The organism is Aphanothece hegewaldii CCALA 016, from assembly GCF_003007785.1.
In the GTDB taxonomy this organism is placed as follows: domain Bacteria; phylum Cyanobacteriota; class Cyanobacteriia; order Cyanobacteriales; family Microcystaceae; genus Chroococcus; species Chroococcus hegewaldii.
In genome coordinates this window covers 1-109,954 of record NZ_PXOH01000017.1, presented here as the reverse complement: position 1 = coordinate 109,954, position 109,954 = coordinate 1, and the positions used below count along the sequence as shown (strand labels likewise).

The window sequence follows — 109,954 nt, the reverse complement described above, 5'->3', positions numbered from 1 at the left end:
AGAATTTATGCCCTCCACCATGACAATAGAACCTCTGTCTTCGACAAGCTTTCCCTTTTATCGAGTAAGTTCCTTCTTTGGTGATGTAATTGTCTGGATCTTGATAGTAATCACAGTCCTGACAAGGGCAGTAAAGGGAAAATACCGGATGAGACTGTTCGGGGTGATAAGCAGGTGTTGACATTAATTCAAAACTTAGAAGTAATCGACATGGTAGTTATTTTGATCTACTATAATCCCTAAACCCCCCGATGCCAACTTACCTCCACTCGTTTGTAGGGACTACCAAATAATGAGTCAATTATTTCTGAACCAGTATTAGAAATTTCCGTCCCTTCTGAAACTTCTCAAGAAACTCAATCCTTACAAGGTGAGCTTGAATTTGAACCGATTACTAATGATGATCACCAAGAGCCAATAACTATAGCTGTTAGTTTACCTGATGAGATTAATGAGGCTGCCTCACCTCAAACCAATCAAACCTTATCACCTTTTAAAACTGCTTCAGGACTAGAAGCTAAAATCGATAAGCTCGTTGATGTAATGACTCAGTTTATTGGCCTACAGATACAGAGTGTAACACAGCTATCGACTCATCAAACTCAAACTGCAAGAGCTAAAATCAAACCTACTACATCAGATAAACAAAGAACGGCTGTTTCAGAAAGCAATCAAGCTAATCAAACAACTGAAAACGGCAAAGATGATGTAACGACTGCACATCGGACACCCCGTAACTCTCCATTAGCTCAGGAGGCGATTAACAATGCGATCGCCGCTATCATTGCTCATAATAATGCTACTGAGCTTCATGACCTCAAATGGGCTATTTCCATTAATTCGGTTAAAGAATTGGTCAGTGAGGCCACTAAATCTCAACGTTTGGTACAAAAGGCGATCGCACTAAGACAAGATGAAATTGACCAACATCATACCCATCATCAAATCGAACCCAATCACAATCATCGTCATAAACGTAAACGGACAATTCGAGATGCGATTTCTTTAACTGAAGTTTTTGGAACGCTCTAAACTCAAACGATTCAGTTTATTTGTGCCATGTAATCATTGCTACGTCACCTGTTGATTCTTGATTTAATCCTATGTTAAAAGCGGCTCTTCGTCACTTTAGGTGAATCACTGGACAAGAAATCCAACAGAGAAAACAGAGTATAATGTTAAGAATGAGAGGAAAAGCTAGAACAAATCGAGAAAAATAGATTAAGCTCAAGATAGAGAACTCCAAAAAGGAGTAAACCCAATGGATACTCTATCCCAACTATTGTGTCTGCCATCTTTTCTAACATTAGTAGGCTGGCAACTACAAGAAGAGAAACGTCAAATCATAGCGACTATAGCCTCTACTCAAAAGAGTGTACTCTGTCCAGTATGCCAAACGCCATCGGCTAAAATCCACAGCCACTATGAACGAACATTAACAGATATCTCATTAGCAGAATACAAAGTGACATGGAAGTTATGGATACGCAAATTCTTCTGTCACGACCCCAATTGTGCAAGACAGATTTTTAGCGAACGATTGCAGGAAACAGCCGAACCTTGGGCGAGAAAAACGAGCCGATTTTGCCAGAATTTGAGGTTCATCGGGCTGTCATTGGGAGGAGAAGCGGGAAAGCGACTGAGTCAGCAACTGGGTTTACCGATCAGCGGAACTACCCTGCTCAAGTTAATTCATCGCCTGCCTCTACCTGCCTTAATCCCCCCAAAGGTATTGGGAGTGGACGACTGGGCATTTCGCAAAGGACAGAACTACGGCACAATCCTCGTCGATCTCGAAAAAAGAAAGCCCATTGCCCTACTGCCTGACCGAGAGGCAAGAACCTTATCTCAATGGCTAATCGAACACCCTGGAGTCAAAATAATTACTCGAGATCGTTCTAAAACCTATCGACGGGGAGCAAAAGAAGGAGCACCTGAAGCCCTTCAGGTTGCGGATCGCTTTCATCTGTTAAAGAACCTGTCTGAAGCCCTAGAAAAGATCTGTGGTCAGCATAGCCTAGACCTTAAGATTGTAGAACGCGCTTTGAGCCTTGAGGCCACCTCTTTTATGTCTGAAATGCCAGCGACAATCACCCTAGCGCCAGCATCAAGCGATAAAACAGCACAAGACAAGATTCACAACAATCGCGAACAACGATTGCACAAATTCGAGCAGGTATGGCAACTCAAGCGTCAGGGACTATCTCATCAGGTGATCGCGCAACGAGTCGGGATAAGTCAGAGAACCGTGCAACGTTTCCTTCAAAGTCCTGTATTTCCCGAACGCCAAGGACGTAGCGATCGAGGATACACCCTGCTGAAACCCTATAGGCTCTACATCTTAGAACGATGGAATGGAGGATGCTTTCAGGCGAGACAGCTATATACAGAACTGGTAACTCTAGGGTATCGGGCTAGTTATATGACGGTTGCTCGTTATGTCCGTCGTTTACGAGAGGGTGAGGAACTTTCTCCGCGCCAGTCAAGGCGAGGACGTTCGCCACAGCCACTGACTCCCCGACGAGTTGCCTACTTGTTACTGCGACGACCAGAGCATCAGAATGAAGATGATCTTCAGCTTATTAAGCTATTAAAAGCTGAGAATCCCGAATTAGCTATGGCCATTACCCTAACGCAGGGCTTTACTCAAATTGTTCGAGAGCGATTGCCACAGCAGCTCGATAATTGGATACAGCAAGCGAGCGATAGTTCGTTATCGTTTTTGGTCAGCTTTGCTCATGGTCTCGTTGAGGATTACGATGCTGTTAAGGCAGGAATAACACTAGATTGGAGTAATGGACAGGTGAGGGTCAAATTAACCGACTGAAGATGCTCAAGCGACAGATGTATGGTCGCGCCAGTCTTCCTCTTCTGCGTCGCCGTTTTTTGCTCGCTTCGTGAGAGTTGACCCCAACAACTAAAAGATAATTATCCTGAGCTTTTCATCCTCAGTATTTTTTCAGGACAGGTTTTTCAGTTGCTCTGAGAATTTTGTGAAAGATGGGATTATTTATCATGTTTATATCTTCATTGGCTTCTATTTTCTTCATCAGGCTTTTTAATATTTATATTTTCACCTAAAGTGACGAAGAGCCGGAAGTTGTATCTAAAATTTTCTTGCTTTTTGACAATTTTCAACACCCTAGTCGCTACCTCAACAGCTATCAAGGTCTATTCGACAAATCCATTTAGAGTTCTCTGTGCTATTTCGCGTAGTTTTGGTGAGGTTAGTGGAGCTAAATAATCAAAAATCTCCTTATTACGAATATATTCATTACTATAAGAAAAAGCATTCTTACAGCCATAGGCAGCCAGATTTAGGGGGAATTCATCTGGCTCTAAGCCTCTCACATTAACATCTGCGCCAGCCTCAACCAACAATTTAACCATATCTAGATCTTCTTCATGAACCGCGTACATTAAAGGAGTCCAATAGAGATCGCTACTATCTCTAGCATTGATATCCGTTTGAACAGGTATTAGAGCTTGAACCTCCTCCCAGTAGCCAAAGCGAATAGCTCGAATTAGTTCTGCGGTAACATCTCCATCAGATACAATGTAGTCTCCATACATTATTTTTTGCCTCTTGTTGGTTTATAAAACTAGGATTGCTGCTCTTCTAATCTCTACTTTTTTAATCCTTTTATATTAGGAAATAAAGTTAAAAATTGAGGATAGACAGCATGTTCCTGAATTGCTTTTTTTGTAACTTTATGAAGACTAAGAGTGCTTTCACCACCAATCATTGTCACATAAAGAGCAATAGGCACAACTTGATGTCTACTGGAATACCTAGCATAGCTCATCATGGCTGAAAATTGAGCCTTGCCTAGATCGCCCTCAACTCTCTCCCAACTAAACTTAAAGTCACCAATTAAGTTTGACTTTTTCCCTTTTCCTTTCGCAAAATCTGTTGACTCTGGCCCACCATCCATCTTGATAATAAAGTCAGGGTTGGGAAGATTTGGGTTTCCAGTGTTTATTGATAGTTGAACAAAATTGATACCATTACTTTTTGGTTCCCCATTAATTGAGACTTCTGGTTCAAACCAAACAGATCCCAAATACTCTGGGAAAAAGTTTCCTATAAAATCCTTAAACTGCCCCTTAAGCAAAATCTCCCATTGTTCTCCTAATTTATTCTTTCCTTTTTGTGATAGTACGACATTTAAAGAGTTTGCTAGTAAAGGATTTAGTTGAGCTAAATTACCAAGAATATTCTGTGCAACGCCTGTTATTATATCAGTTGCAACTCCTTTGGCTTTATCGATAAGATATTGCCTTGCATAATTTGTAGCTTTCAATTGTATACTATTGAGAGCCTTTTCTGTTACATAGCCAGCTTGCAACTCAACAAGGGTAAACATCCCTGTTGGATCGCTATAAACCAACGGATTGTTATATACAAACTGATAGGGATTGAAACTCTCTGGCTCAGTCTCGATTATATCCACCGGATCTCGACTCAGAAATAGCCCTGTCTTAGAATCATAATCCCTAGCACGGAAATAATACAACCCACTCTCCGACTCCAACCATTGACCCTGAAAGCCGAAATCACCCCCCGCATTTCCAGTATGAGCCGCTATACCAGACGAAACTCTTAAATTTCCGAAACTATCATAGCGGAAATCGGCTACTTCAGTACCGGTTCCATTAGCCAAGCCGATCGTTGTCCCCATCGCATCCGTTAAATAGTACACAGGAAGACCGTTAGCATCCAAACGCATAAACGGACTCGTTCCACCTGCATAGATATAGTTGCTAATCAGATTGCCATTGCCATCGGCAATTAAATCGGTCGATTCCAACCCAGAACCCATCACTGGAGCCACTAAAAAACTACGTTGTTGAGTTCCTTCAACTGCCTTAATCCTGTTCCCCGCACCATCATAAATATACTTAACCGTCTTGCCAGTCGTTTCATTTTCAACTTCAGTTAAGTGGTCATAAGCATCATGATTTAAATCCAAAGTCTGGCCATCTCTAGAAATTAAAGTCAGACGACCATTAGTATCGTAATCGTAATTCTCAGTTTCATTAGGAGAAGAAATTGTATCTAACTGATAACCAGGAGTATAAGTATAATTGCGCTGGCCTATAGTAGTAGATTGAGTAATCCGTTTGCCCGAAGCATCGTAAGTATAATTAGTTTCATCGACAAGCGTTCCATCAGCTTGATAATAACTTTCTTTTTTCACTCGCAGGGCTTCATCATATTCTAACTTCACATAAGAGCCATCCTCACGAGTAATAAGAGTCGGTTCACCAATTCCATTCCGCTCATAAGTAACAGACGCTAAAACTTCAGAATCCGCATTAGTATGAACAATCGATTTCACCCGATCTAATTCGTCATAAGAATAGGTTGATTTAATGCCATTCGGGAAAACGCGCTCGACGAGACGATTGACCAGATCATATTTCATCAGGGTCACACCGCCAGTCGGGTCTTTAACAGACAACAAATTCCCAAACGCATCGTAATCGTATTCGGTTACATACGCTGGACCCGTTGCCGAACCGCTATTTGAAACTTACTCAAACCAACCCAAAAGTCGATTTGACGTTCAATTCCTGATTCAACCAAGAGAAGTCGGCTTCTACTTGTCCAACAGGCTTAAAATCCGGTTTAGCTAACCGTACTAAGTTATAGCAGGCGTTAAGATCCCTGTCGCCGGTCCAGGAACAAGCGGGACAGGAAAACACACGCTCGGCTAGAGTTAATTCTTGGTGATGGAATCCACAGTTTGAACAGGTTTTTGAGGACGGGAACCAACGGTCAGCCAGAATTAGCTTTGAGCCGTACAGTTGGGTTTTATATTCCAACTGCCGCCTGAACTCGTAAAATCCCGAATCGGCGATCGCTTTGGCTAATTTCCCATTTTTCAACATCCCAGAAACATTCAGATCCTCAATAACAATTTCGCTGTGGTTCTTAGCTAATTGAGTCGTGAGCTTATGTAAGAAGTCCTTGCGGATGTTGGCAATTTTTAGATGTAAGCGGGCGATCTTAACCTGTGCTTTCTTCCAGTTGTTAGAACCTTTTTCTTTGTTTCTATTCCTCCATTGAAGGAGAGCTAATTTCTGCTCTAAATTTTTCAAAGGTCTAGGGCTATCGTAGATTCGGTTATCCGATAAGGTGGCAAACCGTAATAGACCGAGATCGACAGCGATTGGAGAAACAATTCCTGCACTTACTTCTGCTGTTACTTCAATCTTAAAACTGATAAACCATCGGTCAGCTTTTCGGCTGATTGTCACTAATTTGGGTTGATAGTTTTGAGGCAATCTTTCATAAGTTTTCAGCCAGCCAATAATGGGAACTCGAATCTTAAAATGGTCAACTTTAATCGAGCCGTCTAAGCTAAATGAATCATCCTTCCCTTTCTTTTTAAACTTCGGGGGGTTGGCGATTTTCCGAAAACATCTATCCCAAGCTTTCCTGAGATGTCTGAGCGCAAATTGGGGAGCGCACTTGGAGACTTCGTAATACCAGGAATGCTCAGGTTTCACCAAGGCAACAAGCCATTTGTGCAGATCGATAGCTGTAGGAAACTTGATCTTTTCATCGCTAGGACATTGTTTGTTATGTTCCAAGATCTGTCGGGTCAGCCCTAATCCCCAATTCCAAGCATGACGAGCCGTGCCAGCGTGTTTGAGTAGCAGGGTTCGCTGTTTGTCATTAAGCTTCAATTCGGTCTTAAATCCCAGTAACATCTTCAAAGTAGCTAGAAACTTGCTCAATTTTCAGGTAATCATCTCAATCATCGAAAGCGATCGCTGCTGGGTTGATAGAGATAGCGATCGCCCTCATCCCTAAGCTGCTATCACACTTTGATGGTCGAGTAGCTCACACTGACACTGGGGTGCGAAGTTGACCCTTTGCGTGTTGGGGAGTGTTTCCACATCTAGGCACAGCACCTCAAAGCTGATGCCAGTGGTGGTGTATTCGGGTTCGCTGATGACTTTCCAGATATCACCCGTAAAGTGCTTGATGATATCACCTTCGGTTAGTTGATCAGCCTGAATTAGCGTGGCCTTCGTATTTTGTGCCATCATGGAAGTAAGACCTTTAATTTAATAGGGTTTGTAAGAGAAGGCGGTTGTTGCTTCCCAGGCGTAACCGCTTTTCTCGCTGTCTCTATTATAACACTAATGCACTAGCGATATAGTAAACTAGGGGAATATTAGGTAAAATTTAATAAAGTGTTAAGTTGATGAGCTAATGCCAGAAAAACACAATATTCGCTGTCGGCTTCAGGAGTGGATAGACGAGGCTGACGAAAACTACTCAACGATCGCACAAGCCGTTGGCATTAGTGTCGGTGCGGTCAGAAGACTTGCTAAGAATCAGTTTGAGCGAGTTGACTGTTCTACTTGGGAGACGATTTGTGACTATTTCAAGAAGCCGTTGGGAGATTTGTTCTACAGAGATGTTAAGAAATGAGGTTTTTTGTTTTAGAAGGGAATTAAGTCTTCAAGTTCGGGATTTTCTAAAATTAGTTTGGTCAACGCCTCTCTAGCTGCTTGTCTTACCTGTTGGTCGCTGTCAGATAAAGTTTCAATCAAAGAATCTACTGCTTTTAGATCTTTAATTTCTCCTAAAGCCCAAGCTGCTTCTCTACGAATTCCTACGTCATTATGCTTCAGAGCTTGAATTAGTGTATTTGCTGCCTTGAGCATAAATAGTAGAAAAATTACTGCTCTTTTAAGATCTTCTTCACGTCGATTTTTGTCTATTTGCTTGATATCTTCTTCAACATTCACTTTTTCTACTAAAAAACAAAATCTCTCAAATTCTGATACTTCAGGTTCTCTAATTTTCCAATATTCTTTCAATAAAGTAGACAAATTAAATTTTTGATAAAAATTTTCCCTGGGCTGTTCGAGGATTCTTGTAGTCATTTCTATAATTCTTTTATCTTCACTATTCTGTTGGATTTTTTGCAAAATTTGGATTAAAGTATCTTGAGTTTTAGGCTCAAGGAAATCAAGATGATTCCTCATTAATTGATTAAGCCAATAAAAAGATGGTTTTTGAATAAATTGTGTCAAAGTAGATTCAGATATTTTAGAAGAATTATATTTATTCCAGATTTTTTTTTGTAATTCTTCATTTTTTATCCAGTTATTTTGAGAATCCTGAAAATGGACTTTTTTATATGATTCAGCTATGGTCAAAAGCATATTAGTTAAGTTAGTGTAATAACTTTTTCTTATATAGAATCCATCAATAACCTCTCCAAATTCAACCCAATTAGTTTCTCCTTTGTCATTAAATACTAGATAACCTTGTAAAAAAGATTCATAACTAAAAAATATATTTAAGGAATAATAAAAAGGCTCAAGTTCATACTCATAAGGAGATGGTTGCTTTTTCAAAGATACGTTTTCTAGAGGTAAAAATCCCCAGATATCAAATAGACCAGCGAATTCACAAGTTATGAATCCATCTCCAACTCCATTTCTCCATTGATAAAGTTCATAAATTTCGGTTGGGGGTTGAATTGGCCAATCTTTAGTTAATCTTTTGATTTCAGCATAGGAAAGACCTTGATTTAATCTTGTTACTGTTAATGGATAGTGCTTACTTGACCACTTTAAGATTTGCTCTAAAGCTTGCGTTAGTAATGACATATTAAATTTAATTCTAAAAATCAGGGAATAAATTTGTACCGCCCATCGAATATTCTTTCCCCCATTTATTTATCCAATATGAAGGAATACTATTAGTAGTTTTTACACCAAACCAGCTAGAGTAAGGATCTAATCTTGCTACACCAGCATTGTAGTAAAAATTAGCTAACCAGTCGCCTTGTTGCTGATTTTGAGCAAAATCAACTCGTCTTAGAGAAACGTTTCCTTGTTTATAATTTATCCACGCTCCTTGTAAAGTTGAGTGGTAAGGATATTCATCGCAAGCAAGTCCTTTCGCAGCTTTATAGGAAGCTTTTGGATTACTATTATCCCAAGGACATTCTGGCGTAAAGTCATACCAATTAGCATCAAATTCTTTTCCACTAGGATATAATTTTTTAAGACCTTGAGGATGTAGTCGTGACCAGATTGATGGTGATATTAGTTTGTTGAATTCATTAACCTCAGCAGCACGAGCTAAAAATGATGGTTTACCTTGACTGATAGCATCACGAGTATGATTGTGAATTTCTGGCAGATCTAAACCCCAAACAATAACAGGAAATCCAAATAGATCGCAGTTACCAGAGCCTTGTGTTCCATTGCATTCTTGAACTTTTTTCTTGACAACTTGATACTGGGAATTGGTAATAGCGTTTTTAAGAAATTTATTAACTCCGTCATGATTAAGATCTTTCAAATAGCCAGGAACGACTGCATCGTCTGTATCAAATTCTCGAAATTTTCCTATTGGTCTAAGTAGCATAGCATATGCCGTCGTTGCTAATAGAGTTTGTATAGTTACAGAAATGGAAGTTTCTTGAATAAACAAACCGCTCGGATCTGTAAAATTGACAGGATTACTATGAACATATGGATACTTAGCTAGAGATAGAGGTTCGCTTGTTAATCCCTCAAATGGATCTCTGGCTGTAAACCTTCCCACACTAGGATTGTAATACCTCGCTCTTAGGTAGTAATCACCCAAATTCGGGTCGAATTGTTCGCCCGTGTAGAGGTAATTATTAACCGTATTACCTGTAGACTGGATTTGCTGACCGTAAGCATCATAATTGTAACTATCCGTTACAAGACCATTAACATCACTTAATATTCTTGTACTACCTATTCCATCAACGTGATAGAAGGATGTTACTCCGTTTCGAGTCTGAGAAATCAAGTCCCGTCCGTAGACATAAGAAGCTTGAACAGTACCATTAGGATTGTACTCTTCGATCACCTGAGCTATTGCTTGATTAGCATCAATTAGGTAGCGGGTTTCCTGTCCATTGACGGTCGCAGCAATGCGAATTCCCTCAGAGTTATACTGATACCTGTTTTGAGTTGTACCCGTCGAGGTGGAAATTTCTGCCTCAATCAAACGATTCTCATAATCCCAATTATAAACCGTTTGGCTAATAGAGTTGGTGCGAGTTAAAGTATTACCATTGTGATCATATGTGTAGCTGGTCACTTGTCCATTTAACGTCTCGTTTAACAATCGATCATTGTTGTCATAAGTGTAAGTGGTCAGTCCTTCGGCTGAATCATTACGAGTTAGTCGATTTCCGCTCGCATCGTAAGTGTAGTCAATATTGCGATTTCCAGCTACTGCATCAGTAATTTTTTCGTCAAGCAATCGATAGAGAGCGTCGTAGGTATAATTGACTTGACGAGTATTATTTTCTTCAACTTTCAGGCGATTGCCAACCGAGTCTAGAGTATAACGATAGCTAGAAATAATCTCTGCACCAACTTGTTTGTTTTCTAAGTAAACCAATCGATTTAGATCATCATATTGGCGAGTCTCTACTGTGTTGTTAGGCAATTCAGTTTGGATGAGATTACCTGCTTTGTCGTATGTGTATGAGATTATTCCACCATTGGGAGCAGTGACGGTCTGAAGCTGGTTATAACGATCATAACTATAAGTAGTCGTACCACTAGCAGTTATGATAGCAGTTCGGTTACTAGCAGCATCATAGGAGTAGCGAATGAATTGCTGATCTGGGTCAATTCTTTCAATCAGTCGTGAGAGGACATCATAATCATAGGTCGTTGTGCCGCCTCGCTCATCAAAGATGCTTTTCACCTGACCCGTCGGAGTATAGGTGTATTTGATAGCAGTTGTATCAGGGAATTGTTTGGTTATCATGCGGTTGAGTGCATCGTATTGATAGGTAATCGTCTGGCTATTAAAATCAGTAGTGCTGGCTACATTACCCACTGCATCGTAAGTGGTGGTTGAACGCTGTCCCATCGATAAGATGGTATCTGTACGACGATTGAGCGCATCGTATTCATACTGCGTAGAATGATGATTGGCATCTTTGATTTGAATGAGATTACCAGTTAGATCATAGCTATATTCTGTCCTTTGTAAGAGTGCATCAATAACGGCAGTTAGCTGACCGAGTGCATCATACTCAAATACTGTCGTTTGGCTAGCTTGGTCAGTAGATGCGATCGCCCGTCCTAGTAAATCATAGGTAGTGGTCGTATAGGTTCCATCGGCAAATTGAGTTTTAATTAAACGATTTAATTGATCATAAACAAATTGAGTAGTATGATTTAAAGGATCTGTTTCGGTGAGACGGTTGCCTGCCGCATCGTATGTATAGATTTTACGACGGCAAAGGCAGTCACTTCTTGATTCGATGAGACGACCGACTCGATCATATTCATACTCTTGACGATTTCCCCGTTCGTCAATAGAAGCAATAACTTGACCAAGTTCGTCGTATTCCGTCTTATTTCTAGGGTTATCTGAAAGGTCGTTGGGAGTGTTGTCTGGATGAATAACTTCACTTAATCTATTTAAGACATCGTAAGTAAAACGAGTTGTATTACCAGCTTGATTGGTTTCAGCTATTTTAAGTCCTAAAGCATTGTAGTCCGTTTTAATCGATGTACCATCGGCAAAGCGAGTTTCGACTTTACGTCCTTCTGGATCGTAGACATAACTTGTTGTTCTTCCTAGCGCATCTGTTTCGGTCAGTAGCGATCCTATGGCATTATAAGTATAAATGGTTTTATTAGTTAAAGCATTACGTTGCAGAATACGACGCCCCGCCGCATCATATTCATATTCAGTACGATTACCTCGTTCGTCAAGAGAAGCAACTACTTGACCGACTGCGTTATATTCTGTTTGAGTTCTAGGATTGTCAGTGAGGTCATTGGAAGTATCATCGGGGTAGATAATTTCAATTAGACGATTTAGAGCATCATAGATAAAGTGAGTGATTTGACCTGCTTGATCGATTTCGCTAATTTTCCGACCCGCTTCATCGTAAAAAATTCTCTCTGATGTTCCATCAGGGTATACCGTTTCTATTAGTTGATTCTTTTCGTCATAACGATATTCGGTGCGACGATTACTCATGCTTTCTTCAATTATTGCTACCAAATTGCCCAAAGCATCGTATTCTTGTCGAATCACGTTTCCTGCGGGGTCAGTTTTGGTTATGACTCGACCTTCAGTATCGTAAGTCCAATTTGTAGTTAGTGTTTGTAAGCCATTAGGAGTTGTTACTTTAACAGTTTCAGTTAGTTGATTACCATTATTGTCATAGGTATATATTGTTTCATTCCCGAATGTATCAATTTGGCGAGTAACATTACTCCGAGCGTCATATTCAAATTGAGTAACATTACCAAGAGCATCAATAATAGATGTAGTATTTCCGAATTTATCAGTAGTTTCGTGAACAGATTGTCCTTCTGGATTAGTCGTACTGACAAGATTTCTTCGACTATCGTAGGTATAGCTGATTGTGTTACCTAAAGGGTCAGTTCTACTAATAACCTGTCCAAAATTGTTGTAAGTGTAATAAGCTGTGTTGCCTAATGAGTCTGTAATCGAGATGATATTACCCTTGCTATCATAAGCATATTTTGTTGTGTGATTTAAGCTATCAGTTATGGAAAGCAAGTTATTGTTATCATCAAAAGTACGCTTAGTAATACCTCCGAGCGCATTAACCTTTTGAACAATATTTCCTCGTTCATCATAAACATAAGTCGTGGGATTACCGAAGACATCTTTAACTGTTTGAACTGAATTTTCTAAGTCATAAACCAGTTCGACATCAGAACCATTAACATCAATAATCTTTTTCAAGCGACCATTCTCATCATACTCCGTTCGTACTGTTTCTCGATTTAGGGGATCAACAATCAGATCAAGATAATGAGCGTGGATATTGTTATACTCAAATTTGGTCGTATTATCTTCTCGATCTGTAACTTTAACTAAATCCCCTTCCGCATCATACTCATAACGAATCACGTTGTTCATCGGATCTGTAATCGAGGTAATTCTGTTTACAGCATCCCGACCGAATTTGACCTCAACCCCGCTATTGCTTTCTATGCCCGCATCAGAGAAAGTTAATTGATTGCCATTCGTATCGGTTGCCGTCAACAGATCCCCTGTTGCTGCCTCGATCTCATAGATGATGCCTTCAAGAGTAGTTAAAGTATACTGGCCACTAAAATATGGGTCGATGGGATTATAGAGTAAACCCGCCAATCCCGCATACTGTCCACTTTCAGTGAGGGTTAACAGGACATCGGACACGGAGAGCGTATTTTTAGACCCTGATTGTGAGACGAATTTAGGATGCCACAGCCCACCATTGCCATTTAAATCGAGTAAATAACCGCCCAATCGATCTAATTCGGGTTGGAAAGTGTAAGCCTCTCGAAGACCTCCTGGTAAAGTGATGTAAACCTTATCTCCAGCTTTGAAGCCCTTACTGAGAATCCCAAACTGCTCATAGACTCGATCTCGTCCTAAACTCGTCCGCAAATTAGTATCTCTGAACTCTAAGCGCCAGCCATAGCCAAAATCATCTCGCTCGTTAGCAGTTAGCGTATCATAAGTTCTCGTAACTGTAATCGGAATCCCCGAAACAGAAAGAGCTAAGTCGGTAAAGGATAATTGGAAATTGCCTAGTTTCAATTCCCCTTCGATGTTAACCGTTTCATCAATAAAAACAGTATTGCCTCCAGCATCAGTCGCACTGAGTCTGAGGGTATAAACATCATTGGAGAGCAGCGAAGGGTCGAAAGTCCCTAAGCTCCCATCCGCTACAGTCTTAGTTCCTCGGAATATTTCACGGAAGTCTTCTGTACCAACTGGTGCAACCTCTAGGCTATAGTATAAAAGATTATTATCGGTGACTGTACCAATGATTTCAGTCGGTGCGGTGAAAGTTCTGTTAGCTAGTAACGGCAAATCGATGACGGGAGCCGTGACATCGCTCTTGTCAAGCACTTCAAGACTTATTATCGCTGTGGATTGATTGCCCGCCTCATCGATAGCAGTAGCGATCGCGGTTATCTGACCCGCTTGGTTAGGTGTAAAAGTATAAAGTCCATTGGCATTTCTGATTACTGCTTGGCCGTTGAGGGTTAAGTTAAGATATTTGACTCTGATGTTATCGGTAGCTGTAACAATTAGTGTCACCGATTCCCCTTTATTTACAGGCTGCTGACTGGCGATAAGAGAAACTTTGGGGCTTATTGTATCAGCTAAAAGGTCAAGCTTGAAATTCTGTTCAATTGATGCTCCAGATTGATCGGAAATCGTAATAGTAATGTTATGAGTTCCTAGATTAGAAGTTGTCGGAGTCCAAGATAAACGACCGAGTGAATCAATAACGATTCCTTTATTAATTGATGAAGGGTCAAGACGATAAGTTAATTGACCACCATCGGGGTCGGAGGCAATCAGATCATAGCGATATACACGACCAACGATCGCTTGAAGCGGTGGAGTTGACCCAATTACAGGTAAACTGTTCACTTTGGCTGTAAGCTGATAGCTCTGCATTGCACCTAACCCTTCAAGATCGAAGGCGGCTACGACAACTTGATAATTACCCGTTAGAGGATTTGTCCATTGCAATAATCCCGTTGTTGCTTCTAAAGTCATTCCCTGTGGTGCTTCTAATAGTTGATAAGTAAGAGCTTGTCCATCAGGATCTGATGCTGTTACTTGATAGGTGTAAGTACTACCAACATTAGCTCTAAAACTAGGAGTGGAAGTAATTATTGGAGCTTGATTGATAATTTGTGTACCAACAACTAGCTGATAAGTTTGTTTAGTAGTTGCCCCGACTGCATCAGAGATGAGTACATCGATCTCATAAGTTCCCGTTTGGTTCGGTGTCCATTGAATCCGACCTGTTTGGTCAATGGTCATCCCATTCGGTTTACGTCCTAAACTGTAAGTAATCGGGCTATTTTCGGGGTCAATCGCCACCACTGTATAGGTGTACGTCTGATAGAGCGAAGCGCGTGTAATCGGCGTAGATACAATGTTGGTTGGTGTATTCGTTCCATTAACCGTGAGAGTATATTCTTGTGTGGTATATGCTCCATAATTATCGAATAGTCTGACAATTATTGCGTGTCTCCCTATGTGATCACTTTGCGCTGAAAAACGTAACGCCCCCGTTTGAGCATCAATAACCATTCCCTCCGGAGCTTGCACTAAACTCCAGAACAATACATCGCCATCGGGATCTTGTCCAGAGAGATTATAATTATAGATCTGTTCTAAATTAGTAACTAAATTTGGTGCAGAAGTAATATTTGGTGCGCGGTTAAGACTTTGATTAGCAATCGTCAGTAGATAAGTTTGCTCAACAAATAAATTACCATCATTTACTCTAATTTTAATAGTATGCTCACCCGATTGAGTTGCCGTAGGTTTCCAAATAATTACGCCATCGGAGATCGTCATGCCAGCAGGAGCAGTTGCTAAACTATAAGTTAGTAAATCTCCATCGGGATCTGTTGCACTCAAAGCATAGTAGTAGCGATTTCCTACACTCGACTGAGTACGAGGAATTGAAATAATGATCGGTGCTTGATTCGATGTGGCATTTTTAACTACCAAAAGAACTTTTTGTAAAGCTTCTCCTCCTTGAACATCAAATACCTTAACGGTAAATTCTTGGCTTCCGAGTTGCGATGAATTAGGTGTCCAAGTAATTAACCCAGTTTGAGCATTAATTGCAATGCCATTTGGCGCACCAGAAACGAGAGAATAAGTTAAAGTATCACCATCAGGATCAAGTGCCATTGCTTGATAATGAAAAACTTTTCCGACTTGAGCATTTGTATTTTCAGGAACAGTTGAGGTAAAAATCGGTGGGGTATTAACAGAATTAACATTAATAGAAAATGTTTGCAACGCAAAACCACCTCGTCCATCTTTGACACGCAAGATTACGTTAAAATGCCCAACTTGTTCTCGCTGCGGTTTCCAAACTAAAGTTCCAGTTTGAGCATCAATAGTCATTCCTAATGGATGTAAAGGTAAATCATAGGATAATTCATCCGCATCAGAATCTTGGGCAAACGCTTGCTCGACGACAATTTCTCCTACATTTATAAAGAAAGAGGAAATTTGACTAAGGAAGAAAGGATTTTGATTGGGTGGGGAACTAATTTTATTAAGTCCAAACAAATGGCTAAAGGTTTCACCACCTGTAACTGTAACTGTATCTATAAAAGAGCCAGATTTTGGTGTTGTCTGTTGAGTCCCATTTGGGATAACTTGTCTGACGGTATAAGTACCAGGTAAAAGATTATCAAAAGTAAAATAGTAAGGACTTTCACCTAAAATCGAATTACTATTATCCTGTTTAGTAACTTGTCGAGGTTCAAGCTCATCCAAAACTTCATTATTATTTAAGTCTAAATAAACAGTAATATTTTCTAAAAAAGGCTCTGTAGAATCCCGAAAATTCCACCCACCAAAAATATCAATTAATTCCTTAAAATCAGTTACTTTAATAGCATTTGGGTCAATTTTTCTAAGTTGTTCTATTCCTGCATTACTACCTATGCCAAAGGCAGTGAGCTTGACTCCTGCAGCACGAAGTTCAGCCACAACCCCTTCATCAACATTTCCAAAACCGTCAGACATAAAAATAATGTTAGGAGTTCCATTTGAAGCATCTAAAACTCCTTTTGCTGCAATCAAACCAGGTGTAAAATCTGTTCCACCACCACCATTAGCTTGATTTAAAGCTTCTTTAAGATCGAGAATGCCATTGTTATTATGATCAGCTAAAGCAGTTGTATATACCTGTATCCCCGATTCGGCTGGATTGAGATCAGCTAAATATGCTTCTGTATCCCAAAAAACAAGACCAATTTTTACAGTATTTCCACGCTCTTGAAGGATCAACTGTTCAGTTAAAGCTAATACAGTTGCTAATTCCATATCAAGGATTGTATAATAAGCTTGCGTAAAAGTTTCTAAATCCGTTGTCGTCCAATCAATAGATCGTCCTCCAGTACTACCTGAAATATCAATAGCAAAAACAATATCTGGTCGCTCTCCTTCAATTAAAGCGGTATCTCGATAACCATTGTTATTACGATCATCGAATACGGCTCCTTGAATCTTGCCTAAATTGTTATAGACTTCAACCGTAAAAGTCTGAATATCTTTACCCCCTCTTTTGTCTGATACTTCGACTTGGAAATTGAACTGACTACCAGGAATAATACTTGCTTCAGGAGTCCATAATATTTCCCCACTATCATTATTGACAAATGCGCCATTTGGTGCATCTAAAAGGCGATAAACTAAATGGTCGTGATCGGGATCGATAGTTTGTAGCTGATATTGATAGATCTGATCAACTAGCGCAAAACGAGTTTTAGGAGTGCTAATAATAACAGGATTACCATTTTCAGGACTCGGCCATAGACGGAGTTTGAATTCTTGTATAGTGGTGGTACCCTGTGTATCTTTAACCGCTATTTTAACCGGGAATAATCCGAGTGCGTCGGCATTATTACTGGAAGATTCGCCCGTTCCTGGAAGGAGGACATCTGCAATGGGTTTGAGAGTGCGAACGACTTTAAAATTGTAGTTGAGTTGTCCTAAATTTTCTCCACCTTGGAGATAGAGGAAATATTCTCCTGTTGTAGGGATAACAACTTCTGTGTCATAACTCTGATAGGTATCGAATAACTGATTATTACCATTATCAAATAATTTCCAATGATAATTTGTCCAATAACTCGATGGAGTTGAAAAAATACTATCAAAGTAAAGTCGTTCTCCTGCATTAGCTTTTAGTTTAAAGAAGCGACTTTGTTGACCATTATTAATAGAACCAACGTAAGGCAGACCATAATTAATGTCTGGTGCTGTTTTTAAATCGAGAATTTGGAAGGAGTAATCACAGCTAACTGTTGAATTATTCTGTACCAATAAATAATACAATCCACTTTGAGTTAAGGTAATTGGTAAACTATCAGATGACCAATCTAAATTAATTCCTGTAAAAATCGCTCTGCCATTATAATCGTAAAGATTAACAGAACAATTAGAACCTGCAATGGTATTTAAAAGAATTTTCTGACCAGCAATACCATCAAATGTATAAACTTTTCCTGCTTTGTCATTAAGCGTTCCTGAGTTAACATTACCAATTCCTACATAATTGGCATTTGGAGAACCAAAATTTCTCGGAAATTCAAGTAAGTTAAATTGATAGTTAACCGCGCTCGATAAATAATATCCATAAAGTTGTAATTTATAATTACCTGATTGCTCTAACCAGACAAGACGATCATTTCTAGCTTCCTGATTACTAAATACTAGAGTACCATCTGGGTTAAAGATTTGCACTTTGCTACTGTAATCCCAAACTGGATGTTGGCTATCAAAAAGAACAAGTGTTCCTGCATTAACGGTAAAATTATAATCGATGATTTGTCCTGCACTCAAATTACCACTTTGTATATTATTTAAACCAGTATTTGTAACAGGAGTCGTTATCAGCTTGCTAACTTGAAAAGTGTAATCAACAAGATTATTACTATTACCGATGATTGCCAGAGTATAAATGCCATTTGAAGCGAGAGTGGCTTCAAAATCAGGACTATTTGCTGTGGGTGATTTGACGATTCCACTATTAGGATCATATAGTATCCAGTTGGCTCCATTCCAAGCCGTTGTAGATAGAGCGAATTTTAATCTTTGTCCCGTATTGCCTGTAAACTGATAGAAATTAACTTGATTGCCAAGATTTAACGTTCCAGTAATAGCATTGTCGAAAGTAAGAGGAGCCGATTGAGCGAGATCGCTTAAAATAAAATTATAATTACCCGTTGTTTCTAAGTAACCATCGATTACTAAGCGATAAATCCCATTTTCAGCTAGAGTAAAAGGACTCCAATCAGTATTTGTATCTTTATCTACTACTAAACTGCCACTTGGTGCATAAAGACGTGCTTTAAGATAAAGATTGCCTATTAGTGCATCATAGAAGAGTTGTTGTCCAACAGTACCCGTAAAGGTATAAATATCTTGTTCACCAGCTTGAGCAAGATTACTATTAACTGTATTACCCAAAGTTAAAGGAAGAGTAACTAACTCTGGTGTAACCACTTGTAGCTTATAGTTAGTATTTGTAGCCCCATTACCCTGAACAACTAGGAAATAATTACCAGGACTTAACCAACGTTCTTCATCGTTGTAATAGGAAGAATTATAATTTTGGTAGAATTGTCGGCTAGTAACGTACTGTCCCCCGTTCCCATAAAGAATCCAAGCATTTGGATAATCCCCAGTTATTCCATCAAAATAGAAATACTGATCATGAGCAACTGTAAAACGATAGGTATTTGATGCCTTACCGCCATTAACAAAAGTTCCTGTAAGATCAGTATTAAAAGTAATGGTCGTGGCTGCTGAATAGTCAAACAAACGGAAACCATAATTACCCGTTGCATCGCCATTTCCATCGATAATTAAACGATAAACGCCCGTTTCATTAAGAGTATAACCGTTGTCTGGCCCAAAATCACTACGGACATCATAATTGCAAATTTCCCGCCCTGTGGGGCTGTATAATCTGGCTGTAATATTAGGGCTACCCGCAAGCGCATCATAAAAGAGTTGTTGTCCGACAGTTCCAGTAAAGGTGTAAGTATCCTGTTCTCCCTGTTCACTGATGCTATTTGTTATAATTGTTCCACTCTGATATGCTGTAGTGGGTTTTTGAGGGGTAACAATCCGTAAATTATAGTTAGAATTACTCGAACTATTGCCCTGCATCACCAACCAGTATTCACCAGGACTTAACCAACGTTCTTCATCGTTGTAATAGGAAGAATTGTAGTTTTGGTAAAACTGTTTGCTAGTGATGTATTGTCCACTATTACCATATAGTATCCAAGCATTCGGATAATCTCCAGTTATACCATCGAAATAAAGATATTGATTTTCTGTAATCGTAAAACGATAAGTATCTGATTCCTTACCACCATTATCAAAAGTGCCTGTAATGTCTGTATCTAAATTGACAATATTTGCAGATGCTCTATCTAATAATCGGAATTTATAGTTTCCTGTTGCTTCTTCATCCCCATCAACAACGACACGATAAGTTCCATTGAGATTTAAGATTAACCCATCATGCGGCGCACGGTCATAACGACTATCTGCGTTGAAGATTTCGCGTCCAGTCGGGTCAAAAAATCTAAGTTTAAGGTAATCACCACCCAACGCATCATAGAAGAGTTGTTGTCCAACGGTTCCTGTAAAAGTGTAAGTATCTTGTTCTCCTGTTTCACTAATACTACCAGTAACGATATTACCGATGGTCATTGGTGTCGTATTTAACTCTGGAGTAACAATTCGTAAATTATAGTTAGAATTACTCGAACCATTACCCTGCATTACTAACCAATAATCCCCAGGGTTTAACCACTGTTCTCGGTCACGATTAATATCGTTATCAGTTATTTTTTGCCCACCGTTTCCATAAAGTATCCAAGCATTCGGATAATTTCCAGTTATGCCATCAAAATAGAGGTATTGACTCTCTGTAATGGTAAAACGATAAGTATCTGATTCTAAACTGTCGTTATCAAGAGTTCCTGCGATGTCTGTATCTAAATTGACAATACTTGAAGATGCTCTATCTATTAATCGGAATTTATAATTTCCTGTTGCCTCTCCGTCCCCATCAACCACGACACGATAAGTCCCATTCATCGATAAGACTAACACATTGTAAGGAACACGGTCATAACGACTATCTGTATTAAAGATTTCTCGTCCTGTGGGGTCAAACAATTTAAGTCTAAAGTAATCACCACCCAACGCATCATAGAATAACTGTTGTCCGACGGTTCCCGTGAAGGTATAAGTATCCTGTTCTCCCGCTTCACTAATACTGCCACTGATAGTATTACCAATGGTCATCGGTGCCGTATTTAACTCTGGAGTAACAATTCGTAAATTATAGTTAATATTACTCGAACCATTACCCTGCATTACTAACCAATAATCCCCAGCATTGACGAATAATTCACGGTCTTGATATATATAAGGGTAATTTCCTGTAATGTATTGACCGCCTGGTCCATAAAGAATCCAAGCATTCGGATAATTACCAGCCGAAGAGTCAAAATAGAGGTATTGATTCTCCGTTAGCGTCAAGCGATAAGTATCTGACTCCTCACCACCATTGTCAAAAGTGCCTGTAATGTCTGTATCAAGATTGACAATACTTGCTGATGTTCTATCTAATAATCGGAATTGATAATTACCAGCAGTAAACTGAGAATAGGGATACTCACTGACAGTTATGCGGTAAGTTCCATTTGTTGTTAGTGTAAGCCCCTCATTTGGCGCACGGTCATTCCGAATATCATGAGTGAAGATTTCCTGTCCTGTAGGATCATAGAGTCGGAGATAAAATAGACTACCTCCTAGTGCATCATAAAAGAGTTGTTGCCCAACCGTTCCTGAAAAGGTATAGCTATTAACTTGACTTTGGGTATTAAGAGAGCCACTAATGACATCTCCTATCGTTATCGGTGTTCCTATGGGGGTTATTGGTGTTCTGATGCCCGTCTGTTTAACATTAAACTTATAATCAACAGGTGTTCCGTTATTACCTCGAATCGCCAGAAGATAAGTATTTGTTGTGTCTAAAGTTACCTCAAAATCAGTGGTGATGTATTCATTACGAACAACACGATTAGCTAAATTGTAAATCGTCCAATAAGCATTAGTGGCATTGATTAATGAATCAAAAAAGAGTTTTTGTCCTGAAATGCCGTCAAATTTATAAAAATCAGTTTCTCGTCCTAGCTCTAACTTACCTGTAATATCTGTATCTAGATTAATGGTATTTACTTGGCTAAGATCTAATAAACTAAAACTATAATTATCGGTGTTTTCTTCACGACCATCAATAATTAAATAATATTGTCCTGCTTCTGTTAGAGTAATTGGGTCAGAGTCTTGTTGAGATAACCAACGACTGAAGATATACTGACCACTTGGACTGTACAAATCGGCTTTTGTTGTATAAAAACCACCTTCATTTAAAACATCAAAATAGATTTTCTGTCCAAGATTGCCAACAAAAGTGTATGTATCGTATTCTCCTTTTTCACTAATTGCTGCGGTGATTAGATTAGGATTAGTTAAAGTTCCTAAAGATAGGACAGTAGTAGTAATTTCTGGTGTAATAATACGAAACTTATAATCGACAGGTGTATTACTATAACCCTGAATTGCTATTAAATAAGTATCAGTATTAGACAGAATGTATTCATAATCACTAAAGGCTCTAGAATCTAAAATTTGATTAGCCAAATTATAGAGTTTCCAATAAGCATTAGAGTTAGTTAATGTATCAAAATAAAGTCTTTGTCCTGCTGTCCCATTAAACTGATAAAAATAAGTTCCTTGTCCAAGATTTAGATTGCCTGTGACATCTGTATCTAAATTTATTGGACTTACTTGGCTAAGATCTAATAAACTAAAACTGTAATTATTGGTGTTCTCTTCACGACCATCAATAATTAAATAATATTGTCCTGCTTCTGTTAGAGTAATTGGGTCAGAATCTTGTTGAGACAACCAACGTCTGAAGATATACTGACCACTTGGACTGTACAAATCGGCTCTTGTTGTATAAGAACCACCTTCATTTAGAACATCAAAATAGATTTTCTGTCCAAGATTGCCAACAAAAGTGTATGTATCGTATTCCCCTTTTTCACTAATTGCTGCGGTGATTGGATTAGAATTAGTTAGAGTTCCTAAAGTTAGGACAGTAGTAGTAATTTCTGGAGTAATAAGACGGAATTTATAATCGACAGGTGTATTACTATAACCCTGAATTGCTATTAAATAAGTATCAGTATTAGACAGAATGTATTCATAATCACTAAAGGCTCTAGAATCTAAAATTTGATTAGCCAAATTATAGAGTTTCCAATAAGCATTAGAGTTAGTCAATGTATCAAAATAAAGTCTTTGTCCTGCTGTGCCACTAAACTGATAAAAATAGGTTCCTTGTCCAAAATTTAGATTACCTGTGACATCTGTATCTAAATTTATTGGACTCGGTTGACTAATATTTAATAGATTAAAACTATAAATATCTGTCTTATCATTACTACTATCAAGAATCAATCGATATTGTCCTGCTTCTGTTAGAGTAATTGGGTCAGAGTCTTGTTGAGACAACCAACGATTAAAGATATACTGGCCACTTGGACTGTACAAATCGGCTCTTGTTGCGTTAGAATTACCTTGATTTAAAACATCAAAATAGATTTTCTGTCCGAGATTACCAGTGAAAGTGTATGTATCGTATTCTCCTTTTTCACTAATATCTGAAGTAACTATATTACCTAATGTTAACGGTTGAGTGAGCAAATCAGGGGTAACAATTGTAAAGGAATAATCAACTTTAGTCGTAAAAGCTGAATATCCTCGAATAGCAAGTATATATTCTCCTGTAGTGGCTAAATCAACTTCTAAATCATCAAAGTTATTATTTTCCGCTACAACTTGATTAGCTTCGTTGTAAAGTGTCCATCCCAGTTGACCATTTTTACTAAGTTGGTCAAAGTATAATTTTTGACCTTGATTTGCTGTAAAACGGAAAATGTCATCTTCTGTGCCTGGATTTAAAGTTCCTTGAATGATGGTATCAAAAGGAATTACATCTGTTAAACTTGATTCAATTAAACTAAATCCATAAGTTCCTGTTTGCTCATTCTGAGTGTCAACAATGATTTTATAGTTTCCGTCTTCTTCTAAAGTGAGTAATCGATTTTGATACCATAAAAAGTTAATATTGTCAACAATTTTCCGACCACTAGGACTATAAATATCAACTCGCCATTTATACTCATTTCCTGAATATTGTAACGGGTCAAAATAGATTTTTTGTCCCTTCATTCCACTGAAGGTAAATTCATCGTTTTCACCCTTCATCCCAATTCTTCCTAATACCGTATCGCCTAACAAAACAACAGCAGGTGGAGTCCATTCGATTTGTCCAGTCCCTGCATTAATAGTCATTCCATTAGGCCCGATGACTAAATTGTAGGATAAGGGGTAATCTAGATCAGGATCGATCGCATTGGCATCATATTGATAGAGTTGATTGATGTATGCGTCTACTATTGGATTAGATGTAAATAACGGCGGGCGATTTGGTGGTTGCTCAATTACTGATAATGTGTATGTCTGCTGTGTAATTCCCCCAACTCCATCACTAACTTCTACTTGAATAACATGATTACCGATAGAAGCGGTTGTCGTTGTCCAATCAATCATTCCTGTTGTTGCATTAATTGTCATACCAAGTGGCGCAATTAACAGTTTATAAGTTAAAGTATCACTATCAGGATCGATCGCATTGACATCATATTGATAAGCTTGTCCTTCTATTATTTCTGTATCGGGTTGAGTTTGAATAACAGGATTTTGATTTAATACTGATAAAACAACTACATCATAGGTAAACTGAACTTGATTGGGATTTGAGAAAACTAAATGTCCTATCTGACTCGTTGCAAGAGCATTCAGTTTTCCATCTGTTACTAAATGGCTAAAATCATAGTAAGGAATACCTTCTAATGTTACGCCATCTGGATTGCGTAGTTGCACAGTCGGATCACTAATATTTCTGACGGTAACTAATAAAGGTGTACTAATGCTATAGCTACCAATATTTTTTATTGCTGTCTCTGCATAAAGTAGATTAGTTTGGTCATTAAATGTGGTGCGTTGATATTGAAGTTGTATACTAGGTGTAACATCAACAAGATTAGTTAAATTAAGTGGAGTGCCTAAATTTGTTCCATTCTGACTAGGTGTATTAGTACCTGTTGGTAATTCGGTTCCACTAGGTGCATCGATTAATTGAATGTCTCGAATCTGCACATAAGATGTTGTATCACTATCATTGTTAACTAAGCGGAAGACTAATTTTGCTTCTTGATTAGGTGCAACAGCAACAAGGTTAACAGTGATGATTTGAGTTGCAGCATCATAACTCGTTCCAATTGCTTTGGCTGCCGTCAGTCCTTCTGTAATATTAAAGAAGCTATCTTGTCCAAGGGTATGAACCAAAGAATTGCCCGCTTGGTTTAATAGACTGACTTCAAAGGCATCATTAATTGAATCTGGATCATTTAGATCGAAGAAGAGCGGATTAACTTTAAATTTTAATAATGATGGTTGGCTCGGAATAACTAAATCTTGGCTAAGAAAAGAGCTAAAATTTTGATTTTCTTGAAGAATGAGAGCCGATGTAACTGTAAGATTAAATGATTGAGTGTCGTTCAGCCCACCAGCATCAGTGACAGTCAAAGTTATGTTATTGACTCCAAGATTTTGCTCAGTTGGGGTACCTGATAAAGTTGCCGTGCCATCACCGTTGTTCGTTAAGGTTAACCAAGAGGGTAAGCCACTGGCACTAATCGTACGAAAATCTCCTGCGTCGGGGTCGGTTGTCGTAATGTTATAGGTGTAAAGCTCTCCAACCGACGCTCCTAGTATAGCTGTGCTAGTCAGACGGGGAGCTTCGTTGGCATTGGTAACGTTAATTGTGAAGGCTTTTGAGAGGCTTATCCCTCCTGCATCGGTGGTTTGAACACGCAGCTTATAGCTAGACTGACTTTCATAGTCTGGAGAATTGTTGAGTTGCAGTTGATTTCCAACAATTGAAAATGCGGCGTTATGATTATCGCCATCACCAGCGACGAGAGTATAGGTATGGTTGTCTCCTGCATCTGGGTCGCTAGTGTTCAAATTGCCGATGACGGAGTTATTGGGACTGTTTTCTGCTATTGTGTTGGAGTTGAGGGTTAATTCAGTTGGGGCTTCATTAACGTTTGTTAGGCTGATGGTAAATTGCTGGTTTTTTGAGAGTCCACCTGCATCGGTACTGCGAACGGTAATTGTATAGGTGTTGAGAGTTTCAAAATCTAAAAGTCCAGTAAGAGCGACCATCAGTTGATTGTTGACGACTCTAAAGCGTCCACCTGCATCGTTAATCAGGGTATAGGTATGGTTTTCGCCCGCATCAGGGTCAGTGGTGTTTAACTGTCCGATAATTGTCCAGGCTGCCGAATTTTCTGCAACTGAGTTGTTGGATAGAGTAATTAGGGTGGGTGCTTCGTTAACGTTCGTGATGCTGACGGTTAGATTTTTCTCGACACTCAACCCACCTGCATCGGTACTGCGAACACGGATACTATAACTGTTTAGAGTCTCGAAATTAGGAGAATTGTTGATTTGTAGTTGATTGCCGATTAGAGTAAAAGCTCCGTTGTCATTATCTCCTATACCTGGAACAAAAGCGTAAGTATGTTGGTCTCCTGAATTAGGATCGATCGTACTGAGGTTTCCGACTATTGTATTAACTGAAACATTTTCGGCTATGGTATTGGGATTGAGCAATATGTCAACTGGAGCATTGTTGTCGAAGGGGTTAGCTGCTCCAATTACTGTTACGCCGCCGTTGAAGATGATGTGATTTTTGGTCGAAATTGAACCGATGAGGGTCGAGTTACCGTTGAAGGTGAAAGTACCGTTAGCTAAAAAGTGACCCCGCGTGTTGCTTGCTCCATTGTAAGTAATTTGTCCGCTACTGATAACGCGCAGCGCATCAGTATCGGTGGTGGTTTTGGTTGCGCCATTAAAGGTAATATTGCCACTGCCATTAGCTAGTAAGCTAGAGCCCGCAAATTTGGCTCCAGAGTTCATGTTTATTGAATTCGAGGCGAGCGCTGTTACTTCCGTTGCTTGTACGTTAGAGAGGTTGATGTTACCGTTGTTGGTGACTAAAACGACCTTATTTAGATTATGTCCATTGCCGTTAAAGTTAATGTCGCCATTTTCGATAATTAAGACGTAGTGGTTTAAGTTAACATTGGCTGGAATATTGAGTCCTCCTCCTGTTACTTTTACGACTTTGGGGTTTGTGGCGGTTCCAGGCGTTGGGAAATTTTGGTTCCAGTCGGTGACATTATTAAGTGGTTTGCTATTGGCTTTAAAGATTACTTCTGTTGTACCAGAGGGTATGTGGCGGTTTAGTTCAGTAGTTTTAAGTGTTAAGTAATCGGGAATATTAACGGTTTGTTTTGGGACTATTTGAGGCGGGAGTAAGCCACTGTAGCGATTGTTGTTACTGACGTTGGCGACTTGATAGCCTGCAGCTACGGTAACGGCTTGATTTACTAATATGGGTTGCCCAGTTGCATCGACAATTGGCTTTCCTGCTGCATCTCGCTGTACGGGCAGAATGACTTGTCCGTTAAGGGTAAATCCTGCCCCTGCATGTATGAGGGCATCGTCAACTGGTTTAATTGGGTCGCCGTCAAAGTCAGAACCTCCATTGACGGTTACTGTTCCTTCGGCTGTAATGGCAAATTTTAGTTGTCCATTAAGTGAACTTTGTCTTGGTGTATTGTTGTTTTTTAGGCTTTGGCTGATCTGAGTTTGGCGGAGTCCTGTGAGGGGATCAAGATTTGATGAAATTAATCCACTCTGTGACCATAGGGTATGGCTTAAAGAGTTGAAAGAGGAATATTTACGGGGAAATAAATTGGATTCTATAGCAAATTTCTGGTTGTTTTCTTGATATTTATCTTCTTCTAAAGAAAAGGGGTTATCTTCTAGGTACAGTGGGTCAGAGAAAGCGAGAGTGTGAGGCGAATGTTTTTCTTTGAAAAGGCTGTTGTCTTCGCTTCCCAACAAGACTCCAAAAGGATTACTTAAGTTTAAAGCATCAGGGAGTGACGCGACTAATAGCAACGTTCTGTCTAAGAAGAAAATTTCTGCACTGTCCATTGATGAACGCTTTGCTATTATTCTTAGGTGTACAAAAAAGCATAATAATGCTATCTGTAATAATTAGTCATCCGAGAATTTACGGAAAATTTTTTGCGTATTTTTACAGGGATTCATAAACTCTTAACATTCAGAGGACAGTCTTCATCTCAACAGTTTAGTTATGGAACTAATAGGTTAATACAACAAGACTGTCCTCTGAATGTCTAGTTTCCTTCCAGGGGCTTGTTCTGACAAATGGCATTATAATAGTAGACAAATGTCAAGAGCATAAAATTATGCCCCTAGAAAAAAATCGGACAAATATGGACAGCCTTCGTCAGGATAATCCTGATGACACAAAGAATAAATCTGTTAATAAGGCTGTCCATGAGAATCAAGACTTTGTGCATCCCCAACTCGAATCGCGAATCGCCTCAATTTTGGGATTAGCAGACCAACCGACCGATACAGGTAGTTTACGGTTACAAGTGCGCGAAGGTTTACCCCCAACCACGGTGGGGGAGGTAGAGCGTTACTTAGAAATTGCACGGAAGCAACTGGTTAAGCTGACGGGGATCTCGGAGCGCACCGTGTCAAGAAAATGTCAGCGACAACAACTGCTCGACCCTGTGGTTTCCGATCGATTATTTAGGATAGCCCGTATAGCCGCGGGAGCAGAAGAAGTATTTGAAAGCCAGTTAAAAGCGCGGCTCTGGCTGAAGCGACCGAATCGCGCTCTAGGAGGTGCTATTCCTCTAGATCTGCTCGACACCGACGCGGGAACCTTGCAAGTGAGCGATCTTCTGGGTCGGATTGAGTATGGTGTCTTCAGCTAATGGACATCTGGCGGATCACGAAAAACAAGCACGCCGCGACTGCCTTCACGGGGGAAGGTGCGCGGCGTTTCGGGGGACGTTGGAACGGAAAAGGCGCGCCGATGGTTTACTGTGCGAGTACTCTTTCTCTGGCTGGTTTAGAAACCTTCGTTCACATGGAGAGCGAAGATGCCGACAACTTATTAGTCGCCATTCGAGCCACACTCCCAGCGACGCTCAAAACCGAGCGTTTGACGGTAGATGAGTTACCTGCCAATTGGCGTGATTATCCAGCTCCCTCGATTTTAGCGGACTTGGGAGACAAGTGGATTAGAGAGAACAGAACCGCGGTTCTGTTTGTCCCCTCGGTAGTTATTCCCATAGAGGAAAACGTGTTACTCAATCCAGAGCATCCAGAGTTTTCGTTAATCGAGATCGGCCAACCGATGCCTTTCTCGTTCGATCTCCGTATGTGGAAATGATATTTGGCTCCGAAAAGTCTTAACATTTTCAACAAATAAATTGAAGTTACTCATGGTTTTTCTCCTGTAAACAAAAAACTAAATTAGGATGATTTGTTGTGAAACTTGAAAAGCTAAACCAGCATCTAGTTCGGCAAAAACAGTTGAGTTGAAACTTAAATCCCCTGTCGTTGAGTTGTAGCTAAATGAGGTAACAGAAGACGCACCGAATCCCGATCTAGAAACTTCGATGCGATCGCCTTGACTAAGGGAAAAATCTTCTATTTGGTCAATTCCTGTACTTTTCGCGTTAAACCGAAAGCGATCGCTACCCCCACCACCTGTTAAAGTATCAAGACCACCGCCACCGACTAAAATATTGTTGGCAGTATTGCCCGTTATCACATTATCGTAACTATTTCCCGTAGCATTAATCCCACTCGTTCCCGTTAAAGTAAGATTGTTTAGATAGTTATCCGTCATTACATAGGAAACCGAAGAAACGATCGTGTCTGTTCCTTCTCCCGGTACTTCGGTAATGACATCAGTTGTACTGTCAATAATGTAAGTATCATTTCCCGTCCCACCGATGAGTGTATCAATCCCTGCCCCACCCGAAAGAATATTATTAGCAGTATTACCTGTGATGACGTTGTTGTAGCTATTCCCTGTACCATTAATTACACTACTTCCTGTTAAAGTAAGATTGTTTAAATAGTTACCCGTCATCACATAAGAAACCGAAGAAACGATCGTGTCCGTTCCTTCTCCTGGTTTTTCGTTGATCACATCATCCGCGTCAACGATATAGGTATCGTCCCCCTTACCACCAATAAGAGTAAATTTTCTCAAGGGGTGATTAAAAGCAAACCGAAGTCTATATATAAGATTGAAGGCTTCATAAGGACAAAAAGATGAGAGCTTATTGACAGGTTTATTGAGAATCAGAGAGTAGGGAGAAATTACTTGGAAAAGGAAGTACTCTTTGGAAAAAAGAAGCCAAAGACAAGGGAAATATGGTAAAAAAAGCTCGGTCTAAAAAATTCAGAAAGACCGAGACGAAAAATGTTACAAGAATCATACCTTCTTCTGTTGGAAAAATCCCTCTCAAAATCTCAGTTCCTGCTATTACAATTGTTAATTTGGCTACTGCAAGTTCACAAGCAAGTAAGGATAGAGAGATTAGCAGCTTGCTTACCACTTCCGATTTTATTTGAAAGCTTTTATACGAAAAATTCAGAAATTCCTTGTCTTGAAACATTTCAATATTGAAAAGATTTGGATGCCTTTCATAAAAGTGATGCTTTTTCCCGCTCTTGAAAAAGAAAGAAAACTAATTTTAGCTATTGACCGAACACAATGGAAAGAGAATAATATATTCATGATCAGTCTGATTTGGAAAAAGAGAGCTATCCCAATTTATTGGCAGAGTTTAGCAAAAAAAGGAGCCAGTAATTGGTCAGAGCAAAAAGCTCTAATTAGTCCCGCTATCAAGTTATTTAAAGATTACTCGATTGTCATTATAAGTGATCGAGAATTCCATAGCGCACAACTAGCTGATTGGCTCTCACAGCAGAACCTACTTTTTGCTTTTCGACAAAAGCGGAACACTTATATGAGAAGTAATGGAAAAGATTACTGTCGATTAAATCAACTCGGATTGCAACCAGGAACTCATCTTTTTTTCCAAAGTGTTGAATTCACAAAAAACAAAGGATTTGGTCGATTTAACTTGACAGGATGTTGGCCGAGAAAATATCGAGGTAAAGTCTTAGATGAGGGTTGGTTTATTCTAACTAATTTATCATCTTTATCCGAAACTTTAGCCGTTTATCGAACCAGAATGGGGATTGAAGCTCTTTTTAAAGATTGTAAGAGTGGCGGTTATAATTTAGAAGATTCTCAAGCTTCTCCTCAACGACTTAGTTCTTTAATTTTAGTCATTGCCATTGCCTATACTTGTGCCGTTTTTCAGGGAGCCAAGATTAAACACATGGGTTATCAAAAATACGTTAGTCGTCAAACCGAAAAAGGAAGACGAGACCGCAGGCATAGTGATTTTTGGGTGGGATTATATGGGCAAATGTGGCTGCCAAACATGAGGTTTTGTACCCAAATCATTCAGCAATTATTGGCTTTATCTCCCGCTCATAATCGGCATTATCAAAGAGGGTTACTTGCTATGTCTTCAATTGAGAAGGCTACTAATTTTTCTTCTTAATCCTTCTTCATCTTCTGGGTGGCACAAAGCTCTAAAAGCTAGATATTCTCTAGCTCTCAGCTACTCGTCACCCCGTGAGGTAAATTTTCCACTGCTACCGCCTGTTAGAGTGTCATTACCTGATGTGCCGTATTTAGTTAAGTTTCCTGTGGGTGGAGTACCATTAACAATTAGCGACCAACTATTAAGCTTACCTGTATCACCTTCAGCAGCATCGATAATTTTGAGTTTCCATATTCCGGTGGCATTGAGTCCATCGAAATCTGAAAGCCGTCCAAATGGTTTATAGGTTCCTGAAAAAGTACCACTACCGTTGTTAATTGAGGTTCCTACCTCGTCATCTAAAGTGGTATTGATGAAACCTTTACCACCAATTCCGGCTTCAGAAAATAACTCGACTTGTCTTCCAGTCGGGCTAATCACAAAAACCCGCAAATCACTATTCCATGAGTGGCTGATATTCAAAACTACATTAAGGTCGCTAATGCTTGAGATCCCACTTACCGAAAGATTAGATGTCGTAACTGTATAGTCCCCGATTGTTAGGGATACACAAAAAGAAAGACAAATATGGACAGCCTTCAACTACACAGATTAACTATGATACCGATGAAACAACCCTCAAAGGCTGTCCATATTTGTCTAGTTTCCTTCCAGGGGAGTATTTGAAGTAAAAGTTGGCATAATTTTTTCGCTTTTTGTTGTTCTGTGCAGAAAACTATTTAGATTATTTTGACTTTCGTTTTAGCAAACCAAGCCCACCAAGCAATGTCGCATATGCGATCGCATTTGTTGGTTCAGGGACAGTTTCAGCTTCAATCGTCTTCATGGAAGCCAAAGAAGGCAAACTGTCTAATTGCGAAAAGCTAACTGAAGCTAAACTACTTTGAGTCATCGATAAATTAAGCAAACGATCTCTTCTAACAGGATTAACAACATCTAAATAAGTGGATGCACTGTCACCAACCCGAAGCTCATCGGTATAAAGAGTTCGTTCACCATTGCCAGGTTCACCATTGTAAGCACCGTATTTCCAATCTCCCATACTTCCCACACCTGGAGGCAGTAACCGTACAGCTTCATTAATATAAAGCTTGTCATTCTTCCACAGTTTAAACCGAGCTTCATTGGGGTCACTCGATAAGTCGAGATACATGACAAAATCTTGCCACTTATTGAGCATGGCTGGCATGGTAAAGATTTTTAGAGCGAAAAGATGTCGTCTAACTGAGTCGGTGCTTAAATAATTAAAAAGGTGATACTCAAGACGAGTTCCATCAACACTAGGTCTAAGCGCATTAATCGGTGCGCCCTTCAAGGGGATAATCGAACCATCAAGCAATTTAAGCAGGTTATTACAGTTGGGGCCATTAGCATTTACCCAACAAGTATTCTGATATCCCATTTGTTGAGTGATGGTGTAAGATTCGCGTCCTGGTGTATTGTAATTGGTCGGCAAAAGCATACTCCAGCCCATCCAATATTCTTCACCCCTTGGAAAAAAAACTGGACAAATATGGACAGTCTTGTTGGGTTGCTCCTTGGGTCTCATGATTAATCTGTATAGTAGAAGACTGTCCATATTTGTCAATGTTTAATGAATCCGCTTTTAAGGTTCCGACTGGCACGACGAACTCGCTACGTTCATCACAGTTTTCAATATTATGTCTGACGGCTTTGCCACTTCTTCCTCCCGGTGAATCTACGATATCAAACAGGCTGTTGTCGATATAGTTACTACTGGTGCTACAAGTTTTGTCTTGATATTGTCGGTTTACACCCGAATAATTTCCACTCTCAAAGTCGTATTTTTTAATAATGGCGGCTTCTGCTGAATTAATTAAAGTAATTGGCCAACCAAACAGTGCCACTAAAATAGCAAGTTTTGTATTTTTTTTCATTTTAGTAATCTCCTAGCTAAAGTTGCGTGTATTTATGAATATGGTTCACAAAAAGCTCTGACAAAATAAAACAGCAACAAACAGACAAAAAGCAAATTTGTCAATGGGAACTTAGAACAATATCAAAAATCAGAAATGTTTGAGAATTAATCTTTTCTAATTTGCATATTATCTACATTTTTGACCAAATGAAATGTCTTTATGTTTCGTTGTGGAAAAGTTCCGAAACGTAGCAGCATTCAAAAATAAATGTTTATCTATTCTGTCGTTTTGGAAAAATCTTTAGATTTGGATTTAATTAGTACAATCAAGCTTTGACAAATATGGAGTACATTGAAGTCGTGGGCATTTATGGACAGCCTTGTAGTGTTGCTCCGAAAAGTCTCATGATTAATTCGTGGGATAGAAGGCTTAGAACTGTCTGACAATCCGGGAGCCTTTGTTGTATGGTCTGTTGGTTCCATAGATAATTCGTTTTTAAATAGGCTCCCGGATTGTAGAAGACTACAGAAGTCCATATTTGTCTAATTTCTTTCTAGGAGTTTTTTTTCGTTCTCAATATATCGAAAAAGAACCTGAATTGAATTTTCTCTAATTTGAGTTTTGCAAATTTCTCTAATTACTTTTTGCTCATAAAGCCAAGTTTTGCTAATTCCTGATAGTTCGGCTAACTTAACTAAGCTAAGACATTGATTGTTAAAATTAAGAGCTTTTAAGGTAGTTTCAAGTTTTTTTAAAGTTTTAAGTCTTTTAGCCTTAGCATTAATTTGACAGCATAATTTTTTGGTCTTCATCAAGCAACCTCAAAATGATAATCTTTTTTTACTTTTCTGATAATTTTTGTTCAAACATAATAGTTACAGCTTAACTGATTGGAAACTTTATTTAGTAAATTAAAAAATACCAGAATTTAACCAAGCATTCTAACTATTAATTGTCACAAGCTCTAAACTAATTTTGAAGTTAAACTCATAAGTTAACGCTAACTCTAACTCAATTTTTCTCGACTGTGCAATTTTATAAATTGCTTCGGAAGACGTTCCTAAAACAACTTTATTTTGTTCATAACTAACTATCTTAAAGTGTTCTCGAAAAAGACATTTAGCTACTACTGAAATTCTTGACAAAGCTCTTGATAAAATATTTTCAATAGCCAACATTTCCTTCGGCAAAACTTTTTGCTCTAGAAAAAGTGTTTTTTCAATTGACATACCTTGAAAGGTCTGACCGATGTCTAATAAGTTTAGCTGCTCAGAAGGCAGTTGGTCTTCAGATAATCTTGACATTCTGAGGCTTTCTTTTTTATATTCTCTATATTTATCCCAAAGAAATTGTGGGGCATAATGTTCTTTTAATTGAAAACAAAGCCAACCTATTTTATAGTCTTTAATTTGTTGTATCCGCACTTTTTCTGACCACCACATTAGCCAAAGCTTTTCCCAATCTACCGGAGGGTCTTCCTTAAGTATTGAAATTTCTTTAGGAAGAAATTGAGATTTTTCTATGGTTGAATCAGCAAACAGATTTAAAGGTGAATCTTTGTTAATTTCAGCCGTAGTGATTTGGTCATCGAGTGTATTTGTTGGTTTGGAAATAATTGTAAATTTATTTTCTTCTTTAATTTCTTCAAGCAGCACAGAAGCCTCAATAATTTCAATTTCTTCAACTTCTCCTGAAACTGGGTTGTGGACAAGTTTTGTCGTCTTATCTTCTTTTGGCACTACACCATCGAGTGTCCATTCTCGATCTTTGTTAGGTAAACCGTGAATTGCCCAATTCTTCGTGTGGTCAATGATGATCGCACATTCCTTCCCCGCGCATGGTCGCAAAACTCGTCCTGCCATTTGTAAATGTCGAGTTAACGAAGCAGTAGGTTTGGCGATTTGTATTGCACCGAGACTAGGCAAGTCAAAGCCTTCATCAAACAAAGCACAATTGGTTAGAACTTTAATCTGACCTTGACGAAACTGCTCAAGTACGGCTTTTCGTGTCATAGGAGAACAAGTACCGTCTAGATGCGCTGCTGTTATTCCTGCTTCAATATATCTTTGGGCTATAGCTTGACTATGTTCAACATTAATCGCAAAGACAACGCATTGCTGTCCAAAAGCATAGCGACGGTAAGATTCCACTAAATTTCCCGACAATTCGTACGCATTATTAGCTTTGGCGAGTCCCTCTACCGAAAAGTCACCCTGCGCCATTCGCACACCTTTTGTCGTCATCGGTTTTGGATCTGCAAACAAACGAAATCGACTGAGATACTTTTGGGCAATTAGTTCTTTAATGGTTGGCCCAGTAATTAGCACCTCGAATTGATCTCGAAAACCAGTCGCATCAAGGCGAATTGGGGTTGCTGTGACCCCTAGAATAAGTGAATCAGGATAATGTTCAACACATTTACGGTAACTATTGGCTGTGGCATGATGAGCTTCATCGATAATGATCACATCAACTTTTGGAAGATGATTTAATCGTCTTACTAAACTTTGAACTGAAGCGACTTGAATTTTAGCTTTATAATTTGGTTGATATCCCGCTTTGATAATTCCAATTTTTTTACGAGTTACTTTTTTAAGCTTATCAACAGCTTGGATGATTAATTCTTCACGATGCACTAGCACTAAACAAATCTTTTTTTGTTGGGTTAGCTGTTCAATCGATTTAGCAAACAGTACAGTTTTGCCCCCTCCAGTTGGAAGTTGCAACATGACTTTTTGCAAACCTTGTTTAAACCACTGGTCGTTGATTTGATTGTTTAATTCTTGTTGATAGGGGCGTAAATCCATGCCTATTTATTTTACGTTTACTTTTTTTTCATCTCAAACCATAAAGTTGTTGAAAATGTGTTGTCCATGTTGGAAACTTGAAGACCGAGTTCGGCTTTAAGCATTTTATTAATTTTAGAAAGCGTTGCCTTAAAATCTAAATCAATCCAGTCCATCGAATCCTCAATCATGATTTCTCCGTTACCATAGGAATAATAGGCAATCATCAATTCTAATTGGTTTAGAATCGCCTCAAGGTATTTTTTTTCTCCTAAATGAAAAATAGACAAATATGGACAGCCTTATTTTTAGATCTCTCGTTTTGACCCATAGTCTTCATGCTACGAAGGCTGTCCATATTTGTCATGACTTTTTGTACCTCTAAAATCCCAGCTACCTACAGAAGATAATATCTTGGTTTTTTTCTCTAAAAAAATTCCTCATCCGGCATCTGTCGCTTTATCTTGTTGAGCCTTTTTTTTCTTTTGTACTAATGGGACTTAACTCAATTATAATCCATGAAAAATAATCTATGAAAAAACTATTCCTGAATTGAGGCCGCCTAATTTTTTAGACAGTTCTACGTCTCATCATCGAAAGAATGAAATTGAATTTGGGGAAAAACTACTTTTGGTTTTCTTTTAAAAAACTGTTACGCGGCCATCTCCCCTGTTTCTATTTCATTATTTATACAGGGGGTGGACATAGCTTTTTCTAACCAACGCTCAAAAATCTCATTCCGTCCATCAGGTTCTTCGGTAAGCAAGCGATAAACTCGTTGGCGATTTTTGGTCGTTGAAGTTTGTAAGGATGAGTCAACACTTTGTGAATCCCTTGATGTTGAGTTCGTTTCCAGATCTATTGGTGTCATAGTTAGTTCGTTGTGTTGAGGACTGTCCATATCTCGACTTCGCTCGACAACCATCTTTGTCGAGTCTTGATGAATCCCAAAACGACCCAAACAGGTCATCTTTAGTCCCATGAGTCCTAACAATCGTTGGGCAACTGCAATAGGAGTATCTTTTTGAGGATTAATGCTCATCCCCAAAATACTTTTAATTTGGCTTCTAGGAATTGGTTTCGAGATTTCTTCAAACCACTCTTGAAGTGAATTACTCGTAAATTCTTGTTGACCATCTAAAAATTGAGAGATGTTAATTAGTTTTAATGTGGCAATTTTGACTGATAAAAGGGAACTATTAACATCGGGCTTAAATAATTCACCATTCCCTGCTTCAGACATTTTTTGTAAATATTTGCGATCACGCTCACTGAGTTGCAAATTTCCCATAGTTAGAAAATAGTGCAGTCGAATCTTAGCATACCACCCATCATCATCCTTTTGAATTAGATCTGTTTTAACATTTTCAGTTAAATAACGGCGACATAATCGACCTTTTTGGAGCTTAATTGATTCTCCTTCGGTTTTGGAGCGTTTTTCTTTAAGTTCCGAAAATTCATTGTCAGTTGGATTTTCAATTTCAGATACCTTTTCGCAATAATCTGTATAATTTTCTTGTTGCGATAAAGTGATCTCTTGCTTAATTAATTGAGCATCAAAATCATCGTCGTCATTGAAGGAAATGACTTCGTATCCCATTGCTGTTAACTTCTTAATGACGTGTTTTCGGAAAAAGCGGTTTTGATAGTTAAGAACACAAGCTCGTTTAGCCCAAGCCAAAAGAGACGGGGAAATTCCGTTAAATTCTTCATTTTCTTCTGCATATTTTACGCCGTCAAACTCGTGAAATCCCGCTTTTTGCAATAAGCGAATATTTAATTCTGCTAATTTATGCGTAGAAGCTAACAAAGTTTTTACATCAATACTACCATTTCCTACACGATTTGGACTAAAACTTTTGAGCCAAATATAACGAGGCACGTGATCTCTAACTCGTTCAATCCCTTGGCAAACCCCGTCAACAGTTTGAACCCCATGAGAAATTTGCCAAACGCTGGTAAAGTGGTTTTTTAAGTCGATGCTGACTCCCGTCTCAATCGTCGGGCTTGCTATGACAATGTCATAGTTTTTGAGAATTTCATCTAAATTCCCCATGCAACCAAAAGCCGGATGTTTGGGGTCAGCAACACTTTCACTATCGATTCTTAAAATTCTTAAATGAGGAAAGCGTTTACGAAGGTCGTATTCAAGGTTGCGAGTTCCGTATTTACTACGATGTTTTTGACCATCTGTTAAAATAAAAGGCTTTTCACCTGCTTCAATTTTCTTAACTAACTGGCTGACGAGTTGTGAGGGGTCATTGCCTGTAAATTGATAACATTTTCTCTTACCTTGATTGGGAATGCAATTATTTTTAACAATCCAAGTTGGCACAGGAAAACCCACTAATGCTTTGACATAATTAACAGCGATCGCACTTAAATCGGCATCGGCTAGATAAATTTTACCATCACCTGAAATCACAACCTGTATCAGTTCTTTTAAAGTTTTTAAAATCGCTACTCGGTTCTTTTTACAAGTTTCCCCATTGAGTAGATGCCAAAAAGCTTGTTCAGCTTCGTCAAGAACTAAGTCTGCATCGGACCAGTTTTGAGGATTAAATTTAGGGTTAGCGAAGGGATGTAAACTATCGATACAAAGCGTATAGCCAAAAATTCCTTTAGTGGCTGATTGATAAATTTCAGTACGATAATCAATACAAAAACGGTTAGATAATGCGATCGCTAATTGCTCACGATGTACAATAACGATTACCCGCTTTCCTTCATCAAGCAATGGTTTAATTAGACGGGCTAAATATTCGGTTTTTCCTGTGCCTTGAATCGACTGTAAGCCAATAATTTTAGCGTTGGGGGGTGGTACTAATCCATCGGGTAAATATCGTTCATTAATGTTTAAATCTATATAAGGAGAAAGATCGACAATTTCTTCTAATTGGTATTCTTCAATAGTTAAACGTTCTTTATAACAAGTGTCGAAATACTCATGTCCTTTTGCTGCAATCAAGTCATCAACGCCTTTTTCTGAAACTACCCAAGCAATGACAGAAACTTGACAACCTTTGATGGCAAATAACTTTCCTGTTTTGGCGATCGCTCTTCTTACGTTTTGAGCAGTTTTGGGATTTTGGTCATGATCAAAACAAAAACTAATTTCTCGTTCTGGTGTGGCAAACGGTACTAACTTCTGAATTAGATAAGGCAAACCCGTAACAATACCTTCGGCATCTTTTGGTTGTCGATAGCCGCCCCAAATTCCAGGTAGACCAATGGTACAATAACCAGCACTAAGTAAAGACGCGGTTTTTTTGGCTCCTTCTGTAATCATAAGTCGGATTTTGGGATTTTTAATAACCCACTGCCAGAATCCTGTATCCTCAGTTTTTAAAAACGTCAGGGTAGTGGCAATCCCGATTAAGGTAGCCATTCGTTCTTTATAGTTCGCTTCTAATCCACAGTTAGTGGCGATTTTTAATCCAATTTCCCAAGTGACTCTTAGGAAAAATACCTCTGTCGGAACTTTTGGTGGGTGTTCGTATTTAATTGGTTTTTTGGAGTCAAAGTCAATTTTTGGTTTGTCGGGTTTAAAACATCCCCATTCAGATTCTGAGCCTGTTAGTGGGTCAATTGTACCACACCACCAACCGCCGTCATCTAGATGGCTGTACCGTTTAATCCATTTATCTCTTAGCCTTCCGTCGTTGCGGCGTTCTGTGTTAGGAAGGCCGTACAGAAGGGACTCGTAAGCTGAGTTTTCTTCTTTGTAAGCTAAGTTATTTTCAATTGATTTAAAATTCAATTCTATAATTTCTGATGCGATCGCACTTCTCTTAAACTCTTGATAATGATGGGACTCTACGGTATATTTTTCGTTCATGAACAACCTCAGTAAATATGGAGATTGCCAGTCATGCTTCAAGATTCGGTAATTTCCTCTCCCAATCGAACAGCCAAAATAGGGATAATTAAAGTGTTTTGTATTGTGGAAGCTGTGTTGTAGCTTCTGGGAAAGCTGACGTTCATTGTGAACATCAATCAGAAAGTAATCTGATTTGGTTGTTCGATTGGGCAAGTTACCATTTGAGACATCACCAGCTTTTTTCTTTTTTAAGCAATAGTCAAGTTACGCCTAGCTCATAGGACATAGAGATGTCCTTAGCTTTGGGTAGCCTCCGAAGTGACAACTAGGGAATCAGGAATTATCGATTGACCGTAGCAACGGCATTAAGTTAGCCGTTTTTAAAGCGAAAAACTGCATAAAGATACCTTTGAATGATTGTGGTGGATCAAAGGAAAGCGCATTGCTGTAAAAGAACTAAATTCGTCAAAATCCCTTTTTTTATCTTTTATTTAAGAAAATTTTGACAATGATTGACTGTTTCACACTTGGGAGGTTATAATCAACTCAAGTATGAATATGTAACTGCCGATTGCTGATTTCGACAGTTCAGGCAATGTAAAATTTAGTCTTTTACATTATCTGCACCTCCTTCCGATGTATTCTTTGTTTTGTTAACAGAGAACCCCAATGAAAAAGCCCAAGTAGAAACACCGTCCAAAAGTTGACCAGACTTAGAGAGGATGGTGTTTCGTGGTGTTAGGGCTTCTTGAATGTGATTGCTCTGTTTGTGCATAAATTTAAAAGATAAAATCTCCTGAGCGTAAATGTTTACTTAATTGTACTGCTAAAACCTCACAAGGGGAATAGCAAGCTGAACTTGTCACGTTAAAAATCTATTTTGAAGTATTTAAAAAGAAAGAAACGTGAAGTTTAATGTCGAGAACGGAATGAGTTTTTTCAGCACCCTCAACCAAGCATCACAAAAAATATTATAGACGATCTGCTGAGTAACTGCTTGGGTTTAAAAAAGTTTAATTTCTTTTTAAAAATTAAGTTAATCACAGAAAATGTTTGACTTGATTTCTCAGACGAGGATGTCGTAATTTTTTGAGTGCTTTAATTTCTATTTGGCGAACTCGCTCACGAGAAATCCCAAACTTCGCAGCACAAGCGGCTAACGAGCTTGATTCTCCGTTTTCTAATAGTCCAAAGCGTAATTCAATTACTTCTCGTTCTTTCGTTGTTAGTTCTCCTAACAAGCTTTGAATCTGTTCTTGTAAATTTTCAGCTAACAATTTTTCTTCTGGTTCGATTTCGGCAGATTCTAATAAATCGATTAAATTAGTGTCTTGTTCAGAACCAACTAAAAGATCTAAAGAAGTAGTCTGCATTTGTTGGAGAATTAATTGTCTAACTTGTTCACCAGTCATTTCAAGAGAAACCGCTAGTTCTTTAAGCGTTGCACGACGACCTTTTTCAGTAGCAATCTGACGACGAACTTTTTTGAGTTTGTTAAGTTTTTCATAAACATGAATCGGCAAACGAATTGTGCGACCTTGATTGGCGATCGCTCTTGTCATTCCTTGACGAATCCACCAGTAAGCATAAGTTGAAAATTTATAACCTTTGCTTGGGTCAAATTTTTCAACAGCTTGCTCTAATCCTAATGTGCCTTCTTGAATAAGATCAAGAAGATCTAACCCCCGATGGGAATAGAGTTTAGCGATTGAAACAACCAAGCGAAGGTTAGCTTCAATCATGATCTTTTTAGAGCGCTCACCTAATTGAATAATTTTCTCGACTTCTAGGCTTTGTTCTAATTCTGCTGATTGCTTTTTGAGTTGAATATATCGTTGAACGTATTGTCCACACTTAACTTCTTCCTCTTGTGTAAGCATAGGAATTCGACCAATCATTTTCAAATAAGCTCTGACTGGATCTACGGAAACTTGAGTATTTTGTTGATAAGATGTTGTCATATTTCCCTGAAAAATTAGTCATAAATTACACAACAAATATGGACAGCCTTATTAATAAACTCCGCCGTTCACTGCCTTTAGAAGACAGTGCCTGCGAATTTACTTCGGAGTAATACAAAAACTATTAAGTTTTAGCTAAGATTATTTATTTTATTTTTTTTTAAATCTAGCTATCTTTGAGTAATTGAAGCAATCTCTAAAGCTAATAAAAAATAAATTAAAATTAGCAGGCTACTTGAGCAAACAAGTATTGTTCTTGGATATTTAATCATAAAATTTAAAACCCTTGGAAAAAAACTGGACAAATATGGACAGTCTTGTTGGGTTGAGCCAAGGGGATCATGATTAATCTGTATAGTAGAAGACTATCCATATTTGTCAATGTTTAATGAATCCCTTTGCTAAAGGTAAAAATTCTGTTTGGCGATAAACTGCTGTATAACTGTCGAAATGCCAAACTCTTAAAACTGAGATTTTTCGTTCGTGAGTTTCTAAATCTGGAAACGAAAAGCTAAAAAATTAAGAAAACCAAATAACAGGCAGAGCATCACTATTGTTGCTGCTTTCTTTAGTCGATTATACTGCAAATTATATTCTTGAAGCAACCCTTCATAATCATATTCTCCAAGGGGAATAAAGCAAGGATATTTAATTTTAATCATCCGCTTACGACCTGATTTATTAATCGATGTCAGTAAGGCTTTTTTTAGATTAGTTCTTTTACATTTAACTGCTTCAATAACGGCTTCTTGAAGATTAGCCTGCTCTAGATTAGCATTTCTTAAATTAGTTCCTAGAAAACGAGCTTTTTCACAATTAGATCGTTTTAGTGAGGCTCCAGATAAATTGCTTTTTTGAAAATTGCATAATCGTAAATCGCAATCTTCTAGCTTGGCTCCGCGTAAATTGCAGTTAAAAAAATTAGCACCAACTAAACACGCCCCTGATAGATCAATTCCCTCTAAATCTTGATTAGCTAAATTAACTCGACTAAAATTACGCTGTCCTTCAGCATAATTCGAGGCAACCTGCGTTTTTGGACTGTCGAGGGTGTCCATTAGGGGCAAGTTATGTGACAGAGGTGCAAGATTTAATTCTTGCCTTTTTTCTTTTACTTTTAATAAGAATTGTGTTTCTAAAGCTTCCATGATTAATTACTTTAAGTTTGAATATGATCTGTACTCGACGCTTTAGCTTGTTTAACCCGATCAACGATCGTATTTTTCCCTTTTCCTTTGCCTTGACCCTGTTGATGATCTTTCGGCAGGGCATAGACTTCTTCCAAAACCAAGCGCCTCTGACGCATATAATCATCGCCAATTGGTTGTTGACTAGATTGGTGACTTAATTTCTCCTGACAAGAAACCCATAAATCGGTACTCTCATTAAGTGTTTTAGTGAACAAAGGAGAAACAACACAATCATCATTAATTACAACCTGATCTCGAATTGGAATATAAGCTTCTTTACTGGTTTGATATCCCGGACTGGTAATGATCCGTTCGCCTGTTTGTAATCTTAAACATTCATCAGCCGAAAAAAGTGGGCGACTTTGAAGCTGTTCAGAAATACTGGTTGAACCTTTACCACCTGTGGTTCGAGATCTCTGTTTATATTTTACCTCCTCATTTCCCAAGGAATCCGAAAGCAACTTAGCTGATTCGTAATCTTGCGGGTTATACCAGATTTTGGTATTACAACCTCCTAAAATAGCTCTGGTTAGTTCCTTGCCATATTTATGTTCCATTTGAACGATATTTTGAATTCCTAAAATCGTACATAAACCTTTGGAACGGAATTCATTAAGCCAGTTAGGGAGACGAGGTAGATACAACGTTGGGCATTCATCCAAAAATAATAACAATGGATCTTTTCTTTTAAAACGCACATTTCGGGCAATCATCAGATCAAGGATCAATGCCAAGATAGGCGTGAGAACATCGCGCTTTTCTTGATCTAACCCCAAAATAATCATCGTTTTACCCGTCACCTCAATCGGTAAGTCCGTCTTCCCTGTTAAAGATGCCAGAATTTCAGGAATCATCATCGAACTAAAATTGTTGGTAGCCGAGGCAATGATTCCTGCTACTGTTTTCTCACTTCCTGCACTAGCTATCAAAGAAGCAAATGCTCGATAGGTAAGTTCTCTAATTTTTCCTTGATGAAATTGGAGGCGATCGGTTAATGATGATAGCCCTAACAAAGTATCACAGGTCAGCAAGTCTGGAAAGTCGGTTTCTTTAGCCAGCATGAGAATTCCCTTAACCAGCATATCTGACGCTTTCTTGAAGAACTGGTCTTCTCCTTTACTATCTTCTCCCTTAAAGTTACGATTGAGAACTTCAGCAAATTGAGCCGCCATCAAAGACGGATTTTCTTTATCGATAAAATCGAGCGGATTACAAATTTTAGATTCTTTGTATCCTGGTGCAAAGATATGAATGTTGTATCCTCTTTTGGCAGCTAACCCTACAACTTGCTCAGTTAAGTCAGGATATTTAAAATCATAAATGACCATTGGAAATTCCTGATCAATTCCTGAATAAATCATGGGCAAAAAACTAGAAATGGTTTTTCCCGTTCCAGGAGAACCAACAACTACAGAACCTCGATTCATATCTGGTAACATTAACGGAGTTTTTGAAATGGCGCGAGGTCGATCTAAATATAATGCGATCGGATTGCGTTTTCGCTTTTCAATCTGCTTCATTGCCACAGCAAGCGCTTTTCGTTTTTCTTTCTCGCCACCCCATCGAGCTTTCGCTAAAATATTTTTTTTCTTTCCTTGAGAATCGAAAACTTTTAGAGTAGTAATCAATCCGAGCATTCCCATAAGGAACAGTCCCGTTGGCTCAGTTAAGAATTGAGTAATTCCGTTAGTATTGTCCGAAGAATTAGGTGATAAGGGTTGTGAAAGTATCTGTTGATTAGTCAATTTCGATTTCCTCTTTTTCATGAGTAGTATTTTCTTTTTCTTGTTGCGATTCTTTAACAAAAGTTTTTAATTTTTGCCAATCTTCATTAGATAAAGAGTTTTTTGTGAATTTTCCGATTTCTTGGTGAAATAAAACTTTTTGATTTTTATCCTGAATAGAAAAACCATGATCTGCTACAACCATTAAGTAGTTTTCATGCTCTAATGTTTTAATTAAAGTTTGATTCCCTTCGTCATCAAGGATGGATTGAATGCTACCTTTTTCTCTAACAATCTGCGCTAGAGATTCCATTATTTCAAGACCTTGAAGCTCATTAGCCATCTTGTCAAGTTGTTCAATACGAGTTAATGGTTTAGTTGTCTTAGATGCAGAAGTAGGTATTGAGCGCTCGCTAACTTGTGGAGCTAAAGCATTTAAAACTACTTGGCCATTTTCGTATTTAAAAACTTCTTGATCATTAATCCTAATCGAAATATTTTTATAAGGTAAATCAACTTCTTCCCCATCAGGTAAGTTTAATAAGCTAGTAATGCTCTCTAAACTTTTTGGCTCAATAGATGAACTCAGCTTTGGGTCGTTTTCTCGACCTTTAAAAACGTTTTTATGATCGATATCGATTCTGACTTCACTAGGCTTGCTTTTTTCAAAATCAACAAGAACTTTATTTTTGTCAACTCGTTGTCGAATTAAACTCATTAACTGCATTAACAACTTACTGCTTTCGGCTACGGTTGTCTGTTCGATGTTCATCACATCTTTGCCAAATTGTTCGATCATAATTCTTCTATCTCCTTAACAAAGTTAGACAATTCAGAAATTTTCCTAGAATTTAAAACAAAGCTTATTTAATAACTTTTGCTGACAAAAAGTTACGGTCTTATTAGAATAATATCTATTTTTTCTGATAGCTTTCTCTAAGCTGAATTACCCAAGACCAACGTTCTGTATAGATTTTATTGAGTTTATATTTTTGTCCATTGTAGCAATAGCGTGAAACATAACGTTCATCTTGTTTAAGAACTGGGAGTGAAATCTGCTCTTCTGAAAAGACGGGATAGCCTTTGACTTCCCAACAAAGAGGTAGACCGTTCTGTTGCTGTTCACTTAAAGCGAATAAAAATTCATCTCCATCACCTTGAGGAACAAAATTAGCACTCGAAACAGAATGAAACTTTTTATTATCTTCGACATAAAACATAACTTTACAATGAGTAACTTCACCACCGCAAAATGGAGCATAATATTGAAAATAGATTGAGCGATCGTCAGCGCATCCAATTTGAAGACATTCAGATCTAGGATCTATTATAAAAACTGTTTTCTGTCCTAATTTGCGATAAGTCTGTACGAGAAAGCGTTTTGGATCTCCTACCCAATGTTGCAGGTACTCTTGATTATCCAATTTGAATTGCTCAAGTAACCCTTTAGGAGCTTTCCCTAAAGTTCCCCATTCCTTAATCGGAATAAAATTTAATTCTTGATCTGACTGGGCAGTAACGAACTGGCAAGATTGCAACAAAGACAATCCTGCAATTAAAATAAACTGGTTAACAAAAATTTTCAATTTCATCAATTTTCCTCTTAAGGAACCTCACCATAACGCTCTTAGGAATTAGTTGTAAGTAGTTTATTGTTCCATTTCATTGATAATTTCCTGATCATTAAAAATTTCTCTAACGATCGCATTTTTGGGAACTTTAAGTCCTAATTGCTCATAAGCCCATTTATCTTCAGGAAAAAACAGAGGAGGGCTGGTTCCAGCATCATCTTCTAAATTACTTTTCTTTAAAGCTTCAAGAAATTTTTCTTTTCCACCAACTAAAGTAATTCGCCTTTGCAAAGCATTTAAAGCTAATTGTTGAGAAATTTGAAGCGGCATGAACAGGGTTTTTGAATAATATAATCCTTTTTCGGGAGGAACAAGAACTTGGCATCCAATATCGTCTTTTAAAATCACTGTTAGTTGTTGAATTGGCTCCATCTCTCCATCAAAGATATCACTAGGTATTTTTCGTTCCCAAATTATTGAATAATAAGTTTTTCCTTGAGCATTAACTTGAGCATTTAGATAGCTTGAGTAAATCCCCTTGGGTAAACAGGTGCTAATCGAATTTGGAATTGTTTGAGAGCCAAAAAAGTCAGACAAATATTTCCAGCCTTTTTTATTGAGTCCTTCGGTGTCACAGTTGATCTGTTGTGAGAGAGGCTGTCCATATTTGTCAATATTTTCCCTCGGAGCAGTATTTACTTGAGTATTTATCGATGACTTTAAAGAGTTACTCGTCACTTTGTACTTGAGCAAGGTAACAAATATTAAGCTTAAAGCCATAATCAAAAGTAGTTTCCTCATTTTGATTTTCATAGGTTTGGCGATCCTGGTATTTTTGGAAGATGTTTTTCTGGATCTACTGCTGTAGTTCCATTATTAATACGAATTTCAAAGTGAAGATGTGGGCCAGTTGATAAACCTGTACTTCCTACTTCGCCAATCAGTTGACCTTGATTAACTTTTTGTCCGAATTTTACATTAATGCGGCTGAGATGAAGATATCTAGTAACCCATCCGTTGCAATGTCTAATTTTAATTTCTTTTCCAGCCGATCCATTAAATTGCGCGAAGATGACTTCTCCACCATCGGCGGCTCGAACTGGTGTTCCAAAGGGAGGAGCAATATCAACTCCAGCATGAAGTTTTGGTTGTCCAGTAACTGGGTGAACTCTTGGTCCATATCCTGATGTCCATACTCCACTTGTCGGAACGATCATTTTCCCTGAACAAATACCAGTTGTTTGTTTAGCAATTTGGCATTGGGCCACGGATGCTGAACTATATTTTTTATAACCTTTAAGAGCATCGCTGGCATAAGTCGGATTATTAGCATCACCACAAACCTTCTTGTCTCCACTGTAATGATAACAAGCGTAGCGATAAACAAGCTGCTCCCCTTGATAACCATCTTTTTCTAACTGAGCAAGTTTTGACTTTAAATCATTTGTTTTTAGTTGCTCTTGCACAGCAGGAGGGAAGTATTTTGAAATAGCAACTTTTAATTCTTCTTTACTGATTGTATTGGCATAACTTCTCTGTAAAATTTCTTTGCCTCCTGGTTTACTGTTAAAAATTCGGATGACTTCCTCTCGATAAGTCATATATTGATATTTTCCCAAAGCATGGCCTCCTGGAATTGTACATCCTCCGACACAGGGAGCATATTTACCAACAGCGCCATAACCGCCATTGGGTTGCCCTCCACTTTCAATATCTGCAACCGACTTTTTAAAAGCTGAAATATTAACTCCCTGATAAGTTTGACAAGGTTCTCCTGTATTCACCGCTCCTTCATATTCCCCAGGATTACCGTATTGCGTTCCACTACCGCCAGATCCCGAAGCGTATTTCTGAATCTGGTCGTAAACTTCAGGAGCAACAGAAGATAGAGTTTCTACCCACTGCTGCTGTGCTGCCGATAAACCACTACCACCACTAATTCCCCCAGAGCCTCCCCAGTTTCCAAAATAATCCAGTCCTAAAACAATGAATTGATTTTCATAAACGGGTAGAAAAGGAGCAGGACCAAGTACATAAGGAGTACAATGCTGTATCCCCCACCAAAAGCAAACCCGACCGTTAATCCCAATATCAGCACGACCATCACTTTCACTGGTATTGGTAATGACCATCTTGAAAAAATTGGTAGCAGGGTTACGCCCTGTCGGTTCAGGAAGCCCTGAGAACATTCCCGTTCCGCCACTTACCCAAGGCGTATGATACCCATCAAACCATGCCTTACCATGCACCCCGAAAAAAGGAATGTTCAAACCGAAAAAATCAGTTAACTCAATATAGGGACAGCTATCAGTATCACAAACAACATTGTAGCCAACCAAGTTACTGCCTGATACGCTCTGGCGACCCGCCTGTTTTTGATTACCCTCCGCCTGTCCATAGACGACATCGACACGAGCAAAGGGAACCCAGTTCATATTTAGGTATCCTGCAACTTCTGCTGCTTTGTTGTAGTACTCCCCTATGGTTGACATATATTTTTGTAGAGGCGTAGTATCCATTTGGGGAATTTCAGAAACTTTAGCAGTTTCCCAATTTCTAAAATCGCTAAAGCTGGCATCTTTTAGCCCCGGGATTTCATCAACTGTATAAGAAGAAAAGTCAAAATTCTCGAAGGTAAGATTATTGAAATTATTATTTTTAGCGAAATTACTAATTGTCTGCCCTCCCATTTTGGCTGCTGTCACATCATCCCACCCTAACTTTTGCTTGGCCCAGTCGTAAATCGGGCGAACATCCTTAACTTTCAAATTTCCTGTAATCGGCAGAGCATCAATTAAATCTTCTAAGTTTCCTTTAAATGGCAACTTGTAATCACTTAAAGCTGTTTGCCCGACATCAGCGATCGCTTGTCCTGGCGGGGTATTAGCTTCGGCTACCGTTGAAAGTGACCAATTAGCAATTGTCGAATCAGTGCTAAGATCTCCCACTGTCGTAATATCGCTGAGTGAATCGCCTGCTTTCCAAGAGAAAGAAGGATCGTAACCTAACTGCGAGGTCATCTGTTTATACTGTTCTTCATCTAAATAATCAGCAACATTGATCGCTCCATCCGACTGCAACGTGCCAAAATCCGACAAGGAAAAAGTCGATAAATTGATAATGGCTGCATTCTGTAAAATTTCTTCGGGTGAAAGATTACCTAACGTAGGGGGTTCAGGATTTGGAACGGGAACCGTCTCTTCAAGTTCATTTTCATCGATTAATTCTTCAATTGGATCGGCTAGAACTTTGCCAGAGCCTTGAAACGGTGAAACTAAAAATAGCAACATCAAAGATAAGCAAAAAGCGATGGTGAGCTTTTTTACAATCTGAGGAAACACCGCTTATCTCCCTTTAATTATTTTAGCGACTCCACAGAAATCTTTTTCCCATTCAAGCAAAAAGGTTGGAGGTTTAACAATAAAGCGATCGTTGTCCATCAACCAAGTCAAATATCTAGGATAATATTGATAGAAAAGTTTTAATTCATTCACCACAGTTTTTTTCAGACTGGTTAGTTTTAAAACTTGATAATCATCGAAATAAACTTCAATTAAATCGATGTTACTTGGGCGGTTTTGAATTTGTTTGAGCAAAGAATTTAAAAGTGGGCGAATGACTTTGGATTTTTGTCCCGTATCAGCGATCATTCCAACATTGCGACCATTTGCCAAGATTTGAACGAGAGCAGGTTTCTCTGGGATTGACCAAAGAATCCTATCTTTGGGTTTTTTAATGTACATATTTTTTTGACCAAAAATAATATCTCGGTTTGTATTAACTAATGGTAATCACTTGACACAGAGGACATTGACAAGTACCTGATGAATGGAAACTTAATTGTTCTAAACTCGAAGAAACTAAATTTAAATCGATTGTTCTAGATAGAACAAGATAAAGAACTAGAAAACTTAAAGCTAAAGAACCGTACATTAATAAATGAAAACGATACTTTTTGGTAATGATCATAAGTTTGAAAAAAATTAATCAATTAATAAACATTCCAATAACTTGAACGCATCTTGATCGCAAACAATCTCTTGTTCATCGGGTGGCTCTTGAACTGCACTATCAGCTAATTCTTGCAAGCGATCGAGAAAGCCTTGAGAAATCTTGGCTCTAGTCTGAGCAAGTTCTTCATCCATCCCCTGCTTGCGTAAACTGATATACTGCTTGACCCGTCTTTCTAAAACCAAATTTCCTTGTAATGAAGAAATTAGTCCTCGACTTTTAGCGATCGCTAAACCACTCATTAAATTAGATTCAAGTTCAACGGGTAAATAAGAAACTGAAGCTACGGAAGCGACAGGATCAGGTACAACACTAATGCCATAGCAAGAAGGCTTTCCGGCGTTGCCATAAGTTAGCCGAAACTGATAACGAGATTGCTGTCCTTGTGGGCTAGTGGTGATTACGGTTAACAAAGTGCGATCGCTTTTAGGAAGTTGTGAAAAGTTAAGTGGATTAATTCGCTTTAGGTGAATAACGGACGCTCCTTTTTCTAGAGGAGCATCAAAATCGACTGTTACTTGGGAGGGATCGTCGAGCCACACTTTTTTAAGTTTTTGAGAGACAGGAATAAAGGAAATATTAAGTCCAGAACCTTTGTAAATGGTTAAAATGGGTAGATTTCCTGCTTCTCCTTTAGCCTTAAACGACTTAATAGCACAACTAGCCTCATTAGCCACAACTTGTTCAGGCTCTTTAACCATAAAGGCAAGTGATAGTAAAACTAGCCAAGGCAAAAGATATTTTAAATCAAAAGTCGAATTAGATAGCATAATTAGCTCCATTAAATAGACACACATATGTAAATCTATTAGTTACACATAGGGATTCATTAAACCCTGTGAAAAGGGGACAGTCTTCGGAACAAGAGTTTTTTGGTTCTAATTTAGGATTTAAATAATAAGATTGTCCCCCCTCCACCAGTTTCTTTCCAAGAGTTACATAAAGTCTTGACTTTCGATGGACAGCACTTCGGCAAGCGAGCGTGACCCCTTTTTATTAGATCTCTCAGCTAAGTTATAAAGTCTTAGGTGTTGAAGGCTGTCCATACTTGTCTATGTCCTTTTTTAGGGTGTGTTGTTTAAAAAAGTTATCTTGAAAACTTTTAAAATTAAGCCAGCGTGAAAAAGTTAGGCTACAAGCTAACATGAGAAAAATAAAGATGAAAGCAATAAAATCTCCTTGATCAGTAGATAAATTAATATTCTGCTCATGAATTGACTGTTGCTTATCTCTTGAAAAAAAGTTACCAATCATTGTTTTGTTCCTCTTGAATATTTTCTTGAATAGGTACAGAAAATGAAAAACCTTTAGTGACATACAAAGTTACTTCAACCCCTGCTTCTAGCTCCCAACTGCTGATAGATGGCTGCTGATAATAACTATTAGGTCTAGATTCTTGTTGAGCAAAATTACGATCGTAGATATCTTTAAAGCGATCCATCTGGTAATAACTTTGGTAAGGATTATCAGAATTCCCTCCCATCGTCATTTGAGCCGCGCTTGATAGTACATCAAACATTAAACCTGGAACATTAATTCCTCTTTTTTCCTGATTTGAATAATTGTGCTGTTTGGCAATGAGTGGACTACCATTACTACGGCGAATTGAGAAAGCCGATGACGGTAAAGTAATTGGCTCATCTGTCGAGTCTGGCAAAAGTACCGAATCAGTCTTCAATTGAACCAACCCTGAACGAGCATCTTTGAGCGAAACAAAAATAACTGTATTTTCTGGGAAAATTATTTCTCCTTTACGATTGACCATTGCCTCGGTTAAGCGAATTAAATACACATCCTCTGGTACGGTTTGTCCAGACCAAGCGATCGCTGTCTCTAAAACACCACGTCCTTTAACACCAGCAGAAACAGCGACGCGTTCAAACGTTCGTTCATCTAAAACAGCCGCTTCTTCAGAGTAAAAAACTTCCTTACTTTCGGTCACTACTTCTTGAGTTTCTTGAGTCGGTTCTTGTTCTTCATAGGACTGAATAACAGATTGAGAACGGTTTCTTTTTTCCGTAGAGGAAGAAGCATTTTCCCCAAAACTGCCTAAGCGAGAAGCTTCGAGCCATGCTTGCTGTGGCTCAACTTTAGGGAGGGGAGTAAAAGTCGGTACTGTTGACCTTACTTGTGGCCTAACAACAGGACTGGGATACGTTTTAGGTAAAATTGGACGGCTAACATTAACAAATGCTGGTCTTTCAACACGAGAAATTGGAGGACGAGGGACTGGAGGCGAAGAAATCGGTCTAGCCTCCGCGACTGTTTGCTGACGAGTTGAAGGAGCCACTCTTGTGGATGGGGCTGCTGTTCTTTGTCTTACAGGAACTAATTGAGGTGATGGTTCGACAGGTTGTTCAAGCAGTTGTTGCTGAGTTTGCAAACCTAATTTTGTTTTTGTCTGGCCTAACTCTGGATCGTTTTCATCAGTTAGAGGTGTTGTTGTTGCCTCTGGTTTTTTCGTTTCAGGGATAGGTTGAGCCGTTGGGGATTGACTAAGTGACCACAGAAATAAACCACCACTTCCTACTACAGAGGTAGCGATCGCAATCAACAGCATTTTGGGTAATCGTTTTTTATCCCCGAATGACCAACGATTGACCTCTTCACCCGATTCAATCTCATCGCTTGAAAATAAACTCTCTGAAGTTTCTGTAGTAGAGTTGGATGGCTCCGTTTGAATGTTAATCTCCAAACGCTCAGGGGTTGGGTCTTCTAAACCCGCTAATTGAGCTAAACGGTTAGCTGTAGTCATGCTGATTAATCCTTAAAAAGTTGTTAGTTTTCATTTTCGAGATCTCGGATCTCATAAATTTCCATTCGAGATGAGCGAATTTTATAAATGGTTTTTTGTAAATAAGTTGCTTGTTCAAGAAGCGGTAAAGGAGGATTAGCGATCGCTCTGACTAAAATTGTCTTGTTAAAAGGAATTGCTCGACCTGCGGGAGTTAAGCCATCTTGCACGATTAAATTAGCAACAAGATTAATTTCCCAACGTCCAGGTGAAATGAGAACAGGTTCAGAAATATCGATAAATTTTACGGAGACATAAGTTTTACCTCGCCAAATTTCAGGAGGCATTAAATCAGCCAGCCCTTTAAGGAATTCCAATCTAAAATCTTCAGAAAGAGCAAAACTTGCCTCCCAAGTTGAAGTCGTGACTCGTTGATTTTCATCCACTGAAACCCCTTCATCGGTTTTTATGGTTTTGGAGCCATTTTCATCAACCGCAATCCGATTTGACCAGCTAAATAAGAGGTAACTGGTTTGGCTTACAAAATCTTTGATGGTTTCGGGATCTCGATAAAGCGGATCGACAGGGCGGACATCGATCGTCTTTCCATCTGTCAGTTGTACGAAGTTAGGTAGAGGACGTGTCGCCACCATTCGTAATCCAGATGCTAAAACAATAAGAAGAAGAAAGTTAATGAAACTTAAACCTGTAAGAAATAGAACCGTTATCCTGAACAGACGATCAGGGTCTTTTTTCCCAACTACCGTTTGATGAGATTTATGAAGAAGTTGCATAGTAATAACTTATTTGACTAATTTTAAAGCGGTACTTGCTACATCAAAACCTGCACTAATAGCTCCACTTGTAGCACTACTAATACCAGACCAAATTGCTGCACCACCACCTGCTGCGATCGCACTAGCTAAAACTGGCGCATAAAGTCCCAAAACAGTTGCGAAAGGAAGAGGATCGTCAGGAGTTGAGAAAACTGCGGAGGTAGCCATTAATCCAGTAACTCCGTTGTAACTGAGATTAGCAATAATGATGGCAATATAGCCAGATATCCAGCTTAAAATGACGTTGGCTCCAAAAGGTAACAGCAAACATCCCATAGTTAGCGGCAGCATATATCCCATAAGAATTAATGCCACTTCCATCAGGTGTTGATAGGCTTCAAGAAGAGATTTTAAAACTGAAAAAAGGAAGGCTTCTAAATCATTCCCTAAGACATTGAAAGGAGAAATTTGTTTTCCAATTGATTCCCAAAACTCTGGATCTAATAATTGACTTGCTCCAGGTAAAATTTTGTCGAAAAACGAACCCTCGTATCTTGAAACAATAGACTCTTTAAGGAGAAAGTCTTTCATCGCTTCAGCTTGGCCAACAAGATTGTTAATACAGGCAGTTTGGATATCGCCACTATAAGACATACACTGCTCTAGTTGAGTATTGAAGGCATACTTAAAACCAAAACTAGCATTAGCCAGGCGAAAAGCATTTTGCAAATTCATCCCCTGCAAAGAACCAGTTAGAATCTGCTCATTAGCATAATTTCCAACATTTCTTAACAATTCAAACCCTCCAACCATTAAAGCACCATTATTTGAAAGAAAGATGACGACAATCAAAGGATTAAAAATTGACAGAATATATTGTAGATAATTTCCTTCAAGCCAATATTTATATTGGCTAAATCCATAAAATATGACACAGGATAAGGCAATCCAAAAACCCAAAGTACAAAGTTTACCAAACAACCAGTTACCAGCAATGGCAACATCTCCATCACCAGAAGGTAAAACGAGATGAAATGAACGTTGCCAAATTTCATCCCAAGAATCAGCAATTTCTTGGCTTTTATTAACTGCTGCTTCAAGCTGTTTGATTAATACTTCATTTTGTTGCTCATTATAGTTCTCAAGAAATGGATTTTCGGAAAGCTCTGCTGTAAAAAAATACATAAAATTATTACCTCAAATCAGAAGAAAAACCTTTAAAAAGTAGCTGTTGAGCGAGAACTCCTTTCTGGGAGCGTTGATACTTCTGCTGTTCGGCTAATTGGCGGGAAATATTACTCAGTGTCACATTGGTCGCTGCTGATTGAAATCGATTAGTGGCGGTATCAGATGCGATCGCGCCTAAGATCCCTGATTGAGTGGCTTGAATGCTTGTCATGTCCTTCATCACATCTTGAGTAATTTTTTTGCCTTGAGCCGAAGCGGCTATTTGCGAAGATTGAACAATCATCTGTTGTGTTGCTCGAACCGTGTCTGCAACCTGCTGTTGTCCTGCTTTAGATAAAGGTTGTGCGCCTATTTTCCTTATAATTCCATTTTCAATCATGTCTAATGTGTGATAATTACGAACAGGCTTGATCGTCTCGAAAGCATCCGTATTTTTGAGATTGACTTCATTAGCAATTTGGCGAAGTTCATCAAGATCTGGGATACCTGTAACTGTTCCCTGAGCAGCCAAAGCCATAACTTCAGGAATGCTTTTGGGTTTTGTTGGATCAGAAGAAGAGTCACCATCACCACCATCTTCTTCTTCGCTACTGTCGTCAGGGATAAATATTCCAGATGGATAACTGGGAGCGTCAATAAATACTTCCTCTTCATCGATGATTCCTCCATCGTCACCATCACCACCATCGTCACCATCGCCGTCACCATCACCACCAGCCAACAGTCCAAAACACCATGTTGAAGGATCATAATCAATCAATTGACTCGAACCATTGATAGTAATGGGGGAAGAAATGCAGCTTTTAGCTTCACCAAAAGCCCCTAAAGCAGAGGAGTAAAAATCCTGCCAAAAACTGCCAATTTTGCCAACACCATTAGCAACACGGTTAACCAAGTTAATGACTTTTGCCACATCTTGAAAAAAGCCAGCAATTTGACCGCCAGTATCACCAAAAAGATCGCCAACTAAATCAGCAACCTCTCCTAAATAACCAGAGATTGAATCACTTCCCCCTTCTAGGAATTCATCAACAGTATCTAATGAATCGTTGATTGTTCCTAATATTCCGTCAAAGGTCAATCCCTCATCGTTTTCAGTTGTTGATGTGTTTTCAGTATTGGTTGGAATGACAGGTGTAGTAGTATCATCTGCAATAGCTGGAAGATTTACCGCTACTGCTAATTGCGAACTTAAAATAATGACGAGTGCTAATTTTTTCATTATGCTGCTTTTATTAATATATTGCTAAAATCTTGACTTTTTTTATCGGTTTCATGAATATTTTGTTGTGGCAATGGAAGAAAATCTTTAGCCACTAAGCCAAGCGGTTGTCCCGACTGGATACTTTTAACCAAAGCTCTTGAAAAATAAGACATCGCTTCATATTTATCGGTATAAGCTTTTTCAAATTCCTCCCGAATCGACTGCTCATCTTGGTTATTCGCTACTAACCCTAAATGAACATAGGGAACGTAATAACGACAAAAGCTCATCTTGCCATCGTCTTCAAGAAGCCACTGGGAATAAAGGTAATAGGGGTTCATCTTAAATTTCTCAGCACAAGCTAAAACCATCTCACGAGGATATTTAAGAATCGAACAAATATTATCAACAGCCGAATTGACGACTTTGCCAATCAACTTTGTATTGATATTAGAGAGAATTTGCATTCCTTCTTTAGAAGTGGCAATTTTATCAGGGCTTTGGGCTGAAATGATGCAGCGAATCCCTGATTTAGCACCATTAGCAATTATTGATTCAACAATCTGACGAACTGAATTAAATTTAAACAAAATGGGACTTTCATCAATAAAAAAGATCGATAATGGGAATTCCATTGCTCGTTTGAGAGAAAAGGCATAGGCAACTAAAGAAAGGATCGCCGCGTCTTCGTTATCAGAAACGTTGGTCAGAGCTAACACCGTTAACAAAGCGTTAGTTCGGACTGAAGAAGGTTGGGAAATCGCTTTGCCAACCATACTATTTGTCCAGTATTTAAGCCGCAACAAAATTTGGTCTAGAGCTTTTTGAGTTAACGTTTCAGCTAATTGATGCTCTCGGTTAGAAACTTTAAAGAATCCTTTATTGATTAAATTCATTAAATAAAGGAGGAAGATTTTTAAGGTTGGGATTTTCTGTTTATCCTTTGAGCCAAAAGATGCCGTTAAAGCTTTTCGGTAATTTTTTTGAATTGCTCGATTTTCAAAGAAATTATTAATCGCATCATACAAGCAAGTCCGGATTGTTTGATTGAGAAGGATATCGGGGGAATCTAAAACAACCATTGCCTGTAAACAGGTAACAAGAAAATCTTTAAAAGCTGTAAGGCGAATTTTCTGGATCTCTGGTGAAAAACGATAAAGGTTAGGGATCTCAAACAGGTTGATCGATTCTTGAGCAACGTTAAAATAAGCACCAAACCCCTCCATAAAACGGGTATAAGCACTATAAGTCGATTCTCCTGTTTCCTTGGGATAATCAAGTGCCACGATGGGAACATTATGACTTAATGCTTGAGTAATTAATCCGCCCACTAATACAGATTTTCCCGAACGAGTTGTTCCGAGGACTAGAACATGGCGATGTTTATCATTTCCAGGACTGAACAAGTCGAGATGAATAGGAGTTCCGCCATCTTCTGCAATCAGTTCCAAGCCTTTGTTATCTCTGCTATAGGTTTTAACTAGAGGAAGAAATCCCATCGTTTCTTGTTTGAGATATTGCATCCGCCGGTCAGTTTTAAAACCCGAAGCCATTGAGACCAGTAAAGGCTCATCAACAATAGGTAATGTCTGCCGCCAAACATCCCACGTGATTTGACGTTCTCGAACCACCCACGCGGGACGTTTGAAAGAGTTTTGAATAAATCGACAGGCATCTTCTAATTCATTCAACGATTTTCGCCTGACGAGAAAAACAACAGAAACGTAAATTGGAACTTCACCCATTAAGATTCGTAATTGCGCTTCTTCCCCTAATTGCGCTTTTAATTTGGAAGCGACATCGACATCATTTTTGCTCTGACGGTAGTTAGATTTAGCAAGTCCCTGTTTGGTTAAACGCGATAGCTTCCAGTTAAGCTTTTTATCGTCTCCTGGCTGAAGTTGTACAATAATTTCCGTATCTGTAACGATATCATGAGCAACTAAGTTACATAGATAAGGAAGTTGATGGCGTTTATCTGACCATGCTCCAGGTTTATCCCAAAAGGTTAAAACTCCTAGATAATCATCACCAAGCTTGACATATTCTTTTGTGTATTCAGGTTCAGTCTGTAAGAGTAAAGTTGTTCCATGTCGCCTGGAACGGATGATTTCTTGAAGAGGCTGATCTTGTTGAACAACAATTGTTTGTGGTACAGGGAGCGAAGGGATATCACGTGAATTGAGTCGATAATGTTGATAATCCCACATCTGCTGGTCAGTCATGGGTTGCAGCTTCAATTCTAACTGTTGTTCTAAAATATTTTTCCAGTGCAAAAAACCTTTACCCCATGCTCCTCGTAAGAATTGCTCAGTCGAATTAAATGATTGACTGTCCCCCGTAAATTCCGACCAGATTTTTTGATAGCTACTGCTGATTTTATCTGTCCAGTGCTTCTCTTGATTGGTTTGACTTAAACGATGGGTGGCAAAAATGTGTAAGGTTTTCGGTTCTCTAAGTCCACTTTTAGTCAGTTCAGCTACTCGTGCTTTTTCCCCGTGTAAAAGGAATTCTAGTTCTGGATAATTTGTATGAGCAATTAACTCATCTAAGGTTTTTTGACGAGAGCGATCGCTTTTATAGGCTCCTAAATGTATGGTTAATGTTTCGCCATTAGGCAAAGCATTTAATCCACTTTCTAAAGCATTGAACGCTCGTTCAAACTGCTCGTCTGATAAAAAACTATGGATTCCTTGACACTCGAAACCGAAAGTTAAGGAATAAGGTGTTTTAGGGGAACGCTTTAACAGGTAAGCTCCAACGTTAAGTCCTTGCATTCGGTAGGAAACCATTGTTTGGTAGTGGACACTATTCTCAAACGCCTCCATTTTATAGGTAATGGTTTTTAACTTTTCTTTCGTACCGATGACAGCCATAATAATTAGATTTATCGAGATTTTTTGAAGGAAGTAGAGGATGATACCAAGAGCCTCCACGAACGATTTGTGGAGGGAAAGCAAATTTATGCAGGAATAACCAAGGTTTATCTCCTAGTAATGCGATTAATGTTCCAGAGATAATAGCGAACAGAAGTAGTCCAACATAAAAAGGCCATTTAAGCAAAAGTGTTAAATAAAGTAGGATGAACCCAACCATGCCGATTAATGCTAATTGACTCAGTGGGAGCATCCCGATCTTTAATTGCATCCCGACAGCGCGGTTAACTAATCGAGGATTCTTTTCATTAGACATTGCTTGTTAATCGATTTTATGAATCCTTGGAAAAAAACTGGACAAATATGGACAGTCTTGATTAGTTAGTTCATGTGTATCATAAATAAGCGATGTTTTAGAAGACTGTCCATAGAAAGTCAATGTTCATTGAATCGGCGTAAGGCTTGGCTTTTTGTGAAAGTTAGAACTTGCCCCAATTTAAAAAGATCAGACTTAAGAACCTGTTGTTGTTGTTATTACTCCGCTTAAAGATGGGAACATAACTTGTGAGCCAACTTCGATTAAGCCAATAGCCGCCGTTGTGCCAATCATCCCATTAACAAACATCCCGAAATCTTCGCTTTGCTTATAAGATTGCCAGCCTTGAAAGACTGCTGCACCAAACATTCCAAAGAAAACAAAGCGCATAGCGTTAAAAACAAAACTGATGAATTCACCCGTTTTAGCCGTTGCACTAGCCCCTGCTGCATTACCCGCAAAAGTTTTAGCGGTTGCCTCAACTTTCGACCAGATAAAAGCATGGCTTGGCTCAATATGTCCGAAGAAAAGAGGAATGAAAATTAAGGAAGCAACAGTCATCCAGAGCCAACGACGCTCTAGTTTATTGAGCGTTTTGTCTTGTGAGAGGAACAGTGCTGTTATGGAAACCATTCCTCCTACCCAAAGAGGTAGCGGATCTTGGATTGCTTGCCATAACCCAACCGAACACATGATTAACAATCCTGAAAGTTGATACAGCTTTTTCTGCGGATTGACTTTTTGTACGGCAAAATTACCCTGTTGTATGTACATGGCAAAAACTCTTATAATTAAGAGGAAGAAAAATTTTGAAGTTTGACATAAAAGCTGTGCTGTCAGCTTTTATGTTCACAACAAATATCTTAAGAGATAAATTATTGAATGCCTAGCCTATTCCAACTTGTCTTAAATATAAAAACTTTGTTAAATTGCTGTCACTTCTGACAGCAACTCCAGAAAAAGTAAATCTGCTACAATAATTATTAGTCAAAGAAATTAGAAAAATATCAATTCAAAAAAATCTCAGTTTTGACAGCTAATTTGACAGCATTTTCTCCTCACTCTCTTGAGAAAGTTATAAGAAATAACGATGAATTACCAAAACAAAGATAAATCCAGATTAACTATCAGACTTGAAGAGGATTTACGAAATACTTTAGAAAAATATGCGATTACTCATCACATCAATCTGAATGAAGCCGTGACGTTAGCTATTAGGAGTTTACTCGAAAGCCCCGACTTGACTTGGAAGAAAGATCTTAAAGATTTGAAAGAGCAAATTCAAAATCACGGGTTAAAGCTTAGTAAAATTGAAAAATGTATTTTAGCCGCAAAAAAACTAAAATCAGTTAGTTTTGATTCCAAGCTTTAACAATCGCCTGACATCGCTCAACGTCAGGTTCAGCAATGAAACAATTCAAGCCCAAATTCTCAGCGATCGCTAAACATTCAGCAATCGGAAAATAACAACAAACTAAAACATCATTACTTTCAGTTGCCACGTTTAAAAACGACTGAAATATTTGTTCGTAGTCAAAATCTTCGTACTCAGAATACACGGCATTAATTGATTTAGCTTGACACGGGCTACTCAATTGCCAATCTGGAGTTGGTGCAAAGGTGAAGATGGCACTAATATTTTTCGGCAGTTTCTTTTTAAATTGCGGTGCATTCGGATAGCCACAGTAAAGCTTGTGTTTTCCTAGCTGATGCCAAGAATCTTGTTTAATCGCTCGTTCCTTAACTTTAGTATTTAGAGCGGCTCCTGGGCGAACAGCAATAATCTCTGGCTTTGGTAAGCTAGTGATGATTAATGGTGCTGTTGCTCCCCCCGCAAGCGAGAACGAAGTGGTAGCGAGTCCGCTTTTAGATGTTTTATTTAGCTCAGTCGGGGGTTCTAATTCTTCTTTTTTACTCTCATCACTTTTTGGTGTAATGTAAGGTTCAGTGATTAATTCAGCTACGTCTAAAGTAATAAATTCACCCTCAGCGACCCTTTTAATTGCTTCGGCTCTAGCCGAATATGGCACATTCTTTTTAGACAAATAATATAAAGCGAGATCCTGAAATTTCTCATAATGAGTAAATTCCAACTCTTCAAATTCTTCTCCAAACGTTTTAGCAATTCGCATCCACCGATAGAGTGTTTGAGAGCTAAGATCTAAGGTAGAAAGAAGGTCGTTTTTTAACCAGGACAGGAATTTGCCATGACCAACCCGTTGTCTAACCTCAAGGGCAATTTTCGCCAACTGGTATTTACAGTTGACATAAACCTGATAAACAGCGATCGCTTCCGATGTTTTAGCTTGAAGAAATTCTTCGGTGGATTGATTGTTTTCATCATGACGACTTAAAAACTCATCCGAACGCATTTCCCTTTCTTTCGTCAGAGAATGGCTAACCGAACTCGGTAAAAGCTTTTCTTCTTTAGAAACCACCGAAGGCAAATCAACTCCCTCAACAGATAAACTTTGTTCTGTTGGCTTATCTTTAAGTCGTTTTGAGGCTTTGATTTGACCGCTTGATGCCATGAATAAGTCGCCACTATCAATACTAATAGTTAAACGATCATAGCATTTTAGCGAGAACGATGCTGATACGTTTTTAACTACTTCAAGCTCACTGGGTTGGCAGCTTCCAACCAATATCCTTCCAACGATAGTAGCTAACAAAACACTTATAGGCAATCACTAGATAATTGTTGGTCAAATCAATAATTTTGCCTAAATATTCTAATTGACCATCAGCATGAGCCAAATATACAGATCGCCCAATGAGGTTCGGCATAAGATTTCTGATGAACTTCTGTAGACAGAGAAGATTCTTTTTTTTATAATCTGGTCAATTCGTTGGTCAGACAAAATTTACCTGATGTTTTGAAAAAAAGAAAAATAGGACGAAAATTAATCAACGCACACCACTTATTTTCCGGGTTGCATTAAAGCCTTTGCTTTTTTTTGAGTGATTTAAAGGAAGAGGATTATTATCGTATTTTCCTCCAAACCCTTTAGCTTTGCCATTTTTATGTTGAGCTTTTCGTTCTTCTACTTCGAGTTGTAGTTGTTCTGTATTTCTGTCTTCTACAGTTAACTCAAATTCTTCGATTAACTCATCTAAGTGGCGAAAACGAGCGCCATACTCAACTTGAACCTCGCTAAAATCGAAGGTATAAATTTTACGGTCTTCTGCTTTTTTAAACTGAACTGTATTTTTTGTCCCGTTCTGATTTCCCAAATATCCTGATTTTAATACTCCATCAAAGGGTGCGATCGCATTGTATCCTTTTAGGTCTTTAAGCGTTTTGATTTGAGGCACAGTTTCATGATTTTCAACAACTGCCTGTGTTAACGCGGCATCTTCAAGCACTTGTTTATGTGAATCTAATTCTTCAACTACTGGTTCGTCTATTTCTTGAGAGACGTTTTCCATAATTGTATTGATTGGCTGAATCTGTTTTATACTTTGAGCCTCGTCAAGTTTTTTTTCGAGATCAGCAATTTTAACTCTATATTCAACAGTTGCTTCTTCTACTCTGACTGTTACATCTTTTTCGGTAAACTGTTTTTTGAGTTTAGGTTGAATGAGTGACGCATCATATCCCAATTCGGTTAATGCTTGGAAGACATGATCTGTAAATACAGTCTCATGAAGTGCGATCATAAGTGCTGTTTCTTTAACGATCACTAATTGTTCAGGAGTTAACTTGTACTTTTTTGCGAGCAACTGCCAGTCGTCGTTGCTCATTTCCATTTCTAGAATTAAATGAGTTTTCTTTTTGAAGTGGAACAGTTTAGCGATCGCGCTCACGTCCTTATTCTGTAGTTCTCCTTGTTCTCGTAATCGAGCTAGACATTGGCCGAGTACATCGACAGGGACTTTCATTAAGTTCACCGCAGCAGTACAAGTTAGGTAACTCGGTAGAGGAAGAGCCGATAATTCTTCTTGTACCGATTCATCTAAAGCTTCCCATGTTTTACTCATCATCAGGCAATGTTTAATGAAAGAGGTATTGCCCGATTGTCTTAGATATTCGTTCCAAGCTTCGATTGCTTGTTTTTTCGATTCTGCTTCGGCTACAAGATTTTCTTTCTCTTGGCGATACCACTGACCGCAGGAGATGTAGTAGGAGAGCGATCTTGAAGTGCAAACAGGAGGCGCAATAGACACTTGAGATTGTGCTAACATAGTTGTTACTTATTGTTTGTGGGTAGGTAAGCCTACCTTTTTATTTACCCGTTAAGATAACATAAATTTAATTTCAAGAATAGTGCCGTTCACGAATAATTTTACAAAACTTAAAACTTTTCAAAAGAAGGATCAATTGGCTTGCCAAGTTTCCGTTCAACGATTGCTCGAATTTCAGGATCAGCTAGATCTTCCCGTCTCAAAGATTTGCTTCTCAATCGTTTCCCTTCTTTCCATTTTATAAAATAATACAGATATCTTCTCTCCTGCCCTGAGACTGTAGTTTTAGTTTCCCACCGTTCTTCAATCCAAGAATCAGCAACTAGAGTTAAAGGTAGAAATCCTTGGGCAATTCTCTGTGCATCTTTAAGTTGCGCCAGTTCCCTTTGCTTTTGGTTTCTTGTTACTTCTTCTTTTAATGAGGGAATTTCAATTTGGAAAGCTTCAAGTTGCTCTAGTTCAAAATTTTTGAGCAAATCTGAAATTAATTTAACCTGTTGAGATGGTTGTAGTTCTCTAGCCAAACGCGCTACTGTATTATAAGGAATTTTTTTGTCAAGTTCTGTTACTGCTTTCACTTTTTCAATCTTTCGACAGGAGGATTGTTTCGAGTCAATCGCTTTTTTGACTGACTCGAAAAGCTTTTTAAGCTTAAATGGCTTGGTTAGGAAATCGGTAATTTGTTCTTCAAAAGCTCTTTCAAAATTGTCTACTGTACCGAAAGCTGATATGATTATTGTTTTTAAGTTATAATTACTTTGTGAAAAATTAATTAACTCCCATCCGTCCACTTCAGGCATTTTGAGATCAGTGATGAGTAAATCAAAAGCTTCTGATTCTTGAAGAATTTTAATGGCTTCTTGTCCCGAATGTGCAAAAACTATTTCAAAATTCTCTTTAGACAATTGAAGATGTTGCTCAACCATTTTTTGCATTCCTGGCTCATCATCAACAAATAAAAGCTTGGGAGAAATCATAGGACTTGCGAATTAATACAAAAAAATAAGATTTAAAGTATGAAATTTCGATTAATTTCTAATCTAATAATAACATTGCTTTTAATTTGTTCAACTCCATCTAAAGCACAAAATCTCAGCCATCCTTCTTTAAATCTGGAGGAAAAAGAGACATTCTTTCAAATTCAAATTCGCTCTATTGAAATTTTAGGCTCATCTGCTTTTACTTCAGCACAGTTACAGGAAGTTGTTAAAGAGTTTATTGGATCTGAAGCAACCAGCGAAAACTTACTAGCAATTCGTAGTGCGATTACAGAATTATATATCAGCAAAGGGTTTAACTCCACAGCAGCATTTTTACCCCCCGAACAGGATATATCTCAAGGAAATATCACAATTCAAGTAATTGAAGGTGCAATTGAAAAAGTTAATATTGAGGGGACAAAAAGGCTAAGAAGAAGCTACATTTTGGAGCGATTACCGTCACTTAATAAAATTCCTCTTAATGAACAAACTCTTTACAAAGAACTTCAACTTCTTGCGATCAATCCGTTAATTGAAAAACTGAATGCAGAATTATCACCAGGTTCCGTTGATGGGCTTAGTATTCTAAAGCTCTCAATTAATGAAGAAGACACTTTCAAGGTGGGTGTACTCCTGAATAATGGGAGATCACCCGCTATTGGTTCTTTTCAGCGAGTTATTCAAATTGCCGAAGCAAGTTTATTTGGAGGCGGGGAATCTTTGGCAATAACGTATCAAAATACTGATGGTAGTAATGGAGTCGGTCTTGATTTCTCCCTTCCAGTGAATGCTAAAAATGGCAGGCTCGGTATTACTTACATTTATCAATCCAACCGACTTATTGAAAAACCCGTGAATCTTCTCGATCTTGAAACAGATGCTCAAAACTACGAGATAGGATTTAGGCAACCGATTCTAAAAACCCTCAATCAAGAATTTTCTTTAGGATTAGCTTTTAACCGAAATGAGTCGAGTTCCTTTTTTGAAGGCAAGCGATTTAGGATTTCACCTGGTCAAGATGAATACGGTCGAACACGGATTTCAGCCTTACGATTTTCTCAAGATTACTTAACTCGAACTTTTAATGAAGTTTTTGCCATTAGTTCACAATTTAATTTTGGTGTAGAAGTCTTCAATATTACTAAAGGTTTAGAACCTGATTCTCAGTTTTTTAGTTGGCAACTTCGGTCTTATTACGCCCGACTTCTAGCTTCCGACTTTTCACTAATCCTAAAAACCAATTTACAGATAGCCGACCAAGCGTTAGTACCTGACGAACAATTTCGTCTAGGTGGAATTGAAAGCGTTAGGGGTTATCGTCAAGATTTAAGCATTAGTGATAATGGCTTTTTTGGATCAGCAGAGTTGCGCGTTCCTGTCCTTCGTATTCCCCAAGTCAATGGCGTTTTAGAAATAGCCCCCTTCGTCGATGGAGGTATTGGGTGGAATAATGGCGATCGCTTTTCTCCGATCGCATCGGGTTTGGCTTCAGTTGGTGTAGGATTAGTTTACCAAATGAGCGACTTAGGATTAGCGGGTGGTCTTTCCGCTTCTGTTTATTACGGTATTCCTCTAATCAGGGTTGTTCGAGTCGAAAATTACGAGAATTCAATCTATTTCTCAATTATTTGGCGTGGTTTTTGAGATGGGCAAGTTAAATCGCCCGATCCTCGCAAGGACTCAGGGACGACGATCAATATAACTCGCCCGTCGGGTAATCGAAGACGGGTGTTCCCTTCTACAATGCGTCCACCTTTCCATTTAGAGTCGGGGTGAGCCATCACCGTCGGTCTGGGAGCCTCAGATTGAATAGAACTAGAGGAGGGTTTAGGAATTGTAATTATGTTATCAGGGGTCAATCCTGAATCGGGAGTAGGAGGAAGGGAACCCGAACCAACAGACTGAAAGCTCCCTTTAGAATCTTGAGGATTACAGAAGCGATCAAGGATTTCTTCAGTTTGCAGATAGGTATATTCTGGAGTGAGCAGGGCATCCTCAAATTTATAGCTACGATCAATCGTTATCTGTCCGTCAATCCCCAGATCGCTTGATGCGCTGATGAGAGATTGGGGCGATTCAAGCAGTCCTTCGACTCGAAGGTTTATGTTGCCTCCTCTACCCTGAAAGGCCTGCGCTGCGATCAAGCTACTATCGTTTAAAATCAAAAATCTAGCGTTAATGTCGATATTACCGCCATTACCAGTACCTCCTGCTGTTGTAGATATAGTACTGTTTCCGCCTAAGCTAATATCGTGGCTTGTATTCAGAAAAATATTCCCTCCTAATCCTGCTTGAGAAGTTGCTACAATACTACCGTTATCCAACTTTAGGGAGTTAGAGTTAATTCTTAACGTTCCCCCATCTCCTATTCCGTCGTGAGCTACATTAATAGAAGCTCCATCTAAAACGAAAATTTGATTCGCAGAAATTATTAAGTTGCCTGAAAACCCGTTCGCACTTTCAGGCAATAATAGTCCTTGTTGCAAAAATTCATTGGGAATGCTAGATGAAGCCGTAATTAAACTAGGAGCCTTTAAAATATCAGATTTACCTTTAACTTCAATAGTATCAGCAGTAATTATTAAATTTCCAGCCCGTCCTAATGCTAGATTAGAAGCATCTATTCTTCCTCCATTATTAACTAATATATATTCTGAGCTAATCTGAAGGTTGCCTGCTGCTCCTCTATCTTGATTATTAACCGAAATTAGACTAGGAAAAAAACTAGATGGATTGAATCCTTCTACTAAAATTTTGTTACTATTAACGAATATATCTCCACCTAACCCATTTCCCAGTACAAAAGTTGATAAAAAACCACCCTGCTGTATAGTAAGATTTTTACTATTAAGAATAATTGATCCTGACTTAGCATTACTGATAGAAGCAGAGGCAATATTTGAGCCAACTAAGAAATTAGGATCGTTAGGAGCAACACCAAGAATGTTAACTGTTCCTTTTACATCAACTAAAATATCTCCTGCATTTCCTGTTCCAAACTGAGTGGTATAAACTCCTGCGGAAGAGCGTAAGATTAAATCACGAGCTTGAATAACAATATCTGCTCCTTTTCCTGCGGATAAAGTTTGAGAGGAAATCCCTCGACCAGGACGTATTAAATTTTGAAAAACAGGAGACAATTCAGTAATACCAATAACTTCTAAAGTTCCAGCCGCCTGAATTTGTATACTATTGTGGGAATTACTACCCTGATTTTCACTAAGAATGGAAGAGCTATCAGTTAAAGTAATATCTTTCCCAAAAATTTGAATGTTACCATGTTCAGTTCCTTTAGCATTAAGTAAAGAAAGATGCGTTAAAGTAATATTATTAGGATTATTACTTTGATAGTTTATAGAGAAAAGATTAGAATTATACCAATTTATCTTTAGTTCACCAGAATTTAAACTAGCAATGGATAAATTACCAGATAGGGATGTAATAATTCCTCCTGTAAATTCAATTTTACTAGCAGATAAAGATAAAGTTCTTCCAGGCTGAACAGATAAACCAATCTCAAAAGGTTGTAAATTCTGTCGAGGCGTTTTTGGATTTGAAGATTGAATTACGCGATGTCCTTTTCCAAAAACTTGAATTCTTCCTGTAGGGTTTGTAAAGCCTAAACCAATGGGAATTGAGGTTGATAAAATAGATTGAGAATGATTTATTGCGCTAAAAAATGAATTATCTTGAAAAACGATATGACTGGCAGTAGATGCAGTAAAACTACCTTTTAGATCTAAAGTAGCATTAGAACCAAATAAAATACCATTAGGGTTTAGAAAAAACAAATTAGCTTCTCCCAAGACCCCCAAGCGTCCCAAAATAGAGGAAATATTGCCTCCAGTAACGCGAGTAAGAATGTTTTCAACGGTGGCAGGATTGGCGAAATAAACACCTTTACCCTCATTTATATTAAAATCAGAAAAGCTGTGAAAAAGATTTTTGCCTCGAATCGCTCCACCGTCAATTCGATCATTTTCTATATTGATTGGATTGACAATCGAACTTTCCGTCCCTAAAGTATTATCAGGAACTATTTGAGAAAAAGCCTGATTTGAATTTATTAATTGATATGGAAAGCTAATAGCTAGTATGAGAGACAAATAGATTTTTAGGTTATTCATTTTAGAGACTTGCTAAGAAAGTAGAATTATTTTATATTCATTGAACAATTCTAATTTTAATTTTATTATGACGCAATCTAGCGAAAACGAAAAAAAATTTTATAATCTTCAAGGAGAAGTCGGTTATCCTATTTTAGGAGAAGCATCACAACTCTTCTCAAAAAATCAGTATTTTTGGCTAGAACGATTCTATCGATATGGAAGCATTTTTAAAACAAGAATTTTCAATATGAATGCTGTTTGTTTAGCGGAGCCTGATGCTTATAAGCTGATCTTAAAAGATGAGGCTCATAAATTTTCCTCTAATCAAGGTTGGTGGGTTTTAAAACCATTCTTCGAGCGAGGATTGCTATTACAAGACGGACAGGAACATCAAAGAAGTAAAAGATTGATTTCTCCTGCTTTTACTAGAGGCTCTCTTGCTCATTCTAGAAAAAATATAGAAGAAACAGTTGAGCGTTATTTGATTGAGCATATCGAGAATGAGAAAATTTTTTCTCCCCTTCCTTTTTTCCGTAAACTAACTTTACTGATTATTTGCCGGCTCATTTTAGGATATGAGCAAGACCAGGAGCAAAAAGTCAACAAATTAAGTCAATTATTTTTAGATGTTCTTGCAGGAGTTTCTAGTGTTGTAAGATTGAATATGCCTCTAACAAAATATAGAAAAGCTTTGCAAGCCAATGAAGATTTGCAGAATTATCTGATTCTAATTATTTCTGAAAGAAGGCAAAACAAATTATTGTCTGGCTCATCTAGTTTATTAGATATTTTACTTGAGCAACGAGAGCAAGACGGCGATTATTTATTAGATCGTGAAATTGCTTCCCAAATATCAGCAATTTTCTTTGGAGGTCATGAAACAACTGCAAATTTACTATGTTCAAGTTTGGTTCAATTAGAATATAATACTTCTTGGCAAGAAAAATTAAGATCTGAATTAAAACAAAACTCTTCAAAATCTTTCCTCTCTTTCTATAACGACAGTTTATTTAATAACATCATAAATGAATGTCTGCGCTTAAATCCACCAATTTATACCATACCTAGAAAAGTTATTAAATCTTTTGAAGTCGCTGATTGTAAAGTCCCCGAAGGCTGGTACATTATTTTGTCCCCTCTACTAACGCATCGAATACCTTATTTATATTCAGATCCAGAGGCCTTCGATCCTTTACGTTTTTCTCCGCCTAGAGAAGAACATAAAAAACACCCGTTTGGATTTATTAGTTTTGGAGGTGGAGCGCATAAATGTATCGGTCAGGATTTAGTAATGTTAGAACTTGAAATTATTTTAACTTACCTATTAAGAGAATATTTTTGGAAATCACATAATCAATTTGAATACTTAGAGTTTTTAAGACATACTGCAAAATGTATTAAATTACTCAAAATAAGTTTATATTCTTAGTTTTTAAGCTCATTTGATAAAAGTCATGTAGGTATTTTTTGTCTTTTAAAAATTATTATTGTGTGATTAAAATAAAAGATGCCCAAAATTTAGGGTGAGAATCTAGTAGATTCAACTGAGCTTGCCTGAGTGACTCTACCTGTGAAGTTTCTCCTTCTAAAGAAGAGTAAAAATCGGCAACAAGATAGCTCGTCGATTCATCCCTAACTGACCATAAAGAGGCAACAACATTGGCTCCCACTCGCGCCCCCACACCTGCAAGACCCAGAACTGAACGTTCGTTTCCTGCGGCTGTTTTGCAGGCACTCAAAAATAAAAGCTGCAACTCTTCCGATTTTCTCAGTAAATTTTCCAACTCACCCAAAAAGATTAGAGAATCAAAAACTTGAAAGTAGGTTTCTTGTGCCGAGCCAGCAAACATGGCATGAGTAGCAATGTGAACGATCCCATACTTTTCCTGCATCTGTTCACTAAAATTCTTCTTAGTAAATTTATTATCTAAAAACTTACGCCCCTGTAAGAGATCGGACACCGACGTAATTTCTTGAGGGACGAAGGGCAGAGGAGGAAAATATTCGGTTCCCAGCGATAAACCAAACGCTACAGAATTTTTAGAATTGTTTTGTTTGACGGCGATTGGCAGACCGAGAGAATAAGCGATCGCGTATTTTTGAATCAAGAACTTATCTTTGTCCATTAGTGCCGCTAAAGGCACGTTACGAAGCAGCCCGTCACCGACGAACACTAACCGTTTTGTCTTTGGAGGTAAAAAAGGAATTAGTCGTTCAAGTAAGATGTTGTAAAGTTCTTTCGACAGAGGTTCATAAGCTTTTGGGATTCTGGAAGTTAATAACATTTCCCGCCACTTCATTAATTTAGCTTCCAAATCGGCTTTGCTAATAGCAAGGGAAAACACTCGAAATGAGCCATCAGGCAATTCTAAAATTTGATAGGAATCTTCCTTAAGCAGTAAATAGTGAATTTTAGCTGTACCTGACGATAATTGTTCTTCAGTTTTAGGACGAGCTTGTTGAAGTTCAAGACAAGCATCACCAAAAAATCCCTGTAGCCCAGAAAGCACCAGTTGATTTCTAATTTCTAAGATTTCTCTAATTTGTTGATGATTTAGCTTGATTTCCGTAGAATTTCTTTTAGACACATCACTTTCTTTTAAGAGAAGAGAAAGTAGTTCACGGTAAATGGGCTGAACCTCTTCAATAATATCAAGCTGAAAATCTAAGTTAGCTGTAGCAATTTCATGACGTAGTTTTTGAAGCGAAGCGATCGCACCTCGATAAGCAGCTTTAGCATTTTCAGATTGACCAAGGATTTGATAAAGTCTTCCTGATTGCCACTGCCAGCGATATAAGCTATCATAATCGTTTCCTACTTGAGCCATTAATTGCGCTTTTTGACTAAAATTCAAGGCTAGAGGATATTGTTGTTGTCGCTCGTAGTACAAGCCGATCCGTCCAAGTGCAAACGATTGTGTCCTAGAATCATTGTGTGTTTTAGCAATTGTATTAGCTTGCTCTAAATAAGGCAAAGGATCATCCTTTTCTTGAGCTAATGTCATTAAAATCTCTGCTTTTGAGCGAGAAGAGGGAATAGCTGATAGACGGTTTTCGGCTTGAACTAGATATTGATGATTACTAGATATTTGATAAGCATTCAAATAAGTTTTAATAGCCGTAAGATCAGAAGCATTAAAACTTTCCATTAACGCTACATTGTTGATTAATAATGTCGTTGCTTCCTGTTGATCTTGTTCAGCTAACAGTGTCAGCCTACTTGACTCCTCATCATAACCTTCACTTTTAGCTAGAGAAGCTTGATGAGTCAAAAAACGCTGCCGTCTCCTCAATGCGGTTCCCAAATTATTGTTGATCTTAAACAACACTTCAGTTTGTATAGGAGCCAGCTTTTGGGCTTGAAGATAGGTAGAAATAGCATCATCAAGTTCGCCTTGTAAAAGGAATCCAGTTGCGATCGCATTAAGAGCTAGAGGGGCTAGTTGAACGTTTCCCGTCCGCTCACTTATTTCTAATACTTCTCGCCCCATTGTGATCGCTTCTCTAGCATGACCAATTTCATTAAGAAGATTAGCTAATTCAACCTGGATTTGACTGACTCTTTGATCTCCTAATTGCTCGTACAGGTCTAAAGTCTGCTTCAAATGATGAATACTTGAACTTGGCTGACCCATTTGCCGATAGGCGGCTCCTAAATAAAAATGAATTTCAGCTTGCTGCTGTTTAGTCAAGGATTTATCAATGAATAAAGATTTCCATAATCTGATAGCATCAGGGAAATTACCTTGCCAATACAAAGTTTGAGCTAATTGCTCTTTATTTTGATAATTTTCTTCAGCTTTCACACTTAAGGAAGATTGGAAAAAATCAAATAAGAAACTTATAATAATCAAAATTAGTAATTGTCTTTTTCGGCTCATTATCTTTCCTCACTAGCGAAATATTAATTGTTATCAAAATGAACAAAGTTTTAGTAGGAGTGCTATTAACAATTTTGAGTATATCTTATGAAGTTGAAGCTCGTCCAAATCGAAAAATTATTTTTACAGCACCGACAGATCGAAAAAGAATTCCTCAGCGAATCTCCTCTTCAATGTCTAGAGGGTGTCAAAGAAACTTGCCTAAAGTCACGTTACTTACGCCACCAGAATACGTCGGCACGACAAGCTCTAAGCAAACTAGAGTTTTTATTTATTTTGAAGAAAAACCAATTGCTATTCCAATTTATTTAACTTTATCAAAAATTGACGAATCTCAGGCATTAATTGAAAAACAAATTGAAATTGAGCAAAAAGGAGTGACCCAGATTGAACTGCCCATTGAGCTTGAAGTTAATCAAGTCTACCAGTGGTCAATCACCTTAGTCTGTCAATCAAATTCAAAGCGAATTGATGAAAATGAAGAGGTATCTGGACTGATTGAAAGAGTGAATCTTCCCCAATTTTTATCAAAAGAAATTAGCCAAGCTTCAAGATGGGAAAAAGCGAATTTGTATGCAAGCTATGGAATCTGGCATGAATCGTTAAAAGCAACGCAAAATACACCACAATTTAATGAGCTACTGACGCAAGTAGGAATTAAGATAGAAAATAGATAATTTTAAAAATCTAATGAATCTTCTTAGAAAGCTGAAGAACCCTCTTCTATCCTCTTTCCTACCCGCTTCAGTAATCGTAATCACCTTGAGGTTACTTGGGTGGTTGGAGCCTTTTGAGCTTTTAGCCTATGATTGGTTCTTCCAAATTCGCCCACCAGAACCGATAGACGAGCGAATCGTCATTGTTGGATTAGAGGAAAAAGAACTTAAACAGCTTTACCCAATTACCGATCGCACTCTAGCCCAACTGCTTCTCAAAATTAAGGAGCAACAACCTAATGTCATCGGGCTAGATCTGTTTCGAGATATTTCAGTTGGAGAAGGAGCAAAAGAGTTAGAGCAAGTCATTAAATCTATGCCTAATTTATATGGTGGAAAGAAAGTCATCGGGCCTGATCAAATTGCGGCGCATCCTACCCTAGAAGAACTTGCTCAAGTAGCAACAGGCGATCAAATACATGATTCGGATGGATTTATCAGGCGATCGTTACTACAAGCCGAAAATTTTTATGAAAATACAGTTTACAGTATTGGGACGACCTTGGCTTTTCTATACCTTCAAGATAAAAATATTTTCCCTGAAAAAACGTCAGATGGATTAGGGATACAGTTAGGAAAGATTCGTTTTTATCGTCTGAAGGAAAACGACGGCGGTTATCATCAAGCTCAATCTGGCGGTTATCAAATTCTCGTTAATTTTAGAAACCCCCAGAAAAGCTTTAAAAAAGTTTCTTTTTCTGAAGTTTTTCTGGGAAAAATTGAAAAAGACTTATTCAAAGATAAGATTGTAGTTATTGGCACAGCCGCAGTTTCAATTAAAGATCAGTTTTTTATCCCCTACAGCCGAACGTTTAACGGAATACCTCAGCCAATCTACGGCGTAGAATATGTAGCACAAGAAGCGAGTAATATTGTTAGTGCAGTTCTCGATCAGCGACCAATTATTAAGCTACTTCCCTATCCCTGGCTAGAAGCCCTAGCTAAGTACAGCTTTATTTTAAGTTGGGGTTTACTTTTGAGTGTTTTACTATGGAAGTTTAAAAAAAGTAAAACATATTTCGATTGGCTCTTATTTTTGCTACTCCCTATAATTATATCTGCTAGTCTATTTGGAATTAGCTTTCTTGCATTTTTAACAGGTTGGTGGCTTCCGTTAATACCTTCTCTTTTAGAGATTTTGTTAGTTGCTGTCCTGTCAACAGTCTTAATATTAACCGAAAAAGTTACTGAATATCAAAAAATTTTAAGAGATTTAGAAAGCGCACAAAATAAAATTTTAGCAGGTCAAAAACAAAAAGCTTTATCTGAGCTAGTTACTGGAGTAGCACATGAAATTAATAATCCTTTAAATTTTGTCGAGAATTATGCTGAGTTTAGTAATGAATGGTTAGAAAGCTTATTGCAAGATATTAATAATTTAAAAAATAATCAAAGCTTAGAAGAAGAGTTTTTAAAAATATTTGAGGTCAAATTAGATAATATTAAAGAAAATTTGCAAGAAATTACTAACTATTCTAGGAGAGCTTCAAGCATTACTAAAATTCTTTTGCAACAATCTTATTCTAAAGAAGCTAGACCAACATTCACTGATATTAATAAATTGATTAGTTCAATTCTTGAAATTAGTTGCTATAGCAACAGTAAGAATGCTGACTGTTCAATCAATCATCAAACTGATTTAGATTCGACTATAGGAGAGCAAAAAGTAGTAGCAGAAGATTTGGGACAAATTTTAATTAATCTAATTAATAACGCTTGTGATGCAGTTATTGAAAAAAAGGTAAATACAACAAATTTTATACCTACAGTATTTGTCGAAAGCTCTTTGGAGGAGGAGAAAGTTAAGATTGAGATTAAGGATAACGGTGATGGAATCCTGCCTAAAGCTATGGATTCTATTTTTAATCCTTTTTATACGACTAAGCAGGAAGGAACAGGGTTAGGACTTTATTTGTCTCAGCAGTTACTTCAGAAAAACGGAGGTTCAATCAGATGGCATCGTGAAGAAGGTTGGACAATCTTCACGATAAATTGGCCCGTCACTCAGTAAACTCTACCTCAAAACTAAGCTGATAAGCGGTTCTCGTGTTAATCTGCGATAAACATAACGAAATCGCTTGCTCAATTTTTTCAAAGCCTTCGAGGATTAAATAATCACCATTCATAGAGCTTACCTTAAATGGCAATAAGTTTTCCTCATCAGAAAGTTGTTCCTCTGTGAGAAAAACAACTCTCAGCACTTGAGCTTTTCTTGACATAATAGATCTTGCCTCCTTACTGTGTGAGCAGTGGGGTTGAAGTCGTGCAAGCAGAGTATTGGCCTACCCTGCTTGGGCGCAATTTGTACTAATTTCAATTATGATTTTAGTCGTTTTAAGAAACGGCAATGTAATAGCCACGAAACGCCTTTGATGCTTGAAGAAGTCAGCGATGCCCAGACCAAACTCGGTAGGTCTGCCGTGTTTGTCTCCTACTCCGTCTATTTTGATGTCGCTGTAGGGAGATACAGAAGCGTTGTAATCGGCTTCGAGTTGATTCTCTAAGGCAATTACATCAAACTTGCGAGTGACAACGGAATCATGTGTTGTTAACATGGTCTTAAATCCTTGTATAGAGGGTTTTATGAGAAAGGCGATCATTGTTTCTTGACGGAAAGGCGATCGTCTTTCTTTGTTTTTTATTATATCATTATTCTAAGTATAGTCAATATTGCTATATCAGAGAAATGAGTATATACTAAAAGATATAGATAGTGCATTAATATAAGGTGTTGAAATGAATGCACAAGTAATGGCTGTAAAAAATCGCATTAAGCATCTAATTGATGCGTTAGGCGAAACTAGATATAAATTCTGGAAAAAAACTGGATTAGCTCAAAATACGGCATATCGTCTTTACGACGATCCAGATTACATTCCTGGTCGTGATGTAATGGACAAACTTTGTCAAACTTACGGATGGCAGCCTGGAGATTTTTTAATGTTTACTGCTGACGAAAATTGACTATGCGCTTAACCTATCAGTACTGTTTACGCCCAACTAAGCAAGCTAAATGATATTTCTACAGTTCGATGTTCTCTGCAACCTCAGCACAGACTCTAAGGGCTGCATAGTAAGCATCGAGTGCTTCGCTAGCTTTAACTTGAGAACTATCATATCTAACATCTGCCTGACACTGAATTTTCCCTAACTCCATTTTTCTTGACAAAATCTCTTGGAAAAAACTGGACTCTTAATGGACGCAGAAATCTTCTATAATCATTATTTTTCAAGCTCAGGAAACCAGTCATCATCCAACGCATCTGATAAAGAAATTCTTGAATGATTAGGAATGGCAAAGCTTCTAGACATAACTTTAACACGTTTATCATACATCTCATCCCAAATTGGCTCAATTAGATTGGCTAGAGACGGATTCTCCTTCAAAACTTTCTCAATTTCAAAGCGGAAATTAGCCACCTCAGTTTCCCAATGGTTTTTGTTGTACAGTTTTTCTGATTCCCAAAATGATAGTTTTAATAGATGGTCAAGGAGACGAGCTAAATAACTTTCTAGTTTTCGTTTTTCACTCTTTCCCAATCCCTCGATCTCCTCAATTAAATTATGCCAGTCAATCTGCTGTAATTGTTTATGCCTCAATGCTTCAGCTTGTTGCTGTGTCCATCGGTAATAATCAGTATCGTACATAGAAAAGCTTTAACTTTTAATTATTACTTTAATTATAATTAATTTTTAGTAATCACTAAAAAAGTTGCCACAAAAATTTAAAAATTGATTTTAAAATAATAGAAATAAAATCTAGACAAAGTGGGAAAACTGATGAATAAATCAAGAAAAATACCATCTGTTGAGCAAGTACAACAAACTGTCGCCAAGTCTCGTCGCCGTCGTCAGGAATTAGAATTAGCCTGTCTTGAGTTGGAAGATTTCATTTTGAAATTAGAAGAAATTAAGATCCACCAAAGAAGACAACAACTAAAAAAAACGTTCAACCCTCACTGAATCCCCAATCCACAGAAACCTGCATAGGCGATCGCAATAGCATCGACTGAGGCATTAATTGACAAGCGATCTAGACCAAACAGCAACCGAACCGAAAAAGCCAAATCTTCCCTTTTGGCGAAAGGAGAATCAAGATGGCTTTTCCAAGTCGCTGCATAGATTAGAACAGGCGCAATTTCACAGGAGCGGTAAACGGTTGCTTGAATCACGCCTAAACATTGCAGAGTTTTTGAGCTAGTATTTTTGTACTCAAGGTTGATAAATGGATTCTCCAGAGTAATCTGTTGAGGTTGATATTGTTTCAACAACAAGCCTAGATCAGATTCAATTTCTGCTAGGCGTGAGGCGATCACTTGTTTTGAATCAGTCTGTATAATCCCATAATCCACCACACGGGGATGTTGCCCCGTTTTCCCACTAATGACCGCCCATCCCAGTTCAGAGATACTTGGACGGATGCCAAAATAAGTGAGGAGGTCAGTTTTAACACCCTTTGGCTGCCTCTGCTGTTGTTCTTGTTCAATCTCTTGTTGTTCTTCACTCTCGTCCAACAGTCTTGCATAGCTTTCAATTTTTTCGAGTAAGGCTTCTGGAACCCTAATCGGTTTGGTGGGTTGTAAATTCCACTTGGGAGTTTGACGCACCAGCTTGTCGGTTCGGGGATTAGAGTTAGCCATAAGTAATGGAGCGTACACGAGATATCATATAATTTTATCACGGTCTGGGAACTTCACCCTTACCTAAAAAAACAGCCAACTCGTTCAAGGACTCTTATTTGGTGATTCTGATTCGACAGCCCGCATCAGTTGAGCAAATCGCTCAGATGTCGGAAACCTACTATGGACTAATGATCAAGTTAGCGGTGGACGTGAAACGGGAAATCCTCTGTGGAGGGGGTGAACTCCATGCTGATTGTGAACAAGCTTTACTAGAAAATGGTAGTTACAATGAAGATATCTGGGGAGCCGATTGGTATCCTGAATTAAAAAGGGTTGGTTTTGAATCCCTGATCAATATTCGACCTCGACAAGGAAATCGTAGTTTAGCCATTCAAGATCCCGTATTAAGAGATAAAATCGAAACAATAGTCCGTCGTTTACTGGAACTGGGTTAATGGAACGTCTTGCCTTATACGAAAAATTCATGATACTGGACTGGCGACAACAATTAGGAAATTTAGCCTCGACTCTCGCTACAATATCGACACAAGTTAATGAACCCACTCAAGATCGATTGACCGATTTATTACTTAGAGAAGCGGCTCTCATGAGCGAGTGGTGTGTAAAAAATGTCCCCGAACCATTTCATCTTGAATTAGCCTCTATCCAACGAGAATGTCTGGCTTGGAAAAGACGATTTCCCATTGAAGAAGCGCGATCGCTCTTATCTCTTTCGACTCGCCACCAGTCAGAAAGAATTTTACAATTAACAAGATTATTAGATAGTCAAGATTTACTCCAAGCCCATCTTTAACGGCCGCCCGTTGGCTCCGCCACGAGCGGAGGCGGTGTTAGATGAGAAGTTTTCGGGTTAGAATTTGGCATAGAATTGGAGCGTACACCAGATTAAGGGCAATTTTGTTCTGTCTTTAAAAAGGCAAATTCAACAAATTAACAGCAGCCCGTTTCGCTTCTTCCCCTCGACGATCGTATTTCGCCGTCGTTGTCACCGAGGAGTGGCCTGCCAGTTGGGAAACAGTAACCAAATCTACACCCGCTTCGAGTAAATTACTGATAAAGGTTCTACGGCAATCGTGAGGAGTAAATGAAGCAATTCCTGCTTTAATGGCGCATTTTCGTAATAAGTATAAAACAGCATCCTCGCTCAAATGCCGTCCCTGCAATTTCTGAGTTTTAGAAATGGGCATTAACAACGCTCCAGGATTCAGACCTCGAATTTCGAGCCATTTGGAGAGGATTAACTGCCCCGACGAAGGTAAATAAACGAGACGAAATTTATTACCCTTGCCACTTGAAATAGCGATCGCTCCTGTCGCACTCTTATAATTTTCCAGATTCAAAGCCACTAACTCCGAACGACGCATCCCCGTCCCAAAAAGAATCGCCAGCATGGCCGCATCTCGAAGTCCGATGACGCTTTCATCTTCATGACAGACGTTCATCAAAGCCGCCATCTCGGTTCTTGACAACAAACGGCCCAAAGCCTTTGAATTAGTTTTAAGTGGCTCGATATCAATTGTTTCAACATAATCACCAGGGGGGATCAGCTTAAGTTTTTTCGCTTCTTCCATGACTCGTTTAAAAGCCGAAAGCATTTGATTGACGGTTGAAGGGGCATAGTATTTTGGCAACTCCAGACGGAGCAAGATGGCGTGGGGATAACGTAATTGTCCCCAATCGAGGGTAAGTGCATCGCAGGTGTGTGATGTCAGAAGAAACGCGATTGCATCTAAATGACGGTGCATAGTAGAACGCGATCGTTTAGACAAATGGGAGAGATAAACCCAGGCGGGATGGCCAACTAGAGGGAGAGGACTTGAGAGGGCTAAAGGATGATGGGTAGTCGCTTGCCACTCGACTTGAGGCGTGTTACGATCCATGAGGTAGGGAGTTTAGAAGAAATAGGGGTATTTCATACTTTACTCTCTATTGTTTTTCTTTTTTCAATTTTTTAAGTTTTACTACAGCAAAAGTCCATTATCGTTAGTATTTTTTTCCTTCCTTCTTCTGATTTGTATTATTTATGTAGTATTTAATATTACATAAATCAAGCAGGTTTTGGAAACTTCCGTTGTCACGAGATAGACAACAATAAAAAGCGTTTGCTAGAATTTGTGGAGTTATTTTGGAAGCGATTTTCTGGGTATTGATGAAAGTTTTACTCAAACTAGCGAACACCTTTGGCACGCCTGTTGCGATCGCAACACTGTTAGGTTTGAACATTTTATCAACTCAAGCACAGGCAAAAGTTGTGATGAAATATGATGAATTCAACGACGAAACAACCGTCAGCATCGTTCCAGAAAAAATAGATCCAAAACGGCCCCAATTATCGCTCTCACAAAGCTTTCGAGGGAAAAAACTGAGCAAAATGCCATTCTCCTTCGGATTTGGATTACAGGTACATCAAAAGCAAATTATTTATGCTCACCCTTGAAAAATGTGATGTGCGAATAAGAGTTCTAGCTGACGGCAAAGCGGTAAGAAATCCCCCTGCACCGCTTCCAAATATGCAAGACATAGGAATTCGAGTTATGCCGCTTGCCTGGGAAAATCCGATGTTAGCTCGGAAAAATCCGAGTCTAGCAGAATATATGCTAGTAACCGAAGATTTCCAAGCCAATATTTTTAAACAAATTGTTGAGGCTAAAACGGTTAAATATCGACTGTGTAATAGCGATTCCGAGGTTTTCGAGCTAACGACTCAGGAAAAAAGCGATTTGAGGAAATTCTATCGTTTTTTTGCGAAAAAATGATCGGCTGTTGGTTTGTTTAACCAGCGATCGCCTCTTAGCCAGAAAGCAGTGATATTATTAAAGAAAGTTTTTTCAAAAGCAATGTTTGACAATAACTTTCCGATCATTCCAGGATACGAAATCGAAAGACAACTCAAACTTAATACAGTTAATGGGATTACTGTTTACAAGGCCCGTTCAACCATTCGCCAACAGACTATTATTCTTAAAGTTTTCAGCTTCAATACGGTGTCGCACTGGTATGGTTCATTAGAACTTGAACATGAAGCAGAAATTCTAAAAAGCCTGTTACATGAAAAAATACCTTGTTTTCTGAGAACATTTATCCATGAGCAACACAATGTTTATGTTTATCAGTATTGCCCAGGACGAAGACTTGTAGATTACACAAAACAACTCACTCGACAGCAAATTCAGAAAATTGTCAAACAACTTTTAAACATCTTAATCTACTTGCAAGATCAACCACAACCGATTATCCACAGTCAAATCAGACCTGAAAATATTTTATACAATGAAGCAACAGATGAAATTTTCCTACTAGACTTTAAGCAAGCTCAATTTTTGACAAATACGGATAGCGAAAAAGCATCTTTTGTACAAGAAGCTTCAGTCTTTCAACCACCGTTATCATCGAAGGTGAATCTTTCTGACGACCTTTACAGTGTTGGAATACTGATTATCCAGTTACTTACACAATTAACAAACGAACAATTAGCTAATTTGCCTAAAGACCTCAGTAAAGTGAAAGCTATCCCTCAAAATAGGATAATTTGGTTAAACAAACTTATCGATAAAAATCCACAAAAGCGATACCAAACAGCGCAACTTGCAATGGAAGCGTTCATTAAAGCTAATTCTGAAAAAGTAATTGCAGAATCAATCGTCGAAAAAGTAAAAGCAAAAAAAACACCTGTAGTAACGAAGAAAATAAGTCACGCGGTACACCAATTTTTAAAGTCAGTGCAGAAAAGTGACTCGTATGACACGAGTCAAAAACCTAACCAGCCTGACCCGTTTGAACAATTCTTAAAAGAAATTCTTAGCCGTGCTAGAAATCAACAAAAAAAAGAAGCGCGTAACTTACATCTTTATAAAAAAGCTAGTTTTAGAAATCATCAAAAACCAAATCTTGGCTTAATCATTTTTGCTTTGTTGCCAGTATTACCGATAATGATGACGACAAATCCAACCCAGAAAACATATGTGGATTATGCTTCTTTTCATTTCCTAGAGCGATCGCCAAAAATCCAAAAAACTTTTACCCAAAACGCGCTCTTGCCAACTCTCAACAATACAACAAAGATACAAAATTTTGGGCTGTTCAGCTTGTACTCCTCAAGCTACTCAGGAGTTGGAGAGATAAAAGCGATCGGTGTTTTTGGGAATTTTCTAACTTATTCTGAAACAATTGATCGCTCAAAAACAAAAGAAAAAAATAGCTTATCGCTCAAGCTCGTCTTCTGGCTCTAATAACTCTTGCAGAAGCTCAAACAGATCTTCTTCATTCAATTCAGCTAAAAGACCCTCTTGATATTCCCATCCATCCTCTGTACCAACAGCCCTTAAGAACTCCGAAGGATTACTTTGGTTCTGACAAGTTAATACAAGAGTTTGAGAATCAAAGCTAAATTGATAATTGCCGAGAATCCAATCATCATGAGCATCTATATACTCGACACATAAAGAAAAGAGAAAATCAACTTGTTGTTGTCCTTGTGCATAAGTTGAACTGCCCTCCGCAGATTTCCTTTTCGCTTGCTCAATTTGTTTGAACGTCTGTTCAAGAATTTGAATTTGATCCGTGTCTAGAGCAGGAATTTTGACTGTTTCTAAACCTTGTACAACTTGACTCAACTGAGCAAGAGGGTTTTTAAGGGATTGAGCGATCTGCCTTTGTTTAATCGCTTCTACGAGTTTTTGTTCTGTGTTTGGCGATTCGTCTCTTGAGCATCGCTTAGTTTTTTGATCTCGGTGGTTAAATTGTTCATTAAGGTTCTCGATTGCTCTTGCGAGATCAATGTTGCTTTTAATTCCGTCGTGCAATTGTTGATTGATTCGGTTAATTCCTTCAACGACTCCCCTAAATCGGACGATGACTCCTGCGATAGCATTTCGGTTAATCGCTTCGTGAAGTCGTTCAAGATTTCCTGAATCTGTGTGGTAAGCTGTGACGGAAGCTGACTGATTTGATTTTCCAGATTTTCGAGCCGTTTCTCGATCTCGATTGACTGGGGCTGATGGTTGATCTGTTTCGTTTCTTGGTTCATAGTTTTGTGTTAGTAATTCTAAAGGATTTTTTGAGACGATCGATTGCTCGACTAATGGAGCAAAAGCTACTGGCACTCTTAGAATGCTTGGCTGTTGAGGCTTTATCTCTTGTGTTTCCGCTACAACTTTCTTCTCTGGAGAGGATACAGAAATTTTATCCTCCTTAACAGGTTGAGTCAGCCGTTCACCGTTTCGCGCAGCAGCCCGCACTAATTCTAGAGGATTTTCTTTTGCTTTGGATTGTTTAGCACATTTTAACAACTCCTCTTTATCAGTCGTGTAAAGCTTTAAGTTATATTTGCTTCGAGACACAGCTACATAAAGACTCTCTTGAGCGATCGTATAATCAGCCGAAATCAGAACACGATCTGCCGTCTTGCCCTGACTTGAATAAGTAGTTGTGACTAAAGCATGATCTAGATGCAACGGTTGAGTAAGGTCAAGGATTTCCGATTTTCCATCATCATAAGCGATCGTTGCTCTCATTCCCTCAACCTGCGTTACCCGAAATTCCTGCCCGTTCCTACGCTCAAGACTACGGTCATTCTTTATCCATTTTAAGCGATCGCCCTTGGCAATCTCGATTTGATTTTGAGTGTAAATTGCTTTCTCAAAACCCAAGCCCGTCGTAACTTCAAAACCCTCTGAATTTCTTGAAGTAATACTATCTTCGTCCTTGGCTATGATCGTATAAAATTTCCCTTTTTCCAATCCCCGACGTTTATAGTCCTTCGTCGGCATAACTACATCATTAATCGCTAAGTGATGAGCATACTTCATCTGAATCGTTGTTAGATTTTTCGCTTTGAGTTTAGTAACCTCGTTTGAATTGGTTAGACTTCCTTCTTCAATTAGCTTTTCTCGGATTTGTGCGGTAATTTCAAGCCTTTCTTGGTTTGTTCCTGCGACAATTAAAGTTTTGGCTCGTTCATCTGGTGAAAGAGCTATGTAGTCGCTGACGATCGTCTTTGCTTTGTCTTGGTCATCCGTCGTTAATTGGATACAACCGTTGCGGTCAAGGATTTCAAAACCTGTGTTAATCTCACCACGTGCGATCGCATCAACCGCTAACTGCAAATGTTCTACCCTTTGTCTCAGGGATTGATCCATGTAAGCTGTCGTCATCCCCGCGCTCTGTAGGGTTTTGAAAGGATTACCTGCTTCTACTGCTGATAGTTGTCGGGTATCTCCGACGAAGATAATCCGAGCTTTTTCATCCTTGGCTCGTTCAAGTAACTGATGAGCCGAAGCCGCACTAAGTAGACCTGCTTCATCAACAATCCATATTTGATTAGGTTCGATTGTTTCTGGAGGTTTACTACAAAGAAGACTAGCTACGGTGTTAGCTTCGATGCCCACTTCATCCCTTGGAAAAAAACTGGACAAATCAAGACAACCTTGTTCGGATAATCCATGTGTTCCAGAATTAATTAATTTTTTAGAAGGCTGTCCTGATTTGTTAATGTTTAATGAATTTCCTAAAACCTTGGCAGCTTCAGCAGAAGGGGCAAATCCTTTAATCAGATAACCTTGATTTTGTGATAATTGGCTGAAATGATTAAGAGCATAGGTCTTTCCTGCTCCTGCTACTCCCTGCCATGCGATGACTTGATCAGTCGTCGTCAATGCAGTAGTAACCGCCTCTTTTTGTCCTTGAGTAAGGGAAATAGTAGCTAGTTGTTCTTGGAGGATCTTAGAATTTAGAATCGCCTGTACTGTATCCTTTCCCTCCTGCATAAGCTTTATAGTAGACAACTCTCGCAAGACGGCTGTTTGAGTTGTATAGTACATCCCTTTCTCACTCGGTAAAGCAATCAGTTCGGGGTGAGCCGCGATCGCGTTATCTAAAGTGGCTAGATCTACTGGACGATGTTCGCTAAGGATAAACGTCTCCAAAGCCTCTTTTTTAAAGGCAACGTTCCGTTCTGAACAATGTGCGATCGCGTCATTTAGACTGTTGTAATTTTCAAACGAGCATTCTTCACTTGAATCGGGTAATTTAGGTGAACTAGATGGCTGTACGAACTGAATACCGAGAAGTTTCGCTTCTTCAAACCAATTAGCTTTTAGATCATCAGGATGAACAACCTGTTTTTTTTTGCGGCAATTATTCCAAGCTTTCTCGCGGTCAGTCCAAAGTGAGTCTTTACCGACTAGCTCTAAAATCTGTTGCCGTCTTTTGGAAAAATGCTCTAAGTCTTTTGTTTGATAACCTTTAATTTCAAACTGTCCTTTTCCTTTATCCTCAATCTCATAACCTAATTTTTGGACTTCGATTGCTAGATAATGTTGGTAAAGCGTCCCTAAAAACTTTTTATTCTCAAAAATGGCATCATTGTGGTGGCTATACCATTTGCCTCTTTTTAACTCAGTCAGATTCATGATCAAACAATGAGTATGAAGATGAAAATCTAACTCTCTTGTTTCAATGTGATCGAACTGAGCCACTACTAGATTGCCAGTTTTCACGATATTACGATCGTTTCCCTCGCGCACACGAGTCTGAGCATAGCGTTCTTCAATCACAGCTAACGTCTTCTCAACCGCTATTTGACGAGCTTGAAATAGGCGATCATCTCCCGCTACTAAGGCTGTCATGCTAACACTTTTCGGAGCCGATAATGTACAGTCTACTCCTGCTCTGCGCTTTTCTTGAGGAAGTTCTTTTTCCGATAGCTTCCTTCTTCCATCAGGGCTATAGCCCATAACCACATTAGCGAAAACCGTTTCATTATCTATCTCGCCAACTAACGATAGCTTTGCTGCACCTTTGCCGTACCAACGGGAATTTTCCTCAACAAGATAACCCTTGACGAAGTAGTTAGTCGCTTGAGCCGAGGTTAGGGTTTTACAAGTCAACATCAGCTTTTTAAACTTGATTGTGGAGAAAACCAGCGTTCTTTAGGTTTCTTTTCCTCAAACGTTAAAGCCAGCGTTTGGAAAGGTCTAGGGATTTGATCACTTTGCCAGATTACGAATTCAAAAATCAAGCTACTTAATTGCTTCAATCGCTCTAGAAGTGGGAGCAATAAACCAGATGGAACACTCCACGTCCTTGTTGTCATCCAACAATTGACCGTATCGGAGTAGAAATAGCGGTAGTCTTTGGGGATGGCTTGGAAAACGGGTAGACTACTTTCAGAATACTGAGGGAATAGAAAACAAATGTAATCACATCGGCTCAAATAAATAACTTTGACAATTTTTTTAGGAGATTCATTAAACCTTGTGGACTCAACAATTCTGCATCGCCAATAAGATGAACTAGCCCATCGACAAAGATCGATCGCTTGCTTAACTTCTTTAATAACGATTGAGTACGACATAGTTGAAATATTACTAAAATCAAATTCCATTTTTTGTAGTAACTAATATTTTTTGTGTAGTACAGCGATTGATTGATCGACCTTGAAAATCTCTAGCCCTATTATAAAACTTTCTTTTTTACCTGGGCGTACTGTGCGGCTGCTCAACAAATCGAAATCTGAGCAATTTGCTCGATAGATTAGGAGACTTCCCCTGACTTTCCCTGCAAAATCCTGCAAAAAAACTTCGTTTCCCGGCAAAATCCTGCACTTGATTGTCAACTATTAAATTAAAAGGAAAAATAGGATTAAATTCAAATATTATTAAAAAAATATGGCAAAAACTGGTTTTGTAGAACTCTTGCTGGATAAGGGTTTCAGCTTCCCCTGCAAAACCCTTCAAAATCCTGCAAAATCCTTCAGACATTTTTCTAAGTAGTAAAGATAAACTATAAAATACTACAAAGTTCATTAAATTATAAATCGAGGCAAGAAAGTGGACACCCTAAAAAAAAATTGTTACAGTATCTATCAAGTTAGTACTTTAGTGAAGGCAGTGAAGTCTGACTCTTAGCTAACAGTTCATCATTAAAAGAAGAAATAAGTTTTTAAGACTTAGCGAATAATATTACAGAACAAAAATATGGCAGATCTTACTTTGGCGTTTGATCCAAGCTCATCATTGAGTAAAGGAATTTACACGCTAAAAGAATTTAAACAAGAGTGGCTGGTCATGGAGGCAGAGGTGATCGATGTGACTAGGACAGCACTCAAAGAATACGAATCCCAAAAACTTAGTAAAGAGGAGTTACCGTTAACATCAGCCTGGGTTGAGTACGGGTCTGAAATAACAGCAGTGGGAATTTTAGCTAGAAGATTTCATGCAACTGAAGCTTGGCGGGAGTTGAAATACGAAAGAGCCGTGCCAAAGGTCTTAGCGATGGTCGGTGCGATCGCAACTCTCAAACGATTACCATCAAAATTCAGTTTAAACTTAGGGATATTGCTACCCTATATCGAATATAAAGATGGCAGAAGATTTCACAAGTTAATTGAAAAAGCCCTTAAGAATTTTAAATTTAGAGGGGAAAGTTATCAGGTGAGCTTGGAAAAATTTCACTGTGCGCCAGAAGGGGCAGGAATTTTAATGAGAGGATTGCCAGAGCCAAAAAGCAAAACTGAAAATGCAGAATCCGCTTTAGTTTTGGTATTGGGCTTAAGGGACTTTTCATACCTTTTAATGAGGCAAGGTCAAATTAAGGATGCAGATACAGAAAAACTCGGATTAATTAGATTGCTAGAGATCATCAAACAGTCCACATCGGGTTTATCTTTGCCTGAACTAATCGAACCTGTGAGTTTAATGATGCAAACAGGAGACATAAATTGTTTAAATCCGTTGCTCAAGAGTAGTTCGCTTTCGGGGCGCAGAAGTGAGTTAAATACATTAACTAAAGGAATTACAAATGCGAAAAAGCAACACTGGGGAATGCTGCATAATTGGATGACAACAAGGAAGTTTCCCTCTGTGTTGCAAGTCTCAATCACGGGTGGGACAAGTCGCAGCTATCAAAAGGAATTTATCAATTATTTTCCAGAAGAGCCAATTAATTGGTGTGAACGAATCGAGTCTGCTGTCTCTCAGTTGCTTAGTCCACAGCTTTGGGAGAAGAAATATAAATATCGTTTTACTGATGTTTATTGTTATTTTTACTATGTGATGTATCATTTTGCCGAGCGTCCGTTATCGTTAGTAGGGAAGGATCAAAATGGCTGAACTCTTTTTTAATTACAAAGCTAATAGCAGTGACCCTAACTGGGAAGTCCTCAATTATTTGAATAAACTTGAATTAGAAGAATCGAGAAACAAAATCTTAGAATCGGTCTTTTGTTTCTGGTACGCCTTGGCAGTAGGAAAAGAAGGAAACGACTGGAGCCTTGCCGTAAGAGAAGGCAATAGCAATATCTATCAGTTAGAGAGAAGGATATCTTCATTAGAACAAGAATTTGAGATTAGGGAAAATCTTGGAAATACTCGTTTCTTTAAAAAAATCACTTATCTTGAGGGACGTTCCTCAGTTAACTTTGAGTTTCGCTATCAGACTAGAGGTGAGGGAGAAGGGACAGATTGGCTATTTAGATATTTAAGATCTAAGGATACGAGTTTTACCATTGAGCAGAAAATCCTTTGGGCATTAGATGCTTATTGGGGTGCGATCGCTTATCGAGAGTTTGAGCTAAATGAGGAGAAAATAATAGCAAAGGCTATATCATGCTGGAACTATTTGAGAAAACACAAGAAATTTTTAGAGGGAACATTCTTGGGTTGTACGACAGCTTATCCTCAATTCAGGCGGTTTAATTTAGAAGACGAACCGTATCTAGTAAGAAATAGAACAGTAACGCTCTCTGATGCCAATGAAGAAAGAATTTTAGAGAGGGAAATTGATATCAATAGTGATGTACCGCGCTCTGATGTCAATGCAGGAAGAAATTTAGAAAAGGAAATTGATATTAACAGTGATGAGTTTATCAAAAGCATGATCGATCATCCGATGAATTCCGTGTTGGATGAATTCAATAAGCAAAACGTTAAAAACAGTTTTTGAATTTAATAGGAAGCAAAAATGGCTTACAGTAAACAAGACATGACGGGAATACTCTTCGGGCTTAATGAGGAATCAACTCAAGAAAAATTGGATGAAGCTTTAAGAAATTGCCGAATCGTGTGTGATAAGAATGAATACTCAGACCAAGAAATGGCATTGGTGCGGAAATACCTCGAATTAACCGCGAATGAACAGGCAAAAGCCGAATTTTTGGCTGATATAGTCGATACAAAAGTTTTTGAAGATGATGAGCAATCATTAGCATATGTAGAGTTGAGTTTAAATCAACTATTAACTAAATTTGGACAAGGAAAAGAAGTTCAAGATAATAAGCAAGAATCAGCCAATAAATACACACTCAAGTCAATCAAAGCCGAAATTGAAGAAAATTTAGAGCGTTCAGTCAAACTTAGTGAGCTAGAAATCATTTTAGAACTGAGTCACTTAACCTTGGAGGATGAATATACCGATACCCAGAAGCAAGCGATCGACAAAGGACTGATTAAGTACCTCAATCAAAAATCAAACGGAAGTTTTTCATCATCTGATGATGAAGCACTTCTGACTGTAATTAGAACAAATTCGGGCAAGACAGTTGAAAGTTTAGTTGATCGGGTGTCAATCAAAACGGCTGAAACCGAAGATTACTTGAATGAAATGGTGGACAGGCAAATTCCTCAAGAGATCTTTTTGCAACTGAAGAATCAACAAGAATCAGGGATCATCGCTCAAAAAATTGAAATAGCTAGGGAGAAAATCGCTCAACAAAAACGGCTTAATGGAAAACCGACAACCATAGAAATTGCCTTAACTACCGATGAGCAAAAGCATTTACCACCAATGAAGTCAGCATCAGTAGAAGATAGTAAAGAAAATGGGGAAAAATAAGGATAAATCAAAACCAAATCAACTGAAACTTAGCCCATTGGGAAAAGTAATTAGTTTTTATAAAACTTTATTCAAGCCAAACCCAAAACCACCCCTTCTTAAAAGTAAAAAAGAGTACCTAGAGATTCCAAGAGAAGTTGAAAAGCTGTTGGATTATGGATTGTTAACCAACTATCCAACCCCGAAGCAGATTAACGAAAATCTTAAAGAATATCTAACGCGGATTATTGACAAGATCATCTGGGAGCGAACCATGCTCAACCAGCAGTCAAACTTAGCCAAATACCAAGAATTACAGTTACAGGAGAAGCAAAATAAACTCAACGAAGAACAAATAAGGATAGAACAAGAATATTTAAAAAATGTAGAGAAAGTACATGAAAGGCTAACCTTCTACCTAAATCAGTATGTGATCATCCTATTACTCCTTGGCATCTGTACTGGTTTAGGAATAGCGATCGGAATCAACTTACCTGAGAAGGTGCAGTGCCACAGTGAACATAGTGTTTGTTGGCATACAAGACTTAGGACAAAAACTCTTCAAAAATAGGATAGGTTTTATGATACCCAAAAAAAATGAACCAGTGATCGACCCGCAACTAAATCAGGATAGCGATCGCGATGGGGTAACTGACGGAGATGAAAAACTGCGCTACTCAGATCCAATGAGACGGGACAGCGATCGTGATGGAGTATTAGATGGGGAGGAAATTAAGGATGGTACTAATCCTAGAGGAGCAAGTTCTAATTCTTATACCATTAATGCCCAACGTGAGGCTTTAAGAAAACAATACTTCAATGAGGCGAAAGAAGTTATGGGGTGGCAAAACTGCCCTGATGTCAATTACGACGACCTCTACAACATTGTAGATGGAAACGGTTTGATTGGCGTGGAGTTGGATAAACTTATTGTCGAGCATAATCTACTCAATCAGGTGACTAAAAGTGCGATCGCAGAAAAATTAACTCAAAGTGTGATTTTACAAAGATTAATCGAAGACAAGGAAATCAATAGCCAGCAACTAGAAGCTTATATTAGTGAAGTCTATGAAGATAGAATGACTTTTCTTCAACAGAAATTTGCCATCAAAAAAGAGGTTAAAGAGAAAGAAATCAACAATGAAGATCGAGAATTAGAATTTTAAATAAAAGGGCAAACATCATGGCTGAAAAATTTTATAATACAATTAGGGTTACAGGCCGTCTAGGTCAAAAACCTACAGTAAAATACTTTAAACGTAAAGTTGGATAGCCGTTTTTTGAACATCAAGTTGAACTTTCAGATAACGCTTATTGATCTAATAGACAACGAAGCGTTTTTTAAAATATAAGTTATAACAACTTGTCCATTTTCTTCTTCAAACTGCAGTGTTATTGAAAAATGACGAAAAAACTAATAATAATTGAATCACCAGGAAAATTAAAAAAGCTTTCTTCAATTCTAGGCTCTGATTATATCATAAAAGCTAGTTTCGGGCATATTCGAGAACTAGCCAAAGATGGGGAAGACAATCTAGGTTTTGAGTTAACTAATCATGGAATTACCTGCCGTTATGAACCTATTCATACTAGGGCGCAACAAGTGATTAAAGAACTCAAAAGTATTGCTAAAACTTGTAGCGAAGTAATCATTGCGTCTGACCCAGATCGAGAAGGAGAAAGTATTGGTTGGCATCTGTCCCAAGTTTTAGGATTAAAAAATCCGAAACGAATTGTCTATCAAGAGATTACTGAAAGAGCAATCAGATATGCGATCGCTAATCCTCGTTCTTTAAACTCTAATTTAATCGAGGCAGGGAAAGCTAGAAGCTGTTTAGATAAATTAGTAGGCTTTAAAGGTTCACCTCTGTTGTGGAAAGCGATCGCGCCAAAAACTAGCATGGGACGTGTGCAGTCGTGCGTACTGCATATAGTTTGTGAACGCGAAAAGCAGATTTCAGCATTTACTCCACTTGACTACTATAGCCTCCATGTAGACTATCAAGAAGGTTATCGGGCTTACTATGCAGGAAATGTCGGGGAGAAAACTGCCGAATTAGCTATTTCTGAAAAAGGAGATGTGGGAGAAGATGACAAAGAAGCTGACGGAAAACGGATTACGTCTAGCTCTGTGGCTGAACAGATTAAACAGATTGGGTTGAGTAATCCTCATCGACTGGTTGATATCACCAAAAAAGAAGTCAAAAAAACTCCATCACCGCCATTTACAACATCGAGCCTACAGCAGGTCGCTAGTGCCTATCTGAAATTTGACCCTGAAAAGACAATGCAAGTCGCACAAAAGCTTTATGAAGCAGGGAAGATTACTTATATGAGAACCGATAGCACTGCCTTGTCCACAGATTTTATTAAGTCGGTACGCCAGTATTTAGCTGAACATGATCCAAATCTTCTACCAAGTGATCCTGTTAATTACAAGCAGGGTAAAAATGCTCAAGAAGCTCATGAAGCAATCCGCCCCACAAGTTTAACGCCTACCCCCGAACAACTCAAGAACCAACTTTCTGACGATGAATACCGATTAGACTTTCTCATCTGGAAACGGAGTATTGCCAGCCAGTGCAAAAATGCCATTGTTGAACAGACCAAATTGCTCTCGGTTTCAGGTGACGTTCAATGGCTTGGCTCAGGACAAAGGTTAATTTTTGCAGGATATACCAAATATTGGTCGAATCTGAGTGCAGAAAATTTACTGCCCGAATTAAAAGTTAATCAATCATTAGTTCCAAAGTCAGTAGAATCGGTTAAAAAACGGACATCTCCACCCTCTAGATATAGCGAAGCCAAGTTAGTAGCGGAAATGGAAAAAAAAGGTGTTGGTCGTCCATCAACTTATGCCAGTACGGTTAAGTTACTCAAAGAGCGATCGTATGTCAGTGTCGAGAAAAAGCACCTTGTCGCAACCGAACTGGGACTGAAGATCGATCGGTTTATGATCGAGCAGTTTCCTGAATTAATCGATACAAGCTTCACGGCAAAGATGGAAGACTCACTCGATGAGATAGCGAATGGAGGACTTCAGTGGGAAAAATACTTGTGGGGGTGGTATGACTCGTATTTCAGGGAAGCGATCGCACGAGCTAGAACCAAATTTCTTCCCTTGGAAAAAAGTAAGACAAATATGGACAGTCTTCAAAATAATAGATTAATCATGAAACCAGAAGACCAAACTAAAAAGACTGTCCATATTTGTCAAGACTTTGTGAATCCCGATGAGGTCACGGATCTTCCTTGTCCGAAATGTCAAAGTCCACTGTTTAAGCAGCCCTCGTCATCTAAGAAATTAGCCGTTCCGTATTTTCTTAAATGTCATGCTGCTAATTGTGATGGGGTGATGTTTCTGAATGCCAAGTCTAATCAATGGGAAGCTCCAGGCAGTAAGGTTTCTGAAATCAAAAAAAGTGACCATGCTTGTCCAAATTGCCGACAACCACTCTTAATTAGAGAATATGAAAAAGATGGACAAACTAAGCAAATGTTGGTTTGTTCAACTAAAAAATGTAAGGATGTTGCATTTTTCAAAACCAGTCAGGGTTCTTGGTGGAATAAGAAATTTGGCAATTTGTAAGCTTTGTGATGGTTATAGCCAGTATTAGCGATGAATTGCTATCCTAGAAGGATCTAAATCATTTTTAACAAACTTATGCCAGAACTAAAAACAATTTCCCCAACCGATCCTTTTGATGACTCTATTGAATCTATTGAAGCACAATGGAATGAAGAAGATCCTAAAATTATTCAAGCTGCTCAAAGAATGCTTAGAGTTAATAAATTAACTGCTGAAGAAGAAGAAAAAATGAAAAAAATAGATCTACAAAGAGGTAAGGAAGAAGAATATAATTTTGTGACTAAACAAGAATATTTATTTTATAAAAATTTACCTGAGTTAATTAAACATTACTCAGGTCTATATGTTTGGTTTGAAGATGAAAAAGTGAAAGATTTTGATGAGGATGAAGTTCTTTTGTGTGGTCGAGTAATCAGAAGTGATGAAGTACGAGCTAGAAAAGTTAATGCTATTTACGTTAATCAAGTTCCTACGTTCAATTAAATGATTATTCATCCTTATCAAAAAATTGGAAATATTGATGTACCACTGATTAAAATAGAATTTGCTAATCCTAGCAATTGGCAATTATCTCTATCTGAATATAGTCTCTTAGATACTGGTGCTGATATTACTTTATTTCCTTATTTTTTAATTAACAATCTAGTTTTGCGGAGAATTAGAAAGCCGAGCAGAACAACGGTTAAAGGATTCAACAATAAATTAATAGAAGCGGTTCCTTATCTGATTAGTTTCAGTTTTGATTCAGAAAATTTTTATGATTCAGTTATTTATGATCTTCCTGAAATAGAATTAAGAGAAATTATTATTGGTAGAGATATACTTAACCGTTTTTGTGTAAAATTTGATGGGATTCATCAAAGAATTATTATTAATTCTTAAAGCTCATAATTCCCAATCTTTTTGATTTCGTTCTTGTTGTTCTTCAAAAAGTTGTAAGGCATCATCGACAATTTGTTGACGGTAATCAATCGCCTCAGCAGGTGATAACTCTTTGAAAGTATCAAACTGATTAAGCGTGAGACAAATTTGATTAATTGAGTGATTGTCTTCGAGCATCCTAAAAGCGATCGCAGTATCCAATTCAGTTGGTTCTAAATCCGAAAAAGAGGTAGCCATTGTCTGATAGATCTGTCGGTATTGCTCTTGATGTTTTAGTAATTGTGGAGCAAGAGTTTGTGTAAAAAACTCAAAATCTTGTTGAGTTAAATTCGGCTCATTAGAATCTGAAAGAAGAATTGGTAGTGGATGCCATTGCCCAGAACGAAATTGAGCCTGTGAGGTTAGTTGCTTAGTTTCACTACGATAACAGCTTATGTTTTGTGTATCAGGGTCAAAGATGGCTGTATACTTCTCCCCTTGATATTCCGTTGCTAGTTTACAGTTGAGGAGATCCATTAAAATCGGGGCGATCGTTTTTGTTCGTTGAGCCTGTATTTTTTGAGCATTAGTAGGAGATGAAGCCATAATAGGAGTTTCTGCATTTTTGTTTGCTCCTTTCCAAGAAGAATCAACAATCCGAGCATTGGGTAAAACTTCACGAATGATCGCTTGAACCGTTTTCCAAGTAGCTAGTCGCTCATTTTCTGTAGCCCCCCCTGCTAGACCTGAACCCAATCGAAAAGGGAGGTAGACGGGTTTATTTGATGTTTGAGCAAATCGGGCAACTTCTGATAATCCCTGTTTTAAGGCAACAAAATCAGTTTGACGTTTGTTGGTTCCATAATCGTCTTGACCTGCGACGTTGGCCACCATTAAGCGATCGCTGACCTTAACGAATTGAACATCCCCCAATGACCAATTTTCTTTAGCTAAATAAGCTTCTTTGACTTGAGGGTAGCGATCGCTAATCGATGAAGCTAAACCTGCCCCCATCACTTTTTTGCAATTAACCTGTTGAACAATAATCCCTACAGAGACTCCTAGAATACCTTGTGGTTGTTCAAGGTTCTGAACTTTTTCAAGTTGTCGAGCCTCAAGAAAACCCTCTGGATTCGGCTTTAACTCATGATTTAGTTTCTGTAGTGCCGTAATTTCTTGTCCTGTTTGAAATGAGTAAACTTTGCCATCTTTGTAATCGCCGATCGGTTCGTAATACAAGCCCCATGCAGTTTTTCCTTGAAAAGTATCTAATTCTAATGCACTGTGTTTCTCACTCTTTGCCCATGTTTGGCGGTATTGTTCATCCTTGATCATCTTGTCCGTGATTTGATATTGCTTTCCGACTTGGAATAACACCTGTTGGGTCGGGTTCTCCTTTGTTCCAGAGTAAGCGATCGCATAGTCTCCTTCTTTGAAACTATAAGCCATGTAGGGTTCAAAGTTACGGGTGGTGTGAGTTCTTCCATGTCCTCTGATTGCTTCAATCGTGGTACTAACTTTTAGAGGATTAGGTTCACCATGCAACTTCAAGTCATAGTTCATGGCGACAGGCTTGCCTGAAATAACCAGTGGAGTTGGTTCGACTCCCTTCAGGCTCACCGATGGTTTAGATACCACTACCGCAGATCCTGAACCCTGTAGTGCCTTACTATAATCTTCCTTTGATAAAGGTTCACCAAACTTAGCCTGTAATTTAGAATAAACAAGATCGCTCAGATTCTCAAATTTAACCACTGTATATCCAAGTTCTCGTTCAATGGGAGCATCCTGTGCAAAAGTAACAGGAACGGAATAGCGATCAAAAAACTCGACCACATTTTCGGTTTTACGATTATCGACGGCGAGGGTAATCCCCTCATCACTTTTACTCCACAGTGTCGGTAGGATTTCAGGAGATCTTGAAGGAGAAGTCGATAAAGCTTTATCGTGAGTCTGAACGAGTGGGTAAATGACAGTTGAGGGGTCGATCATAATTTTGGCAATTGACGGCGCATCTCTAGTAAGGGTTACATTTAGAGATTCACCTGAATCGATATAACCTTTTTCTTTAAGATAATTTTTAGTATTTACATCTTTAATTTCTCCTAGAAGAAGTCCATCTAAGCGAGCCGCAAGAACTGTACGATTGAGTTGATTTTTGATCGTCTCAAAAGTTAAATGTGCTTCGGTTAGTTGAAAATCAGTTTCGGCGTAGGCGTAGTTTTTCAGGACTCCGACTTGTAATGTCTGACCATTATGAGTAACAGCATTAACTCCAGAGCCTCTAACTGTGTTCACGGTAGCTAGAGCCGTTGTTAGGTTCGGCAACTGTGGAGAATCTTGAGCAAAAGTGCCTAAAACTTTTCCCTCAACGACAAGAACACGCTGATTATGATTAGGATCGTTAGGGTCAGTGACGAACTGTACTTCAATTGGTAAAACCTCACCCTGAAAATGACGATTGTCATGTTGGTTAGTCGGTTCGCGTAGCTTGCTAATTTCAATTGAGCCAAACTGCAATTGAGCAAGACGGGCATTAATTTCATTGGGAAAAATCTGATAGGCAGCCGTTCCTTTACGAAAACTACGTTCATCTACTTTATTAGTCCGAGTATGAGAAAGATCCCATAAAGCTGCCGCTACTGGCAATCGTTCAGATTCAGGGATTTTCAAGTAAGCTTGCTCATCGTATTCTCTAATGTGTGTAAAAGCCGCTTTAACAGCCTCCTGAGTAATTCCCGGTTTCAGTTGTGTTTTTAAAACTCCCAGTTTAGCCCATCCAGATTCATCGAACAGTTGATCGATTGTTTTTTGATGAGCAAGAGATGAATCTTTACTTAAATAGCCAATCCTACGATATTGAGGTTGACCTGACTGATTTTTTTTTCCGATTACTTCCGCAAAAACTCCATATTTTTCTTTTCGTTCATCAAAACGAATTTTAATGTTCATTTGTTCTGAGTTAAAAGTCTTAGGATGGTTGGTATTAGCTAAGTCGATCACCTCTAATTGGTTGCCTTTAGGTGAGGTTAGAGTAAGACGTATTCCAGAATCTTCATCTCTTGCGTTTTCAATTCGATGAGCTTGCTCGTAAAGTTGATTGTGTTCGTTTCGTAGCTTGCTTGCCAGTTCTTTATGTTGTTCGGTATAGGAGACATCAGAAAATAAAGGTCGAAATTGATGAGAGGGACGAGGGGCAAGTTGATGTTTTTCAAACTGCTGATTGACGGTAAGAATCAAACGATCAATGGGACTATAGCTATTGGTATTCATAGCTCGCTCAAAGTAAGCTGCCTCATCTTTATAATCTTTCAACCAAGCGATCGTCCGATAATTAGACAAGGTTTCTCGAACTAGATCTAACACAAGAGCATCTGGACGTGCGGCCGATTTAGGCCCATCTACAGCAATTTGTAACTGGTTCCCCAACAATCCGACCAATTGATGGTTGAATGTAGCAATTCTTTTTAAATTATTTTCAACAGGTTCATTTATGGGCAAATTCGATAACTCTTCTAAAGCCGGATGTAGAGGTTGTAAAGAGTCGGGTAAATCTAAGTTATTTTTTCCTTTAAAATAAGCGGCAACCTTATTGATATATTCCATCTTCTCTTGTTCGGGCAACATCTGAGTTTCATGTTCAAGAGCGATCGCTTTCATCACTTGATTAGCGACGATTCCCACTTGATTTTCACGGGCCGAAAGGGCGATTGCTTCAAATGACCCTTGATAAGATTGTTTATCGGGTTTAACTACATCAGCATAACGATTTTGAGGAAGCTGTTTTTCAGTAATCTCGGCTGCCAAAGCAATGAGAAAACGATCCATGTCTGTCTTTGGTTGTCGAGGAATACTTTGATAAGCTACCCGATCGCCATCAAAATCGCCCTGTAAATGAAGGGCGGCTGTTTTTGGGTTCATGTAAACTGACCCCTGCATTTCCATCGCCTCTGGAATAGGTCGGTTAGTTAGGGCAATAAAATTGTTGCTATTAAGAAAGGGAGAACGAGTTACGATCACTTTTACTCCTTCAGGAAGCTTTGGATCGCAGAACTCATCTTCTTTTAAATCTAAACTGGGTTGAAGTAGAGCCGCCTGAAACTTGATTGCCCGTCCAGTCGCTAATTCTCGATACTGTGTTTGAAGGTGTTTATTTAAGAGATCGACCACTTTTGGATGCTCTAATAACTGGCGATGCCCTTCTAAATCTGCTTTAATTAGATGATAATTGCGCTCTTTATTGAGAAGTTCAGCCGCTCGGTCATAGATTTCTGATTCCTGTTCTAAATAATCATCTCCCAGTTCTTCTAATAAAGCTTCAGCTAACTCTTGATCATTGAGGATTTTTTCATCTAATCGATCTTCAGCAATAAAACGATAACGAGAACGGGTAGTTTCTAAGTAATCAGTCGCTAGAGCAACGGGGTCGGAGGCAATTTGAGTTAACTTAGCGAGTCTTTGCTCGACTAGAGGAATTGCTGCCTCTACACTTTTCGGATAATTGACCAAGATTTGAGGGCCGAGGGATTGTTCACCTCGATAAGCATGAGTTTTTATTCCTAGCGCGAGGGTAATACTATGTTCCCCTGGCTGAATTTCTTGATTTTGTTCACCCTTACGTCCTTTAAAAGCTGATTTTGGCAAAATCAAATCGTAATCGCCAACTTTAGTTAGATCGACTGGCGCAAGAGTCCCTTTAGCAATACGGGCTGGACTATTTTCCGTCGCCTTAATCCCGATCCGGAATTGAAACGGAGTATTGGCTTCGCCACCAATTGCCTGATGAACATGAGGGGAAATTTGACCATGACAATCACCAACTAATTTTTTAGCCGATTCGGGAGCTAAACCGATGTTATTCTCTCCTGTCTCATCGTCGATTACTAGCACTTTAACGTCTGTTAGTTCATGTATGCTTCGGTTATCCGTAAAAGGAATTGACCCATAAGCGGCCCCATCACTGTCTTTTGGGAAGATCTGATGGCGCACTTCGGTATCAGCAAAATAGAATTTCTCTCCGTTAGCAAAAGCTAAAGTTTTGGATGGAATAGACCGCGACTGGGCGGTCGCAGCAGGCTCCGCCCTTGCAGGGCGGAGTACCTGCGACTTTAGCTGTTCTTCTGTAGTTTTGGGATAGACGGTTCCAAGAGAGAAAGTTGTATTAGGAAAAAGATATTCCGCGATCGTGTTCTTAAAAGTGGTTGTCAGTTCCCCAGACTGCCCTGTAAGAGTGTCGAAGTGGGCGATCGGTAATCCCTCTGATTGGAGGCGGCGGATTTGCGTTACCATAATGTTATTCTTTCAACGGAAAAAAATATGAGAAAAATTTCAAAATCGCTATATCAAGATATGAGCGTTAGTGAAGCCCTTTCAGAAGGTTATCTCGATCTAGATCACCTTGCTGATCATCGTGAAGAAGATTGGGAAGATCCTGAATGGGTTCGACAGATGGAAGAAGAAGCTTCAATGAATGATACGCCTCTAGAAGAAATTGTTTTTTAAGGCATGGCTATATTAATAGCATGGCGTATTAACAAAATATATTAACAAATTTTTTGTAAAACTCTCATGGGTGAGACTTTTGAGATAAAATTTCTCATTATGAGAAATTTTAAACAGTAACTTCTTTGGTGGATATCTTTGTCTATATTTTTGCCAAAAGACAAATTTGCTAAGTAATTCTACTTAGCACAAAAAAGAAAACTCTCATTTCTGAGAGTTTTAAGCAAAGATTTTAAATCATTGTCGTAAATAATTCTGATGGATTGTCTACAGCAATAGATGAGAATTCAACAAATCCTCGCTCAATTAGACCCATTAATAGACTGATATCAAACTTTTGAGGAGGAAGCTCGCCTTTAACAATATTTTTTAATAAATTTAAGGCTTCTTCATTTTGCCAATAAGTTAAGGCTTTTTCAATTCCTAAATCGTTGCTCACAGCTTCTCCCGCAGGAGTTGCCTGGAAATTCAACTTCATTTTTTTACTCCAGAAATATTCTAATGCTCTGCACTGCGTAGCAGTTTGTAATTCAATTTTTTACTTATAAATATCTACCTAAAAACCTGACTCATATTCCATGAATTCAAGCCACTTTTTAGTTCTTTTAGAATCACTATCTCCATTCAAAATAGCTTGTAGTTCAGATATGCAGAAATCCAAACGCTCCACTAACAATTCTTCAAGAATTCCCTCAGCATTTAGTTTAATGACGGGAAAGATCGTTTGAAAGTTAGCCATCAAAAGACGGTTTTCCATTTCCCAATAATGAGCGGTGTAATTAACTTTAAGAACACCATCTGGTGATAGTGAAGCGCAAACCTCTGTAAATTCATCTGGCGATAATTTAATACTGACAAATTTTGTATAATCGCCTTCTTCTACTAAAAAGGGTGCTGTTTCTCCATAAAGCGCGATCGCTTCTCTGGAGATTCGGATTAGATTATTAATCTTATTGTAAAGCTCGATTGATTGTGAGTTATCCAATAGTTTACTCCTTTTATAATTTTCTTTTGAAGCTCTGCGTAAGCAGAAAATATTAAATATTAGTTAATTGACAATAAGCATATGGTGTTCCCTCTCTTTGCAATTGCGCTCCTCTATATGGCGTGAGCAGTTGACGTTCTTTGTTGTGGCAATTATCCTAAATTTGTTAGCAAAACATACAAGTTTTGCTAACATAGTATTAAACCCTGATTATACCTAAGTTTAATGCTCCAATGACACAAAAAAGGAAAGTGAAAAAACACACTAGAGAAGTAGAGGCCAAACTGATGACGTTTACCTGTCAGTGGTGCAAGCAAACCGTTACCCAACTACGTCTGCCATCACCTCATTCTTACTGTAGCGAGCGCTGCCGTACCGAAGCAAGGCGAGAACAACAGAAGCAGTTGATGCGCTTAAGACGAGCAAAGTGAGAAATGGGGATGCAATAGCGATCGCCCATTTTTCTACTACAAAAACAATCTTTGTGAATGTTGTGCCGAATCACGAAATACTACATATACGCTACATCCTAACATTAATGTCCTCTAACTGAAGTCGCCATCTTACCGATCGCCCTCGCCAACTGATTCGCCCAGAACGGAACGGGCTTGGTGTTACTATAGTTTCCTTGCTCATCAAAACGCCCATAGCGTTCTAGAAAAAAAATTTGAAGAGCAAAAAGCCCTTCAGAAATCGTATTACGCATTTTAGAGACTGAAACAGAAATGCTCATTTTTGGGAAGCTTTGTCAGAAATTCTTTTGGGTCTACTAATCCCGATTCTAACAAACAAACCCCAACTCGCTCAAATTGTAACTCTTTGAGCAGTGGAAAGAGCTTTTTCTGTTTAGCCATCTTACGGGATAGGTCGTTAACATTTACCGTGATATCTAAGCCATATGACCACCCCAAATATTGGAAAACCGCATCGATTCCAAAGGCATAATCTAATAAAACTGAACTGGGCAATGACTCCCAGATGAGATGGATTTTTCCATTTTTCAAGGGAATTCCATACTCTTGTTTCAAGTATGGCTCGGCGGCTTCCAACCGTTTTAACCCAATGGGATGCGATCGCGCAACTTCTAGGAGTTGATTGGTCGAAAAACGCAGAGGCTTCAGCTTTCGATGTTGAGAGATCAAGTTTGCGATCGCCATTTCTGCGGCATACGAATTAAATCCTTCGTACATAGATTTCTCCTTTCTATTTTCGCTCACTTTCACTGCGGAGCAGTAAGGGCGATCACTTGAAAGTTCTTTCTTATCCTCGGCCAAGGCATTAAAAACTGATTAGGCTAAATCTAAAATTAAATTAATGTTTGCTCTGTTGTTAATGATCGGGATAGATAAGTTTGCTGGCAATGCCTTCAGTGGTTTCTTCAGGTAGTTTTAACTGTTCTGGCTTGCTGCCTTTTGGAATAAATTCCTCAAAGCAAAGGTCTTCGGGTGTCAAGGTTTTATGTTCTTCCTTATCTGCAATAAATACGTCTGGTAAATTCAAATACTTATTAAAGAACTCCCGAACGTTTACTTTGTCTTTGTTCTCGTTATTCATGTGTATTACCTTTTTAAAAATCAGTACTTTACTCAACTGAGTCAGTCGAAAAAAAGTAGAAAAATCCACTTTAGAAAGTGAGCTTTCTGCAATTTATCTAGAAACCTATTTCATCAGAATCAGGCGCGTCAGGAGTTGGTAAGGCTTCTTCTACTTCTTCCTGTTCACTATAAAAAACTACAGAAAAAGCGAAAACACAAAGATTATTTTGCCAGTTACCATTTTTGTCTTGGTACTGACCTCCTGATAGTCTTCCCTCTGCTTTAATAAGATCACCCACTTTTAGGGATTGTTTCTCAAACACTTTCTGAGATGTCTTAACCCAAATAAAGCCAGTCTTTTCCTTCATTTCTCCTTTTTTCTCAAACTCCTAAATGGAAAATAGACAAATATGGACAGCCTTCAATACCTGAAGACTTTGGGTTATAACAAGAGATCTAAAAACAAGGCTGTCCATATTTGTCAATACTTTTTGTATCTCTTCATGTCGAGCAAGGAGAATGGAAACAACACCATTTTTGATAATTTTAGAAATGTTGCCAGTGACAGAAATTTTATTAATCATGATAAATCTCCTATTAATTTATTCAATCAAATTCGCTGCGGAAAGCAGCTAGAAAAATTTGTTAAACCCAACAGGAAAAGTTGTCTGACTTGAAAAAGGTTGTCACACTACCTTAAGATCTTAAAAACTTCTAATTTTCCAATTGTACTTGTTTTAATTTTCGACTTTCTGAGTAAAAATCTAAATAGTTATCAGTGGGTCGGATCAGAGCAAATAATTTCTCTTTAACTTTGGACGAGCGATACCAAAGCTCACCATCTTTGCGACGATAGAAAATAAATTTCTTAGCCAAATCAGAAAGAGTGTTAAGTCTAAGACCTAGCTCTTTATCTGAAAGATCGATGTATTGTTGATGGTAGATTTCAATTTGGCTTACTACTTGACTAAATTCCTTGACTAAGAGTTGATGAATTTGATCAAAATCAGGCCAAAACTCTTCAGGTATCTCCTGTCTGAAAAGTTCTAGATCGTCCCCATCTTTTAGACATTTCCAAATTCCTAAAGGAGTAACGCCTGAAATTAACTTATGAATACGGCAATATTCGCTCCCTTTGATTTTTAGTCTAAGACCATTCGTAAAGTGTAGGACAAATCCCTCAGAGTTCCTATCTAATAAGACGGCTTGTTGTAAAACAGCATCGATAGAATGAGTATCGAGTTTTTGGACGATATTTATATTAAGTTTTTCAGCTAACTTAGATAAATAATCATAGGATAATTCCTCCCCATCAACAGAGTAAGCACTTAGTAGCACTAAACCTGAAAAAGAGTATTTAATGACAATCTGATTATCAGAATAAACTAATTCAAATAAATAAGTTGTTCCTGGTTCTAAAAATGATTTATCTAACGATTGTATCTTTTGAGTTCCCCAGATTGCCTGTGCTGAATCGAACGAGCCTTTCGTGGCGATATACCAGTTATCCTGATAGTAGTAGGCAATTCCTAAGCTGCCATCTAACTTTTCATAAACATCAAATGGCTGATCAGGTAATAAATCTGAGAGTTCCCCATAATTGAAGAATTTAGAAAAAGGAGTAGCGATGACTTTTTGGGTAGCGCGATCAATAATTAATCCTCTGGCTAAGATGTTCCATTCGTTCCACAAACGATTGTATACACAATGGTTTGTGTAGCAGAACAAAGATAGATTGTCTTGTTGAATTTCGTAAACGTTTCCGTTTTTGACTTCTTCAAGTAAATGTTGGTATAGAGTTGTAAAATTTACAATTCTGGCAAAATGTTTCATAATTTTTGAAAATTTAATCAGGATAGATAACAGGACTGCTAATCGTTTCTTGCAAATGGGATAGTTCAGCGTTAACTTGTCCAGAGATTTGTTTAAAAAGCTCGATATTTGCTTTAACATTTTGTAAGAAGACGAAGTAAAGTGGCTCGGTGCAGCCATCACCTTCCGAACCCATCCAATCTTCTATGATCGCCTCTTGATTTTGAACACCAACATTATGCAAAACTTGAAATAACTTTTGAACTTGTTCGGAATCGTAGCAGGAGAATTGTAACGAAACCAAAAAGAAGTTTGACTCATCACTCATCTCCTAGATAGTGAAAAACTGATTTGTTCCAATAGGAAATTGTATGTAAAACAGCACTACCAACTTTCTCTGTTTGCTGCGTCCACAAAAGTAAGTTTTGGGAATCAAAGCCGATTAAAAAAGTTGATTGATGAATTGGAACTAAAATGATTTGACTTTGACTGAGATTTGATGATAGACGAGATTGGAGAAGCGTTAAAGCATCTTCGATCTTTTGTTCAGATTCAAGATCGTCTTGTTGCCATTTATCTTGCAACCATCTGACTAACTTCTTATCTCCTAGCCAGTTGACTAAAGCTAAATTAATTGATGTATTACTGAGCGGATAGTTTTTACTCATTTGTTTAAAAGTCCTAATGAACAAAGCGAGTCTCAAAGTATGCTCGATCCTGCGCGATCGCAGATAGGCTATTGAACAATTTTGAATGACTCGTTTCTAATAATTTCGATAATGTCTTGAGCAACTACTTTAATGACTTGAGTAATAAAATTAATCATTTCATCCGCGACTAATTGAGCTTTACCCTCAGAGAAATCATATTGCCGAACAAGCTCTATGATGCTAACAGCCAACAGTCTCCGAGCTAACTGAGATGAAATTACCTGCCTGAAGATCAGATAATTTAGATTTGATTTAGCAGTCTGATTAAAAATGACTCTCATTAAATTAATTAAAGGCTTTTGGGAAGCAGGATGATTCAGTATTAGCAGTATCAGACAAGTGGGTTCTTGATTCTTCAAATAATAGGCTTCCACTACAGCTTGACGAAATATTTCCAATAGCTTGAAATCAGTCAGATGATAGTTAGCAGGAATTGGTCTTCGGTACTGCCTTTTTATGCTGTATTTGATCATATGTTAAGCCAATACTTAGTCCGTGATTTAGCACAATTTTTAAAAAGAATTATTGCTTTAGATTATCACAACTTTTGTGTTGAGTAAAGCAATAATCCTAAGAATATCTTAGCTAAAATTTTCTAACATTACTTCAAGCTTGTAAATATGTTTTTGTAGAACATATTTTGCTTTTGGTTTGACAGTATAGTGAAACTGAAGCCGATAATGTGCTAAAAAATATTCAAGAGTTTCGTAAGATTTGTTACTCATTTTTTTGTCCTTTTTAGTAGATGAAAATTCAACTGTATAATTGCCTGATAATTCACAAACGGAATTAAAAGGCATCGGAGACGAAGGGAATTCAGGAGTCAACGTTCAATCCAGTCGATGATACGCTGTGCCGCCTGCTGAATCTTAGCCCCAGAACTTTTAAGGATAGCGATCGCTTCCTTTTTAGCCCAAGAACAGATGTAGCCATAACTGTACTCACTGGTATCCAAGCCAAAACGATCCAGAACTACATGAGCGACGGATTCGGCTTCAAGTTCACAAACCGACAGTCCGTTATGCTGGCTGTAGGTTGTGTAATCGTGCATCAAAGCATGAGCTAATTCATGGGTTAGAGTTTTAGCCGTTTGCCGGGGAGAGAGTCTAGAATCAACAACGATCACAATTGTCCCATCAGCATTAAATCGACAATATCCGTTGGCTGAAGATAATTTCTCAAATTGCAAAGAGATATTCATCCAACGAGTAAAATCAGCTAATTTATTAACCAAACCTCGATCATCACCGACCAAGAGGGATGCGATCGTTGGTAAGGGTTCGCCCTCTGTTTGAGAGATATCGAAGACATTGGCTATTTTAAAACCAGCGAGTCGATAGCTCGGATCGGAACCGTCTTCCTTCTCAATTTTTTGCTTGAGCGGTGCGAGAATAGAGATCGCTTTCTCCCCTTTACGAACTTGTCGCCCAAAAGATAACCATTGTTGATAGCCCATGACGCGAGTTGCAATGGGACATTGAATCATAATGAGCAAAGAATTGTTGAAACTGTAATGATGGAAGGATGACTGGAATTTGAGATATTTTTGCCAATCGCCAGAAGCTAATAAATCTGTAAGCCCCTGCTCTAGTTTTGCTAGAGCCTCCTGAGATTTTAACGGTGCTACTGCTACCATAAAAGTAACTCCTGTAACTCGTATAGAAAGCTACTTTTAGAAAATGCGCGAGCATTAAATAAAATCGAAAAATACCGATTAAATTAGCTTATTGATACTGCGTTTTAAAGTTTCCAAACAATATCTAAAAACTCTACCATTTTATTCCGAAGCCCATCATCCACGCCATCTTCGATATAGAAAATAACATGGAAAGTTTTGGCAATAAATAAATAATGCTGATTCTCGTTATTCATGCGTTTTACCTCAAGAAATTTTTTAAATCAGAAAGCAGCAGTAGTCAGCTAGGGTGTTGACTTTGCGGAAAAAAACAGAGAAAATTATCTTGCAGTATTTATGACAAAACAAAGCCATTGTTAAAAAAACAGTATAAAATGTCCCCTAGTCGTTTGGCTCGGTATTTTAAAAGCAGTCGGGATAACTGGAAGAATAAAGCTTTAGAAAAACAGGATAAATTAAGAGGATTTGAGCAAAAAATTCGAGATTTAGAGAAAAGTAGAGAGCAGTGGAAAGAACAAGCTAAAAAAGCTGGAAAAAAAGTTAGAGAACTGGAAAGAGAACTAGAAAAAGTCAAAAAAACTGACAAATCTTCTTCTAAATTCCAGAAAGTAATACCGCTGATAGCTATAGGTCATCATTATACAATTCAAACTATACAGATCTCAGTCCAACAGGTAATCTATGGAGGAAATAGTTATCGTTCTGTCTCAACAACAATGAGATTATTAAGTGAAAACTTTGAGGTAGACTCCCCTCATTTTAGTAGTATTAGAAAATGGGTCGCAAGAGTCGGCTTGTACGAACTTTCAAGGGAAAAAGAAAAGCGAGATGATTGGATTTTTATCGTAGATTTAACCCTTGAACTAGGTCAAGAAAAAGCCATGATTGTCTATGGAGTAACTCTTGAGAAGTATCAAGAAGTCATTGTTCAAGAGAAAAGAGCCTTAAAACATACAGATGGAGAAATTTTAAGCCTTGAAGTGACGGCAACAGCCACAGGAGAATTTATTCAAGAAAAACTCGAACTGTTAAGCAATGAAGTAGGAATCCCTCAACAAATTTTAGGAGATCACGGAAGTAATCTAAAAAAAGGAATTCAATTGTATCAAAAAAATCATCCAGAAGTAATTTACACTTATGATGTTACTCATGCGATGTCTAATTTTCTCAAACAACAATTAAGTCAAGATGAAACTTATCAAAAATTCCTTTTCTTTTGCCATAAATGTCGTTTAAAACTACAACAAACTGAATTGGCTTTTTTATCCCCTCCATCTCAAAGAAGCCAGTGTCGTTATTTTAATATAGAGCGATTAGTGAATTGGGGAAAACAACTATTAAATGCGCCTCTTGAGGTGATTGTCAAACTAATGCCTCAAGCTAATGTCAAAGTAATTTATCAACGATTAAAAGAGAAATTATTCTGGTTAATTAATTATGAAGAGTCTCTAAAAAGCTGGGAACTTATGGTCTTTTTGACTCGAAGTTTAGAAACTCAAGTCAAAATCGATGGATTCAATCAACAATCGCTGGAAAAATTCAACAATCAAATTATTTCAAGGATAATTCCTGATAATTTGCTGGAGTTTCAAGAGAAAATTGTTAAGTATATTTCTCAAGAAATTAGTCATCTAAAAACGGAGAAACCCGTTTTAGCCACTACAGATGTTCTTGAATCTATCTTTGGAAAATATAAACACTTTTCCTCTCGTTGTCCTCTCAAAGATTTGAGACAAATGCTGCTCACAATTCCTTTATCTACTATGAATTTAACAACAGATGTTGTTAAGAATGCTTTGGAAACTATTCGAGGTATTGATCTTGAAGAATGGATAGAGCAAGTTTTTGAACAGTCAATGCTCTCAAAACGAAAAACTTTATTTTCGGCAGCCTAGAAATGACATAAAAAGTGCATGAAAACTTTAGAAGTTTTACTCCACAAAGTCAACACCCTAGTAGTCAGCCAACTATAAATTAACTAAAGCTAATGAGAAAAGACAAATATTCCTCATTAGTCAATAATTAAATTTAATTATTATTAGCCGGAAAACGAATTGCAAAATTACCAGCTAAAGACGGTATATAAACGAACGGTTCATGAACGATCGCCAGTTCAGGACGAGTAATTGGCGTTGAACTAATCCAGCACCCATCTTTAGATTGAATGATGATGGAGACGATTTCAATTCTAGCTGGAGCGTTATCCTCAAATCGTTCCTGATTAAGTGGATGTTCGGTCATCCAAGCCTCAGCAATCGTAATCACGGTATGCGCCCTGAATCGTTCGATCAATTCTTCCATGAACCGACCGATTTGTTCTTTAGGAATGTTATCTAGCAGAACTATTTTTGAATGATTTGGACTATTTATTAGTCCAACATGAGCCAATTGACCATCCCTGCTAAAAATAGCTCTAACACTTATCCACAGATTATTGAGCAGTGAAAAAAGATGCGGATCTAGATTCATAAATACGCCTTCAATTAATAACTATCTAATCAATAAGCGCAAGCTTTTCAAAGAGCCTGACAAATGAAGAAAGATGACTTTTGAAAGTCATAGAGGAAGATTTTAGTCCTCCTCTTTCACGATTAAGAATATTAGTTACGGCATTCCTTTTGTAGCAATTCTTCTAAAGGAACTGGATTAGAGCTAGGTTGACTTCGTTCTATTTCGCCATAAATGTAACGAAGGGATTGGAGCAGTTGCGATCGCTCTACAGTAAAAGTTCGCTTAGGGGTTGTCACGGGAATAGATGCCTGACAAGGACTATCCAGATAGATTCGCAATAACCAGTAAAACTGAGAATTGAGTGTGTCAATAGTCGATGGTGTATTTTGAGCGACTGCGTTACTAGGCAGCAACATGATTAAGACAAGAAAATATTTTAGATATTTAATCATCAAAAACCTTGCACGTAGCGTTTATTAGTACATTTTCTTAAAAAGCGCAAGCTTTTCTTGTTTCTGGTTGAGAAATAAGTAGTTATTGACACTAGCCATTTTTTTTAAATTAACTCGTCATTCTGCATCGATAAAATAGGCTTTAAGAGTTTCCTTAATATCAATTCCATAAACTTCTTTTATTCCCTCGGCAGTCCCGCCTGATGAGAAACATTGTAACGCCTCTCTAACAGGTGTTTCTGCTACGAATTGAATAGTCATATGTCGGATCTGATAAAGTTCTAAAAGCGAGAGAATACCGCCATTTAGGTATTTTTCTATCAGTGAAAAGGCAGTTTTTGAACAGCGTCTTGTTAATTCTTCTTCCGTTTCAGGAATTAATAAGACGACTGGCTCCGAAGGTTTAAACTGTCGTCCAAAGGAAGTTTCTTGACTAATCGTTCTCGCATAGCGATCGTTAACCTTACAATAAATGTGATGACTTCCAACTATTTGGAATAACTGGAAAGGGTAAAGCTCGGAAAATGACTTGTTCTGTGCAGCATTGAAGACGAGTTCAACCGCCATAAAATAACTCCTTCAAAAACAAAATATACAAGGAATGGAGGAAGTGATTACTTCCCCCAAGATGTTTCACTTACTTGATGACTCTGGAGCAGCCGTTTAGGAATTGTTAGCTTCTCATAACTAACAATTCATCAGAAAACTAGGGCGTGTCTGCAAACATAAATCATAACCAAATTGTTATCGCTGCGATCACTAACATAGCTAAGTAATTGTGAGC

Annotated in this window: 88 protein-coding genes and 1 pseudogene; 29 read left to right on the top strand and 60 right to left on the bottom strand. The window is 38.3% G+C overall.

What is annotated here, in order from left to right:
- Positions 1-184: pseudogene (locus tag C7H19_RS26470) on the bottom strand (IS1 family transposase); the annotation flags it as partial.
- 359 nt (positions 185-543) lie between these two features.
- Between C7H19_RS26470 and C7H19_RS15495 the strand changes: the two are divergent.
- Together C7H19_RS15495 and C7H19_RS15490 are read left to right on the top strand one after the other, a co-directional pair.
- Positions 544-1,032: a hypothetical protein gene (locus C7H19_RS15495; RefSeq protein ID WP_106457810.1), complete on the top strand. Its 489-nt coding sequence runs from the start codon at positions 544-546 to the stop codon at positions 1,030-1,032.
- A gap of 229 nt (positions 1,033-1,261) precedes the next feature.
- Complete coding sequence (locus tag C7H19_RS15490) at positions 1,262-2,827, top strand: ISL3 family transposase (RefSeq protein ID WP_106457808.1); 1,566 nt, start codon at positions 1,262-1,264, stop codon at positions 2,825-2,827.
- Between the two features lie 344 nt (positions 2,828-3,171).
- On the opposite strand, the gene C7H19_RS15485 is transcribed toward C7H19_RS15490, so the two are convergent.
- The 4 genes from C7H19_RS15485 to C7H19_RS15470 all read right to left on the bottom strand — a co-directional run bounded on the left by C7H19_RS15485 (position 3,172) and on the right by C7H19_RS15470 (position 7,062).
- Positions 3,172-3,573 (bottom strand): ankyrin repeat domain-containing protein, encoded by a 402-nt coding sequence (locus tag C7H19_RS15485; protein ID WP_106457806.1) that lies wholly within the window; start codon positions 3,571-3,573, stop codon positions 3,172-3,174.
- 53 nt (positions 3,574-3,626) lie between these two features.
- Positions 3,627-5,465, bottom strand: coding sequence for an RHS repeat domain-containing protein (locus tag C7H19_RS27110; RefSeq protein ID WP_146136532.1), 1,839 nt, complete (start codon positions 5,463-5,465; stop codon positions 3,627-3,629).
- 76 nt (positions 5,466-5,541) lie between these two features.
- The gene (locus C7H19_RS15475) at positions 5,542-6,720 is read right to left on the bottom strand and encodes an RNA-guided endonuclease InsQ/TnpB family protein (RefSeq protein WP_106457803.1); all 1,179 of its coding nucleotides are present in this window, start codon (positions 6,718-6,720) and stop codon (positions 5,542-5,544) included.
- A 99-nt stretch (positions 6,721-6,819) separates the two neighbouring features.
- Complete coding sequence (locus C7H19_RS15470) at positions 6,820-7,062, bottom strand: hypothetical protein (RefSeq protein ID WP_245927558.1); 243 nt, start codon at positions 7,060-7,062, stop codon at positions 6,820-6,822.
- Between the two features lie 166 nt (positions 7,063-7,228).
- On the opposite strand from C7H19_RS15470, the gene C7H19_RS15465 reads away from it, so the two are divergent.
- Positions 7,229-7,450, top strand: coding sequence for a helix-turn-helix domain-containing protein (locus C7H19_RS15465; RefSeq protein ID WP_106457801.1), 222 nt, complete (start codon positions 7,229-7,231; stop codon positions 7,448-7,450).
- An 11-nt stretch (positions 7,451-7,461) separates the two neighbouring features.
- Here the strand turns inward: C7H19_RS15465 and C7H19_RS15460 are convergent, their stop codons facing one another.
- Both C7H19_RS15460 and C7H19_RS15455 read right to left on the bottom strand, forming a co-directional pair.
- Positions 7,462-8,640, bottom strand: a complete 1,179-nt coding sequence (locus tag C7H19_RS15460; protein WP_106457800.1) for a HEAT repeat domain-containing protein — start codon at positions 8,638-8,640, stop codon at positions 7,462-7,464.
- A 13-nt stretch (positions 8,641-8,653) separates the two neighbouring features.
- The gene (locus C7H19_RS15455; RefSeq protein ID WP_106457798.1) at positions 8,654-27,796 is read right to left on the bottom strand and encodes a putative Ig domain-containing protein; all 19,143 of its coding nucleotides are present in this window, start codon (positions 27,794-27,796) and stop codon (positions 8,654-8,656) included.
- 278 nt (positions 27,797-28,074) lie between these two features.
- On the opposite strand from C7H19_RS15455, the gene parS reads away from it, so the two are divergent.
- On the top strand, positions 28,075-28,614 hold the full coding sequence (gene parS / locus C7H19_RS15450) for a type II RES/Xre toxin-antitoxin system antitoxin (RefSeq protein WP_219907659.1): 540 nt from the start codon (positions 28,075-28,077) through the stop codon (positions 28,612-28,614).
- A complete protein-coding gene (locus tag C7H19_RS15445) occupies positions 28,614-29,075 on the top strand; it encodes an RES family NAD+ phosphorylase (protein ID WP_106457797.1) in 462 nt (153 codons plus the stop codon). Before parS ends, C7H19_RS15445 begins: the two co-directional genes overlap by 1 nt.
- 78 nt (positions 29,076-29,153) lie before the next feature.
- Here the strand turns inward: C7H19_RS15445 and C7H19_RS15440 are convergent, their stop codons facing one another.
- Entirely contained in the window at positions 29,154-29,906 is a 753-nt protein-coding gene (locus C7H19_RS15440; RefSeq protein WP_106457795.1) for a calcium-binding protein, read from the bottom strand.
- A gap of 361 nt (positions 29,907-30,267) precedes the next feature.
- On the opposite strand from C7H19_RS15440, the gene C7H19_RS15435 reads away from it, so the two are divergent.
- A complete protein-coding gene (locus C7H19_RS15435; protein WP_342752300.1) occupies positions 30,268-31,275 on the top strand; it encodes an IS4 family transposase in 1,008 nt (335 codons plus the stop codon).
- Positions 31,276-31,335: 60 nt separating this feature from the next.
- Here C7H19_RS15435 and C7H19_RS15430 read toward each other — a convergent pair whose 3' ends face one another.
- From C7H19_RS15430 to C7H19_RS15315, 24 genes are all read right to left on the bottom strand, one after another.
- Positions 31,336-31,860, bottom strand: a complete 525-nt coding sequence (locus tag C7H19_RS15430; RefSeq protein ID WP_106457793.1) for a proprotein convertase P-domain-containing protein — start codon at positions 31,858-31,860, stop codon at positions 31,336-31,338.
- Positions 31,861-32,002: 142 nt separating this feature from the next.
- A complete protein-coding gene (locus C7H19_RS15425) occupies positions 32,003-32,740 on the bottom strand; it encodes a polysaccharide lyase family protein (protein ID WP_181280631.1) in 738 nt (245 codons plus the stop codon).
- Between the two features lie 22 nt (positions 32,741-32,762).
- The gene (locus tag C7H19_RS25345) at positions 32,763-33,176 is read right to left on the bottom strand and encodes a hypothetical protein (RefSeq protein WP_146136531.1); all 414 of its coding nucleotides are present in this window, start codon (positions 33,174-33,176) and stop codon (positions 32,763-32,765) included.
- Positions 33,177-33,700: 524 nt separating this feature from the next.
- Positions 33,701-33,970, bottom strand: coding sequence for a hypothetical protein (locus C7H19_RS26465; RefSeq protein WP_106457789.1), 270 nt, complete (start codon positions 33,968-33,970; stop codon positions 33,701-33,703).
- A gap of 129 nt (positions 33,971-34,099) precedes the next feature.
- Positions 34,100-35,965 (bottom strand): DEAD/DEAH box helicase, encoded by a 1,866-nt coding sequence (locus tag C7H19_RS15415; RefSeq protein ID WP_106457787.1) that lies wholly within the window; start codon positions 35,963-35,965, stop codon positions 34,100-34,102.
- A gap of 17 nt (positions 35,966-35,982) precedes the next feature.
- Positions 35,983-36,234: a hypothetical protein gene (locus tag C7H19_RS15410; RefSeq protein ID WP_106457786.1), complete on the bottom strand. Its 252-nt coding sequence runs from the start codon at positions 36,232-36,234 to the stop codon at positions 35,983-35,985.
- Positions 36,235-36,596: 362 nt separating this feature from the next.
- Positions 36,597-39,782: a plasmid replication protein, CyRepA1 family gene (locus C7H19_RS15405; RefSeq protein WP_106457784.1), complete on the bottom strand. Its 3,186-nt coding sequence runs from the start codon at positions 39,780-39,782 to the stop codon at positions 36,597-36,599.
- A gap of 1,022 nt (positions 39,783-40,804) precedes the next feature.
- Entirely contained in the window at positions 40,805-41,725 is a 921-nt protein-coding gene (locus tag C7H19_RS15400) for a sigma-70 family RNA polymerase sigma factor (RefSeq protein ID WP_106457782.1), read from the bottom strand.
- Positions 41,726-42,216: 491 nt separating this feature from the next.
- Positions 42,217-42,873: a pentapeptide repeat-containing protein gene (locus C7H19_RS15395; protein WP_106457781.1), complete on the bottom strand. Its 657-nt coding sequence runs from the start codon at positions 42,871-42,873 to the stop codon at positions 42,217-42,219.
- A gap of 11 nt (positions 42,874-42,884) precedes the next feature.
- A complete protein-coding gene (locus C7H19_RS15390) occupies positions 42,885-44,660 on the bottom strand; it encodes a type IV secretory system conjugative DNA transfer family protein (RefSeq protein WP_181280630.1) in 1,776 nt (591 codons plus the stop codon).
- A complete protein-coding gene (locus C7H19_RS15385; protein WP_181280629.1) occupies positions 44,653-45,357 on the bottom strand; it encodes a hypothetical protein in 705 nt (234 codons plus the stop codon). The genes C7H19_RS15390 and C7H19_RS15385 overlap by 8 nt, the downstream gene beginning before the upstream one ends.
- A 196-nt stretch (positions 45,358-45,553) precedes the next feature.
- Complete coding sequence (locus tag C7H19_RS15380; protein WP_106457776.1) at positions 45,554-46,231, bottom strand: hypothetical protein; 678 nt, start codon at positions 46,229-46,231, stop codon at positions 45,554-45,556.
- Between the two features lie 57 nt (positions 46,232-46,288).
- The gene (locus C7H19_RS15375; RefSeq protein ID WP_106457774.1) at positions 46,289-46,990 is read right to left on the bottom strand and encodes a hypothetical protein; all 702 of its coding nucleotides are present in this window, start codon (positions 46,988-46,990) and stop codon (positions 46,289-46,291) included.
- Between the two features lie 29 nt (positions 46,991-47,019).
- Positions 47,020-49,551 carry a M23 family metallopeptidase gene (locus C7H19_RS15370; protein ID WP_106457772.1) on the bottom strand — a complete coding sequence of 844 codons (2,532 nt, stop codon included), beginning with the start codon at positions 49,549-49,551 and terminating at the stop codon, positions 47,020-47,022.
- A gap of 3 nt (positions 49,552-49,554) precedes the next feature.
- Positions 49,555-49,953, bottom strand: a complete 399-nt coding sequence (locus tag C7H19_RS15365; RefSeq protein ID WP_106457770.1) for a hypothetical protein — start codon at positions 49,951-49,953, stop codon at positions 49,555-49,557.
- 34 nt (positions 49,954-49,987) lie between these two features.
- The gene (locus tag C7H19_RS15360; RefSeq protein ID WP_106457769.1) at positions 49,988-50,179 is read right to left on the bottom strand and encodes a hypothetical protein; all 192 of its coding nucleotides are present in this window, start codon (positions 50,177-50,179) and stop codon (positions 49,988-49,990) included.
- 14 nt (positions 50,180-50,193) lie between these two features.
- Complete coding sequence (locus C7H19_RS15355; protein ID WP_146136529.1) at positions 50,194-50,991, bottom strand: hypothetical protein; 798 nt, start codon at positions 50,989-50,991, stop codon at positions 50,194-50,196.
- A 473-nt stretch (positions 50,992-51,464) separates the two neighbouring features.
- Positions 51,465-52,976: a hypothetical protein gene (locus C7H19_RS15345; protein WP_106457766.1), complete on the bottom strand. Its 1,512-nt coding sequence runs from the start codon at positions 52,974-52,976 to the stop codon at positions 51,465-51,467.
- Between the two features lie 23 nt (positions 52,977-52,999).
- A complete protein-coding gene (locus C7H19_RS15340) occupies positions 53,000-53,749 on the bottom strand; it encodes a hypothetical protein (protein ID WP_106457765.1) in 750 nt (249 codons plus the stop codon).
- A 9-nt stretch (positions 53,750-53,758) separates the two neighbouring features.
- Positions 53,759-54,916 (bottom strand): hypothetical protein, encoded by a 1,158-nt coding sequence (locus tag C7H19_RS15335; RefSeq protein WP_106457764.1) that lies wholly within the window; start codon positions 54,914-54,916, stop codon positions 53,759-53,761.
- Positions 54,917-54,923: 7 nt separating this feature from the next.
- Positions 54,924-56,141, bottom strand: a complete 1,218-nt coding sequence (locus C7H19_RS15330; RefSeq protein WP_106457763.1) for a hypothetical protein — start codon at positions 56,139-56,141, stop codon at positions 54,924-54,926.
- Positions 56,141-58,999 carry a helicase HerA domain-containing protein gene (locus tag C7H19_RS25755; RefSeq protein WP_181280628.1) on the bottom strand — a complete coding sequence of 953 codons (2,859 nt, stop codon included), beginning with the start codon at positions 58,997-58,999 and terminating at the stop codon, positions 56,141-56,143. The genes C7H19_RS15330 and C7H19_RS25755 overlap by 1 nt, the downstream gene beginning before the upstream one ends.
- Complete coding sequence (locus C7H19_RS15320; RefSeq protein WP_106457761.1) at positions 58,953-59,315, bottom strand: hypothetical protein; 363 nt, start codon at positions 59,313-59,315, stop codon at positions 58,953-58,955. The genes C7H19_RS25755 and C7H19_RS15320 overlap by 47 nt, the downstream gene beginning before the upstream one ends.
- Before the next feature lie 195 nt (positions 59,316-59,510).
- Positions 59,511-60,089: a hypothetical protein gene (locus C7H19_RS15315; protein WP_106457760.1), complete on the bottom strand. Its 579-nt coding sequence runs from the start codon at positions 60,087-60,089 to the stop codon at positions 59,511-59,513.
- A 316-nt stretch (positions 60,090-60,405) separates the two neighbouring features.
- On the opposite strand from C7H19_RS15315, the gene C7H19_RS15310 reads away from it, so the two are divergent.
- On the top strand, positions 60,406-60,687 hold the full coding sequence (locus tag C7H19_RS15310; protein ID WP_106457759.1) for a hypothetical protein: 282 nt from the start codon (positions 60,406-60,408) through the stop codon (positions 60,685-60,687).
- On the opposite strand, the gene C7H19_RS15305 is transcribed toward C7H19_RS15310, so the two are convergent.
- From C7H19_RS15305 to C7H19_RS15295, 4 genes are all read right to left on the bottom strand, one after another.
- On the bottom strand, positions 60,665-61,846 hold the full coding sequence (locus C7H19_RS15305) for a hypothetical protein (RefSeq protein WP_106457758.1): 1,182 nt from the start codon (positions 61,844-61,846) through the stop codon (positions 60,665-60,667). The two genes, C7H19_RS15310 and C7H19_RS15305, sit on opposite strands and share 23 nt — an antisense overlap.
- An 88-nt stretch (positions 61,847-61,934) precedes the next feature.
- On the bottom strand, positions 61,935-62,102 hold the full coding sequence (locus tag C7H19_RS25750) for a hypothetical protein (RefSeq protein ID WP_181280627.1): 168 nt from the start codon (positions 62,100-62,102) through the stop codon (positions 61,935-61,937).
- 120 nt (positions 62,103-62,222) lie between these two features.
- Positions 62,223-63,500 carry a hypothetical protein gene (locus tag C7H19_RS15300; protein ID WP_106457757.1) on the bottom strand — a complete coding sequence of 426 codons (1,278 nt, stop codon included), beginning with the start codon at positions 63,498-63,500 and terminating at the stop codon, positions 62,223-62,225.
- 110 nt (positions 63,501-63,610) lie between these two features.
- A complete protein-coding gene (locus C7H19_RS15295) occupies positions 63,611-64,477 on the bottom strand; it encodes a response regulator (RefSeq protein ID WP_106457756.1) in 867 nt (288 codons plus the stop codon).
- 39 nt (positions 64,478-64,516) lie between these two features.
- On the opposite strand from C7H19_RS15295, the gene C7H19_RS15290 reads away from it, so the two are divergent.
- The gene (locus C7H19_RS15290; RefSeq protein WP_106457755.1) at positions 64,517-66,124 is read left to right on the top strand and encodes a ShlB/FhaC/HecB family hemolysin secretion/activation protein; all 1,608 of its coding nucleotides are present in this window, start codon (positions 64,517-64,519) and stop codon (positions 66,122-66,124) included.
- Here C7H19_RS15290 and C7H19_RS15285 read toward each other — a convergent pair.
- Positions 66,094-68,607, bottom strand: coding sequence for a two-partner secretion domain-containing protein (locus C7H19_RS15285; protein ID WP_106457754.1), 2,514 nt, complete (start codon positions 68,605-68,607; stop codon positions 66,094-66,096). The genes C7H19_RS15290 and C7H19_RS15285 overlap by 31 nt on opposite strands.
- A gap of 40 nt (positions 68,608-68,647) precedes the next feature.
- Between C7H19_RS15285 and C7H19_RS15280 the strand changes: the two genes are divergently transcribed.
- Positions 68,648-70,018, top strand: a complete 1,371-nt coding sequence (locus C7H19_RS15280; protein WP_146136528.1) for a cytochrome P450 — start codon at positions 68,648-68,650, stop codon at positions 70,016-70,018.
- A 55-nt stretch (positions 70,019-70,073) separates the two neighbouring features.
- Here the strand turns inward: C7H19_RS15280 and C7H19_RS15275 are convergent, their stop codons facing one another.
- Positions 70,074-72,470, bottom strand: a complete 2,397-nt coding sequence (locus C7H19_RS15275; RefSeq protein ID WP_106457752.1) for a CHAT domain-containing protein — start codon at positions 72,468-72,470, stop codon at positions 70,074-70,076.
- Between the two features lie 38 nt (positions 72,471-72,508).
- Here C7H19_RS15275 and C7H19_RS15270 point away from each other — a divergent pair, with 38 nt between their 5' ends.
- A complete protein-coding gene (locus C7H19_RS15270) occupies positions 72,509-73,147 on the top strand; it encodes a DUF928 domain-containing protein (protein ID WP_106457751.1) in 639 nt (212 codons plus the stop codon).
- Between the two features lie 13 nt (positions 73,148-73,160).
- On the top strand, positions 73,161-75,197 hold the full coding sequence (locus C7H19_RS15265) for a CHASE2 domain-containing protein (RefSeq protein WP_106457750.1): 2,037 nt from the start codon (positions 73,161-73,163) through the stop codon (positions 75,195-75,197).
- On the opposite strand, the gene C7H19_RS15260 is transcribed toward C7H19_RS15265, so the two are convergent.
- Both C7H19_RS15260 and C7H19_RS15255 read right to left on the bottom strand, forming a co-directional pair.
- Positions 75,187-75,405, bottom strand: a complete 219-nt coding sequence (locus tag C7H19_RS15260) for a hypothetical protein (protein WP_106457749.1) — start codon at positions 75,403-75,405, stop codon at positions 75,187-75,189. The genes C7H19_RS15265 and C7H19_RS15260 overlap by 11 nt on opposite strands.
- A gap of 63 nt (positions 75,406-75,468) precedes the next feature.
- A complete protein-coding gene (locus C7H19_RS15255; RefSeq protein WP_146136527.1) occupies positions 75,469-75,741 on the bottom strand; it encodes a hypothetical protein in 273 nt (90 codons plus the stop codon).
- Between the two features lie 181 nt (positions 75,742-75,922).
- Between C7H19_RS15255 and C7H19_RS15250 the strand changes: the two genes are divergently transcribed.
- Positions 75,923-76,150, top strand: coding sequence for a helix-turn-helix domain-containing protein (locus C7H19_RS15250; RefSeq protein ID WP_219907658.1), 228 nt, complete (start codon positions 75,923-75,925; stop codon positions 76,148-76,150).
- Between the two features lie 258 nt (positions 76,151-76,408).
- On the opposite strand, the gene C7H19_RS15245 is transcribed toward C7H19_RS15250, so the two are convergent.
- The gene (locus tag C7H19_RS15245; RefSeq protein WP_106457747.1) at positions 76,409-76,834 is read right to left on the bottom strand and encodes a DUF29 domain-containing protein; all 426 of its coding nucleotides are present in this window, start codon (positions 76,832-76,834) and stop codon (positions 76,409-76,411) included.
- A 132-nt stretch (positions 76,835-76,966) separates the two neighbouring features.
- On the opposite strand from C7H19_RS15245, the gene C7H19_RS15240 reads away from it, so the two are divergent.
- Positions 76,967-77,149: a hypothetical protein gene (locus tag C7H19_RS15240; protein ID WP_106457746.1), complete on the top strand. Its 183-nt coding sequence runs from the start codon at positions 76,967-76,969 to the stop codon at positions 77,147-77,149.
- Here the strand turns inward: C7H19_RS15240 and C7H19_RS15235 are convergent.
- A complete protein-coding gene (locus C7H19_RS15235) occupies positions 77,143-77,826 on the bottom strand; it encodes a crossover junction endodeoxyribonuclease RuvC (protein WP_106457745.1) in 684 nt (227 codons plus the stop codon). The genes C7H19_RS15240 and C7H19_RS15235 overlap by 7 nt on opposite strands.
- Before the next feature lie 101 nt (positions 77,827-77,927).
- On the opposite strand from C7H19_RS15235, the gene C7H19_RS15230 reads away from it, so the two are divergent.
- Positions 77,928-78,263: a DUF5674 family protein gene (locus tag C7H19_RS15230; protein ID WP_219907657.1), complete on the top strand. Its 336-nt coding sequence runs from the start codon at positions 77,928-77,930 to the stop codon at positions 78,261-78,263.
- Complete coding sequence (locus C7H19_RS15225; RefSeq protein WP_106457743.1) at positions 78,263-78,622, top strand: hypothetical protein; 360 nt, start codon at positions 78,263-78,265, stop codon at positions 78,620-78,622. Before C7H19_RS15230 ends, C7H19_RS15225 begins: the two co-directional genes overlap by 1 nt.
- A 115-nt stretch (positions 78,623-78,737) precedes the next feature.
- On the opposite strand, the gene C7H19_RS15220 is transcribed toward C7H19_RS15225, so the two are convergent.
- Positions 78,738-79,709: a tyrosine-type recombinase/integrase gene (locus C7H19_RS15220; RefSeq protein ID WP_106457742.1), complete on the bottom strand. Its 972-nt coding sequence runs from the start codon at positions 79,707-79,709 to the stop codon at positions 78,738-78,740.
- A 245-nt stretch (positions 79,710-79,954) separates the two neighbouring features.
- Between C7H19_RS15220 and C7H19_RS15215 the strand changes: the two genes are divergently transcribed.
- The 3 genes from C7H19_RS15215 to C7H19_RS15205 all read left to right on the top strand — a co-directional run bounded on the left by C7H19_RS15215 (position 79,955) and on the right by C7H19_RS15205 (position 82,058).
- Positions 79,955-80,266, top strand: a complete 312-nt coding sequence (locus C7H19_RS15215) for a hypothetical protein (RefSeq protein ID WP_146136526.1) — start codon at positions 79,955-79,957, stop codon at positions 80,264-80,266.
- Positions 80,253-80,585 carry a hypothetical protein gene (locus C7H19_RS15210; RefSeq protein WP_106457740.1) on the top strand — a complete coding sequence of 111 codons (333 nt, stop codon included), beginning with the start codon at positions 80,253-80,255 and terminating at the stop codon, positions 80,583-80,585. The genes C7H19_RS15215 and C7H19_RS15210 overlap by 14 nt, the downstream gene beginning before the upstream one ends.
- Positions 80,586-80,666: 81 nt before the next feature.
- The gene (locus tag C7H19_RS15205) at positions 80,667-82,058 is read left to right on the top strand and encodes a serine/threonine protein kinase (RefSeq protein WP_106457739.1); all 1,392 of its coding nucleotides are present in this window, start codon (positions 80,667-80,669) and stop codon (positions 82,056-82,058) included.
- Here the strand turns inward: C7H19_RS15205 and mobF are convergent.
- Both mobF and C7H19_RS15195 read right to left on the bottom strand, forming a co-directional pair.
- Positions 82,029-85,718, bottom strand: coding sequence for a MobF family relaxase (gene mobF, locus C7H19_RS15200; protein ID WP_106457738.1), 3,690 nt, complete (start codon positions 85,716-85,718; stop codon positions 82,029-82,031). The two genes, C7H19_RS15205 and mobF, sit on opposite strands and share 30 nt — an antisense overlap.
- Complete coding sequence (locus C7H19_RS15195) at positions 85,718-86,182, bottom strand: hypothetical protein (protein WP_146136525.1); 465 nt, start codon at positions 86,180-86,182, stop codon at positions 85,718-85,720. The genes mobF and C7H19_RS15195 overlap by 1 nt, the downstream gene beginning before the upstream one ends.
- Positions 86,183-86,804: 622 nt before the next feature.
- Here C7H19_RS15195 and C7H19_RS15185 point away from each other — a divergent pair.
- From C7H19_RS15185 to C7H19_RS15150, 8 genes are all read left to right on the top strand, one after another.
- Positions 86,805-87,938, top strand: coding sequence for a ParM/StbA family protein (locus C7H19_RS15185; RefSeq protein WP_106457735.1), 1,134 nt, complete (start codon positions 86,805-86,807; stop codon positions 87,936-87,938).
- Positions 87,931-88,770 (top strand): hypothetical protein, encoded by an 840-nt coding sequence (locus tag C7H19_RS15180; RefSeq protein ID WP_106457734.1) that lies wholly within the window; start codon positions 87,931-87,933, stop codon positions 88,768-88,770. The genes C7H19_RS15185 and C7H19_RS15180 overlap by 8 nt, the downstream gene beginning before the upstream one ends.
- Before the next feature lie 18 nt (positions 88,771-88,788).
- Positions 88,789-89,658 carry a hypothetical protein gene (locus C7H19_RS15175; RefSeq protein WP_106457733.1) on the top strand — a complete coding sequence of 290 codons (870 nt, stop codon included), beginning with the start codon at positions 88,789-88,791 and terminating at the stop codon, positions 89,656-89,658.
- Positions 89,645-90,208, top strand: a complete 564-nt coding sequence (locus C7H19_RS15170; RefSeq protein WP_106457732.1) for a hypothetical protein — start codon at positions 89,645-89,647, stop codon at positions 90,206-90,208. Before C7H19_RS15175 ends, C7H19_RS15170 begins: the two co-directional genes overlap by 14 nt.
- Positions 90,209-90,218: 10 nt before the next feature.
- Positions 90,219-90,803 carry a hypothetical protein gene (locus tag C7H19_RS15165; protein WP_106457731.1) on the top strand — a complete coding sequence of 195 codons (585 nt, stop codon included), beginning with the start codon at positions 90,219-90,221 and terminating at the stop codon, positions 90,801-90,803.
- Between the two features lie 236 nt (positions 90,804-91,039).
- The gene (gene topA, locus C7H19_RS15160) at positions 91,040-93,226 is read left to right on the top strand and encodes a type I DNA topoisomerase (RefSeq protein ID WP_106457730.1); all 2,187 of its coding nucleotides are present in this window, start codon (positions 91,040-91,042) and stop codon (positions 93,224-93,226) included.
- A 75-nt stretch (positions 93,227-93,301) separates the two neighbouring features.
- A complete protein-coding gene (locus tag C7H19_RS15155) occupies positions 93,302-93,709 on the top strand; it encodes a hypothetical protein (RefSeq protein ID WP_245927552.1) in 408 nt (135 codons plus the stop codon).
- Positions 93,710-94,108 (top strand): retropepsin-like aspartic protease, encoded by a 399-nt coding sequence (locus C7H19_RS15150; RefSeq protein ID WP_106457729.1) that lies wholly within the window; start codon positions 93,710-93,712, stop codon positions 94,106-94,108. It begins immediately after the preceding gene.
- A 3-nt stretch (positions 94,109-94,111) separates the two neighbouring features.
- Here the strand turns inward: C7H19_RS15150 and C7H19_RS15145 are convergent, their stop codons facing one another.
- Positions 94,112-99,376, bottom strand: a complete 5,265-nt coding sequence (locus C7H19_RS15145) for a macro domain-containing protein (RefSeq protein ID WP_106457728.1) — start codon at positions 99,374-99,376, stop codon at positions 94,112-94,114.
- A gap of 27 nt (positions 99,377-99,403) precedes the next feature.
- Between C7H19_RS15145 and C7H19_RS15140 the strand changes: the two genes are divergently transcribed.
- A complete protein-coding gene (locus C7H19_RS15140; protein ID WP_106457727.1) occupies positions 99,404-99,589 on the top strand; it encodes a hypothetical protein in 186 nt (61 codons plus the stop codon).
- Positions 99,590-99,821: 232 nt separating this feature from the next.
- Here the strand turns inward: C7H19_RS15140 and C7H19_RS15135 are convergent, their stop codons facing one another.
- Positions 99,822-100,067 carry a hypothetical protein gene (locus C7H19_RS15135; RefSeq protein ID WP_106457726.1) on the bottom strand — a complete coding sequence of 82 codons (246 nt, stop codon included), beginning with the start codon at positions 100,065-100,067 and terminating at the stop codon, positions 99,822-99,824.
- A gap of 78 nt (positions 100,068-100,145) precedes the next feature.
- Positions 100,146-100,574, bottom strand: coding sequence for a hypothetical protein (locus tag C7H19_RS15130; protein WP_106457725.1), 429 nt, complete (start codon positions 100,572-100,574; stop codon positions 100,146-100,148).
- A gap of 251 nt (positions 100,575-100,825) precedes the next feature.
- Between C7H19_RS15130 and C7H19_RS25335 the strand changes: the two genes are divergently transcribed.
- Positions 100,826-101,005 (top strand): hypothetical protein, encoded by a 180-nt coding sequence (locus tag C7H19_RS25335; RefSeq protein WP_181280624.1) that lies wholly within the window; start codon positions 100,826-100,828, stop codon positions 101,003-101,005.
- A gap of 104 nt (positions 101,006-101,109) precedes the next feature.
- On the opposite strand, the gene C7H19_RS25745 is transcribed toward C7H19_RS25335, so the two are convergent.
- From C7H19_RS25745 to C7H19_RS15090, 9 genes are all read right to left on the bottom strand, one after another.
- The gene (locus tag C7H19_RS25745) at positions 101,110-101,280 is read right to left on the bottom strand and encodes a hypothetical protein (RefSeq protein ID WP_181280623.1); all 171 of its coding nucleotides are present in this window, start codon (positions 101,278-101,280) and stop codon (positions 101,110-101,112) included.
- 1 nt (position 101,281) lies between these two features.
- Positions 101,282-101,764, bottom strand: a complete 483-nt coding sequence (locus tag C7H19_RS15125; protein ID WP_106457724.1) for a hypothetical protein — start codon at positions 101,762-101,764, stop codon at positions 101,282-101,284.
- Positions 101,765-101,903: 139 nt separating this feature from the next.
- The gene (locus C7H19_RS15120) at positions 101,904-102,128 is read right to left on the bottom strand and encodes a hypothetical protein (RefSeq protein WP_106457723.1); all 225 of its coding nucleotides are present in this window, start codon (positions 102,126-102,128) and stop codon (positions 101,904-101,906) included.
- 97 nt (positions 102,129-102,225) lie between these two features.
- Positions 102,226-102,477, bottom strand: coding sequence for a single stranded DNA-binding domain-containing protein (locus C7H19_RS15115; RefSeq protein ID WP_106457722.1), 252 nt, complete (start codon positions 102,475-102,477; stop codon positions 102,226-102,228).
- 346 nt (positions 102,478-102,823) lie between these two features.
- Positions 102,824-103,942 (bottom strand): T4 RnlA family RNA ligase, encoded by a 1,119-nt coding sequence (locus tag C7H19_RS15105; protein ID WP_181280622.1) that lies wholly within the window; start codon positions 103,940-103,942, stop codon positions 102,824-102,826.
- A gap of 13 nt (positions 103,943-103,955) precedes the next feature.
- On the bottom strand, positions 103,956-104,249 hold the full coding sequence (locus C7H19_RS25740) for a hypothetical protein (RefSeq protein WP_181280621.1): 294 nt from the start codon (positions 104,247-104,249) through the stop codon (positions 103,956-103,958).
- Positions 104,242-104,589: a hypothetical protein gene (locus C7H19_RS15100; protein WP_106457719.1), complete on the bottom strand. Its 348-nt coding sequence runs from the start codon at positions 104,587-104,589 to the stop codon at positions 104,242-104,244. The genes C7H19_RS25740 and C7H19_RS15100 overlap by 8 nt, the downstream gene beginning before the upstream one ends.
- Before the next feature lie 68 nt (positions 104,590-104,657).
- Positions 104,658-105,104 (bottom strand): hypothetical protein, encoded by a 447-nt coding sequence (locus C7H19_RS15095; protein ID WP_106457718.1) that lies wholly within the window; start codon positions 105,102-105,104, stop codon positions 104,658-104,660.
- A gap of 350 nt (positions 105,105-105,454) precedes the next feature.
- Complete coding sequence (locus tag C7H19_RS15090) at positions 105,455-106,267, bottom strand: ArdC-like ssDNA-binding domain-containing protein (RefSeq protein WP_106457717.1); 813 nt, start codon at positions 106,265-106,267, stop codon at positions 105,455-105,457.
- Positions 106,268-106,641: 374 nt separating this feature from the next.
- Between C7H19_RS15090 and C7H19_RS26815 the strand changes: the two genes are divergently transcribed.
- On the top strand, positions 106,642-108,162 hold the full coding sequence (locus C7H19_RS26815; protein ID WP_106457716.1) for a hypothetical protein: 1,521 nt from the start codon (positions 106,642-106,644) through the stop codon (positions 108,160-108,162).
- Between the two features lie 133 nt (positions 108,163-108,295).
- On the opposite strand, the gene C7H19_RS15080 is transcribed toward C7H19_RS26815, so the two are convergent.
- The 3 genes from C7H19_RS15080 to C7H19_RS15070 form a co-directional block, all read right to left on the bottom strand.
- Positions 108,296-108,736: a hypothetical protein gene (locus C7H19_RS15080; RefSeq protein WP_106457715.1), complete on the bottom strand. Its 441-nt coding sequence runs from the start codon at positions 108,734-108,736 to the stop codon at positions 108,296-108,298.
- A 131-nt stretch (positions 108,737-108,867) separates the two neighbouring features.
- Positions 108,868-109,170, bottom strand: coding sequence for a hypothetical protein (locus tag C7H19_RS15075; RefSeq protein WP_106457714.1), 303 nt, complete (start codon positions 109,168-109,170; stop codon positions 108,868-108,870).
- Positions 109,171-109,287: 117 nt separating this feature from the next.
- Positions 109,288-109,737 (bottom strand): hypothetical protein, encoded by a 450-nt coding sequence (locus C7H19_RS15070; protein WP_106457713.1) that lies wholly within the window; start codon positions 109,735-109,737, stop codon positions 109,288-109,290.
- Positions 109,738-109,954 lie beyond the last annotated feature (217 nt).

Bases quoted from the DNA above. Each gene is read 5' to 3' on its own strand.
- C7H19_RS15485 (WP_106457806.1), bottom strand. From the start codon at position 3,573: ATGTATGGAGACTACATTGTATCTGATGGAGATGTTACCGCAGAACTA.
- C7H19_RS15320 (WP_106457761.1), bottom strand. From the start codon at position 59,315: ATGTCTAATGAAAAGAATCCTCGATTAGTTAACCGCGCTGTCGGGATG.
- parS (WP_219907659.1), top strand. From the start codon at position 28,075: ATGCCCCTAGAAAAAAATCGGACAAATATGGACAGCCTTCGTCAGGAT.
- C7H19_RS15245 (WP_106457747.1), bottom strand. From the start codon at position 76,834: ATGTACGATACTGATTATTACCGATGGACACAGCAACAAGCTGAAGCA.
- C7H19_RS15415 (WP_106457787.1), bottom strand. From the start codon at position 35,965: ATGGATTTACGCCCCTATCAACAAGAATTAAACAATCAAATCAACGAC.
- C7H19_RS15285 (WP_106457754.1), bottom strand. From the start codon at position 68,607: ATGAATAACCTAAAAATCTATTTGTCTCTCATACTAGCTATTAGCTTT.
- C7H19_RS15355 (WP_146136529.1), bottom strand. From the start codon at position 50,991: ATGCTATCTAATTCGACTTTTGATTTAAAATATCTTTTGCCTTGGCTA.
- C7H19_RS26465 (WP_106457789.1), bottom strand. From the start codon at position 33,970: ATGAAGACCAAAAAATTATGCTGTCAAATTAATGCTAAGGCTAAAAGA.
- C7H19_RS15455 (WP_106457798.1), bottom strand. From the start codon at position 27,796: ATGGACAGTGCAGAAATTTTCTTCTTAGACAGAACGTTGCTATTAGTC.
- C7H19_RS15195 (WP_146136525.1), bottom strand. From the start codon at position 86,182: ATGTCGTACTCAATCGTTATTAAAGAAGTTAAGCAAGCGATCGATCTT.
- C7H19_RS15155 (WP_245927552.1), top strand. From the start codon at position 93,302: ATGCCAGAACTAAAAACAATTTCCCCAACCGATCCTTTTGATGACTCT.
- C7H19_RS15270 (WP_106457751.1), top strand. From the start codon at position 72,509: ATGAACAAAGTTTTAGTAGGAGTGCTATTAACAATTTTGAGTATATCT.
- C7H19_RS25755 (WP_181280628.1), bottom strand. From the start codon at position 58,999: ATGGCTGTCATCGGTACGAAAGAAAAGTTAAAAACCATTACCTATAAA.
- C7H19_RS15255 (WP_146136527.1), bottom strand. From the start codon at position 75,741: ATGTTAACAACACATGATTCCGTTGTCACTCGCAAGTTTGATGTAATT.
- C7H19_RS15115 (WP_106457722.1), bottom strand. From the start codon at position 102,477: ATGAAGGAAAAGACTGGCTTTATTTGGGTTAAGACATCTCAGAAAGTG.
- C7H19_RS15340 (WP_106457765.1), bottom strand. From the start codon at position 53,749: ATGCAACTTCTTCATAAATCTCATCAAACGGTAGTTGGGAAAAAAGAC.
- C7H19_RS15490 (WP_106457808.1), top strand. From the start codon at position 1,262: ATGGATACTCTATCCCAACTATTGTGTCTGCCATCTTTTCTAACATTA.
- C7H19_RS15170 (WP_106457732.1), top strand. From the start codon at position 89,645: ATGGGGAAAAATAAGGATAAATCAAAACCAAATCAACTGAAACTTAGC.
- C7H19_RS15220 (WP_106457742.1), bottom strand. From the start codon at position 79,709: ATGGATCGTAACACGCCTCAAGTCGAGTGGCAAGCGACTACCCATCAT.
- C7H19_RS15175 (WP_106457733.1), top strand. From the start codon at position 88,789: ATGGCTTACAGTAAACAAGACATGACGGGAATACTCTTCGGGCTTAAT.
- C7H19_RS15210 (WP_106457740.1), top strand. From the start codon at position 80,253: ATGCTCACCCTTGAAAAATGTGATGTGCGAATAAGAGTTCTAGCTGAC.
- C7H19_RS15335 (WP_106457764.1), bottom strand. From the start codon at position 54,916: ATGTATTTTTTTACAGCAGAGCTTTCCGAAAATCCATTTCTTGAGAAC.
- C7H19_RS15235 (WP_106457745.1), bottom strand. From the start codon at position 77,826: ATGGCTAACTCTAATCCCCGAACCGACAAGCTGGTGCGTCAAACTCCC.
- C7H19_RS15470 (WP_245927558.1), bottom strand. From the start codon at position 7,062: ATGATGGCACAAAATACGAAGGCCACGCTAATTCAGGCTGATCAACTA.
- C7H19_RS15070 (WP_106457713.1), bottom strand. From the start codon at position 109,737: ATGGCGGTTGAACTCGTCTTCAATGCTGCACAGAACAAGTCATTTTCC.
- C7H19_RS25345 (WP_146136531.1), bottom strand. From the start codon at position 33,176: ATGAAAAAAAATACAAAACTTGCTATTTTAGTGGCACTGTTTGGTTGG.
- C7H19_RS15295 (WP_106457756.1), bottom strand. From the start codon at position 64,477: ATGATTTCTCCCAAGCTTTTATTTGTTGATGATGAGCCAGGAATGCAA.
- C7H19_RS26815 (WP_106457716.1), top strand. From the start codon at position 106,642: ATGTCCCCTAGTCGTTTGGCTCGGTATTTTAAAAGCAGTCGGGATAAC.
- C7H19_RS15405 (WP_106457784.1), bottom strand. From the start codon at position 39,782: ATGAACGAAAAATATACCGTAGAGTCCCATCATTATCAAGAGTTTAAG.
- C7H19_RS15330 (WP_106457763.1), bottom strand. From the start codon at position 56,141: ATGAAAAAATTAGCACTCGTCATTATTTTAAGTTCGCAATTAGCAGTA.
- C7H19_RS15180 (WP_106457734.1), top strand. From the start codon at position 87,931: ATGGCTGAACTCTTTTTTAATTACAAAGCTAATAGCAGTGACCCTAAC.
- C7H19_RS15460 (WP_106457800.1), bottom strand. From the start codon at position 8,640: ATGTCATTACTAACGCAAGCTTTAGAGCAAATCTTAAAGTGGTCAAGT.
- C7H19_RS15365 (WP_106457770.1), bottom strand. From the start codon at position 49,953: ATGTACATTAAAAAACCCAAAGATAGGATTCTTTGGTCAATCCCAGAG.
- C7H19_RS25740 (WP_181280621.1), bottom strand. From the start codon at position 104,249: ATGAGTGATGAGTCAAACTTCTTTTTGGTTTCGTTACAATTCTCCTGC.
- C7H19_RS15090 (WP_106457717.1), bottom strand. From the start codon at position 106,267: ATGGTAGCAGTAGCACCGTTAAAATCTCAGGAGGCTCTAGCAAAACTA.
- C7H19_RS15305 (WP_106457758.1), bottom strand. From the start codon at position 61,846: ATGGCATCAAGCGGTCAAATCAAAGCCTCAAAACGACTTAAAGATAAG.
- C7H19_RS15380 (WP_106457776.1), bottom strand. From the start codon at position 46,231: ATGAAATTGAAAATTTTTGTTAACCAGTTTATTTTAATTGCAGGATTG.
- C7H19_RS25750 (WP_181280627.1), bottom strand. From the start codon at position 62,102: ATGCCGAACCTCATTGGGCGATCTGTATATTTGGCTCATGCTGATGGT.
- C7H19_RS15445 (WP_106457797.1), top strand. From the start codon at position 28,614: ATGGACATCTGGCGGATCACGAAAAACAAGCACGCCGCGACTGCCTTC.
- C7H19_RS15150 (WP_106457729.1), top strand. From the start codon at position 93,710: ATGATTATTCATCCTTATCAAAAAATTGGAAATATTGATGTACCACTG.
- topA (WP_106457730.1), top strand. From the start codon at position 91,040: ATGACGAAAAAACTAATAATAATTGAATCACCAGGAAAATTAAAAAAG.
- C7H19_RS15250 (WP_219907658.1), top strand. From the start codon at position 75,923: ATGAATGCACAAGTAATGGCTGTAAAAAATCGCATTAAGCATCTAATT.
- C7H19_RS15360 (WP_106457769.1), bottom strand. From the start codon at position 50,179: ATGATCATTACCAAAAAGTATCGTTTTCATTTATTAATGTACGGTTCT.
- C7H19_RS15135 (WP_106457726.1), bottom strand. From the start codon at position 100,067: ATGAAGTTGAATTTCCAGGCAACTCCTGCGGGAGAAGCTGTGAGCAAC.
- C7H19_RS15105 (WP_181280622.1), bottom strand. From the start codon at position 103,942: ATGAAACATTTTGCCAGAATTGTAAATTTTACAACTCTATACCAACAT.
- C7H19_RS15075 (WP_106457714.1), bottom strand. From the start codon at position 109,170: ATGATTAAATATCTAAAATATTTTCTTGTCTTAATCATGTTGCTGCCT.
- C7H19_RS15315 (WP_106457760.1), bottom strand. From the start codon at position 60,089: ATGTACATACAACAGGGTAATTTTGCCGTACAAAAAGTCAATCCGCAG.
- C7H19_RS15080 (WP_106457715.1), bottom strand. From the start codon at position 108,736: ATGAATCTAGATCCGCATCTTTTTTCACTGCTCAATAATCTGTGGATA.
- C7H19_RS15240 (WP_106457746.1), top strand. From the start codon at position 76,967: ATGAATAAATCAAGAAAAATACCATCTGTTGAGCAAGTACAACAAACT.
- C7H19_RS15425 (WP_181280631.1), bottom strand. From the start codon at position 32,740: ATGCTTTTGCCGACCAATTACAATACACCAGGACGCGAATCTTACACC.
- C7H19_RS15265 (WP_106457750.1), top strand. From the start codon at position 73,161: ATGAATCTTCTTAGAAAGCTGAAGAACCCTCTTCTATCCTCTTTCCTA.
- C7H19_RS15495 (WP_106457810.1), top strand. From the start codon at position 544: ATGACTCAGTTTATTGGCCTACAGATACAGAGTGTAACACAGCTATCG.
- C7H19_RS15145 (WP_106457728.1), bottom strand. From the start codon at position 99,376: ATGGTAACGCAAATCCGCCGCCTCCAATCAGAGGGATTACCGATCGCC.
- C7H19_RS15310 (WP_106457759.1), top strand. From the start codon at position 60,406: ATGAATTACCAAAACAAAGATAAATCCAGATTAACTATCAGACTTGAA.
- C7H19_RS15125 (WP_106457724.1), bottom strand. From the start codon at position 101,764: ATGTACGAAGGATTTAATTCGTATGCCGCAGAAATGGCGATCGCAAAC.
- C7H19_RS15400 (WP_106457782.1), bottom strand. From the start codon at position 41,725: ATGACAACATCTTATCAACAAAATACTCAAGTTTCCGTAGATCCAGTC.
- C7H19_RS15260 (WP_106457749.1), bottom strand. From the start codon at position 75,405: ATGTCAAGAAAAGCTCAAGTGCTGAGAGTTGTTTTTCTCACAGAGGAA.
- C7H19_RS15185 (WP_106457735.1), top strand. From the start codon at position 86,805: ATGGCAGATCTTACTTTGGCGTTTGATCCAAGCTCATCATTGAGTAAA.
- mobF (WP_106457738.1), bottom strand. From the start codon at position 85,718: ATGTTGACTTGTAAAACCCTAACCTCGGCTCAAGCGACTAACTACTTC.
- C7H19_RS15275 (WP_106457752.1), bottom strand. From the start codon at position 72,470: ATGAGCCGAAAAAGACAATTACTAATTTTGATTATTATAAGTTTCTTA.
- C7H19_RS15385 (WP_181280629.1), bottom strand. From the start codon at position 45,357: ATGAGTTTAATTCGACAACGAGTTGACAAAAATAAAGTTCTTGTTGAT.
- C7H19_RS15395 (WP_106457781.1), bottom strand. From the start codon at position 42,873: ATGGAAGCTTTAGAAACACAATTCTTATTAAAAGTAAAAGAAAAAAGG.
- C7H19_RS15290 (WP_106457755.1), top strand. From the start codon at position 64,517: ATGAAATTTCGATTAATTTCTAATCTAATAATAACATTGCTTTTAATT.
- C7H19_RS15465 (WP_106457801.1), top strand. From the start codon at position 7,229: ATGCCAGAAAAACACAATATTCGCTGTCGGCTTCAGGAGTGGATAGAC.
- C7H19_RS15205 (WP_106457739.1), top strand. From the start codon at position 80,667: ATGTTTGACAATAACTTTCCGATCATTCCAGGATACGAAATCGAAAGA.
- C7H19_RS15140 (WP_106457727.1), top strand. From the start codon at position 99,404: ATGAGAAAAATTTCAAAATCGCTATATCAAGATATGAGCGTTAGTGAA.
- C7H19_RS15375 (WP_106457774.1), bottom strand. From the start codon at position 46,990: ATGGCTTTAAGCTTAATATTTGTTACCTTGCTCAAGTACAAAGTGACG.
- C7H19_RS15225 (WP_106457743.1), top strand. From the start codon at position 78,263: ATGGAACGTCTTGCCTTATACGAAAAATTCATGATACTGGACTGGCGA.
- C7H19_RS15095 (WP_106457718.1), bottom strand. From the start codon at position 105,104: ATGATCAAATACAGCATAAAAAGGCAGTACCGAAGACCAATTCCTGCT.
- C7H19_RS25745 (WP_181280623.1), bottom strand. From the start codon at position 101,280: ATGCGTAATACGATTTCTGAAGGGCTTTTTGCTCTTCAAATTTTTTTT.
- C7H19_RS15100 (WP_106457719.1), bottom strand. From the start codon at position 104,589: ATGAGTAAAAACTATCCGCTCAGTAATACATCAATTAATTTAGCTTTA.
- C7H19_RS15345 (WP_106457766.1), bottom strand. From the start codon at position 52,976: ATGACTACAGCTAACCGTTTAGCTCAATTAGCGGGTTTAGAAGACCCA.
- C7H19_RS15475 (WP_106457803.1), bottom strand. From the start codon at position 6,720: ATGTTACTGGGATTTAAGACCGAATTGAAGCTTAATGACAAACAGCGA.
- C7H19_RS15300 (WP_106457757.1), bottom strand. From the start codon at position 63,500: ATGTTAGCACAATCTCAAGTGTCTATTGCGCCTCCTGTTTGCACTTCA.
- C7H19_RS15165 (WP_106457731.1), top strand. From the start codon at position 90,219: ATGATACCCAAAAAAAATGAACCAGTGATCGACCCGCAACTAAATCAG.
- C7H19_RS15120 (WP_106457723.1), bottom strand. From the start codon at position 102,128: ATGAATAACGAGAACAAAGACAAAGTAAACGTTCGGGAGTTCTTTAAT.